98 protein-coding genes and 1 pseudogene (1 of these 99 running past the window's edge) are annotated in these 115343 nt (G+C 72.3%); 39 read left to right on the forward strand and 60 right to left on the reverse strand.

Annotation, left to right across the window (positions count from 1 at the left end):
• Positions 1-869 (reverse strand): IS630 family transposase (locus tag ACIBJC_RS05350; RefSeq protein ID WP_399288192.1); only part of this gene is annotated, 869 nt, incomplete at its 3' end.
• Positions 870-920: 51 nt separating this feature from the next.
• On the opposite strand from ACIBJC_RS05350, the gene ACIBJC_RS05355 reads away from it, so the two are divergent.
• Complete coding sequence (locus ACIBJC_RS05355) at positions 921-1247, forward strand: hypothetical protein (RefSeq protein WP_399288194.1); 327 nt, start codon at positions 921-923, stop codon at positions 1245-1247.
• Between the two features lie 88 nt (positions 1248-1335).
• Here the strand turns inward: ACIBJC_RS05355 and ACIBJC_RS05360 are convergent, their stop codons facing one another.
• The gene (locus tag ACIBJC_RS05360; RefSeq protein WP_399288197.1) at positions 1336-2076 is read right to left on the reverse strand and encodes a 1,4-alpha-glucan branching protein; all 741 of its coding nucleotides are present in this window, start codon (positions 2074-2076) and stop codon (positions 1336-1338) included.
• A 376-nt stretch (positions 2077-2452) separates the two neighbouring features.
• On the opposite strand from ACIBJC_RS05360, the gene ACIBJC_RS05365 reads away from it, so the two are divergent.
• The 3 genes from ACIBJC_RS05365 to ACIBJC_RS05375 all read left to right on the forward strand — a co-directional run bounded on the left by ACIBJC_RS05365 (position 2453) and on the right by ACIBJC_RS05375 (position 7416).
• Positions 2453-3994, forward strand: a complete 1542-nt coding sequence (locus tag ACIBJC_RS05365; protein WP_399288200.1) for a DUF4331 domain-containing protein — start codon at positions 2453-2455, stop codon at positions 3992-3994.
• A 177-nt stretch (positions 3995-4171) separates the two neighbouring features.
• Entirely contained in the window at positions 4172-5623 is a 1452-nt protein-coding gene (locus ACIBJC_RS05370) for a tetratricopeptide repeat protein (RefSeq protein ID WP_399288203.1), read from the forward strand.
• Between the two features lie 26 nt (positions 5624-5649).
• Positions 5650-7416, forward strand: a complete 1767-nt coding sequence (locus tag ACIBJC_RS05375) for a nickel transporter (protein WP_399288205.1) — start codon at positions 5650-5652, stop codon at positions 7414-7416.
• A gap of 7 nt (positions 7417-7423) precedes the next feature.
• On the opposite strand, the gene rbsD is transcribed toward ACIBJC_RS05375, so the two are convergent.
• The 6 genes from rbsD to ACIBJC_RS05405 form a co-directional block, all read right to left on the reverse strand.
• Positions 7424-7810, reverse strand: coding sequence for a D-ribose pyranase (gene rbsD / locus ACIBJC_RS05380; protein ID WP_399288209.1), 387 nt, complete (start codon positions 7808-7810; stop codon positions 7424-7426).
• Positions 7807-8715, reverse strand: coding sequence for a ribokinase (locus ACIBJC_RS05385; protein ID WP_399288211.1), 909 nt, complete (start codon positions 8713-8715; stop codon positions 7807-7809). The genes rbsD and ACIBJC_RS05385 overlap by 4 nt, the downstream gene beginning before the upstream one ends.
• A gap of 80 nt (positions 8716-8795) precedes the next feature.
• Positions 8796-10769: a substrate-binding domain-containing protein gene (locus ACIBJC_RS05390; protein ID WP_399288214.1), complete on the reverse strand. Its 1974-nt coding sequence runs from the start codon at positions 10767-10769 to the stop codon at positions 8796-8798.
• Positions 10759-12390, reverse strand: a complete 1632-nt coding sequence (locus tag ACIBJC_RS05395) for a sugar ABC transporter ATP-binding protein (protein ID WP_399288217.1) — start codon at positions 12388-12390, stop codon at positions 10759-10761. Before ACIBJC_RS05395 ends, ACIBJC_RS05390 begins: the two co-directional genes overlap by 11 nt.
• Positions 12387-13529: a LacI family DNA-binding transcriptional regulator gene (locus tag ACIBJC_RS05400; RefSeq protein ID WP_399288220.1), complete on the reverse strand. Its 1143-nt coding sequence runs from the start codon at positions 13527-13529 to the stop codon at positions 12387-12389. The genes ACIBJC_RS05395 and ACIBJC_RS05400 overlap by 4 nt, the downstream gene beginning before the upstream one ends.
• 200 nt (positions 13530-13729) lie before the next feature.
• Positions 13730-15790, reverse strand: coding sequence for a beta-N-acetylglucosaminidase domain-containing protein (locus ACIBJC_RS05405; RefSeq protein WP_399288223.1), 2061 nt, complete (start codon positions 15788-15790; stop codon positions 13730-13732).
• A 250-nt stretch (positions 15791-16040) separates the two neighbouring features.
• Between ACIBJC_RS05405 and ACIBJC_RS05410 the strand changes: the two genes are divergently transcribed.
• Positions 16041-20720, forward strand: coding sequence for a HEAT repeat domain-containing protein (locus ACIBJC_RS05410; RefSeq protein ID WP_399288226.1), 4680 nt, complete (start codon positions 16041-16043; stop codon positions 20718-20720).
• Positions 20721-20735: 15 nt separating this feature from the next.
• On the opposite strand, the gene ACIBJC_RS05415 is transcribed toward ACIBJC_RS05410, so the two are convergent.
• Positions 20736-22139: a CoA transferase gene (locus tag ACIBJC_RS05415; RefSeq protein WP_399288229.1), complete on the reverse strand. Its 1404-nt coding sequence runs from the start codon at positions 22137-22139 to the stop codon at positions 20736-20738.
• Positions 22140-22256: 117 nt separating this feature from the next.
• On the opposite strand from ACIBJC_RS05415, the gene ACIBJC_RS05420 reads away from it, so the two are divergent.
• On the forward strand, positions 22257-22838 hold the full coding sequence (locus ACIBJC_RS05420; RefSeq protein WP_399288231.1) for an NAD(P)/FAD-dependent oxidoreductase: 582 nt from the start codon (positions 22257-22259) through the stop codon (positions 22836-22838).
• Positions 22839-23037: 199 nt separating this feature from the next.
• Here ACIBJC_RS05420 and ACIBJC_RS05425 read toward each other — a convergent pair whose 3' ends face one another.
• The 6 genes from ACIBJC_RS05425 to ACIBJC_RS05450 form a co-directional block, all read right to left on the reverse strand.
• Positions 23038-24267 carry a cytochrome P450 gene (locus ACIBJC_RS05425; protein WP_399288233.1) on the reverse strand — a complete coding sequence of 410 codons (1230 nt, stop codon included), beginning with the start codon at positions 24265-24267 and terminating at the stop codon, positions 23038-23040.
• A gap of 52 nt (positions 24268-24319) precedes the next feature.
• Positions 24320-25957: a phytoene desaturase family protein gene (locus tag ACIBJC_RS05430; RefSeq protein ID WP_399289768.1), complete on the reverse strand. Its 1638-nt coding sequence runs from the start codon at positions 25955-25957 to the stop codon at positions 24320-24322.
• Between the two features lie 98 nt (positions 25958-26055).
• Positions 26056-27723, reverse strand: a complete 1668-nt coding sequence (locus ACIBJC_RS05435; protein ID WP_399288236.1) for a phytoene desaturase family protein — start codon at positions 27721-27723, stop codon at positions 26056-26058.
• The gene (locus ACIBJC_RS05440) at positions 27713-37270 is read right to left on the reverse strand and encodes an amino acid adenylation domain-containing protein (protein ID WP_399288239.1); all 9558 of its coding nucleotides are present in this window, start codon (positions 37268-37270) and stop codon (positions 27713-27715) included. The genes ACIBJC_RS05435 and ACIBJC_RS05440 overlap by 11 nt, the downstream gene beginning before the upstream one ends.
• 216 nt (positions 37271-37486) lie before the next feature.
• Entirely contained in the window at positions 37487-38407 is a 921-nt protein-coding gene (locus ACIBJC_RS05445) for a sterol desaturase family protein (protein ID WP_399288242.1), read from the reverse strand.
• A gap of 359 nt (positions 38408-38766) precedes the next feature.
• The gene (locus ACIBJC_RS05450; protein WP_399288245.1) at positions 38767-39252 is read right to left on the reverse strand and encodes an Lrp/AsnC family transcriptional regulator; all 486 of its coding nucleotides are present in this window, start codon (positions 39250-39252) and stop codon (positions 38767-38769) included.
• 272 nt (positions 39253-39524) lie between these two features.
• On the opposite strand from ACIBJC_RS05450, the gene ACIBJC_RS05455 reads away from it, so the two are divergent.
• From ACIBJC_RS05455 to ACIBJC_RS05470, 4 genes are all read left to right on the forward strand, one after another.
• The gene (locus tag ACIBJC_RS05455) at positions 39525-40850 is read left to right on the forward strand and encodes a ricin-type beta-trefoil lectin domain protein (protein ID WP_399288248.1); all 1326 of its coding nucleotides are present in this window, start codon (positions 39525-39527) and stop codon (positions 40848-40850) included.
• Between the two features lie 116 nt (positions 40851-40966).
• Positions 40967-41440: a hypothetical protein gene (locus ACIBJC_RS05460; protein WP_399288251.1), complete on the forward strand. Its 474-nt coding sequence runs from the start codon at positions 40967-40969 to the stop codon at positions 41438-41440.
• Positions 41441-41709: 269 nt separating this feature from the next.
• Positions 41710-43218: an FUSC family protein gene (locus ACIBJC_RS05465; RefSeq protein WP_399288255.1), complete on the forward strand. Its 1509-nt coding sequence runs from the start codon at positions 41710-41712 to the stop codon at positions 43216-43218.
• A 147-nt stretch (positions 43219-43365) separates the two neighbouring features.
• Positions 43366-44439, forward strand: coding sequence for a lactonase family protein (locus ACIBJC_RS05470; protein ID WP_399288257.1), 1074 nt, complete (start codon positions 43366-43368; stop codon positions 44437-44439).
• 154 nt (positions 44440-44593) lie between these two features.
• Here ACIBJC_RS05470 and ACIBJC_RS05475 read toward each other — a convergent pair whose 3' ends face one another.
• The 5 genes from ACIBJC_RS05475 to ACIBJC_RS05495 form a co-directional block, all read right to left on the reverse strand.
• Complete coding sequence (locus ACIBJC_RS05475; RefSeq protein WP_399288260.1) at positions 44594-45514, reverse strand: sirohydrochlorin chelatase; 921 nt, start codon at positions 45512-45514, stop codon at positions 44594-44596.
• A 95-nt stretch (positions 45515-45609) separates the two neighbouring features.
• Positions 45610-46602 carry an N-acetylglucosamine kinase gene (locus tag ACIBJC_RS05480; protein ID WP_399288262.1) on the reverse strand — a complete coding sequence of 331 codons (993 nt, stop codon included), beginning with the start codon at positions 46600-46602 and terminating at the stop codon, positions 45610-45612.
• 51 nt (positions 46603-46653) lie between these two features.
• Positions 46654-47331, reverse strand: a complete 678-nt coding sequence (locus ACIBJC_RS05485) for a uracil-DNA glycosylase (RefSeq protein WP_329825626.1) — start codon at positions 47329-47331, stop codon at positions 46654-46656.
• An 18-nt stretch (positions 47332-47349) separates the two neighbouring features.
• Positions 47350-47910, reverse strand: coding sequence for a GNAT family N-acetyltransferase (locus ACIBJC_RS05490; protein WP_399288266.1), 561 nt, complete (start codon positions 47908-47910; stop codon positions 47350-47352).
• Between the two features lie 56 nt (positions 47911-47966).
• On the reverse strand, positions 47967-49046 hold the full coding sequence (locus ACIBJC_RS05495; protein ID WP_399288269.1) for an NADH:flavin oxidoreductase/NADH oxidase: 1080 nt from the start codon (positions 49044-49046) through the stop codon (positions 47967-47969).
• A gap of 113 nt (positions 49047-49159) precedes the next feature.
• Between ACIBJC_RS05495 and ACIBJC_RS05500 the strand changes: the two genes are divergently transcribed.
• Both ACIBJC_RS05500 and ACIBJC_RS05505 read left to right on the forward strand, forming a co-directional pair.
• The gene (locus ACIBJC_RS05500; protein WP_399288272.1) at positions 49160-49549 is read left to right on the forward strand and encodes an ArsR/SmtB family transcription factor; all 390 of its coding nucleotides are present in this window, start codon (positions 49160-49162) and stop codon (positions 49547-49549) included.
• Between the two features lie 125 nt (positions 49550-49674).
• On the forward strand, positions 49675-50577 hold the full coding sequence (locus tag ACIBJC_RS05505) for a DUF6214 family protein (RefSeq protein ID WP_399288275.1): 903 nt from the start codon (positions 49675-49677) through the stop codon (positions 50575-50577).
• A gap of 32 nt (positions 50578-50609) precedes the next feature.
• Here ACIBJC_RS05505 and ACIBJC_RS05510 read toward each other — a convergent pair whose 3' ends face one another.
• The gene (locus ACIBJC_RS05510; protein WP_399289770.1) at positions 50610-51263 is read right to left on the reverse strand and encodes a DUF305 domain-containing protein; all 654 of its coding nucleotides are present in this window, start codon (positions 51261-51263) and stop codon (positions 50610-50612) included.
• Positions 51264-51446: 183 nt separating this feature from the next.
• Here ACIBJC_RS05510 and ACIBJC_RS05515 point away from each other — a divergent pair, with 183 nt between their 5' ends.
• Complete coding sequence (locus ACIBJC_RS05515; RefSeq protein ID WP_399288277.1) at positions 51447-52943, forward strand: LVIVD repeat-containing protein; 1497 nt, start codon at positions 51447-51449, stop codon at positions 52941-52943.
• Here ACIBJC_RS05515 and ACIBJC_RS05520 read toward each other — a convergent pair.
• Positions 52919-53572 (reverse strand): TetR/AcrR family transcriptional regulator, encoded by a 654-nt coding sequence (locus tag ACIBJC_RS05520; protein WP_399288280.1) that lies wholly within the window; start codon positions 53570-53572, stop codon positions 52919-52921. The two genes, ACIBJC_RS05515 and ACIBJC_RS05520, sit on opposite strands and share 25 nt — an antisense overlap.
• Positions 53573-53869: 297 nt before the next feature.
• Here ACIBJC_RS05520 and ACIBJC_RS05525 point away from each other — a divergent pair, with 297 nt between their 5' ends.
• Positions 53870-55045 (forward strand): serine hydrolase domain-containing protein, encoded by a 1176-nt coding sequence (locus tag ACIBJC_RS05525; protein ID WP_399288283.1) that lies wholly within the window; start codon positions 53870-53872, stop codon positions 55043-55045.
• Between the two features lie 45 nt (positions 55046-55090).
• Here ACIBJC_RS05525 and ACIBJC_RS05530 read toward each other — a convergent pair whose 3' ends face one another.
• The 5 genes from ACIBJC_RS05530 to ACIBJC_RS05550 form a co-directional block, all read right to left on the reverse strand.
• Positions 55091-56053 (reverse strand): PfkB family carbohydrate kinase, encoded by a 963-nt coding sequence (locus tag ACIBJC_RS05530; protein ID WP_399288286.1) that lies wholly within the window; start codon positions 56051-56053, stop codon positions 55091-55093.
• A complete protein-coding gene (locus tag ACIBJC_RS05535; RefSeq protein ID WP_399288289.1) occupies positions 56050-57519 on the reverse strand; it encodes a purine-cytosine permease family protein in 1470 nt (489 codons plus the stop codon). Before ACIBJC_RS05535 ends, ACIBJC_RS05530 begins: the two co-directional genes overlap by 4 nt.
• 106 nt (positions 57520-57625) lie before the next feature.
• Complete coding sequence (locus tag ACIBJC_RS05540) at positions 57626-58648, reverse strand: ADP-ribosylglycohydrolase family protein (RefSeq protein ID WP_399288292.1); 1023 nt, start codon at positions 58646-58648, stop codon at positions 57626-57628.
• On the reverse strand, positions 58645-59364 hold the full coding sequence (locus ACIBJC_RS05545) for a GntR family transcriptional regulator (RefSeq protein ID WP_399288295.1): 720 nt from the start codon (positions 59362-59364) through the stop codon (positions 58645-58647). The genes ACIBJC_RS05540 and ACIBJC_RS05545 overlap by 4 nt, the downstream gene beginning before the upstream one ends.
• Positions 59365-59508: 144 nt before the next feature.
• On the reverse strand, positions 59509-59631 hold the full coding sequence (locus tag ACIBJC_RS05550) for a hypothetical protein (RefSeq protein WP_399288297.1): 123 nt from the start codon (positions 59629-59631) through the stop codon (positions 59509-59511).
• Between the two features lie 35 nt (positions 59632-59666).
• On the opposite strand from ACIBJC_RS05550, the gene ACIBJC_RS05555 reads away from it, so the two are divergent.
• Positions 59667-60248 (forward strand): TetR/AcrR family transcriptional regulator, encoded by a 582-nt coding sequence (locus ACIBJC_RS05555; protein ID WP_399289772.1) that lies wholly within the window; start codon positions 59667-59669, stop codon positions 60246-60248.
• Positions 60249-60328: 80 nt separating this feature from the next.
• On the opposite strand, the gene ACIBJC_RS05560 is transcribed toward ACIBJC_RS05555, so the two are convergent.
• The 4 genes from ACIBJC_RS05560 to ACIBJC_RS05575 form a co-directional block, all read right to left on the reverse strand.
• Positions 60329-60655, reverse strand: coding sequence for a hypothetical protein (locus tag ACIBJC_RS05560; RefSeq protein ID WP_399288300.1), 327 nt, complete (start codon positions 60653-60655; stop codon positions 60329-60331).
• A 68-nt stretch (positions 60656-60723) separates the two neighbouring features.
• Positions 60724-60906 (reverse strand): hypothetical protein, encoded by a 183-nt coding sequence (locus ACIBJC_RS05565; protein ID WP_399288303.1) that lies wholly within the window; start codon positions 60904-60906, stop codon positions 60724-60726.
• Positions 60907-61256: 350 nt separating this feature from the next.
• The gene (locus ACIBJC_RS05570) at positions 61257-62252 is read right to left on the reverse strand and encodes a helix-turn-helix domain-containing protein (RefSeq protein WP_399289774.1); all 996 of its coding nucleotides are present in this window, start codon (positions 62250-62252) and stop codon (positions 61257-61259) included.
• A 12-nt stretch (positions 62253-62264) separates the two neighbouring features.
• Complete coding sequence (locus ACIBJC_RS05575; protein WP_399288306.1) at positions 62265-63299, reverse strand: threonine/serine dehydratase; 1035 nt, start codon at positions 63297-63299, stop codon at positions 62265-62267.
• Between the two features lie 246 nt (positions 63300-63545).
• Between ACIBJC_RS05575 and ACIBJC_RS05580 the strand changes: the two genes are divergently transcribed.
• Positions 63546-64682, forward strand: a complete 1137-nt coding sequence (locus ACIBJC_RS05580; protein WP_399288308.1) for a PQQ-dependent sugar dehydrogenase — start codon at positions 63546-63548, stop codon at positions 64680-64682.
• Positions 64683-64784: 102 nt separating this feature from the next.
• On the opposite strand, the gene ACIBJC_RS05585 is transcribed toward ACIBJC_RS05580, so the two are convergent.
• Positions 64785-66152, reverse strand: a complete 1368-nt coding sequence (locus ACIBJC_RS05585; protein WP_399288311.1) for a glutamine synthetase — start codon at positions 66150-66152, stop codon at positions 64785-64787.
• A gap of 189 nt (positions 66153-66341) precedes the next feature.
• Between ACIBJC_RS05585 and ACIBJC_RS05590 the strand changes: the two genes are divergently transcribed.
• From ACIBJC_RS05590 to ACIBJC_RS05600, 3 genes are read left to right on the forward strand one after another with little or no spacing between them, the layout of a single operon-like run.
• Positions 66342-66806: a hypothetical protein gene (locus ACIBJC_RS05590; RefSeq protein ID WP_399288313.1), complete on the forward strand. Its 465-nt coding sequence runs from the start codon at positions 66342-66344 to the stop codon at positions 66804-66806.
• The gene (locus ACIBJC_RS05595; protein ID WP_399288316.1) at positions 66803-68659 is read left to right on the forward strand and encodes a GMC family oxidoreductase; all 1857 of its coding nucleotides are present in this window, start codon (positions 66803-66805) and stop codon (positions 68657-68659) included. Before ACIBJC_RS05590 ends, ACIBJC_RS05595 begins: the two co-directional genes overlap by 4 nt.
• Positions 68656-69510 (forward strand): hypothetical protein, encoded by an 855-nt coding sequence (locus ACIBJC_RS05600; protein WP_399288318.1) that lies wholly within the window; start codon positions 68656-68658, stop codon positions 69508-69510. Before ACIBJC_RS05595 ends, ACIBJC_RS05600 begins: the two co-directional genes overlap by 4 nt.
• 326 nt (positions 69511-69836) lie before the next feature.
• On the opposite strand, the gene ACIBJC_RS05605 is transcribed toward ACIBJC_RS05600, so the two are convergent.
• From ACIBJC_RS05605 to ACIBJC_RS05635, 7 genes are all read right to left on the reverse strand, one after another.
• Positions 69837-70793 (reverse strand): alpha/beta hydrolase family protein, encoded by a 957-nt coding sequence (locus ACIBJC_RS05605; protein ID WP_399288322.1) that lies wholly within the window; start codon positions 70791-70793, stop codon positions 69837-69839.
• A gap of 262 nt (positions 70794-71055) precedes the next feature.
• Positions 71056-71766, reverse strand: a complete 711-nt coding sequence (locus tag ACIBJC_RS05610; protein ID WP_399288325.1) for an HAD family hydrolase — start codon at positions 71764-71766, stop codon at positions 71056-71058.
• Between the two features lie 19 nt (positions 71767-71785).
• Entirely contained in the window at positions 71786-72511 is a 726-nt protein-coding gene (locus ACIBJC_RS05615) for a phosphatase PAP2 family protein (protein WP_399288328.1), read from the reverse strand.
• Between the two features lie 56 nt (positions 72512-72567).
• The gene (locus ACIBJC_RS05620) at positions 72568-73503 is read right to left on the reverse strand and encodes a M56 family metallopeptidase (protein ID WP_399288331.1); all 936 of its coding nucleotides are present in this window, start codon (positions 73501-73503) and stop codon (positions 72568-72570) included.
• A 119-nt stretch (positions 73504-73622) separates the two neighbouring features.
• On the reverse strand, positions 73623-74270 hold the full coding sequence (locus ACIBJC_RS05625; RefSeq protein WP_399288334.1) for a DUF5134 domain-containing protein: 648 nt from the start codon (positions 74268-74270) through the stop codon (positions 73623-73625).
• 199 nt (positions 74271-74469) lie between these two features.
• On the reverse strand, positions 74470-75552 hold the full coding sequence (locus ACIBJC_RS05630; protein ID WP_399288337.1) for a Gfo/Idh/MocA family protein: 1083 nt from the start codon (positions 75550-75552) through the stop codon (positions 74470-74472).
• The gene (locus ACIBJC_RS05635) at positions 75537-76205 is read right to left on the reverse strand and encodes a ThuA domain-containing protein (RefSeq protein ID WP_399288340.1); all 669 of its coding nucleotides are present in this window, start codon (positions 76203-76205) and stop codon (positions 75537-75539) included. Before ACIBJC_RS05635 ends, ACIBJC_RS05630 begins: the two co-directional genes overlap by 16 nt.
• A gap of 184 nt (positions 76206-76389) precedes the next feature.
• On the opposite strand from ACIBJC_RS05635, the gene ACIBJC_RS05640 reads away from it, so the two are divergent.
• Positions 76390-76944 (forward strand): GNAT family N-acetyltransferase, encoded by a 555-nt coding sequence (locus ACIBJC_RS05640; protein ID WP_399288343.1) that lies wholly within the window; start codon positions 76390-76392, stop codon positions 76942-76944.
• 27 nt (positions 76945-76971) lie between these two features.
• On the opposite strand, the gene ACIBJC_RS05645 is transcribed toward ACIBJC_RS05640, so the two are convergent.
• The gene (locus ACIBJC_RS05645) at positions 76972-77655 is read right to left on the reverse strand and encodes a glycerophosphodiester phosphodiesterase (protein ID WP_399288346.1); all 684 of its coding nucleotides are present in this window, start codon (positions 77653-77655) and stop codon (positions 76972-76974) included.
• 266 nt (positions 77656-77921) lie between these two features.
• On the opposite strand from ACIBJC_RS05645, the gene ACIBJC_RS05650 reads away from it, so the two are divergent.
• The 3 genes from ACIBJC_RS05650 to ACIBJC_RS05660 are packed head-to-tail and all read left to right on the forward strand — an operon-like array spanning position 77922 to position 81264.
• Positions 77922-79373: a DUF6421 family protein gene (locus ACIBJC_RS05650; RefSeq protein WP_399288349.1), complete on the forward strand. Its 1452-nt coding sequence runs from the start codon at positions 77922-77924 to the stop codon at positions 79371-79373.
• A 26-nt stretch (positions 79374-79399) separates the two neighbouring features.
• Positions 79400-80197 (forward strand): SDR family oxidoreductase, encoded by a 798-nt coding sequence (locus ACIBJC_RS05655; protein ID WP_399288352.1) that lies wholly within the window; start codon positions 79400-79402, stop codon positions 80195-80197.
• The gene (locus ACIBJC_RS05660; protein WP_399288355.1) at positions 80176-81264 is read left to right on the forward strand and encodes a threonine aldolase family protein; all 1089 of its coding nucleotides are present in this window, start codon (positions 80176-80178) and stop codon (positions 81262-81264) included. The genes ACIBJC_RS05655 and ACIBJC_RS05660 overlap by 22 nt, the downstream gene beginning before the upstream one ends.
• 56 nt (positions 81265-81320) lie before the next feature.
• Here the strand turns inward: ACIBJC_RS05660 and ACIBJC_RS05665 are convergent, their stop codons facing one another.
• On the reverse strand, positions 81321-82469 hold the full coding sequence (locus tag ACIBJC_RS05665; RefSeq protein ID WP_399288358.1) for a hypothetical protein: 1149 nt from the start codon (positions 82467-82469) through the stop codon (positions 81321-81323).
• A 100-nt stretch (positions 82470-82569) separates the two neighbouring features.
• Between ACIBJC_RS05665 and ACIBJC_RS05670 the strand changes: the two genes are divergently transcribed.
• Positions 82570-83169, forward strand: coding sequence for a transglutaminase family protein (locus ACIBJC_RS05670; protein ID WP_399288361.1), 600 nt, complete (start codon positions 82570-82572; stop codon positions 83167-83169).
• A gap of 60 nt (positions 83170-83229) precedes the next feature.
• Positions 83230-83925 carry a B3/4 domain-containing protein gene (locus ACIBJC_RS05675; RefSeq protein WP_399288364.1) on the forward strand — a complete coding sequence of 232 codons (696 nt, stop codon included), beginning with the start codon at positions 83230-83232 and terminating at the stop codon, positions 83923-83925.
• 66 nt (positions 83926-83991) lie between these two features.
• Here ACIBJC_RS05675 and ACIBJC_RS05680 read toward each other — a convergent pair whose 3' ends face one another.
• On the reverse strand, positions 83992-84720 hold the full coding sequence (locus ACIBJC_RS05680) for a lysophospholipid acyltransferase family protein (protein ID WP_399288367.1): 729 nt from the start codon (positions 84718-84720) through the stop codon (positions 83992-83994).
• A gap of 313 nt (positions 84721-85033) precedes the next feature.
• Here ACIBJC_RS05680 and ACIBJC_RS05685 point away from each other — a divergent pair, with 313 nt between their 5' ends.
• From ACIBJC_RS05685 to ACIBJC_RS05705, 5 genes are all read left to right on the forward strand, one after another.
• A complete protein-coding gene (locus ACIBJC_RS05685) occupies positions 85034-85399 on the forward strand; it encodes a TlpA family protein disulfide reductase (protein ID WP_399288370.1) in 366 nt (121 codons plus the stop codon).
• Positions 85400-85594: 195 nt separating this feature from the next.
• Positions 85595-86101 carry a flavin reductase family protein gene (locus ACIBJC_RS05690; RefSeq protein ID WP_399288373.1) on the forward strand — a complete coding sequence of 169 codons (507 nt, stop codon included), beginning with the start codon at positions 85595-85597 and terminating at the stop codon, positions 86099-86101.
• Positions 86102-86299: 198 nt separating this feature from the next.
• Complete coding sequence (locus ACIBJC_RS05695; protein ID WP_399288376.1) at positions 86300-87094, forward strand: electron transfer flavoprotein subunit beta/FixA family protein; 795 nt, start codon at positions 86300-86302, stop codon at positions 87092-87094.
• A gap of 100 nt (positions 87095-87194) precedes the next feature.
• Entirely contained in the window at positions 87195-88157 is a 963-nt protein-coding gene (locus ACIBJC_RS05700; protein WP_399288379.1) for an electron transfer flavoprotein subunit alpha/FixB family protein, read from the forward strand.
• 169 nt (positions 88158-88326) lie between these two features.
• A complete protein-coding gene (locus ACIBJC_RS05705; protein WP_399288382.1) occupies positions 88327-89607 on the forward strand; it encodes a DUF6986 family protein in 1281 nt (426 codons plus the stop codon).
• A gap of 23 nt (positions 89608-89630) precedes the next feature.
• Here ACIBJC_RS05705 and ACIBJC_RS05710 read toward each other — a convergent pair whose 3' ends face one another.
• On the reverse strand, positions 89631-90674 hold the full coding sequence (locus ACIBJC_RS05710; RefSeq protein ID WP_399288385.1) for a LacI family DNA-binding transcriptional regulator: 1044 nt from the start codon (positions 90672-90674) through the stop codon (positions 89631-89633).
• 195 nt (positions 90675-90869) lie between these two features.
• Here ACIBJC_RS05710 and ACIBJC_RS05715 point away from each other — a divergent pair, with 195 nt between their 5' ends.
• Positions 90870-91829, forward strand: a complete 960-nt coding sequence (locus ACIBJC_RS05715; protein ID WP_384927469.1) for an ROK family protein — start codon at positions 90870-90872, stop codon at positions 91827-91829.
• Between the two features lie 91 nt (positions 91830-91920).
• Here the strand turns inward: ACIBJC_RS05715 and ACIBJC_RS05720 are convergent, their stop codons facing one another.
• On the reverse strand, positions 91921-92310 hold the full coding sequence (locus ACIBJC_RS05720) for a hypothetical protein (protein ID WP_399288389.1): 390 nt from the start codon (positions 92308-92310) through the stop codon (positions 91921-91923).
• A gap of 50 nt (positions 92311-92360) precedes the next feature.
• Positions 92361-92540, reverse strand: a complete 180-nt coding sequence (locus tag ACIBJC_RS05725; RefSeq protein WP_329825693.1) for a hypothetical protein — start codon at positions 92538-92540, stop codon at positions 92361-92363.
• Between the two features lie 370 nt (positions 92541-92910).
• Between ACIBJC_RS05725 and ACIBJC_RS05730 the strand changes: the two genes are divergently transcribed.
• Positions 92911-93948, forward strand: a complete 1038-nt coding sequence (locus ACIBJC_RS05730; protein WP_399288392.1) for an NUDIX domain-containing protein — start codon at positions 92911-92913, stop codon at positions 93946-93948.
• 172 nt (positions 93949-94120) lie between these two features.
• Here the strand turns inward: ACIBJC_RS05730 and ACIBJC_RS05735 are convergent, their stop codons facing one another.
• A complete protein-coding gene (locus tag ACIBJC_RS05735; protein WP_399288395.1) occupies positions 94121-95485 on the reverse strand; it encodes a dipeptidase in 1365 nt (454 codons plus the stop codon).
• Between the two features lie 169 nt (positions 95486-95654).
• On the opposite strand from ACIBJC_RS05735, the gene ACIBJC_RS05740 reads away from it, so the two are divergent.
• Entirely contained in the window at positions 95655-96962 is a 1308-nt protein-coding gene (locus tag ACIBJC_RS05740) for a geranylgeranyl reductase family protein (RefSeq protein ID WP_399288398.1), read from the forward strand.
• Positions 96963-97086: 124 nt separating this feature from the next.
• Here ACIBJC_RS05740 and ACIBJC_RS05745 read toward each other — a convergent pair whose 3' ends face one another.
• Entirely contained in the window at positions 97087-97665 is a 579-nt protein-coding gene (locus tag ACIBJC_RS05745) for a DinB family protein (protein ID WP_399289776.1), read from the reverse strand.
• Between the two features lie 100 nt (positions 97666-97765).
• Here ACIBJC_RS05745 and ACIBJC_RS05750 point away from each other — a divergent pair, with 100 nt between their 5' ends.
• The gene (locus ACIBJC_RS05750; RefSeq protein ID WP_399288401.1) at positions 97766-98842 is read left to right on the forward strand and encodes a helix-turn-helix transcriptional regulator; all 1077 of its coding nucleotides are present in this window, start codon (positions 97766-97768) and stop codon (positions 98840-98842) included.
• Here the strand turns inward: ACIBJC_RS05750 and ACIBJC_RS05755 are convergent.
• The 4 genes from ACIBJC_RS05755 to ACIBJC_RS05770 form a co-directional block, all read right to left on the reverse strand.
• Positions 98772-99050: a DUF6332 family protein gene (locus ACIBJC_RS05755; RefSeq protein ID WP_399288404.1), complete on the reverse strand. Its 279-nt coding sequence runs from the start codon at positions 99048-99050 to the stop codon at positions 98772-98774. The two genes, ACIBJC_RS05750 and ACIBJC_RS05755, sit on opposite strands and share 71 nt — an antisense overlap.
• 77 nt (positions 99051-99127) lie before the next feature.
• Complete coding sequence (locus ACIBJC_RS05760) at positions 99128-99502, reverse strand: SCO4225 family membrane protein (protein WP_399288407.1); 375 nt, start codon at positions 99500-99502, stop codon at positions 99128-99130.
• Positions 99503-99580: 78 nt separating this feature from the next.
• Positions 99581-99733 carry a hypothetical protein gene (locus ACIBJC_RS05765; protein ID WP_399288410.1) on the reverse strand — a complete coding sequence of 51 codons (153 nt, stop codon included), beginning with the start codon at positions 99731-99733 and terminating at the stop codon, positions 99581-99583.
• Positions 99734-99870: 137 nt separating this feature from the next.
• The gene (locus ACIBJC_RS05770; RefSeq protein ID WP_399288413.1) at positions 99871-100125 is read right to left on the reverse strand and encodes a hypothetical protein; all 255 of its coding nucleotides are present in this window, start codon (positions 100123-100125) and stop codon (positions 99871-99873) included.
• Here ACIBJC_RS05770 and ACIBJC_RS05775 point away from each other — a divergent pair.
• Positions 100116-100604, forward strand: a complete 489-nt coding sequence (locus ACIBJC_RS05775; RefSeq protein WP_399288416.1) for a DegT/DnrJ/EryC1/StrS family aminotransferase — start codon at positions 100116-100118, stop codon at positions 100602-100604. The genes ACIBJC_RS05770 and ACIBJC_RS05775 overlap by 10 nt on opposite strands.
• Positions 100605-100835: 231 nt before the next feature.
• Complete coding sequence (locus ACIBJC_RS05780; protein ID WP_399288420.1) at positions 100836-102035, forward strand: UDP-N-acetylglucosamine--N-acetylmuramyl-(pentapeptide) pyrophosphoryl-undecaprenol N-acetylglucosamine transferase; 1200 nt, start codon at positions 100836-100838, stop codon at positions 102033-102035.
• Positions 102036-102403: 368 nt separating this feature from the next.
• Here ACIBJC_RS05780 and ACIBJC_RS05785 read toward each other — a convergent pair.
• Positions 102404-102616 (reverse strand): annotated as a pseudogene (locus ACIBJC_RS05785) (MFS transporter); the annotation flags it as partial.
• Between the two features lie 95 nt (positions 102617-102711).
• Here ACIBJC_RS05785 and ACIBJC_RS05790 point away from each other — a divergent pair.
• Positions 102712-103929 (forward strand): ROK family protein, encoded by a 1218-nt coding sequence (locus ACIBJC_RS05790; protein WP_399288423.1) that lies wholly within the window; start codon positions 102712-102714, stop codon positions 103927-103929.
• Positions 103930-104107: 178 nt separating this feature from the next.
• Here the strand turns inward: ACIBJC_RS05790 and ACIBJC_RS05795 are convergent, their stop codons facing one another.
• Positions 104108-104632 carry an ATP-binding protein gene (locus ACIBJC_RS05795; protein WP_399288426.1) on the reverse strand — a complete coding sequence of 175 codons (525 nt, stop codon included), beginning with the start codon at positions 104630-104632 and terminating at the stop codon, positions 104108-104110.
• Positions 104633-104905: 273 nt separating this feature from the next.
• Positions 104906-105223 carry a hypothetical protein gene (locus tag ACIBJC_RS05800; RefSeq protein ID WP_399288429.1) on the reverse strand — a complete coding sequence of 106 codons (318 nt, stop codon included), beginning with the start codon at positions 105221-105223 and terminating at the stop codon, positions 104906-104908.
• Between the two features lie 198 nt (positions 105224-105421).
• Between ACIBJC_RS05800 and ACIBJC_RS05805 the strand changes: the two genes are divergently transcribed.
• Positions 105422-106606, forward strand: coding sequence for a PLP-dependent cysteine synthase family protein (locus tag ACIBJC_RS05805; protein ID WP_399288431.1), 1185 nt, complete (start codon positions 105422-105424; stop codon positions 106604-106606).
• Between the two features lie 36 nt (positions 106607-106642).
• Here the strand turns inward: ACIBJC_RS05805 and ACIBJC_RS05810 are convergent, their stop codons facing one another.
• Complete coding sequence (locus ACIBJC_RS05810; protein ID WP_399288434.1) at positions 106643-107095, reverse strand: SRPBCC family protein; 453 nt, start codon at positions 107093-107095, stop codon at positions 106643-106645.
• 46 nt (positions 107096-107141) lie between these two features.
• Positions 107142-108101 (reverse strand): DeoR/GlpR family DNA-binding transcription regulator, encoded by a 960-nt coding sequence (locus tag ACIBJC_RS05815; protein ID WP_399288437.1) that lies wholly within the window; start codon positions 108099-108101, stop codon positions 107142-107144.
• A gap of 245 nt (positions 108102-108346) precedes the next feature.
• On the opposite strand from ACIBJC_RS05815, the gene ACIBJC_RS05820 reads away from it, so the two are divergent.
• Positions 108347-110797 carry a hypothetical protein gene (locus tag ACIBJC_RS05820; RefSeq protein ID WP_399288440.1) on the forward strand — a complete coding sequence of 817 codons (2451 nt, stop codon included), beginning with the start codon at positions 108347-108349 and terminating at the stop codon, positions 110795-110797.
• Here the strand turns inward: ACIBJC_RS05820 and ACIBJC_RS05825 are convergent.
• The 4 genes from ACIBJC_RS05825 to ACIBJC_RS05840 all read right to left on the reverse strand — a co-directional run.
• Positions 110767-113181, reverse strand: a complete 2415-nt coding sequence (locus ACIBJC_RS05825) for a right-handed parallel beta-helix repeat-containing protein (RefSeq protein ID WP_399288443.1) — start codon at positions 113179-113181, stop codon at positions 110767-110769. The genes ACIBJC_RS05820 and ACIBJC_RS05825 overlap by 31 nt on opposite strands.
• A gap of 246 nt (positions 113182-113427) precedes the next feature.
• Entirely contained in the window at positions 113428-114027 is a 600-nt protein-coding gene (locus ACIBJC_RS05830) for a hypothetical protein (RefSeq protein WP_399289778.1), read from the reverse strand.
• Between the two features lie 237 nt (positions 114028-114264).
• Positions 114265-115113, reverse strand: coding sequence for an MOSC domain-containing protein (locus tag ACIBJC_RS05835; RefSeq protein WP_399288446.1), 849 nt, complete (start codon positions 115111-115113; stop codon positions 114265-114267).
• A 130-nt stretch (positions 115114-115243) separates the two neighbouring features.
• A protein-coding gene (locus ACIBJC_RS05840; protein ID WP_399288449.1) for a DUF6643 family protein crosses the window boundary here: on the reverse strand, positions 115244-115343 show its 3' portion. Its footprint extends 392 nt past the window's final position; 100 of the gene's 492 nt are visible here — the last part of the coding sequence; its start codon lies off the right edge, out of view; it ends in the stop codon at positions 115244-115246.

Genomic DNA, 115343 nt, shown 5'->3' on the forward strand with positions numbered 1-115343 from the left:
TGCCGTTGGTAGTCGTGGGTGCGCCTCTCCGGCATGCCGGGCATCATCGGCAGGACGGGCTGCGTGCGGTCCAAGGCCTGAACCTGGGACTTCTCGTCCACACACAGCACCACCGCCTTCTCCGGCGGGTGGTGGTAGAGGCCGACGACATCGACGACCTTCTCCACGAACTGCGGGTCCGTTGACAGTTTGAACGAGTCCTGGATGTGCGGCTTCAGTTCGAACTGCCGCCAGATCCGTCCGATCGTCGACTTCGACAGGCCGGTTCGCTCGGCCATCGAGGCCCGCGACCAGTGCGTGGCATCACGCGGCGACGTCTCCAGCGTGGCGGCGACAACCTCCTCGACCCGGTCGAGGAGAATCGACGGCGGCCGGCCCGGCCGCAGTTCGTCAGCCAGACCTTCCAGCCGCAGCTCAACAAACCTACGCCGCCACCGGGCCACCGTGGACACGGACGTTCCCAGGCGGTTGGCGACCGTCTTGTTCGACGTGTCCTCGGCGCACGCCAGCACGATCCTCGACCGCAACGCCAATGCCTGCGAGGACTTCGCCCGACGGGCCCAACGCGTCAGCTGTTCCCGCTCGAGATCACTCAGAGCCAGGCCGCTCTTCGGCCGCCCCGGCCGGCCGGTATCCGCCAGACCCTCCAGCCGTGACTCCACGAACCGCTTGCGCCACTTGCCGACCGTCATCGCCGACACACCCAAGTCATCGGCAACCCGCGCATACACAACATCCGGCTCAGCACACCGCAACACAATGCACGCCCGCACAGCCAACCTCGACGCCCCCTGCGACCAACGGACCAGCTGGTCACGCTCGTCAGCAGTCAACACGAACTCGACGGAAGGACGCCTCGGAAACGACATCCAGAAACCCTAGCAACTTAATGCCGGAATTTCAGGCGCATAACACTAGCGGTGGTCGACACCGTCGACAAGGCCGAGGCCAAACTGCGCAAGGCCGAGGCGGAGCTGGCCGAGGCCGTGGCGGAAGCGGTCGAGGTCTTCGGGAGCGAGCTGGGCGCCTCCGACGAACTCGAACTGTCGGTCGAGGCGATCCGCCACTTCCTGGACATCGCCGAGGGCGGCTCGGACGGCGCGGAGGATTCCGAAGGCGCCGGGGAGACCGCGGAGAGCACCCCGGCCGCCAACACGGCGAAGACCGGGGCGAAGTCCAAGGCGGAGCAGAAGGCGGACGCCTCGGCCGCCGCTCCGGAGCAGGAGCCGGAGCCCGCGATCGCCTAGGGCCGCGAGGAGCACCGCCTTCGGAGCCGGCCGACGCACCCGTCGGCCGGCTCTTCCGCTCGCGTAGGCGCCGGGTACGGCCCGGTGCCTACGCGGCCGCGGTGCCGCTCACGACCACGTACCGGCCCCGCACCGTCGTCCCGTCAGGGAGGTTCCACCCCGCGGTGACATGCCCGACGGGCTCGGCCGCGTCCGTAGGGGCGTCCTGGTCGGCCCGGAGGATCCGGTGGACGCGGAGGGCCAGCGGGCCGCCCGGTTCGCCGGAGGCCGCGTCGGCCGTCGCCGTGACCGCCGCGCCCGCCGCGCCCGTCCCGCTCGGGAGGGCCGTCCGGACGAGGAGATCGGTGCCGTCCGGCCCGTCGCTCGCGGTCAGGGACGCGAACACGCCCGTACGGCCGGTCCTCGTGAAGCCGCTGACGACGGACGGATCGGGGGTGTCGCTGACACTCTGGGCCTGAGGCTCGGCGTCGCCGGCGAGCAGGGCGAGCAGCCGCGCGACCACCACGGGGTCCTGAGCCCCGTCGTAGATCCACCGCCGCCCCAACACCCCGTGTTCACTGGTCCCGATGAGCGCCTCGTCGGCTCCGTCGAGCGGCGCGCCCCGATAGCTGAGCGGCACGTGGTACGTGAGCGGCCGGGCGCCCGAAGCGTCGGTGACCGCCATGAACTCGATCCCGACCTCCCCCCGCGGATCGTCGAGCCGGAACCCACCGGTCCGGCTCAGCTCCGGCACGCTCCCCCCGCCGCGGTACCACGGCCGTGTGGGGAGCCAGGAGCCGAGCAGCTCCAGCTTGGTGGGGGCCATCGTGGTGCGGTGGATGACTGCCATGTGTCCGGACACCTTTCGCGTGTGCCACATGCCGTGCCGTGGTCACGTGGCTCGGTCGGCGCCCATCCTGTCACTTCCGCCACCGCCCCCACCGCGTGCAGATGAGTCCATGCCACGCCGCACACTGCTCTGACGTGCGGAAAGAACCCCCGTCTTCTCATCTTCGTTGCACGGCCCCCGATGGATTGGTCCGGCCGAAATTTATTTTTTCGGGGTCCGATCCGGCTACGTCCCAGCCCCGCCACGGGTTCTCGCTCCCACCGGGCTCCCGGCGCCCCGACTTGCCGTGAACGAGACCGAACAAGACCGGGATCGCGCACGTAATGCAGGTACAGCAAGCCGGAACGGCCCCGATGACGGATGAAGGACGGACCTGATGACCGCAATCACCAGAAGCGGGCGTACGTGGCGAGGACGCGGGAGCGTCGCGCTGCTCGCCTGTGGTGCGTTGGCCGCCGGCGGGGTCACCGCCACCGGCGTGGCCGCGCTGGTGCCACAGACCGCACACGCCTCCAGCCACCGCGAAGCCCCCCTGATCTCGGGGCAGCCCCAGTTCGACAACACGGACCTCTACGCGTTCGTCAGCCCGGACCACCCCGACACAACAACCATCGTCGCGAACGTACTTCCGTTCCAGGAGCCGGCGGGCGGACCGAACTTCTTCACGTTCGCCACCGACGCCCGCTACGAGATCCACATCGACAGCGACGGGGACGCCCAGGACGATCTCCTCTACCGGTTCACCTTCAAGGACCACCGCAAGAACGAGAACACCTTCCTCTACAACACCGGTGTCGTGGAGAGCCTGGACTCCCCGGAGCTCAACTTCACCCAGACCTACGACATCGAACTGCTGCGCCTGGAGCACAAGAAGGTCGTCTCGCAACACAAGGTCGCGGAGAACCTGCCGGTCGCCCCGTCGAACGTCGGCAAGGCGTCGATGCCCGACTACCAGAAGCTCCGCGACCAGGCGGTGACGAAGGTCGCCGGCGGGATCAAGGCGTTCGCCGGCCAGGCCGACGACCCGTTCTTCGCCGATCTGCGCGTCTTCGACCTGCTGTACGGGGGTGACCTCTCGGAGGTCGGCAACGACACCCTCAAGGGCTACAACGCCAACTCGATCGCCCTCCAGGTCCCGAACTCCTACCTCCGGGAGTCCGAGGAGCAGCCGATCGTCGGCATCTACTCGACCACCGAGCGCCAGAACGCCTCGGGCGAGTGGACCCGGGTGTCGCGGCTCGGCATGCCGCTGGTCAACGAGGTCGTCAACCCGGTCAAGGACAAGGACAAGTTCAACGCCTCCTCGCCGGAGGACGACGGCGACTTCCTGAAGAACGTCACGGAGCCGGAGCTGCCGAAGCTCATCGAGGCGATCTACGACATCAAGGCCCCGGCGGAGCCGCGCGACGACCTCGTCTCGGTCTTCCTGACCGGTGTGAAGGACCTCAACCAGCCGCCGAAGGTCACACCGTCGGAGATGCTGCGCCTCAACACCTCCATCAAGCCGGTCGCGAAGCCGAAGCGGCTGGGCGTGCTGGACGGTGACAACGCGGGCTTCCCGAACGGGCGCCGGCTGACCGACGACGTGCTGGACATCGCGCTCCAGGTCGTCGAGGGCGAACTCGTCGGATCGAAGAACGACCTGGGCGACGCGGTCGACGCCAACGACAAGGAGTTCGGCAAGAGCTTCCCGTACGTCGGGCTGCCCAAGGCCGGTTCCGACGTCGACGCCTCCGACGTGGCGACCAAGGGCGCCGCGACCGGGCTGACGGGCGGCATGTCCTCGCTCACCGCGTCGTGGTCGAACACCACGCTGATGCTCGTCTCCGCCGGAGCTGGCGCCGTCGTCGCCCTGCTGATCGGCCTCGGCGCGACCTGGATACGCGCCCGCCGCTCGCGCCCCTCCTGGGTCGGCTGACGCCGGCTCCGGCACGAGAAGCCGGACCTGACCGGCACCCAGTGACCGGCCCGGCGGCGTCATCCGTCCCCCACGGGCGCCGCCGGGCCACCTCCATCGGCGCGGCACCTTCGCACACCACCCCCACCCCCACCTCCACACACCACCCCACCGAGAGACCCGAGGAAGGCGAGAGCGATGCTCGTACGGAAGCCGCAGTTCACGCGACGGCGTGAGCACGAGGGCCAGGGTGAGGGCCAAGGTGAAGGAGAGGGCGAGCGAGAGGCCGCGGGTACGGGACGACGCCGTCGCGGCGTCCTCACGGTCATGGCCGTCGCCCTGGTGCTCACCGCCACCTCGGTGGTGCTCGGCGCCGGCGGCGAAGAGGACCGGAACGTACGGGCCGCGCAGCCGCTCGCGGCGAGCGTCCCCGTCGAGCGACTGGCCTCGGGAGACCTCGCACAGGGCATCGACTCCCTTCAGAAACACCTCAAGGCGCAGCCCAAGGACGCCACCGGCTGGGCGACCCTGGGCGCGGCCTATGTCGAGCAGGCCAGGACCAGCGGCGATCCGACGCGCTACCCGCAGGCGGAGAAGGCCTTCGGGCGCTCGCTCGCGCTGCGCCCCGCCGACGAGAACGACGCGGCCCTCGCCGGACGTTCGGCGCTGGCCGCCGCACGCCACGACTTCCCGGCGGCGCTGGGCCAGGCGGACCGGGCGCTGCGGGTCAACCCGTACAGCGAACGCGCGCTCTCCACCCGGGTCGACGCACTGGTCGAACTCGGCCGCTACGACGAGGCGTGGAAGGCCGTCGAACTCGCCGACCGGCGCCGCCCCGGCCTCCCCGTCTTCACCCGGTACGCGTACGTACGGGAGCTGCGCGGCGACGTCAAGGGCGCGCGCGAGGTGCTGCTGCGGGCCCGGAACTCCGCCTCCAGCACCGCCGATACGGCGTACGTCGCCACCGCACTCGGCCAACTAGCCTGGAGCCAGGGGCAGTACGCCGACGCGCTGGACCACTACGCGACCGCGCTGCGCGCCGACCCGCGATATGTTCCCGCGCTGGAGGGGCGCGGACGCACCTACGCCGCGCAGGGCAGGACCGAACAGGCGCTGACCGATCTCGAAGAGGTCGTACGCCGCTACCCCCTGCCGGGCCAGCTCGCCGCGCTCGGCGAGCTGTACGAGGTGGCCGGTCAGCGCGAGAAGGCCGAGGAGCAGTACGAACTCATCGGTACCTGGACCCGGTTGGCCCGCGCCAACGGGGTCGCCACCGACCTGGAGTCCGCGCTCGTCGAGGCCGACCACGGCGACGCCGGGCTGGCGCTCGAAGCGGCGCGCGCCGAGTGGTCCCGCCGCGAGAGCGTCCACACCGCGGACGCGCTCGCCTGGGCGCTGCACGCGAACGGAAAGGACCGCGAGGCGCTGACGTACGCGAAGAGGGCGACCGCGGCGTCCCCCGGCTACCGCAACGCGTCGTTCCTCCACCACCGCGGCATGATCGAGCGGGCCCTCGGCGACGACAAGGCCGCGCGCCGCTCGCTGACCGCCGCGCTCGACCTGAACCGGGGCTTCTCGCCCACGGGCGCGCGCGAGGCCAGGTCCGCGCTGTCCGCGCTCACCGGATCCGGATCCCGGGAGGACTCATGACGGGACGACCCACGACGGGACGGCTCATGACGGGACGACCCACGGCCGGGAGACTCGTACCGCGACGTACCGCCGCCACCGCGCTCGCCACCCTCGTGGCGGGGACGGCGCTCGCGCTGCTGCCCGCCCAGGTCGCGCAGGCGCACCCGCTCGGGAACTTCACCGTCAGCCAGTACGACGGGCTGGTCGTCGCGCCGGGCACCTTGCGCGTGGACCATGTGGAGGACCTGGCGGAGATCCCCGCCGCGCAGGAGCGCAACCGTATCGACACCGACGGGAACGAGGAGCTGGACGCCGCCGAACTCGCCGCGTGGGCCACGGCGCGGTGCGCCACGGCCGCCTCCGGCGCCCGGCTGACGGTGGGGGAGGGCGGCGGAAAGCCCGCCCCCGTCACGGCGGGCGGCGCACAGGCGCGGGAGCGCCCGGGACAGGCGGGGCTGCGGACGCTGCGCGTGACCTGCGAGCTGACGGCGCCGCTGCCGGGCGACGAGCCGCAGCGGATCACGTACCACCCGGCGGGCGTCGCGACCGGCGCGGGCTGGCGGGAGATCACCGCGCGGGGCGACCGGACGACGCTCACGGAGGCGGGGGACCTGCCGCGCGACTCCCTCTCGCGGCGGCTGACCTCGTACCCAGGCGACCTGCTCTCCTCGCCGCCCGACCACCGGTCGGCCGCGTTCACGGTCCGGGCCGGCGGCCCCGCGCTGACCGGGGGCCAGGACGAGAAGGGTGGTTCCCCGGTGGCCGGGGTGCTGCCGCGCGGGGCGGACCGCTGGGCGCAGGCGCTGACCGGTCTGGTGGCCCGGCACGAACTGACCGTCGGCTTCGCGGCGTTCGCGCTCGGTGTGTCCCTGCTGCTCGGCGCCATGCACGCACTGGCCCCCGGGCACGGCAAGACGATGATGGCCGCCGCGGCGACGGCGGGCGGGCGCAGCTCCCTGCGCGATGTGCTGGCGCTGGGTTTCTCGGTGACCATGACGCACACGCTCGGTGTCTTCGCGCTGGGCGCGCTGATCGTGGCGGGTTCGGCGGCGGCGCCCACGGTGGTGTTCTGGCTCTCCCTCGCGAGCGGTGCGCTGGTCGCGATCGCGGGCGCGCTGCTGCTGCGCAGGGCATGGCGCCACCGGCGCCGCCCGCAGGGACACACGCACAGCCACACTCAGGGGCACACACACGGACCCACACACGGACACACGCACGCGCACGCATCGCACGAGGTGGCGGTGGACGAGGCGTCCGACGAGGCGCGGGTGCCGGTGCTCACGTCGGCACACCGGCACGGACACGAACACGAAGACGCACACGGGCACGGGCACGGGCACGAGGTGTCCCACGGCCCGGTGGCCACACTCACGGCGGAACGCGAGAACCACGGGCACGGGCACGCGCACAGCCACGGACACGCAGACGCGCACGCGGACGCGCTCGCGCACGCCCGCAGCCACCTTCCGCCCGCCCCCGGACTCCGGGGGATCATCCTGCTCGGCTTCGCCGGCGGGCTGGTCCCGAGCCCGTCCGCCGTCGTCGTCCTGGTCGGCGCGGCGGCCCTCGGGCAGGCGTGGTTCGGCTTCCTGCTGGTGATCGCGTACGGGGCCGGGCTCGCCGTCACCCTCGCGGGGGCCGGGTTCGCGGTGGTACGGCTGCGGGAGACCACCACCCGCAGGCTGGCCGCCCGCCCCCGGGGCCGCTTCCTGGCCCTGGCCCACCGGACGGCCCCGTTCGCGTCGGCCGTGGTCGTGCTCGCCCTGGGCTGCGGGCTGATGCTCCGCGGGGTCGTGACCGGCCTGGGATGAGCCGAGGTCAGAAGAAGACCCCGCAGCGCAGCAGCACATTCGCGTACGGCCGCGCCTCACCGGTGCGTACGATCAGCCGCGCGCCCGCTGACAGCCTCTTCAGCTCCTCGTGCGGGACGAAGCCGAGATCCGGGAGGCGACCCAGTAGCCGCGCCGCCTCCGGGTTCGCCTCCCGTACCTCGTGGGCGGCCGTCGCGCCCTCCACGACCAGCTCCGCCAGCAGCCCGTCCAGCACCTGGGCAAAGGACGGCACCCCTGCCACGAAGGCCAGGTCCACCACGCGGGGGCCAGCCGGGACGGGCATGCCCGCGTCGCAGACCAGCACCCCGTCCCCATGGCCCAACTCGGCTGTCGCGCCCGCGAGATGACGGTTCAGGATCCCTGACCTCTTCACAGCGACGCCACCTCCGCCGCCGTCGGGAACGACACCTGGGCGCCCGCCCGGGTGACCGCCACGGCGCCCACCCGCGCGGCGTATTCCGCCGCCGCCGTCAGCTCCTCGCCCGCGCCGAGCCGCCACGCCAGCGCCGCGGTGAACGCGTCACCGGCGCCCGTCGTGTCCACGGCCCGCACCCGTACGGACGGCACGAGCGCCGTCGTCCGCGCGTCCGCCACCAGCGCTCCGCGCTCGCCCAGCGTGATGACCACCGAGCGCGGCCCCAGCGCGAGCAACGCCCGTGCCCAGTCAGCCGGTTCGTCGCCCACCGGATCCGCCTTCGCGCCGAGCACGACCCGTGCCTCGTGCTCGTTGACGATCAGCGGATCGCACGCCGCGAGGATCTCGGCGGGCAGCTCCACCGGCGGCGAGGGGTTGAGGACGAAGCGGGTGCCAGGAGCCAGCCTCCGTACCACCTCGGTGACCGTCTCCAACGGGATCTCCAACTGGGCGGAGACTACGCGCGACGCCCCCAGCAGCTCCGCCGCCTCCCGTACGTCCTCGGGGGAGAGCCGGGCGTTGGCGCCCGGGGACACCACGATGCTGTTGTCCCCGGACGGGTCGACGGTGATCAGCGCGACCCCGGTGGGCGCCCCGCCGGACCGTACCCCCACCGTGTCGACTCCGGCCGTGTGCTGCGAGTCGAGCAGCAGCCGGCCGTGCGCGTCGTCACCGACCCGCGCCAGCAGCGCCGTACGGGCGCCGAGGCGGGCGGCGGCAACCGCCTGGTTGGCGCCCTTGCCGCCCGGATGGACCGTCAGGTCCGAGCCGAGGACGGTCTCGCCGGGGCCCGGGCGCCGCTCGACGCCGATCACCAGGTCGGCGTTGGCCGACCCCACGACCAGCAGGTCGTAGTCGTACATCGCTGTCTCTCTCCGTTTCCTCGGGGCTACGGGGCCTTCAGGGCCATGGGTCCTTCAGGGGGTACGGGACCGGGTGGCCGTCAGGAGAAGTCGGCCACGTTCTTCGCCGTGACCACCTTCACCGGGACCTTCACCGTCGTGTCGATCTTCTTGCCCGCGGCGGCCTCGATCGCGTTGCGTACGGCCAGTTTGCCCAGTTCGGCGGGTTGCTGCGCCACCGACGCGTACAGGGTGCCCGCCTCGACCGCCTTCAGCCCGTCGGGCGTGCCGTCGAAGCCGACCACCGGGATCGACGTGCCCGCCTTGGACCCCAGCGCCTTGATCGCGCCGAGCGCCATCTCGTCGTTCTCGGCGAAGACACCGTTCACGTCACCGTGGGCCTGGAGCAGGTTCGTCATCACGTCGAGGCCCTTGGTGCGGTCGAAGTCCGCGGGCTGCTTCGCGACGACCTCGATACCCGGGTACGCCTTGATGCCCTGGGCGAAGCCCGCGCCGCGCTCCCGGCTCGCGGAGGTACCGGCCGTACCCTGGAGGACCACGACGCGGCCCTTCCCGCCGAGCCTGTCGGCCAGCGTCCGCGCCGCCTGCTCGCCGCCCGCGACATTGTCGGAGGCGACGAGGGTCGCGACGTCCGCCTTGTTGACCCCGCGGTCGGCGGCTATCACCGGGATGTCCGCCTGGTTGGCGGCGCGCACCGAGGGGCCCGCCGCGTCCGAGTCGACCGGGTTGACGATCACCGAGGACATGCCCTCGCTGGTGAAGTTCTGTATCTGGTTGGCCTGTTGGGAGGCGTCGTTCTGCGCGTCGGTCACGGTCAGGTCCACGCCCTTCGCCTTCGCCTCGGCCTGGGCGCCCGCCTTCAACTGCACGAAGAACGGGTTGTTGAGGGTGGAGACGGACATGCCCACCTTGGTCGCGTCACCGGAGGAGCCGTTGTTCCAGAAGGAGACACCGCCGATGACGGCGGCCACCAGCACCGCGGCGACCGTGTACTTCACGGCCTGTGCCTTTTTGCCCCCGGGCCCGCCCGCACCGGCCGCGCCACCGGCGCCGCCCGTCACCGGGGTGGATCCGGCGCGCCGGCGCACCGTGTCGAGCAGCACCGCGAGCGCGATGACGACACCGATGACGACCTGCTGCCAGAACGCCGACACCGACAGCAGGTTGAGGCCGTTGCGCAGCACCGCGAGGATCAGCGCGCCGATCAGGGTGCCGGACGCCTTGCCGACCCCGCCCGACAGGCTGGCGCCGCCGATGACGACCGCGGCGATCGCGTCGAGTTCGTACCCCTGCGCGGCCTGCGGCTGCGCCGAGGCGAGCCGGGAGGCGAGGACGACACCCGCGACGGCGGCGAACAGCCCGGACAGGGCGTAGACGGCGACCTTCTGGCGCTTGACGCGCAGCCCGGAGAGGCGCGCCGCCTCCTCGTTGCCGCCGATCGCGTACATCGAGCGGCCGAGGTAGGTGCGGCCCAGGATCACCGCGGTGATCAGCCCCATCACGATCATCACGAGGACGGGCACGGGCAGCCAGCCGCCGAGCGTGTCCCCCAGCCGGGAGACCGAGGAGGGGAAGGCGATCGGGCTGCCCTGCGAGATCACCAGGGAGAGGCCGCGGCCCACCGAGAGCATCGCCAACGTGGCGATGAACGGCGGGAGTTTGCCGTACGAGACGAGCGCGCCGTTGACGAGGCCGCATGCGATGCCGGTGGCGACGGCGAGGATGACGGCCAGCCACACCGGCACCCCCTCGGACGTCGCCGACCAGGCCAGTACGGTCGCGGAGAGCGCCGCCACCGAGCCGACCGACAGGTCGATGCCCGCCGTGACGATGACGAAGGTGACACCGAACGCGAGGATCGCGGTCACGGCGGCCTGCACACCGACGTTCAGCAGGTTCTGCGTGGTGAGGAAGTCGCCCGACAGCAGCGACATCGCCACCACCAGGACCACCAGGGCGCTCAGGGCGCCGTTGTCGAGGAGGAGACGGCGGAGCCCCGGGGCGCCACCGCCGCCTGTTGTGCTCTTCTCGCTCTTGAGCGTGTCAGTGGCCACGGGAGCCCTCCACTCCTTCTTCGTCGACCGTCGTATCGGTCGTGTCCGTCGTGTCGGTCGTATCGGTTGCGTCGGTCGTGCTGGTCGGGTCGGTCGTGCGGGGTGTGTGCGTCGTGGCGTCGGCCGGGGGCGGTCCCGTGCTCACGGCGAGCGCCATCACCGCGTCCTGGGTGGCCTCGCCGGCGTCCAGCTCGCCGGCGATCCGGCCCTGCGCCATCACCAGCACCCGGTCGCTCATGCCGAGCACCTCCGGCAGATCGCTGGAGATCATCAGCACGGCGTGGCCCGCGGCGGTGAGTTCGTTGATGAGCTGGTAGATCTCGACCTTCGCGCCGACGTCGATGCCGCGCGTCGGCTCGTCCAGGATCAGCACCCGGACATCGGCCAGCAGCCACTTGCCGATGACGACCTTCTGCTGGTTGCCGCCCGACAGGGTGCCCACCCGCTGCTCAAGTCCCGCCATCCGCACGCCGAGTTGTCCGGCCATCCGGGCGGCGGCGGTGTGCTGGGCCTTGCGGTCCACCAGCCCGCCACGGGTCGCGGAGCGCAGGGTGACCAGGCCGAGGTTCTCCGCCACGGAGGCGTCGAGCAGCAGGCCCTGGCCCTTGCGGTCCTCGGGTACGAGGCCGATCCCGGCGGCCATCGCCGCGCCGACGTCGTACCGGGGCAGGGGAGTTCCCCCGACCCGTACGGTGCCGCTGTCGTAGTGGTCGGCGCCGAAGACCGCCCGTACGACCTCGGTGCGGCCCGCGCCCACCAGTCCCGCGATGCCGACGACCTCGCCGGCCCGTACCTCGAACCCCACGTCGTGGAAGACGCCCTGCCGGGTCAGCCCGCTCACACTGAGCAGGGCGGTGCCGGTCTCCGCGCGGCGGCGCGGGTACTGCTGCTCGATGCTGCGGCCGACCATGAGGCGTACGAGTTCGTCCTCGGGGGTCGACGCGGGCACCTGGCCGACGCTGCGGCCGTCGCGCAGCACGGTGACCCGGTCGCCGAGCGCCGCGATCTCCTCCAGATGGTGGGTGATGAAGACGATGCCCACCCCCTCCTCGCGCAGGGTGCGCACGATCCGGAAGAGCTTCTCCACCTCCTCGGAGGTCAGCACGGCGGTCGGCTCGTCCATCACCAGCACGCGCGCGTCCAGGCTGAGAGCCTTGGCGATCTCGACCATCTGGAGCCGGGCGATGCCCAGTTCACGCACCTTGGTGTGGGGCGGCGTGGTGACGCCGACGCGCTCCAGCAGGGTGGCGGCGTCGGCCTCCATCTTCCTGCGGTCGATGAGGCCGAAGCGGCGCGGCTGGCGCCCCAGGAAGATGTTCTCGGCCACCGTCAGATCGGGGACGAGGTTGAACTCCTGGTAGATGGTGGCGATGCCGAGCCGTTCCGCGTCCTGCGCGCCGTGGATACGTACCTCCTCCCCGTCGACGAGCACACGTCCGGTGTCGGGCCGGTACGCGCCGGAGAGCATCTTGATCAGTGTGCTCTTGCCGGCGCCGTTCTCACCGAGGAGGACGTGCACCTCGCCGCGGCGCAGATCGAAGTCGACGCTGTCCAGCGCCACCACGCCGGGGAAGGTCTTGCGTATCCCTTCGACACGCAGCAACTCGTCCGGGTGACTCACGGGTCGCTCCTTTGCGATCGTGCTGATGGGTTCCGTTCCGAAGGGACGGGGTCCGGCGGCCCCGGCGGGGCGTCCGCGCGGCCCGGGGGCGCGCCGTCCGACGGCAGCTCCGCACCGTCCGGCGGCAGGGTCGCACCGTCCGGCGGCAGTTCCGCACCGCACGAGCGGCGTACGACCAGCCGGGCGGGCAGGGTCACGGAGGGCGGTTCGCGGCCGGCGATGCGTTCGGCCAGGGCCCGCACCGCCGCCCTCCCCAACTCGTCCGTGGGCTGCGCGATGGCGGTGATCGGCGGGTCCGTGTGCACGAACCAGGGGATGTCGTCGAAGGCGGCGAGCGCGATGTCCTCGGGGACCCGCAGCCCGCGGGCGCGGAACGCGTCGAGCGCGCCGAGCGCCATCAGGTTGTCCGCGGCGAACACCGCGTCGGGCGGCTCCGGCAGATCGAGGAAGCGCTCGGCGGCCCGGCGTCCGCTCTCGGCCTGGAAGTCGCCCTGGCCGATGTACGCGTCCGGCAGCGCCACCCCGTGCTCACCGAGCGCCGCGCGGAACGCGTCGATGCGCTCGCTGCCGGTGGTGGTGGCCGCGGGGCCCGCGATGATCGCCGGCCTGCGGTGGCCGAGCGCCAGCAGATGGCCGACCAGGTCCCGTACGGCCGCGCGCCCGTCCGCCCGGACGACCGGCACGTCCACCCCGGGGATCCACCGGTCCACGAAGACGACCGGCGTGTCGGCGCGCACCGCGTCGCGTATCAGCTTCGCCCCGCGGTCGGTGGGGGACAGGAGCAGTCCGTCGATCCGGCGGTCCAGCAGCGTACGGACGTGGTGGTCCTGCAACTCGGGCCGCTCGTCGGCGTTCCCGATGATCACGCTGTAGCCGAGGGCCCGCGCCTCCTCCTCGACGGCCCGCGCCAGGGAGGTGAAGTACGGGTTGAGCACATCGCTGATGACCAGGCCGAGGGTGCGGGTCTCGTCGGTGCGCAGGGAGCGGGCCACCGCGTTGGGCCGGTACCCCAGCGCGGCGACGGCGGCGAGCACCCGGGCGCGGGACTCCGGGCTGACCGACGGATGGTCGTTGAGTACGCGGGACACCGTGGCGGCGGAGACACCCGCCCGGGCCGCGACGTCCTTGATGGCCGCCATCGTCGGTCCACCTCCCTGTGGAATCGATTACACGGAGGATTGGAATCGATTTCACAGGGAGAAAGCAAGGGTCTGGGGGTATCCCGAGACCCGATCGTGATGAAAGCCGGCCCCCGCACCGGGCCCGCGGGCCCGGGCCCCTTCGCCCGGGCCCGCCGATCCCGGCCGCCCGCCTCCGCCGCTCATCCGTCCCGCTTGGTTCAGTCCCGCAGCGTCGGTGCCTCCCCGATGAAGGTGTCCAGGACCCCGTCCGCCACCTTGATCGTGCCCTGCGGCCGGGTCGTCCCCGGGATCGTCCTGACCGCGGCGGCCCGGCGGGCCAGTTCGGCCGCCTCGGCGAAGGACCCGGCGCCGCTGCCGCCGTGGAGCTGTGCCCGCAGCCCGTCCAGCGTGGCGTCGAGCGCGTCGCCCCACAGGTCGAGCGCGGTCAGCCACGGCGCGGTCTCCCTGAGGAAGCCCTGGTCCGCCACTCCGCCCCGTATCCGGTCCGGCGCGTCGGCGAGCGGGCCGGCGTGGGCGGACAGCTCGCGCAGCGCGGACCGCCGCTCCTGGAACGAGCCGGTGGACCATACGGCGCGGAAGTCGTCCAGCGCCGCGCGCAGCACGGGTGCCTGCGGCTGCCAGTTCTCCGGGCCGAACGTCGGCGCGAGATGCTGGGTGTCGAAGAAGGCCAGCAGCGCCCGTGTGACCGTACGATCGCCGCCCGACAGATGGTCGGCCGCCGCGCGCCAGGTGCGCCCGGGGTCGTATTTGTCGGCCTGGTCGTTCCACGCGAAGGACGCCCCGCCGAAGAGCGCGACCTTGCTCGCGGCGGCCTGGTTCATGGGGTTGAGGACGATGCCGCTCAACTCCTCGTGCAGCCCGGCCTCGCGCCGGTCGTACGGGGCCATCAGCAGCCGGCCCGTGGTCTGCCCGTAGTCGTTGACCGGATAGTTGTCCCAGAGGAACACCTTGCGTCCCCAGACCGCCGAGGCGGCGCGGGCGTCGGCCACACTGATCGACGGCGGGACGACGTCGTTGCCCGTCCACTGCACGACCACCTGAGGGTCGAGCTGCTCGCGCAGGACCTTCTTGTAGGGGGAGTCGGCCATGTCGGAGTACTCGGTGGGCACCATCTGGAGCGGACGGGCGCCGGTGTGCGTGCCGATGAAGTCGCGCTGCACCGCGTTGAGCAGATCGGCCTGCGCCAGCCCGGCGGCGGCCCGGCCCGGAGCGCCGTACTTCGCCTGGTCCGAGGCGCAGTTCCAGCTCGTGTAGCTGATGTCGTCCAGCGCCACGTAGAAGCTGCGCGCCCCCTGCGCGTAGAGGCTTTCGAGCTTGTTCTCCAGGGCGTTCACGTCGTTCGGGTCGCTGTAACAGACCGACAGGCCGGGGGAGATGGCGTAGGTGAAGTCGACATGGTGGGTGGTGGCGCGGTCGATCAGCTCGCGCAGATCGGCGAGCCGTTCCGCGGGGTAGGTGTCGCGCCAGTTCTCCCGCAGGTACACGTCGTCCTTGGGGGCGTAGATGTACGTGTTGGCCTTGACGGTGCCGTAGAAGGCGAGTTGGTCGAGCCGGTCGGCGTGTGACCAGGGCGCGCCGTAGAAGCCCTCGATGCTTCCGCGCAGGGACATAAGGGGGTGGTCGGTGATCGACACGGCCGCGATGCTCCTGCTCGCGGGGGCCACCAACTGCCGGAAGGTCTGCGCCGCGTAGTAGATGCCGTCCGCGTCGTTGCCCGCGAGGACGGCCGTGGCGCCGGTGCGGCCTTCGCCCGCCGTGGTGGCGAGCGCGTACCCCTCCGCGTCGAGCGTGCCGGGGACGCTACCGCCCGCCGCGCGCAGGGCGCGGGCCACCGCCCGGTCCGTGACCGACCCGACCACGACGGTGAGGCGGGGGTCGCGCGCACCGGTAGCCGGGGTGGCCCCGGCGTCGCCGATCGGGACCTGGTCGATCCGGCGCGCCCCGGCGGAGGTCAGCGCCTTTCTGATCACATCGAGACCGGCGGTGTCGGCGCCCTCACCGACGGCCAGCCGCACCCGGTCCGGGACGCGCAGCGCGCGCCCCGCGGCTGTCATCCGCTGTGGCGTGGGGGTGACGACCGGCAGGGACGCACTGGCGGTCGAAGGGGTGGACGCGCCCGCGGGTGCGGCGGTCAAGGGGGCGGGTGGGCCGGGCGGGGCGAGTGGGGTGAGGGTGGTGAGGGTCAGTGTCAGGGCGCCGAGAAGGGGGAGGCCGAGAAGAGACTGTCCGGGGTGGTGCCTTCGGGACCGACGGAGCACGGCAACTCCAAGGGGAGCGGGACCCGGTCACCGGCCGGTGACCGATTGGTCTAAACCATCATTGAGGCGAGTACATGTCAAGATGGCATGGTGGGGCGAATTCCAGTGGTCGGGACGTGAATATCCCACTTAGGATCCGAACGTGAAGACGCCGACGGACACACCGTTCCACGCAACCCCTGCCCACCCGTCGGCCGACATCGGGCGACTTGTCCGTAACGGGGATCCTCGTGCGCGGTATCGCGGACTCGTGCTCATCGCCGAACGGCTGGCCCCGGACGGTGCCCCCGGGGACCGGGCCGTCGACGCGTCCGAACGTGCCCAACTCGCCGCGCTGCTGCCCCTGTCGGTGACGGGGCCGCCGGAGTCCGCCCTCGTCCTGGCGGAGTTGTACGAGCGCCTCGGGCCGTACCTTCCGGAGCGGCGCCGCCCCGCGTGGCGGACGGCGGACCTGCCGGAGCGCGTACGGATCGCCTGGCTCCGCGCCGAACTGCACAACGAGCCAGGAGTGCTCCGCACCGAACCCCCGAGTGAGCTGCTGTACCAGGCGGTTCGGGACCTGGACGTCACACGCGCCCACCGGCCCCAGCGCCTCCTGGCGGAGCTGGTGGAGTGCGGCGACCCCGTGGTGCGGGCCGAGGCGGTGCGGTTCGCCCGGCAGGGGCTGCACGCCGGACTCCTCGCGCCCGCGCTCGTCCGCGCACACCTGATCGGCCTGGCGCGGTCCGGCGCCCCCGGGACCGCGACCGCCGCGCTCACCGAACTCGCCGAACCATGGGCGGCGTTGGAGCCGCTGGCGCTGGGGGAGCTGTCCGGATTCCTCGACCCGGGTACGGGCGACCCCACCGGCGCCGGAGTCGCTACCGACTTCGGCGGGGACTCCGGCAGCGACTCCGGAGGCGACTTCGGTACCGACTTCGGCGGGGACTTCAGTACCGACTCGGGCGGCGACTCCGGTACCGCCGAAGCCGCGCTCCTGGTCTCCGCCCGCCACGGTCACAGCGATCTGCTGTGGCGGGTCGTCGCGGAACCGGACCGGCCACCGGGCCAACGCCGGCGCGCCATGGAACTTCTCGGCGCGCTCGCGGAACGCGGGGACATCGATGCCCTGACCGCCCTCGCCACCCGCGATCCCCTGCTGCTCGGCAGCGCGGCGATGCGCTGTCTGCGCGGGCTCCACCGGCGTGGACACTTCCCGGCGCCCCCGGCCGTACCGGCGCTCGTCGGACTGGCCCTCGCGGACCACACGATCCCGCCCCGCGCGTTCGCGACGGTCCTCTTCACCTGTCGGCGGGACGTGTGCGACGCGCTCACCGACGCGCCCGCGGACGACCCCAGTTGGCCGCGACGGCTCGCCCTGCTCGTCGAACTGGCCCGGCAGGGGGCGGGGGAGCTGCCGATCGGCGACGCCCTCACCCGCGTCCTCCCGTCGGCCGCCGCGCCCGAGCCCTTTCTCGACGCGCTCCGCGAACTGCGCCACACGGACGCCGAAGAGGCCGTCATCGCCTGCCTGCCGTCCGCGCCCGAAGCGGCACTGGACGCGCTGGAAGCACTGGGCGGAGAGCGCACCGTACGGATGCTGGCCGATGGACTGGGCGTGGGTATGGACGCGGACGAGGGGGAGGGGGAGGACGCAGGCGAGAGGGAGGGCGCGGAAACCGTCGCCCCCGCGCTGCGGGCCGTGCGCCACCGGGCCCTGGAACTGCTCTGGTCCCTCAACACCGATCCGGAACTGCGCCGCCGTATCCTCGTACGCCTCGATCCCACCCATCTCCCCCCACGGATCGCGGCTGGCCTCGGCGGCCCCGACGAACGGGAACTCACCCTGCTGCGTTCCCATCTCGATCCGGCCGACCCGGTCGCCGCGCTGCTCAGGCTGGCCGCTCACGGCGGCTCCGGTACGGTGCCGGTCCTCGCCGATCTGCTGCTGCGCGTCGTGGCCGACCTCGCGGCGTCATCCGAGCCCGACACCGGTCAACCCCTCCCGGAAACGGGTCGGTTCACCGAGGGGCGAGCCACCGCCGAACCCGCCGTGCCACAGGACGTCGTGGACGCCCTGTGCGCGCTCGGCGGACGGCTCCACGCGCGGCGCGGGATCCGGCCGGTCTGTCTGCTCGGCGCGGCCGACGCCCGGGAAGCCGGTCACGCACTCGTCGCGACCCTGGCGCTGGACCTGCTGGACCGGCCCGGGGTGACCGACGGCGAACGTACGATCCTGCTCAAGCTGCTCCTCGCCGTCCCCTGCGCGCACGCCCGCCCCCGGGTGCACCGCCTGCTCCGCGCCCGCGACCGGCACGTACGCAAACATGTGATCGCCCTGCTCGCCAGGGACGACACGGGGGACGACGCCCGGGCGCTCTCGGCGACCCTCATCACACTGACCGCCGCCCAGGACATCCAGACCGTACGCCAGGCACTGCTCGCCCTCGGCCACGCGCGGGCCCGCTGGGCCGCGCCCGCGATCGCCGCGTGCCTCGACCATCCGAACATGAACATCAGGAAGACCGCCGCCGAGGTGCTGGCCCGCGCGGGCGCCCCGGCGGCGGTCCCGGGGCTCCTCCGCCATCTCGGCCGGGTGACCAACCCGGGGCTGCGTACCGCGCTCGTCGCGGCGCTGCGCGCCGTCCTCGGCGACGCGTACCTGGCGACCCTCCTCGCGGCGGCCGAGCGCGACCCCGAAGGAGCCGATCAGGTACGGCTGTTGGCGGCGGGGCTCGACGGGGTGCTGACCGCGCCCACCGTCCTCGCCCTGGCCGACCAGGCGTCACCGGCGGTACCGGCGCTGCTCGCCCTGGTGGCCGACGGCCGGATCCGCCTCGCCTCCGGGAAGCCCGCCGACCTCGCGGCGCCGCTGGCCGCCCACGGCATCGTCCTCCCCGCCGGGCGGCCCCACCGCACGGGCGGTGCGCCGCACGTGGCGGGCACGGACAGAGACGCGGACTCCGACGCCAGGTCGCTGCTGGCCCGGGGCTGGCACGCGCCGGTCGCCCTCCGGATCGCCGCACGGCCCGAGTTGTCGGAGCACCTGGCGCGGAGCCTCAGGCCGATGCTGGCGGACTGGCTCCGCCTGGCCGGATCGGAGCCCGAGGCCCGGGAGCGCGTCGTACGGCTCACGCTACGGATCTGCCCCGCGCCCTGGACGGACCGCGAACGGCACACCTTCGCCCGCTCCGCCGGGACCCTGCTCGCCGAACTGGCCACCGCACACAGCGACATGGACGGCTCGGATGGCGCGGACGGCTACGGGCGCGCTCTCGCCGCCGTACTCGAAGCCGCCGTACCGATGCTGCCCGCCGTGGAGCGGTCGGACGTCGCCGACGCGGTACGGGCGCTGCCCCCGGCGCACCCCGGAACGCGCTCCGCGCTCTCCCTGCTGCGCGCCTGTGACGCCGTCCTGGTCCGTGCCGATCTCGACCGGGCACTCGCCGCCGCCCGGCTCACCGCCGACCCCCGGGCGGCCCAACAGGCCGTACTCCACGAAGCGTTCCACGCACCGCCGTCCGAAGAGGAAGGCGCGTGGCACACCGCGCTCGACGCCGCGGTACGTACCCCCGCCGCCCTGGAGCTGTTCCGCCACCACACCGACGGCGCGCCCGGCTCCCGGGCCCGGCTCGCTGCACTGGCCGACGCCTACCCGGACGCCGGGGCCGAGGTCCGTACCGCCCTTCTCGACCGGATGACCGAACTCCAGCCGCTCGGCTCCCCGCCCTGGACCCTCACCGAGGACGCCGCCGCACCGCCGCCCGCACCGCGGACCGTGCACGGCGCCGATCTCGACCAGCCACGCTCCGACGCCCTGCGCACCCGCCTGCTGGGCCTGTTGGAGAACGGCGCCGAGGACCGCGCGAACGCCGCCGCCCGGACGCTGCTGACCTGGCCCGAGCCGGAGACCGCGCGGACCGTGCTCCGTGCCTGCCTTCAGGGGCGCGTCACCGTGGCCGTCGGCCCGCCGCTCGCCCGCGCGTTGACGGCGCTCGCCCGAACCGCCTCCGGGAGGGCCGAGTTGGGCGGGGACGGCGTACGGGAGGACCGGCTGCTGCTCGTCGCCGGCGCCGTCGCCCACCGGGACCTGGAGCCGCTGCTCCCCGCGCTGCTCGCACGCTGGGAACACGGAGCGCCCGACGTGCGGAGCACCGCCGCGTGTCTGCTGCACCGGGTCGACGCCGATGTCCTGGCGGCCCACCTGGAGGACCGGCTCGACGCGGGGGCCTGGGGGTTCGTGGACCTCCTCGTCGGCCGTACGCTGCTCCGCACCCCCGCGCTGACCCGGACCCGACGCCGGTTGCGGGCCGAAGGGCGCGACGATCTGGCCGACGGGCTCATCCTGGTGGCCGGTCCGCTGCGGAACCCCGACTCCGTACGGCAGGACGCCGCCGCCCTCGCCGCGCTCCGGGAACGCCCCGCGACCGGGCAGGCGGGGCCCGTATCCCGGCCGTCCCGGCGGGAGTTGCTGGACCTGGCCCGCACGGGCACCCCGGAGCGGATCCGCCGCGCGCTCACCCGGCTGGCCGAGGAGCACAGCGGACCCGAACCGGACCAGGACCCCGAACTGCACGCGGTGATAGCCGGGTTGCTCACGCATCCCCGGGCCGGGATCCGGCTGCGCGCCCACCGGATCTCCCGGGCGATGCTGGACCGCACGGCCCATCTGCGCCACACCGCGGTCCTGTTGGATGATCCCCAGCCCGATATCCAGCGCATGGCGATCAGAGCCCTGTGCGGTGCCCCGTGGGAGCCCGCGATCCCCGCCGTGGTCGAACGGCTCGCCCACCCCCACCCCGTCGTACGGACGGCGGCGACCGAGGGTCTTGTCACCCTCGGCGCCCGCGCCGTCCCGGCCCTGCGGCGCGCGGCGGGGCACGCCCGCCCCGACAAACGCTCCCTCTACACGGACGTCCTCGACCGGATCACCGCCACCGGGCCGGCATAGGACGCTCGGTGGAGGTCAGTTCCAGCGCGGCAGGTCCGTACCCCAGCGTGTCGGCGGGCGCGACCAGGTGACGGGCGCGCCCGCGTAGTGCACCGGTGTGAGCGCGTGGTGCAGCGGCCCGTAGGCCGAGGGGGTCTCGGTGAGCCAGGGCGCCGGATCGTACGGGCCGCCCTCCACCGGTGTGTGCCGGACACCGTGCAGCAGCCAGGACGCGGTGCCCGCGAGCGAGAACCGCAGATGCCGTCCCTCACCTGTGATCTGGCGGTCTGTCAGAGCACGCAGAACCCCGGCCGCGATGAGATACCCCGTGCCGTGGTCGAGCGCCTGGGCCGGCAGGGCGCCCGGGTGGCCGTCGGGGTCGGCCTCGCGCGCGGCGATACCGCTCGCCGCCTGGACGAGGCTGTCGAAGCCGCGCCGCGCGGCCCACGGCCCGGACCAGCCCCAGGCGCAGAGCTGCGCCACGATCAGACCGGGGCGCCGGGCCCGCAGCGCGTCGGGCGCCAGCCCGTGCCGGTCGAGCGCGCCCGGCCGGTAGCCGGTCACCACGACATCGGCCGTGTCCAGCAGCTCCTCGAAGACCTGCCGGTCCGGGGAGGCGGAGAGGTCCAGCAGGGTCGAGCGCTTGCCCGGGCCCGTGTCGGCGTGGGCGTCGGGGCGTTCCGGCAGACGGGGCGAGTCCACCCGCAGGACATCGGCGCCCAGCAGCGCCAGGGTGCGGGTGGCGACGGGCCCCGAGATGACCCGGGTCAGGTCCAGCACCCGTACGCCCTCGGCCGGGAGCGCGGCCGACGGCAGCGCCAGTGGCGGGCCCTCCCCGGCCTGCCCGGTCCCGGCCGTTCTGATCTCGGCGAGCGGCGGCGCGCCGCCGTCGGGGGAGAGTGGAACGGTGGGTTCCGCCGGTGTGGACGCCACGGCCACGGCGAGGCCGCCCGCCGCGTAAACGGTCTCCTGGATCTCCCGGGCCGGGCGTGTCGCCAGCTCGTCCGCGAGCCGCCGAGTGGTCGCCGGACCGTCGCCCGCGTCGCGGATGTCGAGGGCGCCCAGCAACCGGGCGCGGTGGTGCGGGTAGTTGGCGTGGGTGCGGACCCAGCCGTCGGCCGCGCGCCAGAACCCGGACAGCGGCGCGAATCCGGTGGGGGCCCGCCCGTCGATCCGCAGGTACCGCTCGCTGACGAACGCCGTGGCGACCGCCCCCTCCCGTACCCGTACCGCCGGTACGGGTACGCCGCGGCGGAGCGCGAGCAGCTCCGCGGCGGCCAGCGAGCACACGCCCACGGTCGCCCGCGCCAGTTCCCGCACCGGTAGCCGGGCCGCCAGCACCTCGCCCGCGCCTTCGTACGTCACCGATTCCGCGAGCCCGTCCCGGCCGCCGAGCGCCGCCCACGCGTGAGCGGTCGCCGCGTCGTTTCCTTGCGTCATGGGGCCATTGTCCCGTGCCGGCCACGCCGTTTTCGTACCCCGGTCCGAGGCCGCGCCTCCGGTTCGTGGCCGTGACGTGCGAGCGCGTACTACCCGCAGGACAGCCAGGTCCAGCCGATGCCGGCCACCGCGCGGATCTTCCAGCACCTGCGCGCCCGGGGCGTGACCGTCCTGCCGGGCACGGAGGTCACCGGATTCCTCCACGACGCCTGGGGCGCCGGAGGCGCCGGGGACGCCAGGGGCACCAGAGGTGCCGTCCGCGGCGTCCGCACGACCGCGTCGGCCGCTCCCGTGATCCACGCCCGCCATGTCGTCAACGCCGCAGGCATCTGGAGCGGGAGGCTCGGCGAACTGGCGGGCGCGCCGATCCCCGTCCTGCCCCGCCGAGGGTTCGTCCTGGTCACCGAACCGCTGACCCGGGTGGTCCGGCACAAGGTGTACACCGCCGAGTACGTCGCCAACGTGGCCGGCGGCGAAGCGGGCCTGGAGACCTCGGTGGTGGTCGAGGGCACGCGGGCCGGAACGGTCCTGACCGGCGCCGGCCGGGAACGGGTCGGCTTCGACCGTACGATGTCCCTGCCCGTGCTGCGCAAGCTCGCCGCACAGGCCCTCATCGTCTTTCCGCTCCTCGCCGAAGTGCGGCTGCTCCGGGCCTACATGGGGTTCCGCCCGGACCGATTCGAGGAGGCCACCGCATGAGCGACCAGCGGGCCGTCGTCCGCTTCACTTTCGACGGCGGACCGGTCGACGCCGAGGGCCGCGCCTGGATCACCGGTACCGCGCAGCACCACTACGACCCCGACGACCCCTTCCCCGAAGGCTTCGCACTCCGACCGCACCCCGGGGCCGGCCGGGGGCCCGCGTCACCGTCGCGGGCGTCCCGGGCCGGCCGGTCAGGTCACCAGGCGATGGGCAGCTCGTACAGACCGCTGAAGAACTCCTTCGACCGCCAGCGCAGTTCGTCCACCCCGACGGCGAGCCGCAGCTCCGGCCAGCGGGTGACCACCTGCTCCAGGGTCACCTGGAGCTCCAGCCGGGCGAGGTGCGCGCCCAGGCAGTAGTGGGCCCCGTGCCCGAAGCTGACATGGGGGTTGCCCGGACGGTCGAGGTCGACCTCGTCCGGCTCGGGGAAGACCCCCGGGTCCCGGTTGGCGGCGGTCGGGGAGACGATGACGGGCTCTCCCGCGCGGATCAGCACGCCGCCCAGCTCGATGTCCTCCATGGCGTAGCGGGGCAGGACCACCCCGTTGAGCAGCGGGACGAAGCGCAGCAGCTCCTCGACGGCCTTCGGGACGAGACCGAGGTCGGCGCGGAGCCGGGCCAGCATGTCGTCGCCGCTCTCCTGGTGGAGCAGCATGAGCGAGAAGAAGTTGCCGATCTGGTTGGTGGTCGTGACGAATCCGCCGATGAGGAGTTCGCCGAGGATGTCGATCAGTTCGCCCTCGGTGATGATCCCCTCCTCGTCGTGGCCCTGGACCAGAATGGTGAGCAGGTCGTCGGCCGGCTCCTGGCGGTGCGCCTCCACCCAGCGGCTCATATGGGCGTTGAAGATGCCGGCTTCCTCAAGGATCGTCTCGGGCGGGGTGCTGCCCGAGCACACGACGTCCGCCCAGTGCCGTACATGAACATGGTCGGCGTAGGGGATGCCCACCAGTTCGCAGATGATCGTCATGGGGAGCGGGAAGGCGTAGTCCTCGATCATGTCCGCGGGCGGGCCGATCTCCTCCATACGGTCGAGCAGCCCGTCGGCGGTCCGCCGGATCCGGTCCCGGAGGCGCTCGATCCGGCGCGCGGTGAACTCCTTGCTCAGCAGAGAGCGCATCCGGGAGTGGTCGTGGTCCGCGCTGGTGAGGAGACCGCCGCTGATCCGGGGCATCCGCTCGATGCGGGGATGGTCACGGTGGACGGCCTCACCGATGCTGAAGCGGGGATCGGAGAGGACGGCGCGGACGTCCTCGTGGCGGGTGGCCAGCCAGGAGTCCTCCCCGTAGGCCAGACGCACCCGGGCCAGGGGCTGGTCCCACAACCGCTGGTATCCGGGGTGCGGATCCAGACCGCCGAGGTTCCAGAAGGGGTAGGAGATCGGTTCGGGGCGCTGTGTGGATTGCTGTTGCTGCTGGGGAGACATGGGGGTGTCAGCCTTTCCTGGCGCGGTCCAACGTGTTGACGGGATTTACGGCCTACGGGCCTACGGGCACGACGACATGGGTGGGTGGTGGCGCGGTGTCGTCGATGGAGGCGGTGAAGTCGACGCCGTCGTCCCGGCAGATGAACTGCACGACCTGCCGTCCGGCGGCGGCGGCTCTGATCAGACCGCCCGTGGTGGCCCAGACGCCGGAGAGGTAGAAGTTCTCCAGTCCTGGCAGGGCGGGGCCGTGCTTCTTGACGAGTTCCTCCATCGTCTCGCCGCTCTCGACGAAGGGCTGCCAGCCGAGGACGGTCCCGTTGTAACTGCCCGTGTACCGGATCTGGGTGAGCGGGGTGGAGGTGTCCCGTACCGCGATCGAGTCGCGCAGCCCCGGATGGCGCTCCTCCAGGAAGTCGACGATCGTGTCCCGCACCCGGCGTTTGGCGGCCGAGTAGGGGCGGCCCCGCCGCACCGGCAGGGTGTGCAGCTCGCCGCCCCGGCGGGGCCGGCTGAACTGCTCGGGCCCCTCGCTCAGTTCACGCCAGGGCGCGACGTCGGAGAAGTACGTGGCGTAGATGACGGTCGTGTTGTCCGGCGACAGCTCGGGATAGAACCGGCTGCGGAACTGGACGTTGATGCTCGGATGGCGGATACCGGTCAGCTTGGAGGCCATCGACTCGTCCAGGAGATGGGTCGTGGTGGGTTCCCCCTCGGGGAAGCCCGCCCGCAGCCCCAGGAACACACTGACATAGCCGGGGAAGACCATGCCCGGCTCCTCGATGGTCTTGGTGAACAGCCGCCGGTAGTCGTCGTCGAGGTAGCGGCCTTCGAGGAGTTTCAGCAGGGTGGTGGGGCCGTCGCAGGCCGAGACGACGATGTCCGCGCGGTACTCCCGCCCGTCCACCAACCGCACGCCCACCGCGCGGTCGTTCTCGACGAGGATCCGCTCGACCTTCGCGTTGTACGTGATCTCGCCGCCCAGCCGCTCGTACCGGTCCGTGATGGAGCGGGCGAGCCCGAGCGAGCCGCCTTCCGGCACCCCGGCCGACTGGTTCGCCTGCGACGCCATCTGGAAGTAGAAGGGCAGCACAGGGAACCCGGGGTGCTTCTCCAGCAGGATGTAGTTGAACGCCTCGCGCAGCAGCGGGTCCTGGAACCGGGCCGAGTACTCCGTCATCAGGACGGACATCGACGTACGGAACAGATTGAGGTACGGGACGAAGCCGGCCAGCATCCGCCACCGCTCCCACCGGCCCATCAGCCCGACGGGCTTGAGGAACGGGTAGGAGGACAGGGCGGTACGGAACTTGCGCAGCCCCGCGCAGAACGACCGGATGTGGCGGGCGTCGGCCGGGGAGAGGGAGAGGAGATGGGCTTCGAGCCGGTCAGGGTCGGAGTAGAAGTACACCGCCCTGCCGTCCTGGCCGCGCACGATGTTGAAGACGTCGAAGTGGCGCATCTCCTTGCCCTGGAGGGCGCCCAGTTCGAGCCAGATCTGATGCATCTCGTTGCCGGGCCCGTTGCCCAGCAGCCAACTGATGCAGCAGTCGAAGGTGAAGTCGCCGCGGCCCCAGCCGGTGCAGCAGCCGCCCGGGATCTCGTGCATCTCGAAGACCTGGCTGCTGTAGCCGTTCATCTGCGCGTAGCAGCCGGTGGACAGGCCACCGAGCCCCCCACCGATGACGATCATGGATTTTCTGCGGGGTCGGGCAGGCGGCATGCCGTGCGCTCCTCGGTGTCCTCGTCGGCTTTCGTGTGCGGGGTCCCGCCGGTGGGGTGCGGTGGCGCTCACCGCACCCCCCGCTGTTCGAGCTGCGGCAGCTTGCCCAGCTTTCCCGGATGCCAGGGCTCCGTTCCGCCGCTCTCCCAGGCCCGGAACTCCAGGCCCAGCTCCTCGCAGATGTACTGCGTGACGAAGCGTCCGCTCGACGCGGCCTTGATCAGGCTCCCGCCTCCGAACCACTGCCCGGCCAGCGAGAAACCGCGCAGCCCCGGCAGCCGCATCCGGTCCTTGTTGATCAGTGCTGTGATCACGTCGTCGGCGTCGGTGAACGACTTCCAGGCGAGGATGGAGCCGCCCTGCACACCGGTGTACCGCTCGGTGGTCACGGGTGACGCCACATCGATGACCTCGATGGCCGGTCCGATGCCCGGGTGGTGCCGCTCCAGGAAGGCACGGACGAAGTCGGCCACCTCCTGCTTGCGCGCCCAGTACCCCTTGCGGTCCGTGCGCCGTAACTGCTTCCAGTAGGCGTAGTCGCTGAAGTACGTGCAGTGGACGACGGACTTGCCGGGCGGCGCGAAGCCGTCCGAGTACCGCGACCGGAGCTGGACGACCAGGCTCTTCTGGCTCACGCTCGGCAGGGCCGCGCAGTCCTCGTCGGACAGCAGATAGGTGGTGCTGTGCCGATCCCGGTCGTCGAACTCGCCCTTGACACCGACGAAGGCGGAGACGACCCCCGGGTAGAGCATCTCCGGGCGGTCCATCATCTCGCCGAAGAGGGTGTCGACCTTCGGGCTGGAGTACGCGCCGCCCAGCAGCTTGTTGATCGTGGTGTAGCCGTCGCAGGCGGCGACCACATGGTCGGCGTAGTGCCGCTCCCCGCCGCGCAGTTCCACCCCGATCGCCCGGTCGTTCTCGATCAGGACGCGCTCCACCCGCGTCCGGTAGTCGATCCGTCCGCCCAGCGAGGTGTACCGCTCCTCGACCGAGCGCGCCAGCCCCAGCGAGCCGCCCTGCGGGAAGCCGGCGTTGCTGTGGTGGGCGCTGGCCATGTTGAACAGATAGGGCAGGAGCGGGAAGACCTCATGGTCCTGGAAGAAGATGAACGGGAACGCCCGGCGCAGCAGCGGATCCTGGAACCGCTCCGTGAACCGCTCCATCCGGGTCGCCGCCGTACGCCAGAACAGCAGGAAGTCCGGCAGGACGATCCGCAGGGTGGCGAGCTTCTCGCGGGCCGACTGGAGCGGCGGCGGGGTGAGGAACGGATAGTGGTTGATGGCGATGAAGCGCCGCAGGTAGCGGCAGAAGGCGCGGATGGGCCGGGCGTCGGCCGGCGAGATCTCCAGGAGATGCGCCTCCAGCCGGTCGGGGTCGTTGTAGAACGTCACCGCCCGCCCGAACTCGTCGACGACGGTGTTGAACATCTCGAAGTTCGCGATGGTCTTGCCGTCGAGGGCGCCCAGCTCCCGCCACAACCGGTTGGCGTCGTTGTTCCGGCCGGTGCCGGTGAGCCATTCGATGCAGTAGTCGAAGACGTACCCCTGCCGGGACCATGCCGTGCAGCACCCTCCCGGCAGGACGTGCCGCTCGAAGATCCGGGTCTCGGCGCCGCTCATCTCGGCGTAGCAGCCGGTGGACAGGCCGCCGATGCCGGCGCCGATGACGATGATGCGGGGGCGGTCGCCCGGGGCCCGCTCACGCGGCTGCCAGACGGGGCGGTTCTCACGCGACATGGGACTCATCTCCGGCGAGGTCGGTGACTCCGGTCATGACGGCGAGGGTGAGTTCGGCGTTCCGCGCCAGGTACTTCTCGTCGAGCATCTCGGCATGCGTGCCGTGGCCGCGCAGCAGCTCCGTACGGCTGGTCGAGCTGCCGTGCCAGGTGCCGCGCTGTCCCGCCGCGTAGAACGCCGCCTTCCGCTCGTCGGAGATCACACTGACGGTCCCGGAGACCGTGCCGGTGTTGGGGGTACGGCCGCAGAAGTCCAGGTACTCCCTGGCCTGGGCGAGTGTCGCGTCGGCGACGCTCGTGGAGCCGGTGTGGCGGTGGAGATGGCCGCGCAGCTCGTTCTCGAACGCCTCGATGTGCTCGTCGGCGAGCGCGTGGGCCTCCAGGATGCGGTACGAGTCCATGATCACCACATGGGGGACCGCGCGCCCGCGCCCTTCGAGTTCCTTGGCGACCTCGAAGGCGAGATTGCCGCCGAGGGAGTACCCGAAGACGGGGCAGGGTCCGTCGGGACGGAGCGACTCGATGAGGTCCGCGTAGCGGATCACCTTGTCGTCGCCGTCGACATGGTTGAACGCGACGAGTTCGTGCTGGGGCAGGTGTTCGGCGAACCTCCGGTAGACCAGTCCGTGCCCGCCCGCCGGCGGGAAGCAGAACAGGGTCGGTCCCCGGCCGGTGTTGAAGGTCAGATACGGGCTGCCGCCGGAGATCTCGCCGGTGATGATGGACTCCACCGTCCGCGCCATGCCGTGCAGCGTCGTGACCTTGAAGAGCAGACTGACCGGGACGGTGATGTTGAACTCCGCCTGGAGCCGGTGGATCAGCTCGATCAGCTTGATGGAGCTGCCGCCCGACGCGAAGAAGTCGCTGCGCAGTCCGGCCTGTTCCAGGGAGAGCAGGGACTGCCAGTGGGCCGCCATCCGCTGCTCGTAGAGCGTGACCGGCGGCTCGTGGCTCTCCTCGTCGGACTCGGCCGGCGGCTCGGGCAGCGCGGCCACGTCGACCTTGCCGTTCGCGGTGAGCGGCAGCGCGTCCAGCGCGGTGAAGTGGGCCGGGATCAGATAGGTGGGCAGCCGTGTGGCGAGATGACGGCGCAACTCGCCCGCACCCGGCTCGGCCCCGGCCTCCGGGACGTAGTACGCGCACAGCACGGACTCGCCGCTGGCGTCGGCGCGGACCGTGACGACCGCCTGGCTCAGGGCGGGCAGGGACATCAGCAGGGATTCGATCTCGCCCGGTTCGATGCGGTGGCCCCGCACCTTGAGCTGGGCGTCGGCGCGGCCCAGGAGATGGATCAGGCCCCGGGCGTCCCGCCGGGCGAGGTCGCCCGTGCGGTAGAGCCGCTCGGGGGCCGCCCCCGGGCCGCGGCCCAGGGTCAGCTCCACGAAACGCTCCGCGGTCTGTCCGGGGTCGCCCGCGTAGTCGAGGGCGAGCCCCGCGCCGCCGACCCAGAGTTCGCCGGTGACACCGGGCGGCACGAGATCGCGGTTCTCGTCGAGGATGTGCAGGGAGCAGTTCGGCAGGGGCCTGCCGATCGGGACGAGCTGGTTGGGGGCGAGCCCGTCCGTGGGCCCCTCGAAGTACGCGCTGTCGATCGCGGCCTCCGTCAGGCCGTACGAGTTGATGACCCGGGTCCCCGGGCCGCACAGGGAGCGCAGCCGCTCGTACTCCTCGACCTTCCAGGCGTCGGAGCCGACGATCATCAGCCGCATGAAGTCGAGCCGGTGGTCTCCGTGGGCGCAGTGCTCCATGAGGGCACGGGCCACCGCCGGCACGAACTCCGCGCAGTCGACGCCCTCGTCGGTCATCGTCCCGTACAGCCGGGCGGTGTTGAGCAGCAGATCACGGCCGATCAGCACCAGCCGGCCGCCCGAGCACAGGGCTCGGACGAGATCCCCGGTGAACACGTCGAACGACACGCCCGCCATCTGGAGATGGACTCCGGGCGCCGTGTCGAGACCGTACTCCTCGTACCAGGCGGCGCGGACGGCGGCGAGGGCCCGGTGGCTGACGCGTACGGCCTTGGGGTGGCCCGTCGACCCCGAGGTGTGGATGACGTAGGCGGGCGCGTCCAGGTCGACGGGCGCCTCGTTCGTCTCCGGCACCGCGGCGTCCGCGAACCCGCCCGCCACTCCGGGGACATCGGTGAGCAGCGTGACACCCAGCGCCGCGAACCGCTCCCGCTCCCCGGCGCCGGTGACGAAGAGCGCCGCCCCCGCGTTCCGCGTCATGAGGGCGAGCCGGTCGGTGGGATGGCCGGGATCGAGCGGTAGATAGGCGGCGCCCGACTTGAGGACGGCGAGCAGGGCGACGATCAGCTCGGGCGACTTGTCGAGGCAGACCGCGACGACGTCCCCGCGACCGATGCCCCGCGCCCGCAGCGTGCCGGCCAGCAGCCCCGCCCCGTGCTCCAGCGCACCGTAGGTGAGATGCCGGGTCTCACCCGACTCGGACGGTACGGTGACCGCCACGGCCTCCGGCGTACGGGCCGCCGCCTCGGCGATCAGCCGGTGCACGGGCAGGTCGTGCGGCAGCGCCCGGCCCCGCGCGGCCGGCGCGCCCAGGATGCGGGAACGCTCCCGGGCGCCGAGCAGATCGAGACGGGCCACCGGCTCCTCGGCGGGAACGCTGGTGAGGGCGTCCAGGACATGGACGTAGTGGGCGGCCATCCGCTCCACGGTCTCGGCCAGGAAGATGTCGGTGTTGTACTTCAGGACGCAGTGGAAGCGCCGCTCCGCCTCGTCCTCGTACGCCGACAGTGTCAGGTCGAACTGGCCCTCTTCCTCGGGCAGTTCGATGTATTCGAGACGGTAGCCGTACTGCTCGGCGGCCACCTTGTGGGCCAGCAGGATGAACATCGCCTGGAAGACCGCCGACCGGCTCGGGTCGTGCTGGAGGCCCAGCTCGTCGACGAGCAGGACGAACGGGTACTCCTGGTTGTCGAGCCCGCCGAGAACGACCTGACGGACCTGCGCGAGGAGCGCCGCGACGGACGGGGCGCCCGACAGATCCGCGTACAGCGGCAGCGGGTTGACGAAGTAGCCGTAGACGGAGCCGAACTCCTCCTCCGTACGGCCGGTCACCGGCGAACCCACGATGATGTGGTCCTGGCCCGAGTAGCGGTGCAGCAGGACGTAGTAGGCGCTCAGCAGCACCATGTACACCGTGACGTCGTGCTCGCGCGCCAGGGCGTGCACGCGGGCGCTGAGATCGGTGTCGAGGACGAAGAACTCGGACGCGCCGTTGTGCGTCTGCACGGCGGGCCGCGGCCGGTCCGTGGGCAGGTCCAGTGCGGGCACCTCGGCGGGCAGACCGGCCCGCCAGTGGTCCAGCATGCGCCGCGCGTCGGGTGAGGCCAGGAAGCGGTTCTGCCAGTTCAGGAAGTCGAGGTACCTGGCCCGTACGGGCGGCAGCTCGACGGCGCCGCCCCGGCCGCCCAGTCCCTCGTAGAGGGCGAGCAGCTCCTCGATGAAGGTGAACGTGGAGATCGCGTCGGAGATGATGTGGTGGACGGCCTTCATCACGACCCAGCGCTCCGGACCGCGCTTGAACAGCCGGAACCGGACCAGCGGGTCGCACTCCAGGTCGTACGGACGCCGGTACTCGCGGACGATCATGTCGTGGATGTCGTCCCAGGCGCGGCCCTGGACGTCGAAGAGGGCCACGTCCGGGTCGTTCGCCGTCGAGATGCGCTGGACGGGCTGCCCGTCCTCCATGGTGAAGTTGGCCCGCAGCATCGGATGCCGCTCCACCAGCGTGCGGAACGCCGTGAACATCCGCTCCGGCTCGATCCTGGTCCTGATCTCGACGGCCCCGCCGATGTTGTACGCGAAGCCCTCGGGGTTGAGCTGTTTGAGGAACCACAGGGCCTTCTGGTTCTGCGTCAGCGGGTGGCGGGACTCGTCCTCGTGGATCTCCACCTCCGCCGCCGCGCCCGCCCCGTCCGCCACCTCCGCGACCAGGACGGCCGCCGCCTGGTGCAACTGCTCGCTCAGTTCGCCGGCGGGAGCGCCGCTGAGCAGCGCCACCAGGGGCAGGGCCACCCCGGTCTCGGCGTGCACCCGGGCACGCAGCTCCATCGCCAGGAGCGAGTCGAGACCGAGGGCGGCGAGGCTGCTCGTCCCGTCGATCCGGTCGGTGGGCACCCGCAGCACCGTCGAGGCCACCGCCGAGAAGCGCTCGGCGACGAGTTCGGCGCGGCGCTCCTCGTCCGCCGTACGGAACAGGTCGAGGAAGCTGCTGTGTTCGCCGTCGTCGGCGCCGCTCGCGGCGTCCGCGGCGAGTTCCGCGACGAGCGGCGGCGGCGACCCGTACCAGGCGAGGAAGACCTTCCAGTCGACCACCGTCGCCACCAGCAACTGGGCGCGGTCCTGGCCCAGTACACGCTCCAGAACGGCCATGCCCGCGTCGGGGGAGAGCGAACTCATGCCCCGGCTGGCACGGTAGTGCCGGACGAGCCCCAGCTCCTCGATCATCCCGGTCGCCCACGGGCCCCAGTCGACGGAGAGCGCGGGCAGCCCGCGGGAGCGGCGGTGGTGGGCCAGCGCGTCCAGGAAGGCGTTGCCCGCCGCGTAGTTGACCTGGCCCGCCGTGGTGAGCAGCGAGGCGATGGACGCGAAGAGGACGAAGTGCTCCAGCGGCTCGTGGCGCAGATGGCGGTGGAGCAGCCAGGCACCGGCGGCCTTGGGAGCGAGGACGGAGTCGAACGCGGTCCTGTCCATGGCGGGGACCAGGGTGTCCCTGACATGGCCGGCCAAATGGAACACACCGCGTACGGGCGGGGCGTCCTGGCCGCGGTAGGCGGTCAGCCACGCGGTCAGGGCCCGCTCGTCGGTGGCGTCCAGGCAGGCGTGGACCGGGTGGGCGCCCAGCGCCTCCAGCTCCTTGACGAAACGCGCGCCCCGGCCCGCCGCGGAGGCGGGGTCGAGCCCGCGCCAGGTGGCGCGGTCGGGCAGCGGCGTGCGGCCGACCAGGATGAGATGGCGGGCACCGCGCCGGACGAGATAACGGCACAGGAGTTGTCCCAGCGCGCCGAACGCGCCGGTGACGAGATAGGCGCCGTCCGGGCGCAGCCGTGGCGCGAGGGGCCGCTCGAGGTCCTGGGGGCGGGTGAGCCGGCAGGTGAGGCGGCGCTCGCCGCGCAGGGCGATCTCGTCGTCGTACGGGCCCTGCTGCGCGGCGGCGTGCAGCACCTCGTCCAGCACGGCCCGTGCCTCCCGCGCCAGGCTCCCGGCGGTGGCCGCCCGGTCGTCCGCGTCGGCGCCGTCCGCGTCCGTGTCGCCCGTGCCGCCCGGGGCCAGGTCGATCAGGGTGCCCCGGTGCGCGGTCAGCTCCTGATGGCGCAGCACCCGGCCGATCCCCCAGGCGGGTGCGCCCAGTGGTTCCACGGGATCGCCGGGCTCGACGGGCTGCGTACCGCGCGTGACGATGTGCAGGGCGGCGGGGGAGGCGGGTCGGCCCCGGTCCTCCTGGAGTGCCTGAGCCTCCTGGAGCGCCTGAGCGAGGGCGACCAGCGAGTACGCCCCGAGCGTGCTGTGCTCCTCCAGACGGGCACGCTCGCTGTCGTCCAGGGCCGGCAGGTCGAGATTCCACAAGTGGACGATCGTGTCGAGACCCGGGGCGTGCGCCGCACCGGCGGCCCGCCGCTCCGCCGCGTCCTCGGCCAGCTCGGCGAGAAGCCGGCGCAGATCGTCGGCGCGGCCGGGCACCACCGTCGAGGTGCCCGTGTCGAGCCCGGTGGCGTACGCCTCACCCGGGCGTACGAGATGGCAGTGCCCACCACGCGCGGTGACGAGCTCCGCCAGCGCGTCCGCGACCCCGCCGGGCGCGTCCGCGAAGAGCAGCCAGCGGCCCGGCACCGTGGAGTCGAGCGGCCCGGTGTCGACGGGGCTCTCGGTCCAGGTGGGTTCCGCGAGCCAGTTGTCGATCGTGCTGAGCGCCACACTGGTCGACGCCTGCTCGACATCGGCGGCCCGGAACCCGCCGATGCGTCCGAGCGGCAGACCGTCGTCTCCGTGGAGCGTGATGTCACCGACGAGTTCGCCGGCCGGCCGCCGCGTGACGGTGGCGTGCACCCACAGCGGCCGGTCGCCGACCGGGCCGGTACGCACCTCGTCGATGGAGAGCGGCAGCAGGATGCCCGTGGACCCGTCGGCCGCTCCGTCGCCGTCGTCGGCCGGACCGCCGTCCCCGAGTCCCGCGGTCAGCAGCGCCTGGAAGCAGGAGTCCAGCAGCACGGGGTGGAGATGGTGGCCCGCCGCGTCGTCACCGATCGCCTCGGGCGGGCGGATCCGCGCCAGCGCCTCGCCGGGGCCGGTCCACACCTCCTCGATGCCCTGGAACGCGGGCCCGTAGTGGTAGCCGAGTTCGCTCAGCGCCGCGTAGCAGGCCGGACCGTCGAGGCGGCGCTCGCCGCGCGCCCTGATCCCGTCGAGGTCCAGCGGTGCCGGGGGCGCGGCGCGGTGACCGGACCGGACCACGCCGCTCGCGTGGACGGCCCGCTCCTCACCGGGGCCCGACCCCGTCGCGACGGTGAAGGCGGCGCTCTCCGGCGAGAACGCGAGCTGTACGGTGCGCGACGCGTCGTCCGGGAGGAAGAGGGCCTTGCGGAACTCGACGGAGCCGAACGCGGCCTCCGTACCGCCCGTCAGCGCCCGTACCGCCTGGGCGGCCATCTCGATGTAGCCGGCGGCCGGGAACAGGGCCCGGCCCTGGATCCGGTGGTCGGCGAGGTAGGGGGCGCGCTCCACATCGAGCTCCACCTCCCACACCGGCTCCGTGGTGGCCAGCCGGCGGCCCAGCAGCGGATGGTCCAGCCGCCCGAGCCTGACCTGCGCCACGGCGTGCGGCTCGGTCCAGTACCGGTCGCGCTTCCACGGGTAGCGCGGCAACGGTACGGTCCTGCCCCCGGGCTGGAGCACGTCCCAGGCGATCTCGGTGCCCAGGTTGTGCAGCGCGGCGAGCGAGGCGGTGAACCGGGCCGGTTCGTCCTCCTCACGGCGGATCGACGGCAGCGTCACCACCTCCGCGCCGGGCTCGGCCGGCCTGCCCTCCAGGCACTCCTTGATCGCGTGGGAGAGCACGGGATGCGGGCCGATCTCCAGGAAGACACGGTGTCCTTCGTCGGCCAGGCGCTCGATCGCGGGCCGGAAGCGGACACGGTCGCGGACGTTGCTCCACCAGTAGTCCGCGTCGAGTTCCGTGCCGTACGCCCGCCCCTCCCGCCCCGTCAGATGGAGCGGGACCCGGGCGGGGCGCGGCTCGATCCCGGCGAGGCAGTCGAGCAGTTCGTCCTTGATCCGCTCCATGAGGGCGCTGTGGTACGGCACCCGGACGGAGAGGAGGCGGGCGAAGACCTGCTCCGCGCGCAGCTCCTCGGCGAGCGCGGTCAGGGCCGTCCCGTCCCCGGCCAGGGTGATGGAGGTGGGGCTGTTGACGGCGCCGACGGACACCAGGTCCCCGTACGGCAGGATCCGCCGCTCCGCCTCCTCCTCGGCGAGCCCCACGGCGAGCATCGTCCCCGTACCCGCCAGCCGCTGCTGGAGGCGGCTGCGGTGCACGATGATCCGCACCGCGTCGCGCAGGCTGTAGACCCCGGCCTCGTAGAACGCGGCGGCCTCGCCCGTGCTGTGGCCGACGATGGCGTCGGGGCGCACCCCGTGGGCGCGCCACAGGGCGGCCAGACCGATCTGTACGGCGAAGTTGGCGGGCTGGGCGAGCCAGGTCTCGGCCATCCGGGAGCTGCCCTCGTCCGCGTTCATCTCCTCGACGAGGGACCAGCCGGTGAGCGCGGCGATCTCGCGGTCGCAGCGCTCGACGGCCTCGCGGTAGACGGGCTGGGTGACGAACAACTCGCGGCCCATGCCCCACCACTGGGGTCCCATACCGGTGAACACCCAGGCCAGTCGCCGCTGCTGGGGATCGCGCCGGTGGCCGGTGACCACCCGGGGGTGGGCCTCGCCCCGCATCTGCGCGGAGAGCGCTTCGGCCAGGTCCTCGCGTGAGGTGTAGACGACGGAGAGCCGGGCGTCGTGGTGCTGGCGGCGGTGCGTGAGGGTGTGCCCGAGGTCGTCGAGGGAGACGGCCGGTCCACCGCCCGGGGCGGCGGTGGCCGTCAGCTCCCGGTGGATCTCCTCGGCCAGGACGGGCAGCGCGGCGGCGTCACGCGCGGTCAGCGGGAGGATGGTGCAGCGGGGGCGGTCCGCGGGGGGCGGCTCGGCGGCGGGGGAGGCGTGCGGCGCCTCCTCCAGCAGGACATGCGCGTTCGTGCCGCCGAAGCCGAACGAGTTGACGCCGGCGCGCGCCGGGCCCTCGTGCGCGGGCCACCGGGTGACCTGCGTCGGAATGGTGAACGGGGCGGCGGCGAGGTCGATCGCGGGGTTGATCCGCTCCAGGTTGATGTGCGGTGCGATCGTACGGTGCTTGATGCTGAGGGCGGTCTTGATGAGCCCGGCGATCCCGGCGGCGGACTCCGAGTGCCCGATGTTGGTCTTGACCGAACCGACGTAGCAGGCGGCCCCCGGCTCCCGGCCGACGGCCAGCGCCCGGGAGAGCGCGGCGGCCTCGATGGGGTCGCCGACCGGCGTGGAGGTGCCGTGGGCCTCCACGTACTGGAGGCTGCCCGGCGCGACCTGGGCCTCGGCGCAGACCCGCTCGATCAGGGTGACCTGGGCGTCGGCGCTGGGCACGGTGATGCCGTTGGTGCGGCCGTCCTGGTTGACCCCGCTGGCGGTGACCACGGCGTGGACGGGGTCACCGTCGCGTACCGCGTCCGTGAGGCGCTTCAGCGCGATGACACCGACGCCCTCGGCGCGTACGTAGCCGTCGGCGCCGGCGTCGAACGTACGGGAGCGGCCCTCGGGGGAGAGGAAACCGCCCTTGGTCTCGGCGATGGTGTACTGCGGCGTGAGATGCAGCAGCGTGCCGCCCGCCAGCGCGAGGGTGGACTCGCCGCGGCGCAGGCTCTCGCAGGCGAGGTGCACGGCGACCAGGGACGAACTGCACGCGGTGTCGATCGAGAGACTGGGGCCGCGGAAGTCGAAGCAGTGCGAGATCCGGTTCGACACCATCGTCATCATCGTGCCGGTCGCCGTGTGCGCGGCCAGGGTGTCGAACCGGAGGTCGGCGAACTGGAGGATCTTGTAGTCCAGGGTGAACGCGCCGATGAACACACCGACATCGCTCCCCGCCAGCTCGGCCGGCTTCTGGCCGCCGTCCTCCAGCGCCTCCCAGGACACCTCCAGCAGCTTCCGCTGCTGCGGGTCCATGTGTTCCGCCTCGCGGGGGCTGATGCCGAAGAAGGCGGGGTCGAACTCGTCGAAGCCGTCGATGTAACCGCCCCTGCCGCCCACCAGACGGCCCGGCTTGGCCTTGTCCCGGCTGCCGAGCGTCGTCACGTCGTACCGGTCGCGCGGCGTGGGTCTGATGCAGTCCTTCCCGTCGAGAAGGTTCTGCCAGAAGGTGCGGTGGTCACTGGCGCCGCCGGGGAAGCGGCAGCCGATGCCGATGATCGCGATCTTCTCAGGAGGCGTGGTGCGGAGCGATTCAGCCATGTCGGCTCCTTGGGTCGTCAACACGCAACGTGCGCGAAGGGCAGGCGCGGGCTTCCGTGCCTCCGTCGGCGGGACCGGCGGGGACCGGATGCGGTGCGCGTGAACGCGAAAGCGGATTGCGGGTGGTGTGGGGAGGGAGCGGTGCGGGAGAGGACGGAACGTGCGGGAAGAAGGGGAGAGGACGGTGCGAGGTGGGATGGACGGTGTGGGGAGGGCTCAGTCGGCGCTGCGGCCTGCCTTCGCCGGCCGGCGCACCGGGTGCACCAGGGTGGCGACGATCGCACCGGTCCCGGGGAAGGAGCGCGGGTCCACCAGGCCGACGGCGGCCGGCTCGCGCCCCGGCCGCCAGGTGAAGCTGCCGAACGCCCGGTCCCAGATGGACAGGTCGGAGCCGTAGTGCCCGGCCTCGGCCAGATCCGTGCTGTGGTGCAGCCGGTGCTGCTCGGGCCCCACGAACACATGGTTGAGCCGGCCGAGACCGACGGCGATGTTGGCGTGCACGAAGTACCCCTGCGCGATGACGAACAGGCCCGCGCCGAAGACGGCCGTCTCCGAGAACCCGACGATCGCCAGGGCCACTTGGACGAACGCCTGGGAGATGAAGACGTCGGCGATGTGGTTGACACCGTTGTTGGCGACATTCACCTTGTCGGGGACGTGGTGCACGCCGTGCAGCCGCCACAGCCACCGGTTGGTGTGCCCGAGCCGGTGCACGGTGTAGCCGGCCAGCGAGCCGAGCAGCAGGGCGAGGGGTATCTCGCCCCAGAGCGGCAGGAGGGGGTCAGCCGTCGCGAGGGCGCCCGCGGCGACCACCACCATCGACTGCGCCAGGGTGCCGCCCACCGTCGTGAGGACGAAGTACACGCCGTACCAGCGCCATTCGCGGCGGCTGGGGTGCCAGGCCCGCTCGTACGGGATGACCCGCTCCAGCGCCGCGAGGTAGCAGAGCAGGGACAGTTGGAAGGCGAACGTCACCAGGCCGGTGTCCCAGCCGTACCGCGTGGTCACGGCGAAGACCGCCCCGACCGAGAGCAGCAGAAGGGGGTGGCAGGTACGGGAGAGCAGCGCTTTCACCGTGGTGCGCGAAGCGACCCTGAACTCGGGCCGGCCCGCGCCGCTCACCGTTGAACCAGACATGTCGCACCCTTCGCTCATGGGGACGTGGGCAAGGAGCAGGCAGCACTTTCCCCTGGCACGTCACCGACCAGGGGCCACATAACAGCATGCGGTGGATCAACTACGGGCAGCAATATCGTCTGACCGGCGCGCGGGGGCTCGCGAGCCCAGTACGCCCTTGGCGCGCGCCCCCGGCGTAACCCCGGAGAGGGCCCCCTCCCGGCATGAACGTGCTCGTGGTGGGCCAGGCGGCTGTCCAGGCGTACCTGCCGAGGGGCGGCCTTCACCCGGAAGAGCAGCCGCTCGGGCGTTACATGACCGGCGCGCCGGGCAGGGGGCGGCGCCAACGCCCGGCGTGGTCCGTCCCGGTGCTGTGCGCCTCAGCGCGGCGCGTCGGACGCTGCGCGGCCCACCGACTCGACCAGGGGCAGCAACCGGTGCGGCACCCGTTCGCGCAACGCCATCTCCGTACGCGTACGGACCACACCCGGCAACTGGATCAGCCGCTGGACCACATCCTCCAGATGACCGTTGTCCCGCGCCACCACCCGCGTGAGCAGATCGCCCGCGCCCGTGATCGAGAACGCCTCGATGATCTCCGGGACCTCGGCGAGCGCGTCACCGACCTCGTCCAGATGCCCCTGCGTGACCTCGATATGGACGAAGGCGAGCACCGGATGGCCGAGGGCGGCGGGGGAGAGCCGGGGGCCGGTGCCCACGATCACACCGTCGCGCTCCAGCCGGTCCAGCCGGGCCTGCACGGTGCCTCGCGCGACCCCGAGGATCCGCGCGTACTCCCGCACGCTGGTGCGCGGCCGCTCGATGAGGAGCCGCAGAATGCGGGTGTCGAGGGTGTCCACCGACATGATCCTCCGGCCTCCCGCTGTGCTGTACGCCGCCCCGCTCGGTGACGACTGTACCGAGGGCCGGTCCCGACGCCGTATCGCCGGCCCGTCGCAACGGCGAGGAACCGAAAGGGAGCACGCCCCGCGCGTCGCGCCCGGCCGCCGGATCCCGCGTGATGAAAGATCTCGCCGGGGCGGAATGGCCGGAATGGGCGGCAGGGCCGGTGCGGCAGGGCCGGCCGGTACGGGGAGAGGCGGAGGAGCGTGTGAGGAGCGGCGTGAGGAAATCCGGTGTGCGAGCAAATCCGCGGCGCCCGCTGTGGGCCCTCTCCCTCCTCTCCCTCTGCGCGGTCCTCGGAGCGCTGGCCGCGCCGCCCCGGGCGCACGAGGCGGCGCCTTGCGAAAACGTCCTGGTGGGGGTCGCCCATCAGGACGACGACCTCCTCTTCGTCAATCCGGACATTCAGCGGACCCTTCACGCGGGATGCTCCGTCAGTACGGTCTATCTGACCGCCGGGGACGCCGGTCACCCCTTCGGGAAGAGCTACTACGTCAGGAGCCGGGAGGACGGCGTGCGCGCGGCGTACGCCAAGATGGCGGGCACCGAGGACCGTTGGACGAGGGACGATGTCGTCCTGGGCGACCGCAGACTCCTGTCGTACACCCTGGCCGACGGGGCGGACGTCCGGCTCACCTTCCTCCGGCTGCCCGACGGGCTGCCCCGGGGCAGCGGCACCACCACCAACCGGCATCAGAGCCTGCTCAGGCTCTTCCGCGGGGAGATCGGGACGATCAGGCCCGTGGACGCGGAACGCGCCTACACCGAGGGCGAGCTCGTGAGCACCCTGACGGGGCTGGCCGACCGGGAGAAGGTGCGGCGCGTCCGCACCCTGGACTACGACAACAACTCGTTCGGGCACCAGGGCACGCGAACCGCCGATCACAGCGACCACAGTGACCACGCGGTGGCGGGACGATATTTCAGAAGGGCCGCGTTCGACGCGGCGGACCGGCCCGCTGTGACGCCGTACCTCGGGTACAGCATGTCCCTCCTGCCGGTCAATCTGAGTCCGGCTCAGAAGAAACTGAAAGAAGCGGTGTTCGAGTCCTACTACCGGCACCGAGGGTGCGTGCCGAAGGAATGCCCCGCGTTCCTTCCGTACGGTCCCGGCTACCGGAACTGGGTGGGCAAGGAACACCGGAGAGCGCACCGGGCGCCCCGCCCCGGCGAGATCATGTCGGCGATCGCCACGACGAGGTCCGCCCGTACGGTGCAGCTCTGCCTCGCGGCGGGAGGCGGCGAGGAGGGGGCCGAGGGGTCCGCCGCGGTCGCGACGCGCGCGTGCGACGGCGCACGGGCCCAGTCGTGGACGTTCGACGACGGCGCGGTCCGGTCCGCGGTGGGCGGGCGCTGCCTCACCGCGCCGTACGGGAACTCCTCGACCCCCTCCCTGTCCCCGTGCGACGGTTCGCCGGGACAGCGGTGGTGGCGCGACGCCGGGGGGCGGATCGGCTCCCGGGGAGGCTGTCTGTCCCAGGACGACATGGTGAACCTGCGCCCCCGGCTCCGCGTGGCGCGGTGTGCTCCGTACCGCCCGGAGGTGCGCTGGTACGGATGAGCCCGTACGGGTGTTCCTATTTTTTCGACGGAAACCGCGTGGAAGCCTCTCTTCCGCCGAAAACCGTCGCTAGTGTCCAGCGCATGACAGATTTAGGACAGACACGCACACGAAGAATGCTGATCACGGTCGTGGGGGCCACCGCGGCCGTGACGCTCGGAGTCGGCGGAGCGATCGCGGCGGGGTCGGGGGAGGGCCGCGCCGCGAACGTCGGTACGACGGTGGGTCCGGCGGCCGACGAGACGGTCAGCCCCGAATCGGACGGCAACACCTCGGACGGCAACAACACGTCGGACGGCAACACCTCGGACGGCGGCAGCGTGAGCGGCTCCGGAGGCACCGATCCCAGCCCGGAGGAGCCGGGCGGCTCCCCCTCGCCGGAACCCACGAGCGGCCCCGGCGGCGACCCCACGTACGGTCCCGGCGACCCCACGGACGACCCCAGTGGTTCTCCCAGCGCCCCGGCGGACCTCGAAGACCTCTCCAGGCGCATCGACGAACTCGACAAGAAGGTCGACCGGCTGCCCACGAAGAAGGAACTGGCCGACGCGCTCCGCGCCTTCGCCGACCAACTGGACACCCAGGGCTGACGGCCCCCGGCGTCCGTACGCCTCCCCTGGCGGCAGGTCGGGGCCGACCGCCGACAGGGTGCTCCACCGCTGGTGGGGCGGCAGGTCGGACGGTGGACGACAGCGGATCGCCGCCCCGCCCCGCTCTCTTCCCCGCCCCTTCGTCCCCCTGGTCCGTTGGTCCCAACTGGCTGACAGAAAGGTGCATCGACTGGACCAATGGCACAGTGACTCGGACATGTGTTGAGCCAGCACTCCACCAGGTGCTTGTCTGTGCTCCTGTGAAAAGCATGTTCGTGGCCCCGGACCCGGGGCGTCTCCGGCTCAGGAACGCGCTGCGCGCCGTCCTCGGCATCGCCCTCGCCGTCGCGGTGTCCGAGACGGCCGGGCTCCCGCTGACCGCGTCGATCCTCGGCGGCCTGGCGGCGCTGCTCGCGCTCTTCACCGTCCTCGACCCGACCGTCCGCGCCCAGCGCGTGACGACCGCGCTGCTGCCCGTCGTCGGCCTCCCGGTCCTCGCCCTGGCCACGGTCCTGCACGGGGCGCCCCTCGCCCGCGACGTGGCCTTTCTCGCCGTCGTCCTCGCCGGGGTCTACGTCCGGCGCTGGGGCCCGCGCGGCCACGCGCTCGGCATCTTCGCCTTCATGAACTTCTTCGGCGCCCAGTTCCTGCACGCCGTCCCCGGCCAACTGCCCGAACTGGCCGCCGCCACCGCGCTGGCCCTGCTCATGGCGGGCGCGGTCCGCTTCGTCCTGTGGCCCATCGAGCGGCGCACCCCGCCCGCCGCCGTCCCGCCGGCGCCCGCCGGTACGGGGCTCGCGCGGCCCACCACCCGGCAGGCGCTCCAGTCCACCGCCGCCTGCGCGTTCGCCCTCGTCATCGGCCAGGCGCTCTCCGACGACCGCTGGTACTGGGCCGTGGGCACCGTCTGGTGGATCTTCGTCAACACCGCCTCGCGCGGCGAGACCCTGGTCCGCGGCTTCCGGCGGGTCCTCGGCACGGTGATCGGCCTCGTCGTCGGCCTGCTGGTCGCCGTCCCGCTGCACGGCGCCCCCGTACCCACGGCCGCGCTCGTCGCGGTCTGCGTCTTCGGCATCTTCTACACGGCCCAGGTCTCCTACAGTTGGATGGTCCTGGCGGTGACCGTGATGGCCGGGCTGCTGTACGGGCTGCTCGGCGTCCTCGACCCCGGCCTGCTCGCCCTGCGTCTCGCCGAGACCGGCGCGGGAGCCCTCGGCGCGGCGCTCGCCGTCGTCCTCGTGCTGCCCGTCACCGTCCACGCCACCACCGACGCCTGGATCCGGCGCGCCCTGCACAGCGTCCACGCCTGTACGGCCGAGGCCGCCCGCCGGCTCGCCGGGGACGCGGCGGCCGACCCGGCGCCGTACGCCGCCGAACTGGAGCTGCTGCTCGGCCGCGTACGGATGTCCCTCGCCCCGCTCGTCCATCCGCTCAGCCCGCTGCGGGCACGCAAGGCCCGCGCCCGGCAGGTGCTCGGCCTGCTCGACGACTGCGCGCGCGAGGTACGGGGGTTCGCCGCCGTGGCCGCCGATCCGGCCGCCTCGCACGACGCCCGGCTGGCCGCCGCCTGTGACCGGATCGAGGCCGCCGTACACGAACTGGTGGCCCCCGGAACGGAGTTCGCCCTTCCTGGGGCGGCCCCGCTCGCCTTCCCGCACCTGTCCCACCACCCCGGCGCCGAACGCGCGCTGGCCCATCTGCACGGCCTGGAGCGGGCGCTCACGGGGCTCTCCGCGCCCCTGCGCACCTCACCGCGCGCCCCGCTCGTACCCGCCTGATCCACCCGGAAGGGCGGACCGGCGCCGGGATCCGGCCAGGACGGCCTGCTACGGTTCGGCCGGACGATCGGCGGGGCGTCCGGGCGGTCCGGTTCGGCCGGACGACCGGAAGGCCGGGCCGCGGGGCGGGACGAGAGGGCACACACGGTGGGTGGCGACAGCGGCGGACGCGACCGCGGACGGGCCTTCATCGGGTCGTTCACCTCGGCAGGGGGCCTCGGCGTCATCGCCGCCGCCGTGGACGCGCGGACCGGGGCGCTGACGGCGCGCGGCGCGACGGACGCCGTGGCGGATCCCTCCTGCCTCGCGCTCTCACCGGACGGCACCGTGCTCTACGCCGTCTCCGAGACCGAGGAGGGCGCCGTGGCCGCCTTCCGCACCCCGGACACCGACGCCGCGGAGCACGCGGCGCCGCGCCTCCTCGCGGACCCCGTGCCGGTCGGCGGCTCCGCCCCCACCCATCTCACCCTCGTCGCCGGGCATCTCCTCACGGCCAACTACGGCTGTGGCAGCGTCTCCGTCCTGCCCGTCGCCGCCGACGGACGCCCGGGTCCCGTCACCGGGCTGCTCCGGCACAGGGGCGCCGGGCCGCACCCGGACCGGCAGCGCGGACCGCACGCCCACCAGGTCGTGGCGGCCCCCGGCGGACGCTGGATCCTCAGCACCGACCTGGGCACCGACACCGTACGGATCTGCACCCTCGACACCGACGCAGGCGAGCTGGTCCCGTACGGCGAGACCGCGCTGCGCCCCGGCACCGGCCCCCGCCACCTCGCCTTCCATCCGGCGGGCGGCCATGTCTACGTACTGGGCGAGCTGGAGCCGGTGCTCACGGTCTGCCGCTGGGACCCGGCGAACGGCGTGCTCGAACCGGTCGGTGAAGCGGCCGTCCTGCCCGACGGCGTGGGCGGCGGGAACTATCCCTCCGAGGTGGTCGTGGCACCGGACGGACGGTTCCTCTGGGTCGCCAACCGGGGCCACGACAGCATCGCGGTCCTCGCCGTCGACCCGACGTACGAGAAGCCGGAACTCGTCACCACCGTGCCGTGCGGCGGGCACTGGCCGCGCGATCTCGTGCTGGACCCGACGAGCCGCAGGCTGTACGCCGCGAACGAGCGCTCCGGCGACGTGACCTGGTTCGACATCGACCCGGCCACCGGCGTCCCGGCCCTGGCCGGCGCCCTGGAGGCGCCCGCCGCCTCCTGCGTGATCTTCGGCTGAGGCCCTGAGCGGCTCTGGACGGCTCTGCACGGCCCCGAGCCGTTTCCCCCGCTCGCCGCACGCACGGAAGGGCCCGCCCCGGAGCGATCCGGTGCGGGCCCTTTCCACACGTACGGGCGCGAGAACGGAGCCTGGGTCCGTACGCGGGCGCGTGTCAGTGCGCGTGCGTCCCCTGCGGCTGCGGGGTGATGCCCAGCGTGGTGGCGTACTTCGACAGCACCAGCTTGCCGATGGCCGGGTACGCGCCGAGCGGCTCGGCCGTGGCGCAGTCGGCCTCCTTGACGGCCGCGTCGAGCAGACCCGCGGGCAGCTCGGGACCGACCAGGTACGGCGCGAGCGCGAGCTGCGTCGAACCCGACTCACGGAGCTGCTCGGCGATCGCGGCGACGGAGCCCTCCGTGTCGAGCGCGGCGGCCATCACCGGTACGGCGAGCCGCGCGGCCAGCAGCATTCCGGTGATCCCCGCGGTCTGGACCGCCTCCTCGCCGCCCACCGTGGCCAGGATGATCCCGTCGGCCGCCGTGGCGACCGTGAAGAGCCTGGCGCGGTCGGCGCGGGCCAGACCGGCCTCGGAGAGGCGTACGTGCAGGCCCTCGGCGAGCAGCGGGTGCGGGCCGAGGACATCGGTCAGCTCCGCGTCGGCGCCGCTGTCCGCCACGGCCTCGCCCATCCGCTCGATCAGCGCGCCCTCCGGGCCCGCCAGCAGCGGTACGACCACGGCGGTGGGGCCCTTGGGCTCCGCGACCTCACGGCCGACGGCCTTGGCCATCTCGTAGCGCTCCGTGCGGAGCGCGGCGGTTCCGGCCAGTACGGCCTGGAGCGTCGGGTACTCGGTGTCGTCGCCGTCCAGGTAGCCGATGTAGGCGTCGAGGCCGGGAAGCTCGGAACGGGCGATGCTGACGACCTCTTCGGCCAGCCCGCGGACGGCGCTGGACGGGGGTCCGGGAACGGCGAGAACCAGCGCGGGCGCACCTTCGGGGGCCGCGACCGGTTCGGGACGGCGGTGGCGCCCCGACTGGCGGGGTCGCGGCATTCGTACAGGCAGGCCGGATGCGGGCCCAGTGGGGGTGCTCATGGCGTCGAATGCTACTGGTTTTGTGGGCGCGGCTGTTCGGGGAGGGGGCGGCTGCGAGCCATCTGTCCTTATATATCCGTTAGGTATTTTTCAGCTCATCTGTGCTGTTCTGTCGAGACGTTCAGCAGGCGCGGTTCGTACGGCAGCCGGAGCGAGCCGGTGGCGAGCGCCGCGGCGATGAGCAGCGCCCCACCCAGCGGATCCGTGGCCGCGGAGACCGCCGTGGCATGCGGGAGACGGGCGGACAGCTCGGCGCGCAACGGGCCGAGGAGCGGTTCGCCGAGCTTGAACAGACCACCCGTGAGGGCGACTTCACATTCACCCGATGGTGGGCAGACGGCCACGGCGGCGTCCGCGATGTGCTCCGCCGCCTGCGCGAGGATCGACCGTGCGACCGGATCGTCGGCCGCGTGACGGGCCACTTCCGGAGCGAACGAGGCGAGCACCGCCGGCCGGTCGGAGCGGGGATAGAGCAGTCCGGGAAGGTCGCCCGCCGGACCGAAAAATGTTTCCATGCCGGCCAGGAGTGCGGCCGATCCACCGCGCCGCCCGTCGTGCGCCCGCAGAGCGGCCTCCAGTCCCGCGCGGCCGATCCAGGCGCCCGAGCCGCAGTCGCCGAGGAGATGGCCCCAGCCGTCCGCGCGGTGCCAGCCCGCCGGTGTCATGCCGAGCGCGATCATGCCCGTACCCGCGGCGACGACGGCGCCCGGGCGCTGGCCGAGCGCGCCCGCGTACGCGGTGACCGCGTCGGCGGCGAGCGCGAGGCGCCGTACCCCGAGGGAGCGCTCCAGCGCGGCGGGCAGTGCGGTGCGGAGCCCGTCGCCGAGCGTCGCCATCCCGGCGGCGCCGACCGCGACCGCCGACAGGCCCTGCGTACCGGCCGCCGCGCCCGCCTCGGCCAGCAGTGTCCGCGCGGCGGGCAGCAGCAGGGCGAGGAACCGCTCCGGGTCGATGCCCGCGGGTCCCGTACGCACCGGCTCGGTGGAGTGGGCGGACGAGACGGCCGTGACCGCCCCGCCCGGCTCCGCGGCGCCGAGCGCGAACCGTACGCCCGAGCCGCCCGAGTCGACGCCCAGGACCCAGCTCACCCGGGCTCCCGGCTCATCGCCCGCGCCGGCGCGCGGCGGTCGCCGGCCGGCTCACGGCAGTTGCCAGTCGACCGGCTGCGCTCCCTGGCCGATCAGCAGGTCGTTGGCCCGGCTGAACGGCCGTGAGCCGAAGAAGCCGCGGTCCGCCGACATGGGGGAGGGGTGGGCCGACTCGATCGCCGGGTGGTCGCCGAGCAGCGGACGGAGGTTACGGGCGTCGCGCCCCCACAGGATGGACACGAGCGGCTTGCCGCGGGCGACCAGCGCGCGGATCGCCTGCTCGGTCACCTCTTCCCAGCCCTTGCCGCGGTGCGCGGCGGGCTTGCGGGGCGCCGTGGTGAGCGCCCTGTTGAGCAGCAGGACCCCCTGCCGTGTCCAGGGCGTGAGATCGCCGTTGGACGGGCGCGGATGCCCCAGGTCCGTGTGCATCTCGCGGAAGATGTTGTCCAGGCTGCCCGGTACGGGGCGCACCTCGGGCGCCACCGAGAAGCTCAGGCCCACCGCGTGCCCCGGCGTCGGATAGGGGTCCTGTCCGACGATCAGCACCCTCACCTCGTCGAAGGGCTGCTGAAAGGCGCGGAGGACATGGGGCCCGGCGGGCAGATAGGTGCGCCCGGCACCGATCTCCGCCCGCAGGAAGTCACCCATCTCGGCGATGCGCCCGGCCGCCGGGGCCAGTGCGTCGGCCCAGCCGGGCTCTACGATTTCGTTCAACGGTCGTGCTGCCACGGGGCGTCACTCTACCCGTCAGGTTCCCGGGGCCGGGTCTCCCGCGTGAGGTTCCGTTCCGTCCGCCGTCAGGTTCCGTTCCATCAGTACGGTGTCGATCCACCGCCCGTGCTTGTACCCGACCTCCGTCAGCCGCCCTGCGTGCGTGAAGCCGAACCGCCGGTGCAGGGCGGCCGACGTGTCCTGGCCGGTGTCCGCGATGACGGCGACCATCCGGCGCCGGCCCGCCCGCGCGCACCGTTCCACGAGAGCCCCCAGCAGTGCGCCGCCCAGGCCCTTGCCGGTGTGGCCGGGGGAGAGGTAGATCGTGTCCTCGACGGTGTTCCGGTAGGCGGGCCTGGGGCGCCAGGGGCTCGCGTACGCGTATCCGGCCACCTCGCCGGCCACCTCGGCGATCAGGAACGGATCGTTCCGGGAGGCGAAGTCCTGGAGGCGCCGCAGCCAGTCGTCGGCGGTCGGCGGCACCTCCTCGAACGTGATCACGCTGTGGAGGACGTAGTGGGCACAGATACCCGCCACGGCGGGAAGATCCGCGGGCGTGGCCGGCCGGACGACGGTCTGCGGAGCCGGTGCTCCCATGGCTCGTTCTCCTTGCTCGCGGACGGCCCGGCCGGGCCGCCCGGCCGGCCCGTGTCTCAGACGGCGCGGTGGTACTGCGGCGGGGTGTGCACCGTACCGCCCAGCTCACCGGCGGCGCGGCGGGCCCAGGACGGGTCGCGCAGCAGCTCCCGGCCGAGCAGCACGGCGTCGGCCTCGCCGTTGGCGAGGATCTTCTCGGCCTGCTCGGCGTCGGTGATCAGACCGACCGCCGCGACGGGCAGCCGGGTCTCGGCCCTGACCCGGGCCGCGAACGGCACCTGGTAGCCGGGGGTGACGGGGATGCGTACGCCGGCGGCGTTGCCGCCGCTGGACACGTCGAGCAGGTCCACGCCGTGCGCCAGCAGCTCGTCCGCGAGGCGCACCGTGTCGTCCACCGTCCAGCCGCCCTCGTCGAGCCAGTCGGTGGCGGAGATACGGAAGAAGACGGGCAGTTCGTCGGGCCACTCCGCGCGGACGGCGTCCACGACCTGGAGGGCGAAGCGCGCGCGGTTCTCGAAGGAGCCGCCGTAGGCGTCCGTACGCCGGTTGCTGTGCGGCGAGAGGAACTCGCCGATCAGGTAGCCGTGCGCTCCGTGGACCTCGACGACCTCGAACCCCGCCTCCCGGGCGCGCCGGGCCGCCGCCGCGAACTGGCCGACGATCTCCTCGATCTGCTCCACCGTCAGCTCGGCGGGGAGGAGGTGGCCGTCGGCGAAGGGCACCGCGCTCGGCGCCAGCGGCTCCCAGCCGTTGGCGTCGGGGCCGACCGGGCCGCCGCCCTTCCACGGCCGGTCGGTGGATGCCTTGCGCCCTGCGTGGGCGAGCTGGATACCGCTGACGGTGCCCTGTTCGGCGAGGAAGCGGGTGATCCGGCGGAAGCCCGCCACCTGGGTGTCGTTCCAGATCCCGAGGTCGGCCGGGCTGATGCGGCCCTCCGGGCTGACGGCCGTGGCCTCGGTGAGGATCAGCCCCGTACCGCCGACGGCGCGCGCCGCGAGATGGGTGAAGTGCCAGTCGCCCGGCACACCGGCGTCGGGGCCCGTCTCCTCGGCGCTGTACTGGCACATGGGCGCCATCCAGATCCGGTTCGGGACGGTCAGCGACCGCAGGGTGTACGGCTCGAACAGTGCGCTCACGGCAGGCTCCATTCACCACGTCGGGGAGGGGCCGGTACGGAGGGGGCCGACCCACGCTTCGTACGGTACCCACCGTAGTACGGTAAATGTCAAACTACGAAGAGTCTCGTACCATGGAGGGACATCCCGAAACGAGTGGAGCCGCCGTGACCGCCGCGACCAGCACCCGTGAACTCGCCCACCCGCCCTGTACGGAGATCCGCCTGGAGGGTGTGCTCCACGCGCTCGCCGACCCCCTGCGGCTGCGGGTCGTCCGCGACCTGGCCGCCGCCGACGGTGAGCTGTCCTGCTCGCACTTCGACCTGCCCGTCACGAAGTCGACCACCACCCACCACTTCCGGGTGCTGCGCGAGAGCGGGGTGATCCGGCAGGTCTACCGGGGGACGGCCAAGATGAACGGGCTGCGCCGGGACGACCTGGACGCGCTCTTCCCCGGGCTGCTCGGCGGCGTCCTGGGTGCCGCCGCCGCGCAGGAGGTACGGCTCGGTGCTCCGGCCCTGTGATGAAGCCGCACGATCCGGTGCGGTACGCGGGCGGCGTGCCGGTGCTATGAGCCGACAGGGTGCCGTACGGACCGGCGTGTGCGCGCCATAACCATAGGGGCGGATTGCCTGATTAAGTTGTGAATGTGTCGGAACACAGACTGATGTCCGCCCAGGAACCCCATGACCGTGACGCCCGCGAGTGGCCCGTGTGGGAAGTGCAGGGGCACGGCACGGTGACCGCCGTCGGAGACCCCCGGGACGGCGACGAGCGGCGCGAGATCCTGCCGCCGTGGGTCGATGTCCGTCTGACGTTCCAGGACGGTGCCCGGATCGATGTCCTCGCGGTGGTACGGGACGGCCGGATCGCCATCGAGGACGCGCAGGCCGATCCGCCCCTGGCGCTCGACGGCTTCGCGGCGCTGGCCGACGCGATCGAGGCGCCGCTCCAGAGCGCCTGCCAGGTGGTCGCCGGGCCGCACAGACCGCCCGTACCCCAGCCGGCCGCCGCGGTCCCGTGCGAGACCTTGCCCGACGCGGTGGAGGCGGTGGAGGTGGGGACGCCGCCCGAGGAGCCCCGCGTCGCGCCCGGCTCCGGCTCCGGTCCCGGCGCGGGTGCGGACCTCGCCCCAGGTCCCGGCCCTGCCCCCGGCTCCGACCTCGACCCCGGCTCCGGACCTGCCTCCGCCCCCGCTCCGGCCCCCACCCTCGACCCTCGGCCCGGCTGCGAGACCCGGCCCGGGCCGGAGGCCGTGACGGAACCCGCGCCCGCGACGGCGGCGGCCCCCGGGTCAGCTCCCGAGGGGCCCTCCTGCGGCGAGGAGCCGGCGCCCTCGGAATCCGGCCGCCACCGTGCCCGTACCTCCGTCCCGCGCGGCGGGGCCGCCCGGCGCGGGGTCGCCGAGATCTACCGCGCCGCCCAGAGCGCCGGCCAGGACCCCGTACTCGCCGTCATGTCCGCCACCGGGTTCAGCCGCCGCAAGGCGCTCAGGCTGATCGCCGGGGCCCGCGACGACGGTCATCTCAGCCCCCGTCACCACCGCCGCTGACCTGACGCGATGTCACCGGGCGCCGCCCGGAATCACATCGAGCGCATCCGGTTCATCTCGACGGTCTGCTGGGCGATGACCTCGTTGGCCATCTCCCCGACCAGGACGTTGTTGCCCTCGGAGACCGCCTCGGTCGCCATCGTGACCGCGCCCTGATGGTGAGTGATCATCAGCTTCAGGAACAGCTCGTCGAACGCCGCGCCCTTCGCCGCGCGCAACTGCGTGAGCTGGGCCTCGGTCGCCATGCCGGGCATCGTCGCATGGCCATGGCTGTGTTCCTTCTTTGCCCCGCCATTGTTTTTCAGCCACGCTTCCATGACCTCGATCTCGGGCTTCTGCGCGGCGGAGATCCGCGCCGCGAGCCGCTTCACCTGCGTCGAGTCGGCCCTCTCCGGGACGAGTTCGGTCATGTCCAGCGCCTGTGCGTGGTGGACGATCATCATCTGCGCGTAGGTGAAATCGGCCGAGTTGGGGGTGTCGTCGGGTGCGGCCTTCTTCGCCTCCTCCGGGGAGAGCGTCTTGGCCGGTTCGCCCGGTTTTCCGGGCGCCACCACGCCAGGGCCCTGCTCCGCCTTGGTCTCCGCGGCCTTGTCGTCCCCCGAGTCGCAGGCTCCCAGGGCGAGTACGGCGACGGCCACCGCCGCCGCGACGGCGGACCGGCGGGCCCGCGGATTCCGGTGGCGGATCAACACAGCGACCTCCTACAACACATGGGCAGGACTGAACACGTTCCTAACACGCTTCCGCGTGAGAGTGATCAAAAACTTTCATTACGTCTCTGTTGCCATCTGTTGATATGTACATGGGAGGGACGATACTGCCGAGGTCCGAGACCCGTTCAACTCTGGACGGATACAAGGGAGGACGTAGTGACCTCGTTGCACACCACCCGCGTGCGGCGCAGACGTCTGGGCGTGGCGGCAGCCGCGGCCGGGCTCTTCGCGACGCTGCTGACCGCCGGGCCGGCGGTCGCCACCCCCGACCCCGGCGACGCCCCGGCCAAGGAGAAGATCTCCAAGAGCCAGGCCACCGAGGTGAAGGAGGCCATCGCGCAGGGTGACATACCCGGCGTGGACGAAGTCGTCCACAGCTCCAACATCACCCACGTGACCAACGTCCCGAAGGACCTGATCACGGGGACCAACTCGGATCTGGCCTTCCAGGGCAAGTACGCCTTCTCGGGGAACTACGACGGCTTCCGGATCTTCGACATCAGCAACCCGAAGTCCCCCAAGACCGTCGCGCAGGTTCTCTGTCCCGGATCGCAGAACGACATCTCGGTCTCCGGCAACCTGCTCTTCCTCTCCACCGACTCCTCCCGCAGTGACAACTCCTGCAACAGCGTCGCGCAGTCCGCGGCGGTCAAGGAGTCCTGGGAGGGCATGAAGATCTTCGACATCAGCGACAAGCGGAACCCCAAGTACGTGGCCGCCGTCGAGACGGCGTGCGGCTCGCACACCCACACGCTGGTACCGAAGAAGAAGGACGTCTACGTCTACGTCTCGTCGTACTCGCCCAGCACGTCCTTCCCTGACTGCCAGCCGCCGCACGACGGCATCTCCATCATCAAGGTGCCGCGCAAGGCCCCGCAGAAGGCCGAACTCCTCAAGTTCGAGGTGCTGTTCCCCGAGGGCGGCAACCCGGGAGCGCCCGCCAACCCGGGTGTCTCCGCGACCACCGGCTGCCACGACATCACCGTGCTGCCCTCCAAGGACCTGGCGGCCGGTGCCTGCATGGGCGACGGCATCCTGATGGACATCAAGAACCCGGAACGCCCCAAGGTGATCGACCGGGTCCAGGACAACGTGAACTTCGCGTTCTGGCACTCGGCCACGTTCAACCAGAAGGCCAACAAGGTCATCTTCACCGATGAGCTGGGCGGCGGTGGCGCCGCCACCTGCAACGAGGCGATCGGTCCGAACCGGGGCGCCGACGGTATCTACGACATCGTCGGCAAGGGCGACCAGCGCAAGCTGGTCTTCCGCAGCTACTACAAGATCCCCCGGCACCAGGCCGACACCGAGAACTGCGTCGCCCACAACGGCTCGCTGATCCCGGTCAAGGGCCGCGACATCATGGTCCAGTCCTGGTACCAGGGTGGCGTCTCCGTCTGGGACTTCACCAACTCCTCGAAGCCGAAGGAGATCGCGTACTTCGAGCGCGGTCCGATCTCGGCCGAGACGCTGGTGGGCGGCGGCACCTGGTCCGCGTACTACTACAACGGCTACATCTACTCGAACGACATGGTCAAGGGCTTCGACGTGCTGAAGCTCGACGACCGTCTCACCGATCCCGCGAAGCGGGTGCGGATGGACGAGCTGAACGTCCAGACGCAGCCCGACTACTTCGGCGGCTTCGGCCACTGAAGGACGATGCCCTGAGACGTTCCGCCGGGCGGCCTCACGCCCGGCGGAACGCCCAACTCCCAGTCGAGGCGGTAGCGGTCGAACAGCTCCGCCCGCAGCCGGGGCAGCGGCATCGGCGCGCCCGGCATCAGCGCCGCGAAGACCGCGCCCATCAGCAGGGCACGCAGCATCGGATAGTCACTGTCCGGGGCCGCCGACCCGTACCGCTCCACCGTCTCGCGCAGCAGCCCCGCCAGCCGCTGCTGCTCCGGGCACTGCACGAACCCCTCCGCCTGGAGGATGCCCGCCATATGGGTCCGCATCAGGACGGGGCTCTCCACCGTGAGTCCGAGGATCGCGTCGATCGCCCGCGCCAGCCGCTCCCGGCCGTCCCCCGGTACCGGTTCGCGCTCCAGGGCGGCGGCGAGTGTGCGGTGCATCAGCCGGTGTACGGCGGACTGGAGGAGCTGGCGCTTCCCCGGAAAGTAGTACGAGACGAGCCCGCGCGCCGAATCGGCCCGCTCGGCGATGTCCGCGAGCTTCGTGGCCTCGTAACCGCGCTCGGCGACCAGCTCCACCGTCGCCTGGAGCAGCCGCTCCCGTGAACGGCGGCGCAGCTCTTCATTGACCGACGCGCTCCGCGGGGACATGCTCGACTCCTGCGTTGACTGGCTCTAAGCCAGTATACTCGGGACGTCCCGTTGAGGGCCCCTGCGGGCCTGCTGTACGGGGCTGCCGCCGGTCTTGGGCGACGCGGGGGATCGTCCAAGACCCGGCGGTGCAGGTCAACGGAGCGGAACGCGCTGACGCGCCGCCAGGGGCGAGCAGGACGCTCACCCCGGACGAACGGGTGGCCGGCAAGGGGCGGTTGTCCATCCGGCTGGCCCCCGTCCGAGCCGGGCGTATCCCGGATGGCTGACGCCCTTCGCCGTCCCTAGCCTCGGGGCATGATCCTTCGAACTCCGTGGATATCAGCGGTCGCGCTCGCGCTGGCCGTGTCGACACTGCCGTCCGCCGCGGCCTCGGCCACGCCGCGCCCCTCCACCACGAGTTGGTCCGTGCAGCGTGACGCCGACGCGCTGCGCGAAACCGGGGTCACCGGCGTGGCCGTCCGCCTGGAGACCCCGCGCGGGACCGTCACGGCCCGCTCAGGGGTGGGCGACCTGGTCACACGCCGCCCGGTCCCGAAGGACGGCTACCTGCGTCTGGGCAGTACCACCAAGACGTATGTCGCCACCGTCCTGCTGCAACTGGTGGGCGAGAAGCGGATCTCCCTCGACCAGACGGTCGGGCAACTGCTGCCCGGGGTCGTGTCCGGAGCCGGAAACGACGGCCGGACCATCACCGTCCGCGACCTGCTGCGGCACACGAGTGGCTTGTACGACTACATCTACGACGTCTTCCCCGACCCCGGTGCCCAGACCTACTTCGCCGACCGATGGCGCGCCTACCAGCCCGCGGAACTGGTCGCCCTGGCCATGCGCCACGCACCCGACTTCCCGGCGGGCACGCGCTGGGCGTACTCCAACACGAACTACGTACTCGCCGGAATGATCATCGAGAAGATCACCGGCCACACCTGGGAACAGCAGGTCCACGCCCGTATCCTGCGCCCACTCGGCCTGCGGCACACCGACACCCCCGGCACCCGGCCCTTCCTGCCGCGTCCGCACGCGTCCAACTACCAGCAGTTCACCGCGGACGGCCCGATGGTGGACACCACGATCCCCTACCGTCCCTTCGACAGCGGGGCGGACGGCTCGATGACCGGCACGGCCCGCGACCTCAACCGCTTCTTCACCGCCCTGGTCGACGGACGGCTGCTGAAACCCGCCGAACTCGCCGCCATGCGGAACACCGTCCCATTGCCGCCGGACAGCGGCCACCCGGCGGGCACCCGGGACGGCCTGGGCCTCTTCTTCACCCCGCTGTCCTGCGGCGGCGGTTACCTCGGGCACGGCGGAAGCGGTTTCGGATACGTGGTCCGGGCCGCGACCACCACGGACGGACGGCGCAGCGTCACCGTCTCCGCGCACAGCCGCGCCGGGGACCCGCGGAGCGCGGCCCGTCAGGAGGACGCGCTGCGCGATCTCGTCGACCGCGCCCTCTGTCGCACCGCCTGAACGACGGGGAACCTCCGACTCGGGTTCCCCTCCCTCCCCATCGAGTCAGGCGGTGCCGAACAGCAGCCCGGCCAGCGGGTCTTCGCCCAGGAACGCGGCCAGTTGGGCACGGTCCGGTGCGGTGGCGGGGCCGCGGCGGCCCACCGCGTAGGCCGCCGCGGCGTTGGCGCCCCGCGCGGCTGTCAGCGGGTCCTTGCCCTGGGCGAGCAGTGCCAGGAACGCCCCCACATGGGCGTCGCCCGCTCCGTTGCTGTCGACCGCCAGGACCGGGAAGCCGGGGACGTGCCGGGTGGGCTTCCCGGGGGCGGCCAGCCAGCAGCCGTCCTTGTCGGCCCGTACGATCACCCCCGCGCCCGGCGCCAGCCGGTCCCGCAGTGCCGTCGTGGCCGCCGCCGGGTCACCGTGGCCGGACATCAGCCGGGCCTCGCGGGCATTGGCGCTGAGCCAGTCCGTACGGGCCAGTACCGGTGCCAGGACCGCGTCGGGAATGTCGGCGACCAGCGGCGCCGGGTCGAGACAGACCGTGACGTCCGGGCCCAGGGCGGCCGTGAAACGGGACAGCAGGGGGCCGCTGTCCGGAATCGCCAGACCGTATCCGGAGAGCTGCACCAGGTCTCCCGGCCGCAGACGGTCGGTGACGGCCGCGGTGTCCGCCTCCGTGAGGTGCGCCTCGACACCGAAACTCGTGATGAAGGTACGTTCGCCGCCCGCGTCGATCAGGGCGACGGTGAAGCCGGTGTCGCCGTCGGAGCGGGCCGGCAGAAAGGCGCTGACTCCTTCGGAGGTGAGTGCCTCGCGGACGAGGTCGCCGTACGGGCCGGTGCCGTGGAGTCCGGCGAAGACCGCCTCCGTACCGAGGCGCCGGGCGGCGGCGAGGGTGTTGAAGCCGCCGCCGGCGGTCAGCCGGGTTCGTGAGCCGATGACGTCCGCGCCCCGTTCCGGCAGCGCGGGGACCTCGATGACCAGGTCCGCGATGACGTTGCCCGCGAGGACCACACGGCGGCTCATCGGCCGGCCTCGTTCAGCGCGGACACGGCCGGGGCGTTGCGCGGGCTGCTGTCCAGGCGGCCGAGGAGCGCGTACACACCGGCGCCGACGGCCATCGAGATCGCCCAGCCCAGACCGTTCACACCGAGCCAGGTGCCGGCGAGGGGACCGGAGAACCACAGGTCCTTCTCGCTCGTCCCCGCCTCGGTGAAGAGCAGACCGGCCACGATGGCCACGGCCCAGCCGGTGACGGCCGGCAGATGGAAGCCGCCGGTGTACCAGTACCGGCTGCCCCGTGTGGTGTCCATCAGCGCCGCGGCGTCGTAGTCGCGGCCACGCAGGGAGTCCACCGCGACCACCCCGATCCACGCGGAGACGGGCACGGCCAGAAGCGTCAGGAAGGTGGTGAACGGGCCGTAGAAGTCCTTCGCGATCAGCATGAAGTACAGGCCGCCGGCGAACATCAGCACGACATCGATGGCCACGGCCACCGGACGCGGCACCCGCAGGCCCAGCGTGATCATGGTCAGGCCGGCGGAGTAGGTGGAGAGATGGTTCGACATCAGCAGGCCACCGAAGGCCGCGACGAGATACGGGACGGCCATCCAGGAAGGCAGCATGGCGTTGATGGCCGCGACCGGGTCGGACGCGGTGGCGAGCGCCGGGTCACCGGCCGAGAGCAGCGATCCGAGCGAGATCAGCAGCACGAGCGGGACGCCCGCGCCGAACGCGGAGGCCACGACGAGGCGCCGCCCCGGGATCTCGCGCGGCAGATAGCGCGCGTAGTCGGCGCCCGCGTTCGCCCAGCCGATACCGGTGCCCGCGGCGATGAAGCCGATGCCCGCCACCACTCCGCTGGCCGGTCCCGCCGGCGCGTCGAGCACCTTCGTCCAGTCGACCGTCGCGACCAGGAAGCCCATCACGATCAGATTGAGGATCCCGAAGACGACGGTCGCCCACTTGTTGATCCACATGATGGTGGCGTGTCCGAGACCGCTGATCAGCAGTGTGCAGACGATGAATACCAGCAGACAGACCAAGGTGAGCACGGTGTTCCGGCCGACGCCGAACGCGATCGCCAGCAGCGCCAGCAGGGCGTAGGCCGCGGTGGTCGTCGTGATCGTCTCCCAGCCGATCCTGCTCAGCCAACTGATCAACGTCGGGCCGGCGTTACCCCGCTGCCCGAAGACCGCGCGGGAGAGGGTGAGCGCGGGCGCCCCGCCCTTCTTGCCCGCCAGGCTCAGCGCGCCGACCAGCGCGAAGGAGCCGAACGAGCCGACCAGGGCGACCAGCGCCGCCTGCCAGATGTTCAGCCCGCGGAAGGCGACGAGTGTGGCACCGAGCGGAAGCCCGAGGATGCTGATGTTGGCGGCGAACCAGGTCCAGAACATCTGACCGGCGTGGCCGTGTCGTTCGGCATCCGGGACCGGTTCGATCCCTCGGGTTTCCACGGAACCGACAACGTCGTGGGTTCTCGAAACGGTCATCACGGACTTCCTTGCGTGGTGCGAAGAGACGTGTGGGGCGGGTGCGTGGGGCGGACACCCGGAGGCCGACCCGCGGGAACGGGCGGGCGCTGACCGGGCGTACGGCTCAGGCGGCCGGCGCGGGCGCGGGGCCGGATTCGCGGAGGCCGAGGAGGCGTACCGTCAGCGGCTCCAGTTCGAGTGCGTTGACGGTACGGAGGGTCCGGACGGCCTCGGCGGGCAGCGCCGAGAGCCCGGCGACCGAGCCCGCGACCGCTCCGGCGATGGCGCCGATGGTGTCGCTGTCGCCGCCCAGACTGGCGGCCAGCAGCGCACTGCGCCACGGGTCCCCGTCGGCCACCGCGAGCACGGCGAACGCCGCGGGTACCGATTCCTGGCTGGCGACACTGGTGCCGACCAGCGCGCAGATCCGGTCCAGGGCCTCGGCCTGCGGCAGGCCCTCCACCAGATGCCACGCCCACTCGATCCGGGCCGCGATGTCCGCCCCGGCGATCCAGTGCCCGCGCCGGGCGCCGGCCCGCGCCGCGGTGACGGCCGCGGCGACGGCCTGGTCCAGGGTGCCCCCGCCGACCCCGGTGCTCACGGCGGCGGCGACGGCCGCGGCTCCCGCGATGCCCACCGTCGTGTCATGGGTGACCTGGCAGGACTCCACGACCCGGTCGAGGAAGTCGGCCGACGGCTCGGCCGCGAAGGCGATGCCGACCGGGGTGACGCGCATCGCGGCGCCGTTGGTGGAGCCGTACCTGCCGGCCTCCGCGGCCGGTACGCCCCGGGCGACGGCGTCCAGGGCGGCCTTGGTGGACGGGCCGAGGAGATCGAAGGAACCCTTGGCCTTCATCTCCTTCTCCCAGGCGAGGAGCTCGTGGGCGAGGCGGAGCGGATCGATCCTGCCGCGCCCCTCGTCGAGGAGCCTTCCGACGATGACCGCCTGGTCGGTGTCGTCGGTGACCGATCCGGCGGGCATGCCCGCGCTGACCGGGTTGTCGGGCAGGGCGGGTTCGAAGCCGGTGACGGTTCCGTAGACCCGTACGACATCCTCCCGGGACATGACCTGGGTGGGCATGCCCAGCGCGTCGCCGAGGGCGAGTCCGTAGTAGGCGCCCAGGGCGCGGTCGAGCTGATCGTTCACGATTGGCCTCCTCGGCCCGAGCGGACGTGCAGTTGGAACCGGACCGGGTCGAGCAGGCTGGTGACCTGCTCGACGACCGAGCCGTCGGCGGCCCGGTACACCTGGGCCAGGTGGAGGAACGATTCGCCGGGGGAGCGGTTCAGCAGGGCTGCCTCCGCCGCGTCGAGCCCCCGGACCGAGACCAGGCCCTCGCCGGAGTCGGTGATCCGGCCCGCGGCGACGAGCGCCGTGCTCAGCGAGCCGCCGCCGAGACCGCGCCGCGGGAGACCGGCCAGCTCCCCGACCGCGGGGACCCTGCTGCGTTCGTACGAGACGCCCCGGCCGTCGGGAAGGCGTCTGACCCGGTCGAGCGCGATGAACGCACTCGACTCCAGGGCCAGTTCCCCGGCCAGTTCCCGGTCGGTCACCTCCTCGAAGCGCAGGATCTCGACGGGCAGCTCGATGCCCTGCTCGGCGAGCGCCTGGGCCCAGCCGAGGCGGTTGTCCAGGGGCGTACCGTCGAAGGTGACGAATGAGCCGATTCCGGCGTGGGTGGAGATCAGCCCCTGCTCGCCGAGGACCTGCAAGGCCTGCCGCAGCGTGGTGCGGCTGACGCCGAACCGCTGGGTCAGGGCGTGCTCCCCGGGCAGTCTGACGCCGTCCGAGTGCACGCCGGAGCGGATCTCGTCGGCGAGAACGCGGGCGATTCGATGATGCTTCTGTACCTGTCCAGGCATGTCTAGAACGTACGCGGACCTTCCCCCGCAGGTCCATGACCGTGACCGAATCTTTGCGTACGGCGTTGGCGGGCGGCTTCGGCGGCTTCGGCGGCTTCGGCGGAGCGGTGTCGGGGCCGGCCGTGCGGCGGCCCCGACACCCGCTCACACGAGGGTGCGGGAGCGCAGTGCCGTCACGGCCCGGTGCACGGTCTCCGGATGTCCGAACAGCCCGCGAAGTTGGTGACCGTCGAAAGCGGCCTTCCAGCGATCGAGGATGTCGCGCATCGGGCCGGTCGTGACGTCTTCCTTCGTGAGAGAGGATTCTCGGCGCCGCGCAGACGCTCATCGAGCTGCACGGCTGTTCCGCACTGGGCATGGCCGAGATCTGCCGGACGGCAGGCGTACCGAAGGGCAGCTTCTACTACTTCTTCAGCTCCAAGGAAGAGCTCGCTCTGGCCGTACTCGATGAGCACTGGTCCGCTCTGCGCAGCGGCTGGAACCGTAATCTGCGCAGCGACGCCCCGCCCCTTCAGCGGCTGCGGAAGCTGTTCGAGGCCACCGAAGCCGACCGGCGTGCCGGGCAGCAGAGCTGCGGCACCGTCTCGGGCTGCCTGTTCGGGAACCTGACCCTGGAGATGAGCAACCAGACCGAGGCCATCCGCGAACGCCTGCAACAGATCTTCGACGCCCAGGTCGACATGGTCGACGCGGTTGTCGGCGAAGCCCGCGACCGCGGAGAGGCCACCGTCGCCGACACCCACGAGGCGGCGCGATCCGTGGTTGCCCAGCTTGAGGGCCAGGTGCTCTTCGCCAAGCTGTACAACAACACGCAGAGCCTCGACGCCCTGTGGGGCAACTGCCTGGCCCTTCTCGGTGCCACCACTCCTGACCGAAGCGTCTGACACGTACGCCGAAGAACCGCCTCCGCTGATGCGGAGGCGGTTCTGGGAAGGCGCGACCCACGTTCCCTACAGAGCGGTTGTCACGTGGACTTGGTGATGATGCTCGCCGAGTGGAACACGGTCAGCGCCGGACAGTACACGTTCGACCAGCCGCTGGTGCGCCAGGCGACGGCGTCGAGGACGACCATGCCGCCCCCGTCCTGGCGCAGGCAGTTGACGCCGGCCTTGTAGTGGCCGCCGTTGCTGTGGTCGCAGCGGGCCATCGCACCGTTGTTGAAGTTGCTCTGGTAGGTGCAGCCCGTCGGCCAGGCGGTCGCCCCGGCGGGTGCCGCGGAGGCGGTGCCCCCGAAGCTGAGGGAGAACGCGGCGAGCGCGCCGCCCATGACGAGAACCGGCCATTTCTTCACTGGAGTGGATCCTTTCGCTGTGCGGTCGTCGAGCGGAATGCCGTGTGCGGAAGCGGGCGCCCCGCAGGTCAGGTCACCTTGGTTTCGATTCCGGCGGACATGGTCCTGCTCGCGCCCTGGCAGTAGGACTTGGACCACGATCCGTTGTTCCGCCAGTCGCCGACGAAGGTCACGATGTCTCCGGTGTCCGGGTCCGTGCAGTTCGCGACGGCGCGGTAGTGGCCACCGTTCGCACTGCTGCACTTCGCCACGGTCATCTTGGTGTCGGCGACCTGGTAGGTACATCCCGTCGGCCGTCCCGTAGCGGCCGCCGACGCCGTGGCGGACGCCGTGAACATGAGGCCGAGTATCGCGGACCCCGTAAGGGCGACTCGTACAGACGTGTTTCTCGTCAAGCCGCTTTTCCCGCGGTCGCGCAGAGTGCTTCCCATCGAGTGATACCCCCGGCTAGGTCAAATGGATTGGCTGAGTCGGCCGCATGTCTGTCCCGATGTCTGGATCCCACCCCTGTGGTGGATCCCTTACATCGCTACATCGCTGCGGCGCTCACAAGAGTGCCGGGAGCCCCTCGGCTTGTCGTTGGCGGACAGTCCACGCCTCCTTAGCGCAGCGTCCCAGCCCTGACCGCGTCGCCGACGGCTCCTGTTCGGCGGAGCTCGCTCGGCGGAATGCCGTAGAGGGTGCGGAACGCGCGCGTGAAGTCGGCCGGGCGGGGGAAACCCCAGCGAGCGGCGACGGCATGGATCGGCATGGTGCGCAGAGCGGGGTCGGCCAGGTCACGCCGGGCGTTCTTGAGCCGCTGCTCCCGGATGTACGCGCCCACACTGAGGCCATCGGCCTGGAAGAGGCGGTACAGATGGCTGCGCGAGATGTGGTGTGCTGCGGCGATCCGGTCGGGTGTCAGCTCCGGGTCTCCCAGATACCGGCGGATGAATGCCTTGATACGCAGGACCAGGGTCCGGCTGTGGGTCTCCGGAGGCATCAGGAGATCGGCGTCCAGGATATGCGCGAAGACCGCGGTCACCAGATCGGCGACGATGGTACCCAGCAGTGACGCTTCCTGTGGCTGATACGTGCCGGTGTCCGAGACGAACTGGGCGAGGAACTGCGACAACAGCGCGCCGACTCCCCCTCGGCCCGATACGGGCCGCCCGACCGCCTGGTCGGCCCTGCGGCCGGGCAGAGCCACCAACGCCCGGGGGACCTCGACTCCGACAATGGTGACCGGGTCGGACCCGGTGAATATCTCGTACGACCGTGACGAGCTGTTGATGTGGATGTCGCTGTTCCGGTAGGTGGCCTCCTGCTTGTCCCAGGTCGCGCCGGCCTCACCTTGCAGGAGCAGGGAGAGGTGGTAGACCTCGGGATCGGACTGGCGAACGAGCTTCGGTGTCCGGCGGAAGACCAGGGAGTCGAAGGTCGCAGGCCACACCACCACATCGCCGAGCTCGATCAGGCGCTGGTGTGCGTGGTAGTCCGCCGCACGGTCACTGGACAGATCCAGGGGAGCGTGTGTCCGGCCCATGCGCTGTGTCCACGCCTCGAAGCGGTCCTCCGGAGGCAGATCCATGGTGCGGAATACCGACTCGTGCAGCATCACGGCAGTCAATCACAGCGAACGTACCGGCCCGGGCGGAGAATTCGAGGGCAGCGATCGTGTGCCTGATGACCTGTGGAGGGGTGCCGCACCGACCCAGTGGTGATAAGCGTCCATGTCGACATTGCTGCCGCACACGATGACGGCGACGTGCCGGCCGGCGAAACGGTCACGGTCTTCGATGATCGCCGCGATGCCGAGCGCGGCCGACGGTTCGACGACGAGGCCGGCGTGGTCGAGGAGCATCCTCATACCGGCGGTGATCGACGCCTCCTGGACCAGGACGGCGTCGTCGGCGACCAGGAGGAGGTCGTCCAGGACGGCCGGGACGGGACACCGGCCGGCGACGCCGTCGGCGATGGTGTCGGTCGAGTCGGTGGTGACGACACACCGCCCGCGCCACGAGTGTGTCATCGCCGGTGCGCCCAGCGGCTGGACGCAGATCACCTCGACTCCGGGTGCCAGTGCCTTCACCACATGACCCACGCCGGTGGCCAGCGCCCCGCCACCGAGAGCGATCAGGACGGCGTCGAACGACGGGGCCGTGTCCACCAGTTCCAGGCCGATGGTCGCCGCGCCCTCGCAGGTCTCGATGTCCAGGCTGTCCTCGACCAGCCGGATGCCGTCGTGCCGCGCGATGGCCGCCGCCCGCTCGCGAGCCGTCTCGTGGTCGCCGTCCACCAGCTCCAACCCGGCGCCCAACGCGCGGATGCGATCAAGCTTGGCCCGAGTCGCGGAGCGGGCGGCCACGACGGTGACGTCGAGCCCCCGGGCGCGACCGGACCACGCGAGGGCCTGGCCAAGGTTGCCCGCGCTGGCGCACACCACGGCCCGCGCGCCACGGTGGGCGAGCAGACTCGCGACCACCTCGGTGCCGCGGGCCTTGAAGCTGCGGACCGGGTTCGCCGTTTCGAGCTTGATGCTCACCGCGCACCCGAGCTCGGGCTCCAGCGCCTCGCAGTGGTACAGCGGAGTGTCGAGAAAAACCGGGTCGATGACCTGGCGGGCCGCCCGGATCCGAGCGGTGTCGAGGCGCGTCTCCTGCACGGCACAGCAGCGTAGTGCCGCCGGGGCTGTTTCCATCGAGTAATGGTCAATTCCCGCTGCCCCAGGTGGGATTCAGCCGGATGGGGCGCGCTGTTCTACTCCAGGCGCGCCTGCCCCTGTACTCTCACCCGTAGCCAGTAGCACACAATCCCCCCACCCAGGTTGCGCGCTGGCGCGGGCGACACCCACACCACTCTGCCCCACGCAGCCGGGTTACCCCCATTCGCCGCCTCCAGGAGGGTCACGGTGAAAGTTCGCACCAGAAGCTCGGCGATCATCGGCACCATCTGCCTCATTGCCTCCCTCGCCTTGACCACGGCCTCCGCCGACGAGCGGGCAGCCCCACGCGGGGCGGCGGAGGTCGTGCTGAAGGAAGTGGCCACCGCCCAGAATCCCATCGCCGGTGCCGCCGGGCCCGGTGACACGGTCTGGATAGCCGAACGCGCGGGCACGGTAAGGGTTCTGGACGATCAGGGGCTCGGCGAGCCCGTCCTCGACATATCCGACGAGACCACCACCGACGGTGAACGCGGCCTGCTGGGCGTCGCGTTCGACAAGGAGTTCGCGCACTTCTACATCTCGTTCACGAACCGCGAAGGCACCAGCACCGTGGACGAGTTCGCCGTGCGGGACGGCGAACTCCAGCCGGAGACCCGGCGCACCGTCCTCACCCAGACACAGCCGTACGCCAACCACAACGGCGGCGACATCCAGTTCGGCCCCGACGGCTACCTCTACATCGCGTTCGGCGACGGCGGCTCGGGCGGCGACCCGCACGACAACGGGCAGAACCTCGACACGCTGCTCGGCAAGATGCTGCGCATCGACCCGAGCGGCGGCGAGCCGTACGCGATTCCGCCGGACAACCCCTTCGTGGGCGTCCCGAACGCGAAGGGTGAGATCTGGGCGTACGGGCTGCGCAACCCGTGGCGTTTCTCCTTCGACGCGGGCACGGGTGACCTGCTGATCGGCGACGTGGGCCAGAGCGCGTGGGAGGAGATCGACTGGGCCCCGGCGGACAGCAGGGGCGGCGAGAACTACGGCTGGTCCGAGATGGAGGGCAACCACTCCTTCCGGGGCGGCACGGAGCCCGCGAACCACGTGCCGCCGATCCACGAGTACGACCGTAACGGGCTGGGCTGCTCGGTGACCGGCGGATTCGTCTACCGCGGCGACGCGATCCCGGACCTCACGGCGCAGTACGTGTTCAGCGACTACTGCGACGGCACCGTCCGCGCTCTGCGGATGGAGAACGGCAAGGTGACCGGCGAGAGCGACCTCGGAGTCAACGCCGGCCAGGTCATCTCGTTCGTGCAGGGAGGCGACGGCGAGTTGTACCTGCTCGACATCGGCGGCAGCGTCTCCCGCATCGACCCGGCGTAGCACGGAGGAGGCCTTTCGGGCCGGTGCGGACAACGCCATGCGCACCGAACCCGGAAGGCCCTCACCCGTTCAAGCTGCCCAGCAAGATCCAAACGAGAGGCCCTAGACGCTCCAGGCGAGGCGGAACAGCTCGGCGCGCTCCTCGGGGGACTTCTCCGCGTAGTGGGTCTGTTCGTGACGCCGGGTCACCACTGTCGTGTCGACGATCGCGTCACCGACCAGTCGGCGGGCCAGCGAGGACTTGTCGAGCACGTCGATCACGGCGCCGATGTCGTGCGGCAGCACGGTGACCGGCGAAGCCGCGCGCTGCTGTTCGGTCAGCGCTCCCGGGTCGTCGGCGACCTCCGCCGGCAGCGGTGCCCGCGTCGTGATGCCCTCCAGGGCGAGTGCGAGTACGGCGGCCGAGGCGGTGTAGACGTTGGCGGACGGGTCGATGATCTTCACCTCGACGTTCGCCCCGTGCGGGTTGCCGGGACCGTCCCGCAGGAACCGCACGGCGGCTTCACGGTTCTCCAGGCCCCAGCAGGCGTGGGCCCCTGACCACAGGCCGGGCGCCAGACGCTCGCCGGAGAGGACCGAGCCGGTCAGGAGCCCCTGGACGTCGGGCAGCCCGCGTACGACACCGCCGACGGCCGCGCCGCCTTCGGCCGTCATGCCGTGCGGCCCGTCGCCGCCGCCGAACAGGCTCCTCCCGTCACGGGTGAGCGAGAAGTGCTGGTGAGCGCCGTTGCCGAGGCCGCCAGGAAAGGGGACGGGGGAGAACGACGCCCGCAGGCCGTGGCGCCGGGCGGCCCGGCCGACCAGCGTCTTGGCCAGCACCGCGGCGTCGGCCGCCGCGACCGGTGCGACCGGGGGGAGGGAGAACTCGAACTGGTTGCGGCCGTACTCGCAGTGCACCTGTTCCGTACCGATGCCGGCGGCAGCCGTCGCGTCGAGCAGATCGGCGAGGAAGCCCTCGCGGTCCAGCAGGCCGGTGACGCCGTACGGCACCCAGGAGGTGTCCTCCAGTGCCGAGCCGTCCGGCGCGACCAGGACGAATTCCAGCTCGTGTCCGACGCGCGCCTCAAGACCGGCGTTCGCGAGCCGGAGCTCGACGGCGCGCAGCAGTCCGCGAGCGCAGCGCGGGTCTCGTTCGCCCGACTGCGCGAAGAAGTCCGCCGGCCCCCAGGCCAGGCCACCGCCCAGATCGCGCAGCCCGTCGAGGTCCAGTCGCAGCCGCATGTCCCCGACCGCGCCGATCGCATCGGTGCACGCGATGTCCCCGTCGGCACAGAACACGTGCCAGACTCCCGCCGCACCCATACCGTTCCGGTGGAAGGCGCCCAGGCGTGCGACCGGGACGCTCTTGGCCAGGGTGAGGCCCGCCGAGTTGACGGCCGTCCCGATGACGGTCCGTACACCCGCTTGCGCGAGTTCATCATGTAATACGGTGATACGAGTGCTGTCGGAGCTTCGTGACGGTTCGTTCATGAGCTGCATCATGCACCTCCGCGGCACCGGGCATACGCGATCGGCGAGGTCTCGGCGCATGAACCGGCCCGTGCGGAGGTAGGGATCTCGGCTGATGAGCAGGGTCCGGTGGGGGCGACCCGAAGGAGGGGTTGGGACGATGGCGTTGATCATCAGCAGCGAGTGGGCCGGCCGGGGGCGGGACGCCGGGTGAGCGCGCCGGATCCGTACGGGGCCACGACGGTTCCGGGCCAGGAGGCCGAGCGGTTCGTGACGGCCTCGGCTGTGCTGACGGGGTTCGACGCCGCCGAACTCGCCGCGACCGGCATGGCCGAGACCTACCGGGAGTTCGTGGCCCGGCGGGTGGAACCACCCCTCTACGCACGGCTGGTGGACCGGCTGGCCGGTGCCACGGCCGATGCGCACACGGCGCTGGGCCGCGATGTGGAGCTGGGTGAGCTCGCGCGGGCCGTGTGCCACCTCTGGTACCTGGGGGAGTGGCCGGGGCTGGTGAACGATGACGGCGGGGCGGTGCCCTGCCTGGTGTCGGGGCGGGCCTACGCCCGTGGGCTGGTCTGGCGCAGCTTCGGAGGCGAAGCGCCCGGCACGGGACGTCCCGGCTACGGCACGTGGGCCGGTTCTCCGGCCGGAGTGACAGGGGGCGGGGGCCGTTGACCGGCGGTGAGGACTTCGACGTGATCGTGGTCGGCGCGGGTGTCGCGGGATCGCTGGTGGCGCGGCAGTTGGGGGATCGCGGCTGGCGCGTCCTGGTCCTGGAGGCGGGTCTGGGCGGGGCGCCCGAGGCGGACGCGGAACGGTTCCGGTCCGCGCCGGCGAAGGTCCCCGGCGCGGCGATCGCGGACAATCCCCTGGTGCCGTCACCCGACGTACTGGACTTCGGTGGCCGGGCCGGTGGTGGGTACCGGGCCGACGGATACTTCGTCCAGAACGGCCGACTGCCGTACGCGAGCGGCTATCTCCGGGTGAACGGCGGTACGGGCACCGCGTGGACGGGGCTGGCCCCGCGGATGCATCCGGAGGACTTCCGCACCTCGGACTTCGGGTACGGCCGTGACTGGCCGATCGGTTACGAGGAGCTGGAACCGTACTACCGTGCCGCGGAGCACGAGTTGGGTGTCGCGGGCGATCCGGTGGAACAGCGCGACCTGGTCGGTCTGCCGCTCGCGGACAGCTACGCCTTCGCGCACCGCCCCTTACCCGCGAGCCACCTGGACCGGCTCATGGCCGAGCGGCTCGACGGGCGGAAGGTCACCGATCCCTCGTATCCGCACCGGGTCGAACTGCGGGTCGTCGGGACGCCCCAGGCACGCAACAGCGAGGCCACCGAGGAGCATGGCGCTGTCTGCGAGGGCAGCGCCAGTTGTATCCCCATCTGCCCCACGGGGGCGAAGTACACCCCGCTGCGGACACAGCGACGCTGGGGACCGGGCGTCACCCTCCTCACCCGCGCGGTGGCCGGCCGCCTGCTGGCGGACCCGGCGGGCCGGATCACCGGAGTCGAGTACCAGCGCTACGACGACCCCGCCCGGTCTTCCTCGGCCACCGGGCACGTGGCGCGGGGGACCACGGTCGTGCTGGCCGCGCACGCGATCGAGAACGCCCGGCTCCTGCTCTCCTCCGGCCTGGCCAACTCCAGTGATCAGGTGGGCCGGAATCTGATGGACCACCCCGTCCTGCTCACCTGGGGCCTCATGCGGGAGCGGACGGGCCCTTACCGCGGGCCCGGCTCGACCTCCGGTCTGGAGGGATTCCGGTTCGGTCCCGCCCGCACCGCTCGCGCCCCTTTCCGTGTCGAGATCGGCAACTGGGGCTGGACCTGGGCCGTGGGCCCGCCCGGCCACGAAGTCGCCGCCCTCCTGCGCCGTGGGAATCCGGCGGCCACGGGGACGCGGGAGCAGGGCCGGGGGCTGTTCGGCGCGGAGCTGCGGCAGGCCGTCGGAGACCGGGTCGGACGGCAGTTCGCCCTGCAGTTCGAGATGGAGCAGAGCGCCGATCCCGCCAACCGCGTGACGCTCGACCCCCACCAGCGTGACCTGCTGGGCAATCCGCGCCCTGTTCTGACCTATGACCTGTCCGACCACGTGAAGCGGGGCATCGTCGCGGCCAAGGCCGTGTCCGACGAGATCTTCGCGCTTCTCGGGGCGGAAGATCACAGCCGGTACGAGTCGGGGCCGTCCCAGCCCGGGTGGTTCGAGTACGGCGGCCGGTCCTACGCCTACCGCGGCGCGGGCCACGGCGCCGGTACGCACATCATGGGCGAGCGCCCCGCCGACTCCGTCGTCGACTCCTGGCAGCGCGCCTGGGACCACCCCAACCTCTATGTGGTGGGCTGCGGCAGCATGCCCTCCCTCGGTACGTCCAACCCGACTCTCACCATGGCCGCGATCACCCTGCGCAGTGCCGAGCGGATCCATCGCGATCTGTCCGCGGAGCGCATCACGATCCGCTCGCCGGCCCCCGGGAACGCCCCCGGCCACGCCACTCCAGAGGAGACAGACGCCCCATGACCGACGACCTCTCCCTGCCGCCCGTCGCCGCCCCGTACCAACTGCCCTTCCACTACGGGGCCCTGCACAACATCGGCCTCGACTACCTCGTCGATCCCGCCCCGGTGCGCAAGGCGCTGGCCGAACATCATCCGGACCTGAGCGCCGCCGACTTCGACGGCCGGGCCTGCGTCACCCTCAACTACCAGCTCTACTTCGCCCAGTACCCGAATGGCGGCGGCATCACCCAGGAGATCGAGTACAGCATCGTCGCGTACCCCACCGCCGGCGCCGACCGCCTCGCCCGCCTGACGTACGAGCAGTACGCCCACGGCCACGACCAGACCAAACTGCTCGGCATCGCCCGGCTGCATGTGCTGTGCGACAACCCGCTGGCCATCGAGGCCGGTACGAAACTCTTCGGAGAGCCGAAGTACCCCGCCTGGTTCGAGACGACCCTGCCCTCGCTCAACGGCCCGGCAGGCGACATCTGGACCGTCGCCTGCAAGCAGGCCACACACGCTCCCTCGGCCCCGGCCGTGGACCGCCAGGACCGGCCTCTCCTCTCCTTCCGGGCCGACCTGACCGGGCTGTCCCGTACCCCCGTCAACAACACGCCCATCACCGGGTACGGCACCGACCCCGCCGGTCGGCCACTGGCCGGTCCCATGAACGTCTACCAGCCCTACCAGTACGTTGCCCTGGCCGGCGCGGCAGAGCGTGCGGAGCTCACCGTTCACGACCGTACCTCTCCCGTCGGCGCCGACCTGACCGCCCACATCGGCACGGCCCCCGCCGCCGGGGCGTGGACGTACCAGTCGGCCCCCGTAGCCGCCCACAACCGCCCCTACTACGTGCCACGCGTGCGCTGAGCCTCGGATTTCCGCGAGCGAACCGGCCGCCCCGGCACTTCCTCGGATGTCGGGGCGGTGTCCTTCAGGAACTTGCCGAAGCCATGGGGCTTGTGTGTTTTGGTCACAGTCACTTCTCCTGGGGGGATGGTCGATGTGGCGGGGAATCCACAGGCATGCCCATGACGTTATGTGCGTGAACGGTCACGGCGCGTGCGGGTGGTACGCGGTCCGCGCGCGAAGCGCGCCACGGTCCACGCAGTGCGCCCAGGCGCACGTCCATGCTGGTCCTGTGGTCCGACGAGGTCTTCGTGGCCGAGGTCCACCCCCCCCATGGCCGGTCGGTCCTACTTGGACTCGACCCGTCCGAGCGGGGCCGGATCGCGAGTCAGCGCGTCACGCGCCGCCTGCCAGGCACCGTCCCCGGGGTGGAGCTCCGTGCGGAGGTAGGCCCAGGTGAGCCGCTGGACCGCGGCCACGCGCTCCGGGTTCTCGTCCGTGGTCTCGGCGACGTCGTATCCGGAGACCCCGCCGAGCCCGTGCTCCGCGTCGAACAGGGTGAGCAGGGACTTGGGGCCCGGGGAGAGGGAGTAGGGGTCGGCGTGCCAGTCCGGGCCGCGAACGGTCAGGTGGGTGGAGGCGTCCTTGTCACCGGCGACCACGAGCGTGGGTGTCGTCATCCCGGAGAAGTCCGTGGTCAGGAAGGAGAGATACGCCGCCGCGGACTCGCTGAGGGCGTCGCCTCCTCTGCCGGGCGCGGCGAGCAGTACCCCCGCCTTGATGCGGGGCTCGCTCAGGTTCACCTCCGTCCCGTCGTCCGGATCGGTGAGCCGGGCGCCCAGCAGCAGGCTCGCGGTGTGCCCGCCCATCGAGTGCCCGGCCACGGCGACCCTGCTGTGGTCCAAGCGCCCGAGGAGCTGGGGTACGGCCGCCTCGATCGCGTCGAGCCGGTCGAGGACGCGCTTCATGTCCTCGGCCCGTGACCGCCAGTACAGCGGCGCCCCGGGGGTACCGGGATCCAGGTTCAGCGTCGTGGAGCTCAGATGGGTGGGCTGGATCACGACGAAGCCGTGCGCGGCCCAGAAGTTGACGAGGGGGGCGTAGCCGTTCAGTGAGGAGAGGTTGTTCGAGGGGCCCTGTCCGTGCGAGAGCAGGATGACCGGCAGGCCCGTCCCGGTCACGGGCGCGGAGACCCGGACCTCCAGGTCCACGGCTCGGTCGGGGGTCGGCAGCACCACCGGGGCGACGGAGAGGACGGGCGTGGGCGGGCCGAAGATGTCGGCCGCGTAAGTCGATTCACTCATGATGCGCACTTCCCTTGACTGGCCTCGGTTGACGGTTTCGGTCACACCGAAAGCGGAACGCTGTTCCGATTACGATACGGATCAACGTTCCGCTTTGTCAACGGCCGTGGGGCAACGGCCGTGGGTCAGGGGTTGTGGGCCAACGACTGTGGGCCAACGACTGTGGGAGAGGGCGGGCGGGCGGACTCCTCGACCGCGCCGGGCGCATGGGCACGTCGTACAGGGCGTGCCCATGCCGTCGGGCGAGGTGGGGCGAGGTGGGTTACGGAAGCGGGTCCGCGCCCGCGAGGGTGATGACCTGGCGCAGGCCCGCGGGGCGTTCCTCCACCGGGAGGTGGTCCACGAAGTGGACCGCGCAGCCGAGTTCGGCCGCGCCGCCGTCCGCGTCCCGGTCGTCGCCGACCATCAGGACGTCGTGCGGATCCTGGCCCAACTCCTCGCAGGCGGTCCTGAAGAGGCGGACGTCGGGCTTCTGGATGCCGTGTTCGTAACTGAGCACGTACGCGTCCACGAGGGCGTCGAGGCCGTGGGCGCGGAAGACGGGGCGCAGGTCCCAGCCGATGTTGCTCACCACCGCGACGCCGATGCCGGCACGCCGCAGCGTGCCCAGTACCTCGGCCGCGTCCGCGTAGGGGCGCCAGGCGTCCGGCGTCATGTGGCGGTCGTAGAGCGCGTCGTACAGGTCGGGGCTGGGCAGTTCCACCTGCCGGGCGACTCCGGTGTACGCGGCGCGGTGGCGTTCGGCGCTCTCGTCGCGGGTCGCCCACAGCTCGGCCAGATCCGGCGGCACTTCCTGCGGGGAGGGCAGTCCGGGCAGCGCGCCCACCACGGCCAGCCGCATCGCGTATCGCCGTACCTCGATGGGGGATACGGCGACACCCGCCTCGTCGAGCACGGCGCGCAGCCATGAACTCGCGGATTCGATACGGAAGAGGGTCCCGGAAAAGTCGAAGAGCACAGCCTTGAAGGTCATGTACCCGATCCTTCCCGCGTCACGGCTCCCTGGACAAGGTCACGCGCCTGAACAGCGCGATCGAGAGCGTGACGAGGGCGCCACCGAGCAGCCAGCCGCCCAGAACGTCCGAACTCCAGTGCACGCCCAGCCACAATCGGGTGATTCCCACGCCGGCGACCGACACCGCCGCGACCGCCACGGCCGCGCGCCAGGGCCACCGGCCCACGCCGTGGCGCCACATCAGCCACAGCAGCAGCCCGCACGTCACCGTGGCCGTCATGGCGTGTCCCGAGGGGTACGCGGCGAAATGCGCGGAGTCGACCGGGTCGGGCCACTGCGGGCGCTCCCGCCCCACGGCCCACTTCAGCCCCTGGGAGACGGCCGCCCCCAGCGCGCTCGCCGCCGCCACCCACAGCGCGAGCAGCCGCTCGCCGCGCAGCCACACCGCCACCACGGCCACCGCCGTCAGCAGCCGCATCGCCCAGGGGTCCCAGATCCAGTCGGTGAGCAGCCGGTTGGCCCGGGTGAGCCCCGGTTCGGCCACCGCCGGGCGGTGCAGTCCCTCCGCGACCGTCCGGTCGAACGCGATCAGGGGCCCCCACCGCGCGGCGACGAGCGCCGTCAGCAGCCCGGCGGCGACGGTGAGCAGCGCGGCCGTACGGCCGGGTCCCAGCCGCCGTGTCCTGCGTGGGCGCGGCGAGGGCGGGGGAGCGGACGGGGAAGGGGAGGGGGTCTGGGCTGCGGAGGTCGGCGGGGGGTGCATACGGTGATCCTCGCTGACGGAGTCCCCGCCGGGCCACCCGGCGGGGACTCCGGAGGTCATCCGAGCGCGCGCAGCGCCGGTACGAAGGCGATCAGCAGCGGGACGACCGGCACCAGCGAAGCGGCCGCCGTCAGCCGCAGCCGGCGCGCCGCGGTCAGCCGGGGAACGGGTGTCAGCAGCCGGTTCACCCGCTGCGGCACCTGTGCGTCCGCAGTGGTGCCGGGGCCGAACACTCCCCGGTCCTCGTTGAGTTCTACCAGGGCGAGGGCGATCGTCAGTCGGCCGAAGCGCCGTGAGGCGACATCGTCCGCGGCCAACTCGACCAGCCGGTGCATCTCGTCGCGGAACGCGGCGAAGACCGGGATCTGCGGGAAGCCGTTCGCGAGCGCCCCCGAGCAGTGCAGCAGCCAGTCGTGCCGCGCCCGCGCGTGGCCCTGCTCATGGGCGAGCACGGCATCGAGCTGGCGGCCCTTCAGGCGGCGCAACGCGGCCGTGGTGATGACCAGTTGGGGCGCCGTACCGGGCAGCCACCAGGCCCCGGGACGCTCGCCCTCCAGCACCACGAGCGGTTCACCGCCGGGCTCCTCGCCGGGCAGCACCGGGGCGCGTACGAGGAGTTCCCTGCGGCGCTGCCGGCGCCTGCTGCGGGCCCGGTGGATCTCGCGGGTGAGCATCGCCACCGTCCACAGACCACCGCCCGCCAGCAGGACGGCGAGCACGGCGGACCAGGGCCGGTTCGGACCGAAGGCGTACGCCTCCACCACGCCGCTCGGCGCGGGCGCGAAGACATGGCCCCGCACGGCCAGCCAGGCGGCTGCGGCGCTGAAGACCATGGAGAGCGCGAAACTCAGCAGGACGGCCGCCACGACGCACTGCCAGACCCACAGCGCCACCACGGGCTCACGCTCCGGCCATTCGGCGCGGGACAGAATCCGCGGCGCGACAACTGCGGCCAGTCCACCGATCAGCAGCAGCGCCAAGGAGACCATCATGGCGCCCAGAGTATGAGGGTCGTGCCACCCAGGGGTATGACCTTGACCGGCAAGTGACCTACGACACGTTTCGCGGCCGGTCCGGGCGATCACAGGGAATCGGAGAGAACCGGCCGAAATCAGAGCGTGAGCAGCATCGTCAGCATCGCGATCCCCATGGACAGCCGGCAGGCCGGCACCAACTCCGTCCGGTCTGCCCAGCCGACGGCCCCCGAACCGCCGGGCCCCGGACCGGCGACCGCACCGGTCACGGAACCCGTCACGGAACCCGTCACGGAACCGGGAACGGCACCCCGGACAGGCCCGGACGCGGGCCCGGACAGGGCGGGCAGCGGCAGCAGCCGGGCGCCCGCCCACAGCACGTAACCGGCGTAGTAGATCAGCAGCGCGGCGGTGACCAGCGGCGTCCCCGCCGCTGTGTGCGCGGCGCCCGGCCCGCCCGTCACGGTGGCCATGGAGCCCGCCATGTAGACCATCGCGAGCATGCCCAGCAGATGGTGCACCTGGTGCGCCGAGCCGCGGTCCACGACGAGCGCGCGCAGCGCCGCCCCGCCGAAGACCGCCGCGTACCCCAGCCAGACCCAGCGCGGCGGTGTCACCACCGTGGCGGGCACGGCCATCGCCGCCATCCCGAGCCCCATCAGCGCCTCACCGCCCACCGGACCGTGCCGGGCCGTGCCGCCGGCCCGCAGCCGGAGCAGGCAGTACCCCCCGGCCGTCGCGCAGAGCGCGACGAGCAGCCATCCGGCCGTCGCTGATCCGTGCACCGCGCACCTCCCCCGTTCCGTGGTGTCGGCGAAGTGATGCCCGGCGCGGCGGGTGCGCAGACACGCGCAGAGGGACACGGGGGGGCGCGCGGACCCGGTGGGGAGATGGCGGGGATGACGGAGGGGGAGCCGGCGGCGGAGGGGGACGCGTACCGCGCCGCGCCCCCCTCGTACCAGCCGTACGGTGGCCGCCGTACGGCTACCGCTCCACCGGATCGGGGCGGGCGCACCTGCTCGCCACCCGCAGCGCCCTGTCCTCCCGCGCCGCGTCGAGGAGCGTCAGCATGATGTCCAGGACGTGCCGCGCCATCTCGGCGGACGCCCGGTGCGGGCGGCCCTCGGCGAGCGCCCACGCCAGATCCGCGAGCCCCGTGCCGCGCCCGGCCCCGGCGTACCCCGCCGAGACCGGCAGGGTCTCCCACTCCCCGCCCGGCCGGTGGAGTTCGACGGGTCCGTCGAAGCCGTTCGGGTCCGGTAGGGAGAGAGAGCCGCCCGTGCCGTACACCTCGATGCGGGGGAGTCGCGCGGCGTGGATGTCGAAGCTCATCACCAGCGTGGTGAGCGCGCCGTTCGCGTGCTGGAGCACCCCGCTGACATGGGTGTCCACCTCGACGCCGAACCGCTCGCCGGCCCGTGGCCCGCTGCCGATCTCCCGTTCGGCGCGGGGCCGGGAGGCCGCGCCGGTCACCTTCACGACCGGGCCCAGGAGATGGACGAGCGCGGAGAGGTAGTACGGGCCCATGTCGAGCAGCGGCCCGCCGCCGGGCCGGTAGTAGAACTCGGGCGCCGGGTGCCAGCGTTCGTGTCCCGCCGTGGTCATGAAGGCCGTCGCGGCGACCGGGGCGCCGATCAGCCCGTCGTCGACCGCCTTGCGCGCCGTCTGGACCCCCGTACCCAGAACGGTGTCGGGCGCGCAGCCCAGACGCGACCCGCCCGCGTCCGCGGCGGCGGCGAGCAGCGCGTCGGCCTCCTCCCGGGTGGTGGCGAACGGTTTCTCCCCGTAGACGTGCTTGCCCGCGGCGAGCGCCGTCAGGGCGACGTCCGCGTGGGCCGCCGGGATCGTCAGGTTGAGTACGGCGTCGACATCGTCCCTGGCGGCCAGTTCGGCGGCGGAGCGGGCGACGGCCGCCCCCGGCACCCGGGCCGCGACGGCGGCGGCACGGGCGGGATCGAGATCGGTGACGGCGGTGAGCGTCACGTTCTCCAGCCGCTCCAGGGTGTCCAGATAGGCGCCGCTGATCGTGCCCGCGCCCACCATGCCGATCCTCAGCGGCTCGCCCACAGCAGTCCCCTCTCGGTGAGTGTCCGTACCTCGGGTACGTCGAAATCGTCCGGCTTGTGGCCGACGGCCGAGACGAAGACCCGTCCCGCGCCCCAGTTCCTGGTCCACACGGCGGGCATGGTGACCGGCCGCGAGCGCTCCTCGTCCGCGGCGAACCCGACCGTGGCGAGCACGTCGATCAGGGGATCGGTGGCCAGCCAGTACTTCTCCGTGTGGACCCGGAAGGCGCCGAGGCCCGCCATGACCGGGTGGTCGGCGCGCTCCCCGACCGGGGTGATCTCGTGGTCGGAGAAGCCGGCCGGGTGCATCAGGAACTGGCCGCCGGTCAGAAGCTGGTAGCCGAGGTCCCCGCGGAAGGAGTCGACGATCCCGCCGTGCCAGCCGGCCAGCCCGGTCCCGGCGCGCACGGCGGCGGCGAGTCCCGCGCTCTGCTCCCCGGTGAGCTCGCCCATCGTCCAGCACTGGACGATCAGATCGGTGGCGGCGAGCAGTTCGGCGTCGGCGTAGACGTCCAGGGTGCCGGAGATCCGTACGTCGTAGCCGTGGGCGCGCAGGAAGGGCAGGAACAGCTCCGTGATCTCCACGGGGCGGTGTCCCTCCCAGCCGCCCCGGACGACCAGAGCCCGTCGTGCGTCGGATGTCTCGGGTGTCACAGTCGTTGCACACTCCCATCGGTGTCGCGGGCCCGTCGGTGGTACGGGGCGGGGCGATACGTCCGAACCGGCCCGTACCGCCGCCCCCTCGGACCCCGTTGTGCCCATCCGTACCCGCGTTAGGCTGCTCCTGCCCCCCACCGGCCCACCGGCCCACCGGCCGTCCGCGAGGAGACCGCGCACCATGGACACCGTCCCGAGCCCCGTCGGAGCGCTCACCTACCGCGACGCCACGGCGGCCGACGCCGAGGCGCTGGTGGCGCTCATCGAGTCGGCCTACCGAGGCGACAGCAGCCGCACGGGGTGGACGACGGAGGCGGACCTCCTGGAAGGGCAGCGGACCGACCGGGAAGGGGTGCTCGCGGTGATCGAGGCGCCCGGCAGCCGGCTGCTGGCCGTCGAGCGGGACGGCGGGCTGATCGCCTGCTGCCAGCTCGAACACCGCGGGGAGGCGGCCTACTTCGGCATGTTCGCCGTGTCGCCGGGGGCGCAGGGCGGCGGGCTCGGCCGGCTGGTCATCACGGAGGCGGAGCGCACGACCCGCGCGACCTGGGGCGTGCGGGAGATGCACATGACGGTGATCTCGCTGCGCGAGGACCTGGTCGCCTGGTACGAGCGGCGCGGCTACCGCCGTACGGGAAAGCGGTTCCCCTTCCCGTACGGCGACGAGCGCTTCGGCATCCCGCTCCGGGCCGACCTGGAGTTCGAGCTGCTGGTCAAGCCACTGACCGAGCCGTAATGGCTCCCCGCGGGACCCGCGCCGTGCTCAGGCGGTGAAGCGGCCGGTGCGCCGGATCTCCGGGTGGTCGGTGGTCACGGCGTTCAGCTCGAACGCGCGCGCGAGCCGGAGCTGCTCCTGCGTGTTCACCACCCAGCCGATGACGCCGAGACCCCGCCCGTGCGCGCGCTCCACGACCTCCAGGGTCAGCCTGCGCAGGTTCAGGGCGAGCGAGGCGGCGCCCACCGCCGTCGCCCGCTCCACCACGTCCTCGCCCCAGCGGCTGGCGATCAGCACCGTCCGTACGCCCGGCACCAGCGCGGCGATCTCGGCGACCGCCTCGTCGTGGAACGACGACACCTCGACGCGCTCCACGAGGCCGCGCTCCCGCATCACCCGGGCCAGCGCGCGGGCCGCCGCCACGTCCTTGATCTCGGCCTGGAGCGGCGACCGTACGGCGTCCAGGACCTCCTCGAAGACCGGGACGCGCTCGCCGTCGCCCGCGTCCAGCTCCCGCAGCTCGGCGAGCGTCCGCTCGGCGATCGCGCCCGTTCCGTCGGTCGTACGGTCCACTTCCGTGTCGTGCATGACGACGAGGGCGCCGTCCTTGCTCAGATGCAGATCGAGCTCGATGGCGTCCATACCGGCACGCTCCGCGTGTGCGAAGGAGCGCAGGGTGTTCTCCGGTTCGACACCCATCACTCCACGATGACCGATGATCTGGAAAGTCAAGACAGTCTCACTTTCGTCGACAGCGGCTCCCGCGCGCAGCCTAGAGGTGATGGGCGGTCCTGGCTCCCCCCGCCGTCCCCATGCCGGGTGAGGTTTCCGGAGCTACGCTGAATCAAGGCGTCAAACCCTGAAACCACAGGAAAATCAGCGGTGACCAAGGGGTATCGGCAGGACGATTTGTTTGATCTTCGCTTGTGGTGGAGATCAGGACACCTATACAGTTCCTTGACTGTCTTGACGCCAAGATATTCTGCGGAGGAAGTGACATGACGGAAATCCTTGTGCAGGACACCCCTGGGCCCGGCATAAATGACGCCGACCGCGTGATCGCGCACCCGGCGTGGCCTCAACTCAAGAGTGCCGTCGAGGAGATCCGCCCCTGGCAGTCCCCGGACGGCTCGATCGACCTCGACGCCGAGGGCGCCCCGGCGCGCGCGCTCGTCGAGGGGACACTCGATCGGGTGATCGCCGCGGTTGAGCAGCTCTCCCCGCTGCTCCCGCACGACGCCGCCTACCACGCGGCCCTCGTTTCCGACCTGCGTCAATGGGCCGACGACGGCTTCGCGGTCCCGGACTTCCTGGACTCGCTGCTCGCCTTCCGGCCGGCCGCCGACCGCACGGACGGCCGCCAGCACCTCGCCGTCTTCCCCATGTACACGCAGAATGGCAACCCGGACCGTAACCTCGAAGCGGTCGTGCTCCGCATGGTCTGGCCCGAGTGGCTCGCCGAACTGGAGCACACGCGCTACGACAACCCGCTCTTCTGCGGCATCACCTTCGAGGACTTCACCGCCGGGTACGACACCAACTCAGCGGTGTTCTTCCCCGAGACCATCGCCGTGCGCGAGGCCCCCGAGCGGTTCACCTGGGGCGGGATCTTCTGCGACCGCGAGGCCGCCCGCTTCCGCCGGGTCATCGACGCGGCCGTCGACACCCTCGGAGTCGACCTGCCCGACGACATCCGCGCGCTCGTCGCCGACCAGGACCGCTGTCAGCAGGCGTTCGTGCTCTGGGACATGGTCCACGACCGCACCCACAGCCACGGCGACCTGCCCTTCGACCCCTTCATGATCAAGCAGCGCCAGCCGTTCTGGATGTACGGCCTGGAAGAGCTGCGCTGCGACCTCACCGCCTTCCGCGAGGCCGTACGGCTGGAGGCGGACGGCTTCCCTCAGGGCCGCGACGTCCAGTACGCCGTCCTCTTCGACCGGCTGTTCCGCTTCCCCGTCACCGGCGCGCGCGAGCGCAACTACGACGGTCTCGGCGGCCAGCTCCTCTTCGCCTACCTCCACCGGCACGACGTGGTGCGCTGGACGGACAACACCCTGCGCATCGACTGGGAGCGGGCGCCCCAGGTCACCAACCAGCTCTGCGCCGAGATCGAGGAGCTCTACCGGGCGGGGATCGACCGGCCGAAGCTGGTGCACTGGTTCGCGGCGTACGAGCTGGTCTCGACGTATCTCGCCCCGCACCCCGGATCCCGCTGGGCCAAGGGCCCCGACGCCCTGGACCTCTCGCAGCCGCCCAGGAAACTCGTGGACGACGTGCTTCCCGACGAGTTTCCGCTGAGCATGTTCTACGAGGCGCTCGCCAAGAAGCTCAAGCACGTGATCGCCTCGACCCGGGGTATCACCGCGGAAACCCCTGAACCCACCGACACCGCCGGAACCGCCGGAACCACCACGGCGACAGCGGCGACCGACCGGACGGCGGCATGAGCGCGCCGAGGCAGGAGACGGCGCCCATGGCGGCGAGGCGGGAAGCGAACACCGAGCCGGCCACCGGCACGCACACGGACGGGCGCGGCGCCCTGGACGGCGCCGTCGTCGCCGTGGCGGGCGCCGGCGGTCCCGCCGGGCGGGCCACGCTGCTGCGGCTCGCCGAGGCCGGTGCCACCGTCATAGCCGCGGACGCGGACCCGGAGCGGCTCGCCGCGTCGGTGGACGCCGCCCGCTACGCGCACGGCGGGGCCACGGTCACCGGCGACACCGTCGATCTCTTCGACCTCGCCGCCACCCGGGCGTGGGCGGCCAGGACCGAGAAGGAGTTCGGGCGGATCGACGGGCTGGTGCATCTCGTCGGCGGCTGGCGCGGCAGCGCCACCTTCGCCGAGACCGACCCGGCCGACTGGGAACTGCTGGAGAAGCTGCTCATCCGTACCGTCCAGCACACCTCCCTGGCCTTCCACGACGGGCTCCTGCGCAGCGACCGGGGCCGATATCTGCTGATCAGCGCCGCGGGCGCCTCGAAACCCACCGCGGGCAACGCAGCGTACGCCGCCGCCAAGGCCGCCGCGGAGGCCTGGACGCTCGCCCTCGGCGACGCCTTCCGCAAGGCGGGGGGCGAGGAGGGGCCCCGGGCCGCGGCTGCCATCCTGGTGATCAAGGCACTGGTGCACGACGCGATGCGCGCCGAGCGGCCGAACGCGAAGTTCGCGGGCTTCACCGACGTCACGGAACTGGCCGAGGCCATCGCCGGGGTCTGGGACAGGCCCGCCCGGGAAGTGAATGGAAACCGCCTGTGGCTGACCCCAGGACCGTGAGGTCCCGTACGACGGACGCGCGCCGCCACCACGACCCCGAGGTACGCGGCTTCGCCAGCGACAACTACGCGGGCGCCCACCCCGAGATCCTCGCGGCGCTCGCCGTGGCCAACGGCGGCCACCAGGTCGCGTACGGCGAGGACGAGTACACCGGCCATCTCCAGCGGATCATGCACAGCCACTTCGGCCCGACGGCGCAGGCGTTCCCCGTCTTCAACGGCACCGGCGCCAACGTCGTCGCGCTCCAGGCGCTCACCGACCGCTGGGGCGCCGTGATCTGCGCCGAGTCCGCGCACATCAACGTGGACGAGGGCGGCGCACCCGAGCGCGTCGCCGGGCTCAAGCTGCTCACCGTACCGACGCCCGACGGCAAGCTCACCCCCGAGCTGATCGACCGGGAGGCGTACGGCTGGGACGACGAGCACCGTGCCATGCCGCAGGCCGTGTCGATCACCCAGAACACCGAACTGGGCACCGTCTACACGCCCGACGAGATCCGCGCCCTGTGCGCGCACGCCCACGGGCTCGGCATGAAGGTCCACCTCGACGGCGCCCGGATAGCCAACGCCGCCGCGTCGCTGGACGTCCCGATGCGGACCTTCACCAACACCGCCGGTGTGGACGTCCTCTCCTACGGAGGCACGAAGAACGGCATGCTCTTCGGCGAGGCCGTCGTCGTGATCAACCCGGACGCCGTACGGGCCATGAAGCACCTGCGGAAGTTCTCGATGCAGCTCCCGTCCAAGATGCGGTTCGTCTCCGTGCAGTTGGAGGCGCTCCTCGCCGGTGACCTGTGGCTGCGCAACGCCCGGCACGGCAACGCCATGGCCCGGCGGCTCGCGGCGGGCGTCCGCGCGGTCGACGGGGTGGAGATCCTTCACCCGGTCCAGGCCAACGCCGTCTTCGCCCGGCTGCCGCACGCCGTGAGCCTGCGCCTCCAGAAGCGGTTCCGCTTCTACTTCTGGGACGAGAACGCCGGGGACGTCCGCTGGATGTGCTCCTTCGACACGACCGAGGACGACGTCGACGCGTTCGTCCAGGCGCTCAAGGAGGAGATGGCCGCGTAGGCGCCGCGGAGCCGGGGCGGGGCGGGCGCGGCCGGTTCGCGGCCGGTTCGCGGGGGTCAGGCGCCGGACGGGCGGTCCCCCGCCACCGCCCATTTCGCCCGCGTGGACAGCCGGCTGAGCGCCTTCGCCGACTCCTTGCCGATCGTGCCCAGCAGGAGCCTGGCGTGTGCCATCGTCGCCCGCGCGAGTTCCGTGTCACCCGCCTCGACGGCGGCGAGCACCAGCTCCAGATGCTGCTCCGTGATCAGCCGGCCGAGCCCCCGGCGGTGCCACTCGACGACCGTCGCGTCCGGCGTACCGCCCCCGGCGCCGACCGCGGCCCTGGCCTGCTCCAGCGCCCGCCCCGCCGCCGCGAGATCGCCCGTGCGGCGCTCCAGGCGCGCCAGCGCGTACGCCGCCGAGGCGCGGTCCCACGCCGTGTCCCGCAGCGCCAGCAGGGCCGCCTGGGCGCGGGCCGCCTGGGCGTGGTCGCCGACACGCTCCAGCGCCCGGCTCAGCTCCCTGAGCCGGTCCGCGTCCGGGCCCGTGTCGTCCAGCAGACGGATGAGGGCGATCCGGGCGTGCTCGCCGAGCCCCTGCCGAACGGCCGGCTCGATCCAGGTGAACTCGTTCTCCGCGCCCGCCTCTTCCGGTGCCCCGGGGCCGAGGACGATCTCGCGCAGGGGCCGTCGGCAGGACTCGTCCAGCCGGTACGCGCGCAGCTCGCGGGAGTTGAGCAGGACATGGTCCGGATCGGTGCGCAGGGCGGCCGACTCCGACCGGGCGAGGAGTTCGGTCAACGGCCGGTCCGGCAGGCCCAGACCGCGGATCAACGCCGCCCGCCACGCGTCCAGTTCGGGGGCGAACTCCTCCCGCGCCGCGTCGTCCGCCGCGCGGACCGCGGCGAGCAGGTCCTCCTCGCCCAGGTCGGCGGAGAGTTCCTCGCACCACCAGGGCAGCCGGACGAGGACTTCGAGCGCTTCGCCGACACTGTCCGCGAGCAGCACGGCGCTCCCCTCGGAGGAGGCGTGGAGCACGGCCGTTCCCCCGCACAGGAAGTACGTGCCGCCGGTGTCGTCCCCGGCGATCGGCTCCAGCGACGCACCGGACGCCAGACGCACCACCTCGACGTGGTACGCCCTGTTCACATCGAAGTTGAAGGGAAACGCCGCCAGGTCCGCCAGCTCGGGGCGGGCGCGCAGGACTTCCAGAACGCGGTCGGTCATACGACCGCACCCTAAGGGACGCTCCTCGGATACTGCATGGAATTGCGGCAGAGTGGGAAATTATTGCGTCTCGACTGGTCGGTTGTCTAAGGTCGCCGCCATGGAAATGGTCCAACACAACCCGGATATAGTGGCCTATCTCGCAGCCGATGAGGCCATCGATCACGGGCATCCGCTCGTACGGGAGACGGCGGCCCGGCTCCGTATCGGCCACGACGATGCATATTCATACGCCGAGGCGGCCTACGAATACGTCCGCGACACCATTCCGCACTCCTTCGACACCGACGACCAACGGGTCACCTGGCGGGCCTCCGACGTCCTCGCGCTGCGCACCGGCATCTGTTACGCGAAGAGCCACGCGCTGGCGGCGCTGCTGCGGGCCGGGTCCGTCCCCGCCGCCCTCTGCTACCAGCGGCTGGCGGACGACGACGGGGGTGCCCCGGTCGTCCACGGACTCGTCGCCCTCCGGCTGCCCGGGCGGCCGTCCTGGGCGCGTCAGGACCCGCGCGGCAACAAGCCCGGCGTCGACGCCCGGTTCTCCCTGGGGGAGGAGCGGCTGGCCTGGACCGTGCGACCGGAGTTCAGTGAGGTGGACTATCCGGTACTCTATGATGCACCGCATCCCGCCGTGCTGGGAGCGCTGAAAGCCGCCTCGGACCGGAACCATCTGGGGCGGACGCTCCCCACGGCTCTCTGACAGCATCCGGTCCTGCCCGCCAGGACCACGGAAGACTCCAAGGCAAGGCAGACGAAGACCATGACCGACCTGACGCTGACCGTGTCCGACGAGGTGCGCGCCCTCGCCCCCGGCTTCACCCCGCTCGTCGTGGAGGCCCGGGGCCTGGTGAACGGCCCCAGCAACGAGGCGAGCTCCGCCCTGCTGGACGACGCGTCCCGCCGGCTCGCCGCCCGCCTCGGCGGACGCGCCCCGCACGAGGACCCGCACCTCGCTGCCTGGCGCGCCGCGTACACCGCCTTCGGGGCCAAACCGTCCCGTACCCGCAACTCCGCGGAGGCGCTGGCCCGGCGCGCGCTGACCGACGCCGGGCTGCCGCGGATCAATCTCCTCGTCGACCTCTACAACGCCGTGAGCGTCGCGTATCTCGTGCCCGTCGGCGGCGAGGACACCGACCGGATCGCGGGCGCCATGCGGCTCGTGCGGGCCACGGGCGAGGAGCCGTTCCCGACCGCCGCGGACGGGGCGAGTGCCGTCGAGCACCCCGAGCCCGGCGAGGTCGTCTGGCGCGACGACGAGGGCGTCACCTGCCGGCGCTGGAACTGGCGCCAGGGGGTGCGCACCCGGCTGACCGAGGAGTCGGTGAACGCCGTCTTCCTGCTGGAGGGCCTTGCCCCCATGACCGCCCCTGAGCTCGACGCGGCGGGCACGGAACTCGCCGAGAACCTGGCTGAGCTCAGCCCCGGGGCCCGGATCACGGTACGCGCCGCCCACTGACCCGGGACGGCATACGGCGCCGAGCCCCCGAGACGTCAGCAGAGACGTTTCCTCGCTCGGCGCCGCTCAGCTCAGCTCGGCCGCGCGCGCCTCGGCCGGGGTCGGCGCCGTACCGCCCAGATGCGCCGGCACCCACCAGGTGTCGCTCGCGTCCTTGGGACGTACGGGATAGGCCCGCTGCGCCGCCTCCAGCAGCTCCTGCACCCGGTCGCGCAGCCGCCGCGTGATCGCGCCCGCGTACTGGTCCGCCGCCGCCTCGATCTGCTCGCCGACCCGGATCGTCACCGGGATGTGGCTGCGCTTGAAGTTGCGCGGCTTGCCCTTGGTCCACACCCGCTGGGTGCCCCACAGCGCCACCGGGATCAGCGGGACGCCCGCCTCCTGCGCCAGCCGCGCCGCACCCGACTTGAAGCTCTTGAGCGTGAAGGACTGGGAGATCGTCGCCTCGGGGAAGATCCCGATGATCTCGCCGGCGCGCAGTGAGTCGAGGGCGTGGGCGTATGCCTGCTCACCCTGCTTGCGGTCCACCGGGATGTGCTTCATGCCGCGCATCAGCGGGCCCGAGACCTTGTGCTTGAACACCGCGTCCTTGGCCATGAAGCGCACCAGCCGCTTCTGCGGGAGCGCCGCGAGACCCGTGAAGATGAAGTCCAGATAGCTGATGTGGTTGCTCACGAGCACGGCGCCACCGGTGCGCGGGATGTGCTCGGAGCCCTGCGTGTCGATCTTCAGGTCCAGCGCCTTGAACATCGTGCGAGCGGCGCCGATGACCGGCCGATAGACGAGCTCTGCCATCTGGGGAGGACCCTTCTGTTCCGGGGAGGGTTCTCCCGGCGGAAGTTACGCAGCCGTAGGTTTTCGGCATTGCGCCGATGTTGCCGTATCAGACGCCTGGTGGCCAGTCCTGGTGTAAGCGCGGGGCGAGATTCTCGTCACGTCGCCGTGAACACCACCGTGGACGCCGGGTGTCCGGGCCGGCCAGGGAGAACGCGCGAGCGCCCTCAGGGGGCGGACCTGGCCCGCGGAATATTTCGCGGCCACGCGGACGCTGCTCCCGGCGGTGACGGCGGTCGGGAGGGCGCGCCGCCGAGGCGACGGGAGGCAGCAGGTGCGGACGGACGACAGGGGCGGTGCGGCGCCGCCGGACGAGGCCGACGGCGGGGGTGCCCGGCGGCTCGGCGCGGCCGATCTGGGCGCCGGGCTGGGGGAGCGGGCCACGCTCGTCCAGTTCTCCAGCGCGTTCTGCCAGCCCTGCCGGGCGACCCGGCGCACGCTCGCCGAGGTGGCGGAGATGGTCGAGGGGGTCGCCCATGTGGAGGTGGACGCCGAGGAACGGCTGGCGCTCGTACGGGAGCTGGGCATCGTCACGACCCCGACCGTGCTCGTCCTGGACGCCGGTGGCCGGATCGTCCGCAGGGCCGCCGGGCAGCCCCGCAAGGTGGACGTGATCGCCGCGCTGGGCGCGGCCGTGTGACCCGGCACGGTACGCGGCGCTGTGACCCACGCACTTGACGGTGTGTACCACCCGTGGTCACCCTGACGAAGTGCCCCAGGAACTCCTTCTCCACGGGCGGGCCGATGTCGACCTGGCCCGCAACGCGAGCGCGCGCTGTCCGGCTCTCTGAGCAGCCACGGACCCGTTCGTCACACCTCGCAGAAGGATCTTGCCATGACGGCGACCCCTGACCTCGGCACGCACCGGCTTGCCTCCCCCGACCTGCTCCGCTCGGTCTTCCGGCAGCACGCCGCGGGCGTCGCGGTCATCACCGCGCGGGGCGAACGCCCCGTCGGCTTCACCGCCACCTCGCTCAACTCCGTCGCCGCCGAGCCGCCGTTGGTCTCCTTCGGTGTCGGTGTCTCCTCGTCGAGCTGGCCGGTCGTCGCCGAGGCGGAGCACGTCGGCGTCCACATACTCGGGGAGCACCAGGCCGGGCTGGCCGCGACGTTCGCGCGCAGCGGCGCCGACCGCTTCGCGCCGCCCACCGCCTGGCGGACCGGCCCCGAGGGCGTGCCCCTGCTCGACGGTGTACTGGCCTGGCTGGTCTGCCGGGTCGTCGCCCGCGTCCCCGCCGCCGACCACCGGCTGATCGTCGCCGAGGCCGTCGTCGGCGACCCCTCGGGGGCGGGCCGGCCGCTCCTCTACCACCAGGGCCGCTTCAACGCGCTGCGCGACTGAGAGTTCCCTGGCCCGGCCCCTGTCGTACGTTGGTCATGTCACAGTTCCAAGCGCTTGCTCAGCGGGCACGCTCTGGGTGTACTGGCGAGTAATATCAACTCCGTGGCTCCGGTCATCCCGACCGGAAACAGCCCGGCAGGGCGCCTATGCTGCGTGCAACAAGGCAGCCAGAAATGACGATGCGGTAGGAGAGCCGGCGTGAGCCTGAGGATCGTTGTCTGTGTGAAGTACGTGCCCGACGCCACCGGCGACCGGCACTTCGCCGATGACCTGACCGTGGACCGGGACGATGTGGACGGCCTGCTGTCGGAGCTGGACGAGTACGCGGTCGAGCAGGCCCTCCAGATCGCCGGGGAGTACGACGGGGACGGCGACGCGGAGATCACCGTACTGACCGTCGGCCCCGAGGACGCCAAGGACGCGTTGCGCAAGGCGCTCTCCATGGGGGCCGACAAGGCCGTCCACGTCGAGGACGACGACCTGCACGGCACCGACGCGCTCGGCACGTCCCTGGTGCTCGCCAAGGCCGTCGAGAAGGCCGGCTACGACCTGGTCGTCTGCGGCATGGCCTCCACCGACGGCACGATGGGCGTCCTGCCCGCGCTCCTCTCCGAGCGGCTCGGCGTCCCGCAGGTCACCCTGCTCTCCGAGGTCTCGGTCGAGGACGGCACGGTCAAGGGCCGCCGCGACGGCGACACCGCGAGCGAGCTGCTGGAGGCATCCCTGCCGGCCGTCGTCTCGGTGACGGACCAGTCGGGCGAGGCGCGTTACCCCTCGTTCAAGGGCATCATGGCCGCCAAGAAGAAGCCGGTCGAGTCCTGGGACCTGGAGGATCTGGAGATCGACGCCGACGAGGTCGGCCTCGAAGGCGCCTGGACCCTGGTCGACTCGGCGGACGAGCGCCCGGCCCGTACGGCGGGCACGATCGTCAAGGACGAGGGTGAGGGCGGCAAGCAGCTCGCGGCCTTCCTCGCGGAGCAGAAGTTCATCTGAGCCCCGGTCACCACCGCCTTCGGTGTCCCGCTCACCCCGCCTTCGGGCCCCGCGGCCACCAGATCCTCACGACCCCTCGCATCCGCAGGAGTGCAATCCCATGGCTGAAGTTCTCGTCTATGTCGACCACGTGGACGGCGCCGTCCGCAAGCCCACCCTGGAGCTGCTGACGCTCGCCCGCCGTATCGGCGAGCCCGTCGCCGTCGCGCTCGGCGCCGGCGCCGAGGCCACCGCGCCCACGCTCGCCGAGCACGGCGCGGTGAAGGTCCTCACCGCCGACGCCGCCGAGTTCACCGACTACCTCGTCGTACCGAAGGTCGACGCGCTGCAGGCCGCGTACGACGCCGTCTCGCCCGCCGCCGTGCTCTTCCCGTCCTCCGCCGAGGCCAAGGAGATCGCGGCGCGCCTCGCGGTCCGTATCGGCTCCGGCATCATCACCGACGCCGTCGACCTGGAGGCCGACAGCAAGGGCCCGGTCGCCACGCAGTCGGTGTTCGCCGCCGCGTACTCCACCAGGTCCCGGGTCTCCAAGGGCACCCCGGTCATCACCGTGAAGCCCAACTCGGCCCCGGTCGAGGCCGCCCCGGCCGCGGGCACCGTCGAACCGCTCTCCGTGAGCTTCGGCGACGCCGCCACCGGTACGAAGGTCGTCTCCCGTACCCCGCGCGAGTCCACGGGCCGCCCGGAGCTGACCGAGGCCGCGATCGTGGTCTCCGGCGGCCGGGGCGTCAACGGCGCCGAGAACTTCGCGGTCATCGAAGCGCTCGCCGACTCGCTCGGCGCGGCCGTCGGCGCCTCGCGCGCCGCCGTGGACGCGGGCTGGTACCCGCACTCCAACCAGGTCGGCCAGACCGGCAAGTCGGTCTCGCCGCAGCTCTACATCGCCTCCGGGATCTCCGGCGCGATCCAGCACCGCGCCGGCATGCAGACGTCCAAGACCATCGTGGCCGTCAACAAGGACGCCGAGGCACCGATCTTCGACCTGGTGGACTACGGCGTGGTCGGCGACCTCTTCGAGGTCGTCCCGCAGCTCACCGAAGAGGTCAAGGCCCGCAAGGGCTGAACCGACCCTTCCGGTACGCCCCGGGGCCGCGCGGTGGACTCCACCGCGCGGCCCCGCGCCATTCCCCGACCGTGGTTCCGGGTCGCCATTGACGCGGCCGGGACCTGCGGCTTAACTTCCGGCAACGGATTGTTGATTCCGCAGGGCGGAAAAGAAGAAGGGTGCGGGAATGGGCCAGCACGAAAAGATCGCCACGAGCCTCCCGGCGGCGGTCACCGAGGCCGTCGGCGCCTCCCTCGCGGGCGTCGACGCCGAACTGGCCCGCCGCTACCCGGGCGACCCCGGCACCCGCCAGCCCGTCCACACCGTCTACGTGCCCGCCGACGCCTACACCGCGGGCACCGTCCGCTCCTGGGGCGACCAGGCGCTCGCCGCACTCGACGAACACGCGCCCGACGCCGCCTCGCTGGCCCGCGTCCTCGGCCTCTCCGAAGAGCTGGCCGGTCCTGTGCACGAGCGCGTACGGGACAAGCTGGTCCGCGAGCCCGTCGAGGACCTGCGGATCGACTTCGAGGACGGCTACGGCCCCCGCCCGGACGCCGAGGAGGACGAGGCCGCGGCCCGCGCCGCCCGGCTCGTCCACGAGGCGTACGCCACCGGCACGGCGGCCCCGTACACGGGCATCCGCGTGAAGTGCCTGGAGGCGGCCGTACGCGAGCGTTCCATCCGGACCCTCGACATCTTCCTCAGCGGACTCATGGCGGCGGGCGGCCTCCCGGACGGGCTGGTGCTGACGCTGCCCAAGGTGACGTACGTGGAGCAGGTCGCCGCGATGGCCCGGCTGGCCGGTGAGTTCGAGACGGCGCACGGTCTGGCGCCCGGCCGGATCGGCTTCGAGATCCAGATCGAGACCAGCCAGGCCATCCTGGCCGCCGACGGCACCGCCACCGTGGCCCGGATGATCGACGCGGCGGGGGGCCGGGCCACCGGACTGCACTACGGCACCTTCGACTACAGCGCCTGCGTCGGCGTCAGCGCCGCCCACCAGGCGAGCGACCACCCGGCCGCCGACCACGCCAAGGCTGTCATGCAGGTCGCCGCCGCCGGCACCGGCGTCCGGATCAGCGACGGCTCCACCAACGTCCTCCCGGTCGGCCCGACCCCCCAGGTGCACGAGGCGTGGAGGCTGCACTACGGCCTCACACGGCGCGCCCTCGCCCGCGCCTACTACCAGGGCTGGGACATGCACCCCGGCCATCTCCCGACCCGCTACGCCGCCGTGTACGCCTTCTACCGCGAGGGCCTGGAACCCGCCGCCGCCCGGCTGGCCGCCTATGTCGCCAAGGCGGGCGGCGCCGTCATGGACGAGCCCGCCACCGCCAAGGCGCTCAGCGGCCATCTGCTGCGCGGGCTCGACTGCGGCGCCCTCGACCACGACGAGGTCACCCGGCTCACCGGCCTGACCCGCGCCGACCTGGAGGGCTTCACGCTGCCGAGGGACCGGTCCTAGGCCCGGTCCGAGGAGCTGCCGGGTCAGCCGTCCGCCGGCGGTGGGATCTCCCCGGAGCCCCGGGCGATCAGCCGCGTCGCCAGGACCACCTGGGACGGCGCGTCGGCCGCGCCGTCCAGCCGGTGGAAGAGCCGCTCCGCCGCCGTACGGCCCAGGGTCGCCGCGTCCTGCGCGACGACCGTGAGCCCCGGGGCCAGCAGATCGGCCAGTTCGATGTCGTCGAAGCCGACCAGCGCGACCGGTCGGTGATGGGCCGCCAGGACCCGTACCACCGTCACCGTGACACGGTTGTTGCCGGTGAAGATCGCCGTGACCGGCTCGGGGGCGCCGAGCATCGCGACGACCGCCTCCTGGACCCGGCGCGGCGCCGTCGTGCCGAGCGAGACCCAGCCGTCGTCGATCGCGAGACCGGCGTCCGCCATCGCGGTGCGGTAGCCGCGCAGCCGCTCGCCCGCCGTGTGGATCCCGGGCTGGTCGCCGATGAAGCCGATCCGGCGATGGCCGTGCGCGATGAGGTGGGCGGTGCCCGAACGGGCACCGCCGAAGCTGTCGGAGAGCACCGCGTCCGCGTCGATCCGGCCCGCGGGCCGGTCCACGAAGACCGTCGCCACCCCGGCCTTTATCTCCGGCTCCAGATAGCGGTGGTCGTCCCCGGCGGGGATCACGATCAGCCCGTCCACCCGGCGCGCGCAGAGCGCCAGCACCAACTCCTGCTCGCGGTCCGGGTCCTCGGCGCTGGAGCCGTTGATCAGCAGCGCGCCGTGGGCGCGGGCCACCTCTTCGACGGCCCGGTTCAGCGGACCGTAGAACGGGTCCGCCAGATCCTCCAGGACCAGTCCGATACTCGCCGTACGGCCCTTGCGCAGCACCCGCGCCGAATCGTTGCGGCGGAACCCCAGCGCGTCGATGGCCTCCTGCACCCGCCGCTCGGTGTCCGCCGTGACCCCGGGTTCGCTGTTGACCACCCGGGAGACCGTCTTGAGCCCCACCCCGGCCCGTGCGGCCACGTCCTTCATCGTGGGCCGGTTCCCGTAGCGGGGTTCTGTGCGGCGGGCGGAATCGGCCACAGTGCGCTGTCCTGTCGTCGTACGGTCGGCGGGCCGCCCCGGGGAGCGCCGACGTGCGCCGACCGGGCCGTGCGGACGAGCATAGGCCCTGGACAACGTTGTCAGGGGAATGGAGACTGTTGGTCGAAGCCGCGAACCCGTATCCGCTCCGCGCCGTCCCCACGGGACGCCTCATCTCCAGGAGATTCCACACCGATGCATACCGACTCCGTCGCCGCACTCGACATCGGCGGTACCAAGATCGCCGGGGCGTTGGTGGACGGCAGCGGCAGAATCCTCGTACGGGCACAGCGCCCGACCCCGGCGCGCGAGGACGGCGAGACGGTGATGCGCGCCGTCGAGGAGGTCCTGGCCGAGGTGGCCGCCTCGCCGCTCTGGGCGACGGCCACGGCGGTGGGCATCGGCAGCGCCGGCCCCGTGGACGCCTCCGCCGGGACGGTCAGCCCGGTCAATGTCGCGGGCTGGCGCGGATTCCCGCTGGTGGAGCGGGTGCGGGCGGCCACCGGCGGGCTGCCGGTGAAGCTGGTCGGGGACGGCGTCGCGATGACCGCGGCGGAACACTGGCAGGGCGCCGCCCGCGGCTACGACGACGCACTGTGCATGGTGGTCTCCACCGGGGTCGGCGGCGGGCTGGTGCTGGGCGGGAAGCTTCACCCCGGCCCCACCGGCAACGCGGGCCACATCGGCCACATCAGTGTGGATCTGGACGGCGACCTCTGCCCGTGCGGTGCGCGCGGCTGCGTGGAGCGGATCGCCAGCGGCCCCAACATCGCCCGCCGGGCGCTGGAGGGCGGCTGGCTGCCGGGCCCCGACGGCGACAGCTCGGCCGCGGCCGTGGCCGCCGCCGCACGGGCCGGCCACCCGGTCGCCATCGCCTCCTTCGAACGGGCCGCCCGGGCGCTGGCCGCCGGCATCGCCGCGACCGCCGCGCTCACCGAGATCCGGATCGCGGTCATCGGCGGTGGTGTCGCGGGCGCGGGCGAGGTCCTGTTCGCGCCGCTGCGCCGCTCACTGCGGGAGTACGCGACGCTCTCGTTCGTCCGGCGGCTGACGGTGGCCCCGGCGCTGACCGGGACGGACGCCGGCCTGGTGGGCGCGGCGGCGGCGGCCCTGCTCGGGCAGCGGGACGGCACGGCGGCGCCGGTGGGCGGCTGACAGAACCGGGCGGGGGTGCTGACGGCGCACCACGCGGCCCGATCCCCGATCCCCCGTCGCGGTCCCTGCCCCTGGCGACCGGGGGCGCCGGTCAGTGGGTGGTCTGGCAGGCCAGACGTTGGCTGCCGCGGAACTGTACGCACAGCTCGGTACCGCTCCCGGTGTCCCCGGCCGGCCAGGTGTGTGTCAGCGCCTTGCCCGACCGCGTGGCCGTCGCCGTGTCCACGAGCCGCCCGTCCCGCAGCAACGACACCGTGTGCGAGGCGAGATCGTCCGGCGGGTTGGTCCAGATCCCGGTGACGGAGTTCCGCGCGCCGCGCCCCTCCAGCCGGATGCAGATCTGCGGCCCCGAGAAGTGATGGGTGCAGGCGCTGCTGTCCGCCGCGGCGGGGGTGGCGGTCAGCGGGACGGCGATCCCCGCCAGGGCCAGGGACAGGGCGAGGAACAGGGCGTCGGCCAGTACGGCCGGTGTTCTGGGCATCTCGGGCTCTCCACGTCGTACGGTTCGCGGTGCCGGGGCGCCGGCGGGTCTCAGGAGGCGGGGTCGGGCGCCTGCTGCTGCGGTACGACGACCAGGAAGACGTCGGAGTCGAGATCCATCACGACCTCGGCCGGAGTCCCCTCGTCCCGCCGCGCCCGCGCGAACTCCTCCGCCGGCCAACTCCCGCGCGGCCCGCCCGCGGGAAACTTCTCCAGCACCGTGCGGCGCATCCCGTACCCCCTAGGGTGCTTCGTTCGGGTCTTGCTGGGCTCGCGTGCCCGCAGTGACATCAGCCGCTGCCGCGGCGGGCGCTCCCTGACCCAGCCGGACCCAAACGAAAGACCCTTGTGACATCGAGGGTTCCAACGACGCGTCGGGGGTTGTGTTACGGCCCGGCGGACACATCGCGCGGCACCGGTACGGCGCGACGTGTCCGCCGGGGTATCCGCGCGCCCCGGTGTCGATCGGGACACGGCTCGGTCACGGCCGGTCGACCGGAGCGGCGCTCTGATCCCGGACGGGGTTTCCGTGGCAGGGTGTTGCGGGCAGTCCACTGGGGGCTTTCGCGACACGCCCAGGCCCTACGGAAGAGGGGGAACCGTGATCGTCTGGATCAACGGTGCGTTCGGAGCGGGCAAGACCAGTACCGCACGCGAACTGATCGACCTGATCCCGCACTGCACGCTCTACGACCCCGGGCTGATCGGCGGGGAAATGGAACGGCTGCTGCCGCAGAAGAAGCTCGCGGAGGTGAGTGACTTCCAGGACCTGCCGATCTGGCGGCGGCTGGTGGTCGACACGGCGGCGGCCCTCCTGGCCGAGGTGGGCGGGGCGCTCGTCGTCCCCATGACCCTGCTGCGCCAGGAGTACCGGGACGAGATCTTCGGCGGGCTCGCCGCGCGCCGCGTTCCCGTACGGCACGTGCTGCTGTCCACGGATGAAACGATCCTGCGCGGGCGTATCGCGGCACGCGAGGACGCCGCCGACGATCCCGAGACGAACGAGCGCAACCGCCGCTGGGCCTACGAGCACATCGAGCCCTACCGGACGGCGCTGGGCTGGCTGACCGGGGACGCCCACGTCATCGACAACACCGCGCTGACGGCGCGGCAGACGGCCGAGTCGCTGGCCGAGGCGGTACGGGACGGTGCGGCGGGGGTCTGCGAGATCGTCCAGACACCCGAACCGGCCGCCGAGACCGTCGCGGCCGGGGTGCTCCTCTTCGACGAGCAGGACCGGGTGCTGCTCGTCGACCCCACGTACAAGCCGGGCTGGGAGTTCCCCGGCGGCGTGGTCGAGCGGGGCGAGGCGCCCGCCCGCGCCGGGATACGGGAGGTCGCCGAGGAGATAGGCATCGAACTCACCGAGGTGCCCAAGCTGCTGGTGGTCGACTGGGAGCCGCCGCGCCCCCCGGGGTACGGAGGGCTGCGGCTGCTCTTCGACGGCGGCAGGCTGTCCGCCGAGGAGGCAGGAAGGCTGCTGCTGCCGGGACCGGAGCTACGGGGCTGGCGCTTCGTCGACGAGGAGGAGGCGGCGCGGCTGCTCCCGCCCGTCCGCTGCGCGCGGCTGCGCTGGGCGCTGCGCGCGAGGGAGCGCGGGACGGTGCTCAACCTGGAGGACGGAGTCCCGGTCGGCTGACCCTCGTTGCCCCGCGGACAGCCGGACCGGACAGCCTGCCCCGCGGACAGCCGGACCGGACAGCCTGCCCCGCGGACAGCCGCGGCGCTCCGTGCGCCACCGTGCTCCACGCGGCCGGCCGGGGGAGATCCCGGCCGGCCGGGGTCCCGGCTCCCTGGTGTCCCGGTGCGGCTCAGGCGCGCCGGGAAGCGGCGTAGTTGACCAGGAAGTGCGCCTCGGCCACGGACAGGCGCTCCAGTTCCTCCGGGGAGACGCTCTCGTTCACCGCGTGGATCTGCGCCTCCGGCTCGCTCAGCCCGATCAGCAGGATCTCCGCCTTCGGGTAGAGCGCGGCCAGGGTGTTGCAGAGCGGGATGGACCCGCCCTGGCCCGCGATCTGCATGTCCTGTCCCGGGTACGCGACCCGCATGGCGTCGGCCATCGCCGCGTACGCCGGGCTGGAGGTGTCCGCGCGGAACGCCTGCCCCTGGCCGATCTGTTCCACCGCGACCCGCGCGCCCCACGGGGTACGGGCCTCCAGGTGCGCCCTCAGCAGCTCGGTGGCCGCCGCGGCGTCCTGCCCTGGCGGTACGCGCAGGCTGACCGTGGCCCGCGCGTGCGCCTGGACGGACGGCGTGGCGCCCACGACCGGCGGGCAGTCGATGCCGAGGACGGTCACGGCGGGGCGCGCCCAGATCCGGTCGGCGACCGATCCGGCGCCGATCAGCCCGACCCCGTCGAGCACCTTGGCGTCCTTGCGGAAGTCGGCCTCCGCGTACTCCAGCCCCTCCCAGACCGCGTCGGCGGCCAGCCCGTCCACCGTGGTGGACCCGTCCTCGGCGCGCAGCGAGTCCAGGACCCGGATGAGAGCGGCGAGCGCGTCCGGCGCCGCGCCGCCGAACTGCCCCGAGTGCAGGTTGCCTTCGAGGGTGTCGACCGCCACGCGCAGCAGCGTCATACCGCGCAGCGTGGCCGTCACCGTGGGCAGGCCGACCCGGAAGTTCCCGGCGTCGCCGATGACGACGGCGTCGGCGGCCAGCAGTTCGGGGTGCTCCTCGGCGTACCGCTCCAGACCGCCGGTGCCCTGCTCCTCCGAACCCTCCACGATCACCTTGACGTTCACCGGCACGCCGCCGTTCGCCTTGAGCGCGCGCAGGGCGAGCAGATGCATCAGCACGCCGCCCTTGCAGTCGGCGGCGCCGCGCCCGTACCAGCGACCCGCGCGCTCCGTCAGCTCGAACGGCGGGGTCAGCCAGGCGTCCTCGTCGCCCACCGGCTGCACGTCGTAGTGGGCGTACAGCAGCACCGTCGGCGCGCCCTCGGGGCCGGGGAGCAGACCGTACACGGACTGGGTCCCGTCAGGGGTTTCGAGGACCGCGACATCCTGGAAGCCCTCGGTGCGCAGCGCCTCGGCCACCCAGTCCGCGGCGGCCTCGCACTCGCCGCGCGGCGAGACCGCCGGGTCCGCCACCGAGCGGAAGGCCACCAGTTCCGCGAGCTCCGTACGGGCACGGGGCATGAGGGACGCCACGGTCCCGGCAATCGGATTCGCGGTCATGGGCACGCTCCTGGTGGGTACATCGTTGTCTCAGTCGGATGTATGTCGGGCTATGTCGGCGGTGTCGAGGGGTCTTGTCGATCCTCCCACAACGGGCCGGGCGCGCCAGCGCCGTAGGATGCCGTTCGACAGCAGGGGCCACCGGTCGGATCAGGAGCAGAAGCACATCGTGAGCAGCGAGAACGCAGACGCCGGAAGCGTGCACGACGAGCCGGTGTGGGATGTCGTCGTGGTGGGCGCAGGACCGGCGGGAGCCTCCGCGGCGTACGCGGCGGCGGTCGCGGGCCGTCGGGTGCTGCTGCTGGAGAAGGCCGAGTTGCCGCGCTACAAGACCTGCGGGGGCGGGATCATCGGTCCCTCGCGGGACTCGCTGCCGCCCGGCTTCGACCTGCCGTTCAAGGAGCGCGTGCACGCGGTGACGTTCTCCCTGAACGGGAAGCTGACCCGCACCCGCCGCTCCAAGCGCATGCTCTTCGGGCTCATCAACCGCCCGGAGTTCGACGCGAGTCTGGTGGAGCACGCCGAGAAGGCCGGGGCGGTCCTGCGTACCGGCGTGACCGTCTCCCGTGTCGAACAGCACGGCCCGGCCGTGCCCGACCGCCGTACGGTCGCGGTCGTCCTGTCGGACGGGGAGACGGTGCTGGCGCGGTCCGTGGTCGGCGCCGACGGCAGCGCCAGCCGCATAGGCGCCCATGTCGGCGTGAAGATGGACCAGGTGGACCTGGGCCTGGAGGCGGAGATCCCGGTGCCGCCCACGGTCGCGGAGGACTGGGCGGGACGGGTGCTCATCGACTGGGGCCCGCTGCCCGGGAGTTACGGCTGGGTCTTCCCCAAGGGCGACACCCTCACCGTCGGGGTGATCTCGGCGCGCGGCGAGGGGTCCGCCACCAAGCGCTATCTGGAGGACTTCATCGCCCGGCTCGGGCTCGCCGGGTTCGAGCCGTCGGTCTCCTCCGGCCATCTCACCCGCTGCCGCAGCGAGGACTCGCCGCTGTCCCGGGGCCGGGTGCTGGTCTGCGGCGACGCGGCGGGGCTGCTGGAGCCGTGGACGAGGGAGGGCATCTCCTTCGCGCTGCGGTCCGGTCGGCTCGCCGGGGAGTGGGCGGTACGGATCGCCGAGGCGCACGACGCCGTGGACGCGCGCCGTCAGGCGCTGAACTACGCCTTCGCGATCAAGGCGGGCCTCGGCGTGGAGATGGGGGTCGGGCGGCGGATGCTCGCGATCTTCGAACGCAGGCCGGGGGTGCTGCACGCGGCGATCACAGGCCTGCGCCCGGCGTGGAACGCCTTCGCGGACATCACCCGCGGTTCGACGACCCTGGCGGGTCTTGTACGGACGCGTCCGCTGGCCCGGCGCGCCCTGGACGTGCTGGACCGCCGGCAGACGGCCGGTCAGCAGGAGCCGGCCGCGCGCGAGGCGGACGTTCCGGCGGAGAGCGACCCGACGGGCGTCCCGGAGACCGGCGCGCGGGAGTGACGGGCGTGCAGGGGAGTTGACGGGCGTACGAGGTCACTTCCGTAGGGCAGTGACGGCGTGGGGGAGTGAGCTCGCACCCTCTGGGGAGGGGGCATGCGGATCCGCATGCCCCCCCAGAGCCCCGTCAGGTCGACTTCCGGCCGTCGAGTGTCTCGCGCAGGATGTCCGCGTGCCCGGCGTGCTGGGCGGTCTCGGCGATGAGGTGCGTCAGCACCCGGCGCACGCTGTACACCCCTCCCGGTTCGTCCCAGGGGGCCTCCGGCAGCGGGTGCGTCGCGGACAGGTCGGGCACGGAGGCGATGATCTCCTCGGTGTGGGCGGCGACCCGCTCGTAACGCGCGACGATCCCGGCGAGCGTGTCGCCGGGCAGCATCCGGAAGCTGTTCCCGTGGTCGATCATCCACTGCGGGAACTCGCGTGCGGTACCGGCCTCGATGTCGGCCCAGGTGACACCGTCGGGCAGGTCGTAGCAGAGCGCCGACGGGCCCTCGACGACGAAGCGTGTCCATCCGTCCTCGATGGCCGCGGCATGCTTGACCAGCCCGCCCAGGCACAGCGCGCTGACCGTCGGGCGCGCGCCCGCGCGCTCGTCGTCGAGTCCGCGCGTCGTGTGGATCAGTGAGCTCCGCGCGGTCGCGAGCGCGGCGAGCAGGTCGGCCCGCTCGGCGTCGAGGATCGAGGGGGGTGCGGTGGTGGAGGTCATGGCGTTCGGGCCTTTCGCGTCGTTCTCGTTGTCCTGCACGAGATGACCGTCGCAGGAGAAGCGGCCAGGGTGTGGCCGCTTCTCCGGGCAGGATGGAGCCATGCAGAAGACCTCAGCGCGACTGCTGTCCTTGCTCTCGCTCCTCCAGGCACGCCGGGACTGGCCGGGGGCGCTCCTGGCCGAGCGGCTGGACACCAGTCCGCGCACCGTGCGCCGCGACATCGACCGTCTGCGTGAACTCGGCTACCCCATCGTGGCCTTCAAGGGGCCCGACGGTGGGTACCGGCTCGACGCCGGCTCGGAACTGCCCCCGCTGCTCTTCGACGACGAGCAGGCTGTCGCCCTCGCCGTCGCGCTCCAGGTCGCCGCCACCACCGGCGCCGGCATCGGGGAGGCCGCGGCCCGCGCGCTGAACACCGTCCGCCAGGTCATGCCCGCCCGGCTGCGCCGCCGCATCGACATCCTTCAGGTCACCGCCGTCGAGCCGCCCGCGAGCCGGCCGGCCCCCCAGGCCGACAGCGGCGTGCTCATGGCGCTCAGCGCCGCCGTGCACGCGCGCGAGGTGCTGCGCTTCGACTACATCCCCGTAACCCCGCGGGAGGGCCCCGACGACGGCCCTGAACCCCCTCCGCGCCGGGTGCAGCCCCACCACCTCGTCACCTGGAGCGGGCGCTGGTACCTCGTCGCCTGGGACCTCGACCGCGAGGACTGGCGCACCTTCCGCGCGGACCGGATCACCCCGCGTACCCCCACGGGACCCCGCTTCACCCCGCGCGAGGTGCCCGGGGGCGACGTGGCGGCCTTCGTCGCCGGCCGGTTCCAGAGCTCCGACGGCTCGGGGGAGTGGCCCTGCCGCGGCGAGGTGATCCTCGACCTGCCCGCCGCCCATGTGTCCCGCCACACCTACGACGGGCTCGTCGAGGAACTCGGCCCGGACCGCTGCCGGCTCGTCATGGGCTCGTGGTCCTGGCCCGGACTGGCCGCCACCATCGGCATGTTCGACGCCGCTGTCGAGGTCGTCGGGCCGGCCGAGCTCAGGGACGCCTTCGCGTATCTGGCCCGCCGCTACGCCGACGCCGCGACCGGGTCCGACCCGTCGTGCCCGCCTACGCGTCGGGGTGGGGACGACCGGCCCGGCCCGGCCGGGGCGCGGTCCCGTCCGGGGCCCCCGGGGTGAAGCGCCACAGGACCTGGACGACACGCGCCACGAAGGCGAGACACCCGGCGACACCGCCGATCCGCAGACCGGCCGCCGACATGTCCAGATACCACCCCGTACCGGCGACGAGCCCGAACACCAGCGCCGCCGCGAAGGCCCCCGTCACGACCGCGAAGGCGATCTCGACAGTGACAGCGTCCCGTTCGGCCCCGCTCCGTGTCCCCATGGCCCGAGTCTGACCGGGGCGCCGCCGTGGTGCAAGGAGCGTCCCGGGACGCCGCTGGTGGCGTCGGACGGCGGACGTCATGCCTCGCGGGGGTGCCCGATCGCGGTGGTCGGGCGGTGGCGCAGCAGTCGTACGAAGGCGCCTATGGCGACCGCCTGGACGAGGACGGAGACGATCAGCGCCGGGTAGAGGAATCCGGCGGAGGAGGCGAAGCCCTCCCCGACGGCCCTGCCGCCTATGAGGAAGACGAAGACGGTCGGTGCCGCGAGGGAGAACAGCCACACCCCGGCGAACGAGGCGTCCTCGTGGTGCACGAAGAGGGTGTCGACCGTGACGAACACCGTCGCGGCGGCGACGAGGGCGAGATAGACCTGGGAGGCACGGTTCTTGAAGGCGAGTCGGGCGAGTCCGGTCAGCCGTGCTGAATTCATCATGTTCTCCCTGGAGTTCATGGCTCTTTCCCTTGAAGCGGAGTGCTCGTGCGTCTCCTTCCAGGGTGCGGGAGTTCGAACGGCTGTGCCTGAGTACTCCTACTCATCCTTCTCGGGTGTGGACCGTGGGGCCTGCGCCGAGGCGTCGCGGGCGACGTGGGCGACGTGGGCGACGTGGGCGACGAGGGCCGCGGCGTCCGCGAGCAGCGCCACCGTGGTCAGGGCGAGCGCTCGCTGGCCGCTGCCCACCATCGGTGTTCTCGCGGGTGTCGCGGGTACGGCGTCCGGCCTTGTCGCGCTCTACCGCTGATACACCGCGTCCCTCTGTCCAACCCTTTACGGCTGGACAGAGGGACGCGCTTTCGCGTTCCGGCCGCTGCTGGAGCTGGTCACGCACTCATGGAGAGTTTCCGACGCGCGTGCTTGATGAAGTCGTTGGCGCGGTTCTCGGCCTGCCACGGAGCGAGCGCGGTGGTGAAGTCGGGTACGTAGTCGCGCGCCCGGCTGGATTCGACGTTGGCGAGGATCGCGACGGCCTCCTGGCCCAGGTGAAGGCCCTGGTCCAGGTCCCGCTTCTGGAGATGGACCGTGCCGACCACGGCGTAGCGAAGTCCCACGGACCTGGTGAAGGAGCGTGCGGACATGGCGGCTGCCTGGGAATGCCACTGGAGAGCGACTTGGGGGAGCCACCCTGTCATCCGTTCACGCGGCGGTGGGCAGCGTTCAGCTGGAGCAGTTCCCCATCGCCGCGGCCAAGCGCAAAGCCTTGTGGCGAGCGTACGAGGCCGAGCTGCACGGCTTGAGGAACGCGGTCCTGGTCGACGTGGACGTGGATCGCTCCGTGCCTTTCAACTGCGTCGTGAGGGTGCCGGAGCGAGACAGGATCCACGAGATCCTTCACGCCCGGGGCCTCGGGGTCGGAGTGCACTACCCGCCGAATCACACGCAGCCCGCGTTCGCCCCATGGCACCGCCCCCTGCCGGTAACTGAAATGGTCGGCGAGGAGATCATGAGCCTGCCGTTCCACCCCGCCATGGACTCCGGAGACGTGCACTCGGTGGTGTCGGCCCTGGAACGGGCCCTGAACACCGTCCGGGGGACATGGCCGGAGGCATCCCGGTGACCGGGCCCACACCCCCGGAGGGGGCGCGGGCCCGGAGGTTCGGTCAGCCGGCATTCGGTAGGACGGGCCGATAGTCACCAACAGCCCTCGCAGGAACACCAGATGGACAGTGAGCGGTCGCCCTCTGACGGCCGCTCACTGAGGTGAGAATCGCCTGATATCGTCCGCAAGGTTCGTAGCCCGTCGGCCCCTGGCGTACGCCAAGACCCCACGATCGGATGCCTTCCTCCAGTGAACAGCGACGACCTCTCCAGCCGTCTGGCTTCCTTGCACCGACCGTTCCGGCTCATCGTGACGGGTGGGGGAACCGGCGGCCACACCTATCCCGCGCTCACCGCGGTTCGCGAGTTGCAGACCCGGCTGGCCTCTCACGGATCGTCCCTCGATGTCCTGTGGGTGGGCACGGCCGAAGGGCTCGAAGCACGCGTCGCGCCGGCAGAGGGCATCCCCTTCAAGACGGTGCCCACGGGCAAGCTGCGCCGCTCCTCCAACCCGCTGGCCATGATCAACCGGGAGAACATGCGGGACATGGGCCGCGTACCGAAAGGCGTCGCCGAGGCCCGCTTGATCGCCGCCGACTACAAGGCCGACGTCATCCTGTCGACGGGCGGCTACGTCGCCGTACCGGTAGGGCTCGCGGCCCGCATGACGAGGACTCCGCTCGTGGTGCACGAGCAGACCGTGCGCCTCGGGCTGGCGAACCGCATTCTGTCGCGCTTCGCAACGGCCGTCGCGGTCTCCTCCGAGTCCTCAATGAAACTGCTGCCGGAAAGCGTGGCCGCCTCAACAGTGGTGACCGGCAACCCCGTACGCCCGGCGGTCTTCACAGGAGAGCCCAAGAAGGCCGTGGCCTCGCTCGGACTGTCCGGCTTCGACAGCGCCTTGCCCTGCGTGTACGTGACAGGCGGAGCACAGGGCAGCGCGCAGATCAACGGCCTTCTCCGCAGCATCCTGCCGTGGCTGCTGACGGCCGCCAACGTGATCCACCAGTGCGGAGCGACGACCCTGGAGCAGTCGCGCCAGTTCGCCGAAACGCTCCCGGCCGGACTGCGCGGCCGGTACTGGGTGAGCGACTTCGTCGGGCCGGAACTGCCCGACGTCCTGGCCCTGGCCGACGTCGTCATCTCCCGAAGCGGCGCCGGCACCATCGCCGAACTGACCGCACTGGGTAAACCGGCCGTCCTGATCCCGCTGGCATCGTCGGCCGGCAACGAGCAGGAGCACAACGCCCTACACCTCCAGGAGGCCGGGGCGGCCACCGCACTGACGAGGGAACGGGCGACCCCCGAGGAGCTGCGCCGGGCACTGGAACCGCTCATCACCTCCCAGCAGCGCCGTGAGCACATGGCCGAACGAGCAGCCGCGCAGGGGCTCCCCGACGCGGCGGCCAGGCTGGTTGACCTGCTACTGAATGTCGGGCTGGCACGCTGAGGAGCGATAGTGCCCGCGCAGGTGACGATGGTGTGGCAGGGGCCGCCCGTCACAGGCGAGGACCTGCCCGCCGAGCCTCGCGAGCCGGGCGCCCTGGTCCCGTGCGCCCCCTGCCTGGTCGCCGTCCTGTTCGGGCTGCGCTCCGCGCACAGGTGCGAGAAGTTCACCATCGTCCGCGCCCACGGCTCCGGATTCGCCGACCGCTCCGACGCCGTGCCCGTGCGCGTGCGGGACGGACGCGGTACCGGAGAGCGCGTGACCGCCGGGCAACTGACGGGGCTCGACTTCGCGCTGGGCGACTGCTTCCGCTGCGACCGCACCGGCATCCAGACCACTCAGGTCGGAGAGATCCTCAGCCCCGAAGGACAGACACCGAGCAGGGCGAGGCCGAGCTCGCTCGCCGATGCCCCGGTCTGCTGCTTGATCGCCGGGATGCGGACCACCCACCCGGCGAACAGGAAGCCGTCGAGGGCGAAGAACACGGTCAGGACGGTCCGGAGGCGGGTGAGCGGGGAGCGGGCGCGGGGTGGTCCCACGGCGCTGCGGGAGAGGGCCGTCCGCACTTTGTTTAGAAGCGGCACAAAGTGAGGATAGGGGCCCGGGACCGTCCGTACAAGGCGCCGTGGGGCGTCCCGCGGAGTCCGCCGTTCCTCCGGATCATGGGAGACTCGCCCCCATGAACGGCAAGGGGACCACGGCCAGGACACGGCTGGAGAGAGGCCGCGGCGCGCTCGGCCCGGCACTGGAACTGGTCCACACGGGCCGCGCGCCCACCCGCGCCGTCCTCACGGCGGAACTGGGCGTCACCCGGGCCACGGCCGGCGCGGTCGCCGCGGAACTGGAGGCCCTCGGCCTGATCCGGGTGGACTCCAGGCCCGGCGCCGCCGCCGGCTCCCAGGGTCGCCCCTCGCACCGGCTCTCCGTCGACGAGGCAGGCCCCGTCGTCCTCGCCGCCCAGGTCCACGCCGACGGCTTCCGGGCCGCGCTCGTCGGGCTCGGCGGCCGGATCGTCGCGACCGCCCCCGGACGCGGTACGGCCTCGGCCGACCCGGCGCAGGTCCTCGGCGAGGTCGTCGAGACGGGCGCCGGGCTGCTGAGCGCCGCCGGACGGCGGTGCGTGGGCGCGGGCCTCGCCGTGCCCTCCGCGGTCGCCGAACCGGAGGGCACCGCGCTCAACCCGCTGCACATCGCCTGGCCCGTCGGCTCCCGGGTGCGGGAGATCTTCGCCGAGCGGGTCCGCGCCGCGGGCATCGAGGGCCCCGCCTTCACCGGCAACGACGTCAATCTGGCCGCGCTCGCCGAGCACCGGCACGGCGCGGGACGCGGCGCCCAGCACCTCCTCTGCGTCGCCACTGGCCACCGCGGCGTCGGTGGCGCGCTCGTCCTCGACGGCCGTCTGCACACCGGCAGTTCGGGCCTCGCCCTGGAGGTCGGCCATCTCACGGTCAACCCCGAGGGGCGCTCCTGCTACTGCGGCAGCAAGGGCTGCCTGGACGTCGAGGCCGACCCGCTCGCCTTCCTCACCGCGGCGGGCCGCGCCCCGGGCCCCGAGAGCTCGCTGCTCCAGCAGTCGCGCGACCTGCTCCGCACGGAGTACGCCGACCCGGCCGTACGGGGCGCCGCCGCGGAGCTGATCGACCGGCTGGGCCTGGGCCTCGCGGGCCTGGTCAACATCCTCAACCCCGACCGGATCATCCTCGGCGGACTCCACCGCGAACTGCTCGACGCCGACCCGGACCGGCTGCGCGCCGTCGTCGCCGACCGCAGTCTGTGGGGCCGCAGCGGCGGTGTGCCCATCCTGCCCTGCACGCTCGACCACAACAGCCTCGTGGGGGCAGCCGAGTTGGCGTGGCAGCCGGTGCTCGACGACCCGCTCGGCGCGCTCGGCCGTTGACAGCGCTCGGCCGCTGACGGGAGGGCGACGCCGACGGGAAGGCGGGCGCTCCCCGATCCGGCCGAATCCGGCCGGAAGTCCCGGCCGCTGGACCGTTCGGGTGACTCTGTGCCAGGGGCACGGCTCGGCCGTACGAACCGGGTGTACGCCGGTTCGTACGGCCGAGCCGCGGATCCGGTCAGCCGACCGCGGCCGACCGGACCGTGCCGGGGTCGTACGTCCCGGCCACCATGCCGAACTCCCCTGCCGGGAAAGGGCCGTCGGTGGTCGCGCCGTACACCGGACGCAGGGGCAGCCTCAGGGCCACCGGCGGGGCGGGGAGCGTGAACCAGATGCTCTTCCCCGTATCGCCCCGGGGATGGATGCCCCAGCTCTCGCTCACGGCCGCGATCAGCGCGAGGCCGCGGCCGCCTGTGTCGGACAACTCGGCGTGGTGCACCGTCGGCAGGCGCGGATCGTGGTCACTGACCGAGACCGTGAGCCGTTCGAGCAGCAGCTCGATGTCGACGGTGCATCTCTTGTCCGGCTGTGCGTGCCGGTGGACGTTGGTCAGCAGCTCGGTCACCCCGAGAGCCGCTGGGTCGATGAGAAGATCGAGGTGCCAGTAGCGCAGTTGCGCGGAGATGATTCTGCGGATCTGACCGATCCGTGACGGCAGGGCCTGGAGCTCCACCGTGCAATGCCTGCTGGGCTGGCTGATCACGGCTGCGACTCCCCGAATGAGGTCCGGAAGAAGACGAGGGTGCGGAACCAGCGACCGGCTCGCCGCCGTTTCCCGCCCGGCGGGGCTGGGTCACAGTGTCACCGCCGGGAAACACTGAGTGATGTGTGACCAGAGTGAACCCGGGGACCCCGCTCCGCAACTCGCGGCGGACCGCCTACGTGGCAGGGGGTTCGCAGCCGTTCATGACCTCGGCGCCGCGTACGGTGCCGGCGCTCCTCTTCGGCGCCCGTGCTTCTCCCGGCGCCCGCGCGCCTACGGCTTCGAGTGGCTCGCCCTGCTGACCGCCTCCATGATCCGCCCGGTCAGCGCCGTCGCGTCCGGACGGCGCCCCCGCTGCCCCAAGGTCAGCCGGTAGCGGGTCCCGTTGACGGTCGCGACCATGCTGCCGCTCCCCGCGAACCACGGCCGGGCCGCCCGGACGGCGCGCAGCGGCGCGCTGTCGATCACCCGGCCGTAACTGGTCAGCAGCGCCAGCCTGCCGTCCTTCACCAGAACCTGACCGGCCCTGGTGAGCGAGCGGGGCCACCGCTCGATCCGCACGCCGCGCACGTCGAACTCCGGTTCACCCATGGCGTTTCAGCCCCCTCCGTACCCATTCCCCTTACGTCCCCTCAAGGCAGTTTGCACAAGTATGGCGCCCGGCGCCAGAGCGCATGGAGCGCACTCGCCAGAAGCAATTCCTATGGATACCCAAAGCAAGCGTTTACGCAGGTGGTGGGGGTACGGTGCGGCTGGGGGCCGGTGCGGAGACAGCGAGGAGCGGCGCGCATGAACGGGCGAGAGACGAGCGGACGGCCGGAAGAGCCGACAGGACCGGCGGTCGGGCCCCCTCCCGGGACCACCGGCGCACCGGCCACGCCGACCCTCGACGTGGACCGCAGCGACCCCGGCTACCGCGCCTGGCTCAAGGAAGCCGTACGCAAGGTCCAGGCCGACGCCAACCGTTCCGCCGACACCCATCTGCTGCGCTTCCCGCTGCCCGAGGAGTGGGGCATCGACCTCTACCTCAAGGACGAGTCGACGCACCCGACCGGCAGCCTCAAACACCGGCTCGCCCGCTCGCTGTTCCTGTACGGCCTGTGCAACGGCTGGATCAGGCGCGGCAAGCCGGTCATCGAGGCGTCCAGCGGCTCGACGGCCGTCTCCGAGGCGTACTTCGCCAAGCTGATCGGCGTACCGTTCATCGCGGTCATGCCACGCACCACCAGCGCGGAGAAGTGCCGGCTGATCGAATTCCACGGCGGCCGATGTCACTTCGTGGACGACGCGGGCATGATCTACGAGGAGTCCGCGGGGCTGGCCGAGCGGACCGGCGGCCACTACATGGACCAGTTCACCTACGCGGAGCGCGCCACCGACTGGCGCGGCAACAACAACATCGCCGAATCGATCTACCAGCAGCTCCGGCTGGAGCGCTACCCGGAGCCCGCGTGGATCGTCGCCACGGCGGGCACGGGCGGCACCTCCGCGACCATCGCGCGCTACGTCCACTACATGCAGCACGACACCCGGATCTGCGTGCCCGACCCCGAGAACTCCTGTTTCTTCGACGGCTGGACGCACCACGACGATCAGGCGCGCAGCGACCGCGGCTCCCGGATCGAGGGGATCGGCCGGCCCCGGATGGAGCCGAGCTTCGTGCCCGGCGCCATCGACCGGATGATGAAGGTCCCGGACGCCGCGAGCGTCGCCGCCGTACGGGCGCTGGAGCGGGCCATCGGACGGAAGGCGGGCGGCTCCACCGGCACCGGTCTGTGGAGCGCCCTGAAGATCGTGGCGGAGATGGTCGCGCGGGGGAGCACCGGCAGCGTGGTCACCCTGCTCTGCGACCCGGGCGACCGCTACCTCGACAAGTACTACGCGGACGCCTGGCTCACCGAACAGGGCCTGGACATCGCCCCGTACACCCGGACCCTCGACCGCTTCCTGGAGACGGGGGTCTGGCCGGACTGACTCCCCGCGCCGCCGCACGCACCGCCGCCGCACGCCCTAACCGCGCAGGAGTCGGTCGACGGCCCGGCCGAACACCAGGCGTCCGGCGCGCGCGGTGAGCGGGTCGAGGCGGCGGGGGAGCGGCCCGACGCGCAGCTCCTCCTCCCAACGCACCCGGGCGGGGACGCCGTACGCGTTTCCTTCGGCGTCCTGCCGCACCTGGATCTCGGCCCAGCCCGTGACCGTCCTCCCGCGCTTCTCCAGACGGCAGTGGCCGGGGCGGCCCGGCGCGGGCGGCTGCCAGCGGACGACCTCCATCGGGTCGTCGAACGCGGCGCGGCCGAGCCCGGTCCGCGCGACGAAGACCGTTCCGGTACGGGTCGGGCCCGGCGTCAGGACGGTGATCCGGGTCAGCGGCACCTGGGCGGCGTGCGCGGGCCAGTCCGTGAGCCGCCGCCAGGCCTCCTCGGCGGAGAGCGGGGTGGTCCGGTCGATACGGAAGGCGCTCATCCGGTGATCGTAGGCCGGGAGGGGCGGGGGCAGGTGTGACGCCGCGTCAGTTGCCGTCCGGCCCCTTCGCGGATCCGTCGCCCTCCGCGGACCTGTCACCTTCCGCGGCCCCGTCACCTTCCGCGGCCCCGTCATCCTCCGCGGCCCTGTCATTCTCCGTGGACACATCGGCCTCGGCGGGCTCGTCCCGGTCGCCCGCCACCACCAGCCCCGGCAGCACCTCGGCGATCTCCGCGCGGTCCCGCGCAGACAGCCCCGCGTCCGTCACCAGTGTGTCGACCTGGTCCAGCGTCGCGAAGGAACTCAGGCCCACCGTGCCCCACTTGGTGTGGTCGGCCACGACCACCACCCGGCGCGCCGACCCCACCAGCCGCCGGTTCGTCTCCGCCTCGCCGAGGTTGGGGGTGGAGAGCCCGGCCTCCACCGAGATGCCGTGCACCCCGAGGAAGAGCACATCGAAGTGGAGCGAGCGAATCGCCTGGTCGGCGACGGGGCCGACCAGCGAGTCCGACGGCGTTCGCACACCGCCCGTGAGCACCACCATGGCCGCCCCGGGGCGGCCGGCACCGCCCGGCTCCGTCTGCCGCGCCGTGTGGAACACATCGGCGACCCGCATCGAGTTCGTCACCACCGTCAGGTCCGGCACGTCCAGCAGCAGATGCGCCAGCGCGTAGGTCGTCGTACCGCCGGAGAGCGCGATGGCGCTGCCGGGCACGACCATCGCCGCCGCCGCCCGCGCGATGTCCTGCTTGGCGGTCAGCTCCAGCGCCGACTTCGCCTCGAAGCCCGGCTCGTGCGTACTCGCCTCGGCCACCGGCACCGCGCCGCCGTGCACCTTCTCCACGACGCCCTGCCGGGACAGCGCGTCGAGATCCCGGCGCACCGTCATGTCGGACACATTGAGCCTGCGGGTCAACTCGTTGACCCGCACACCACCCCGCCGGCGCACCTCGTCCAGGATCAGCGCACGACGCTGCTCCGCCAGAAGGTTCAGGTTGTCGCTCACCGCCGCGCCGGCCTTCCGTCTCGTCGTGGACCACCGCCGTGCACCGGCATCGCGCGCCCCCGTCCTGTCCGTTGTGGAACCCATCCTGCCACGGGGGTCGGACAGCCGCCCCGGTGGCCGCAGGACGAGGGAGCCGGGGAGATTCGGTGACGGGACGGCGTCGAACTGCCACAATCCGGGACTCTGGATCCCGCACGGTTTCCCCGCACCGTTCCCCGTCCGCCCACGCGAGAGCGAGCATCGAAGTGTCCTCACCAACAGCGGAGCCGCACGGTGGCGGAGCCGCACTCGAACTGCTGGTCCACGGCGTCGGCGGGGCCACCCCGCAGGAGATGCTCGACGACCCGCGCACGGTCAGGGTCACCGGCGACAAGACGGCCGCGGTGTACCGGCGGGCCGACGACGCCGAAGCGGAACGGCACCCGGCGGACTACCGGGACCGGCCGATCCCCGAGGCGTACTGCTGGTCCAACCTCACCTCGGGCAACGGCTCCCGCGCCCTGTGGCTGCTTCTCCTGCCCTTCATGGTGGTCAACCTCGCCCACTGGATGCGCCCGGCCACCAAAGGGCTCGGCAGGTCCCAGCGGCTGTACGGCCTGCTGGTGCGCCTGGTCGCCCTCACCCTCACCGTGCTGCTCACCGCAGCCGCCTGCGAGGTCGCCCTCGATCTGACGGCGTGGCAGTGTGCCGGCTCGGCGTCGTGTGTCGAACAGCGCTCCTGGCTCGGCTTCCTCTCGCCCGAGGCCCACGGCTGGTGGTCGCAGCCGGGCCGGCGCCTAGCCCTCGCCGCCGTCGTACCCACGGCCCTGGTCACCCTGTTGTGGTACCTCTCCAACCGGACGTGGAGCGCCTACGAGGCACAGCGCCCGCCCGTCAACGGCAGCGCCGCCCCCGAACCGTCCGCCCGGGACGCGGCAGCCGCCGACACCGCCCGCGCCGCCGGGTCCGTCACCGACGACGGACGGACGAAGGTGCGCCCCGCGCTCGGCAGGCCCGGCTTCTGGTACGGCCGCCGCCTCGTCGCCCGGCTGCGCGCCGCGCACACCGCCGCCGGGTTCCTCACCGTCGCCGCCGCCCTCGTCGCGGCGGGCGCCGACCACGACCGGCGCACCGGCGTCCAGCCGCTCCAGCCCCTCGGTCCGCTGCTCCAGGTGGCGCTCGTCGCCGGCCTCGGCGCGGTGTTGTACGTCGTGTGCAGCCGGGGCCGCAGCGAGCGCCGCCGCGACGGCTCCCTCGACCGGATGGTGATCAGCAGGCTGCCCACCGGCTCCCTCGTCGTGCTCGCCCTGGCCGTGGTGTACGCGGGCTGGTCCAGACCCGGCTGGGTCTCCTCCGGCGCGCTGCCCGGCAATCTCTCCTTCCGGGTGCTCTCGCTCGCCCAGGTCGCCCTGATCGTCGCCCTCGCCGTCACCGCCCATGTCCTGTACCGCCGCGCCGCCCAGCCGCGTACCGCGCTGCGCGGACTCGCCGGGCCCGCCGTCGCGATGCTCGCCTGCGCCCTGGCCGGCGTGATGACCGGTGGCGTCGCCCAGCGCGTCGCCGACTGGCTGGACGGCGACGCCACGCCCGGCATGGGCGGCGGCGCGATCGTCGGCCCTCCGGCGCTGCTGAGCTGGCAGGCGTCGGTCATCCCGGTCCTGCTGGTGCTGCTGGTGATCCCCGTCGCCGTCCTGTGCGTCCGTACCGTACGCACGACCCGGTCCCTGACACCCGCCGTGGAGAAGGAGTACGGAGAGGACGCCCCCGGCGCCCCCGACTCCCCGCGCACCCGTCATATCGCGGGCGCCCGCGCGAGGGCCGAACTCACCGACTTCGCGCCCCGGCTCGTCGGGCTGGTCTCCGGCGCCGCCCTGGTCCTCGGCGCCGGCGCGGTCGCCGGATCCTGGATCAGCGGCCAGGTGCCGGGCAAGGCGATGCTGGGCACCTCGTCGTTCCTGGAGTCCGTGGCGCAGACCGCACAGGCGCTGGGCTCCTGGTTCGTGGGCCTCGGCTTCATACTGCTGGTCACCTGGGGCCGACGGGCCTACCGCGACCCCTCGGCCCGCCGCACCATCGGCATCCTCTGGGACGTCGGTACGTTCTGGCCGCGCGCCGCCCACCCGTTCGCACCGCCCTGCTACGCCGAGCGCGCCGTCCCCGACCTCACCTGGCGCATCGCCTCCTGGACCGAGCGCACGGGCGGCCGGCTGGTCCTCTCCGGCCACTCGCAGGGCAGTGTGCTCGCCGCCGCCGCCATCTGGCAGCTCGCGCCCGCCACCCGCCACCGGGTCGCGCTGCTGACGTACGGCTCCCCGCTGGAGCGGCTCTACGGCCGCTGGTTCCCCGCGTACTTCGGCGCCCAGCAACTCAGCGACCTGAGCAAGGAGTTGCACTGCTGGCGCAATCTGTGGCGCGCCACCGACCCGATCGGCGGCCCGGTGCTGGTGCCCGCCGACGGCGACGGGTCCCAGGTCGACCGGGGCCCGCTGAAGGACCCGCTCGCCTACGGCCGTACGGTGCTCCACCCGCTGCCCGAGCCGATCCTCGGCCACTCCGACTACCAGGCCGACCCCGTCTTCGCCGAGGAACGCGCCGAACTCCTCGACCGGCTGCCGCCGCTGCTCCCGCCGCAGCGCACCGACGGGACCCGGGCCCGGCTCGTGCCGCCGCCGACCGGCGGCGGGGCTCAGGGCAGCTCGGGCAGGTCGTCCGCGTAGAGCAGGGTCAGGTCGTCCGTGCTGGTCTCGGGGAGCTGGGCGACCCGGCCCGCGTGCCGCTCCACCATCGACTCGAACGTCTGGCGCGCGGTGCGGCCGTTGCCGAAGGCGGGCCCCTTCGGCAGCTCCGTGAAGTACGTGAGCAGGGCCTCGGCCGCCCCCTCGCCCAGCCGGTACTCCTGGTCCTCGGACTGCTGCTGGACGATCCGCAGCAGCTCCTCGGGGACGTAGTCGCTGAAGGTGATGGTCCGTGAGAAACGGGACGCCACACCGGGGTTGACGGTGAGGAACCGCTCCATCTCCGCGGTGTACCCGGCGACGATCACCACGACCGCCTCCCGGTGGTCCTCCATCAGCTTCACGAGGGTGTCGATGGCCTCCTTGCCGAAGTCACGCCCGGAGTCCTCGGGGGAGAGCGCGTACGCCTCGTCGATGAACAGCACACCGCCGCGCGCCCGGTCGAACGCCTCCTGCGTACGGATCGCCGTCGACCCGATGTGCTCGCCGACCAGGTCCACCCGGGAGACCTCGACGAGATGGCCGCGCTCCAGCACCCCGAGGGAGTGCAGGATCTCGCCGTACAGCCGTGCCACGGTCGTCTTGCCGGTGCCGGGGGAGCCGGTGAAGACGAGATGACGGCGGACCGAGGCCGCCTTGAGGCCCGCCTCCTTGCGGCGCCGGCCGACCTCGATCATGTCGGTGAGCGCCCGTACCTCGCGCTTGACGCTGTCCAGGCCGACCAGCGAGTCCAGCTCCCCGAGGACCTCCTCCGAGCCGCGCACGGGCTCGGTGGTGGCGGTGACACCGGGCGGCGTGGCGGGCGCGGGCGGCGCGAGGACCGGCCCGAGCAGCCCGGGGGACTGGGTGGCCGTCAGCTTCGCCGTGGCCTCCGCGGACGGCGACGGCGGGGCCAGCACACCGCTCTCGTCGCTGGTGCAGTCCTCGGCGGTCGGCCCGTCCTCCGCGAAGTCGTAGCCGCCGCGCGCGCAGCGCTCCGTACGGCAGCGGGTGAGCGTCGTACGGCAGCCGTCCATGACGTGGAAGCCGTAACCGCCGCTGCCCGTCACCCGGCAGTTGTGGAAGGTGCCGCGGCCCTCGGCGGACACGTAGAAGCCCGCCTCGGCCGGCGAGGTGACCGTGCAGCGCTCGATGGTCGGGTCGGCGCCCTTGGTGACGATGACCCCGGTCTGCACGGCGTCGATGGTGCAGGAGCTGAGGGTGCCGCCGCTGCCGTGGTCGCGGAACCAGGCGCCCGTGGAGGCCTCCCTGATCCGGCAGTCGTCGAGCTGGGCGGTCGCCCCGTCGCTCACCGACACGGCCGTGTTGCGCACCTGGGAGATGTCGCTGTCGACGACGTCGGCGCGCGAGCCCCGGTCGAGGACGAAGAGCGCGTCGGGCACGTCGTGGAGCCGGCAGGAGTCGAGCACGACGGTCGCGCCGTCGCTGACCCAGACCGCCGGGTAGTCGCCCGTGCTGTCGTGGATCTCGCACTGGTTGGCGTCGACCCGGGTGCCCGGGTCCCACACGGAGAGGCCGTTGCGGCCGAAGCGGCGCACGGTGGAGCGGGTCAGCGTCAGCACCGAACGGGAGCGCAGATCGACCGCGTTCTCCGGGATGTCGTGGATGTCGCAGTCGGAGAGCGTGAGGACGGCGTCGGTGTCCAGGGTTATCCCGTCCGCCGAGGTGCGGTGCACCGAGGAGTCGGTGAGGTGGACCGCCGCGCGGGACGCGATCTGCACACCGGTGCCCTTGATCTCGTACACCTCGCAGCCGATCGCCTCCAGACCGCTGCCCTCGCCGGTGACGGCCAGACCGGAACCGGAGGCGTGGTGGATCCGGCACCGCTCCAGCCGGGGGTGGGCGCCGCCGTGCACCGAGACGCCCGCCTGGCCGGCCGCGACGATCTCGCACTCCTCGAACACCCCGCCGGCCCCGTCGAGCACGGCTATGCCGACCCCGGCCGGATTGTCGACCGTGCACCGCCGCACGGTCGGGCGGGCCGCGCCGCGCACCTCCAGACCGGCCGCCGAGCGGGTCACGATCCGCAGATCCGTCAGATCCGGGGTGCCGTCCTCGACGAGCAGCGCGGGGGCCGTGGCGTCCTGGCCCTCCACATGGAGGTCCTGGACGGTGGCCGAGGCGCGCACGATCAGCGGGACGCCGTCGACCGGAGCGATCCGAACGGAGCCGAGCGAGCCCTCGGCACCGCGCAGCGTGACCGCCCGTGTGACGACCAGATTCTCCCGGTAGGTCCCTGGGGCGATGGTGAGGATGTCGCCGTCACCGGCCGCCTCCAGTGCGGCGGCGAGGGAGGCGTACTCGCCCGTGCGCCGCCGCCAACGCGATGTTCCGGTGTTGGTCACCTGGACCGTGCCCTGTGCCATGGCGTTGTTCTGTCCCCACCTCGTGCGTGTGCCCGTGTCGTGCCGTCCCGGGTGCCGGCCCCGGCCCCCGGTCAGTGCGGCGTACCGGGCGGCACCACCGTAGCGCGCGTGGCGCCGCCGGGTTGACGCGAACAGCAGGTCCGGAAGGCCGCTTTCCGCCGCGCCCCGGACATGGCGGACAACTCCCCGGTCGCGCCACCGGCGGTCGGTCCTGTGCCCGGGCCGTGACAGGGGGAACGGGAGGTCCTAACTCCCCGCCCCGGTACGGCCCCAGTCGGGACCGGCCTCGGCCCACGCGCGGTCGAGCCGCTGGTACCGCCGCTGCACGAGCCGCCATACGATCAGCCGCCTGACACCCTCGACCAGCCCGGCGGCCAGGACGGCGAAGCCGAAGCCGGCCAGGACGGCGTGGGCGCGCCCCGCCTCGGCGTTCATCGGAGCCCGTACGTGCCCGCCCCGCTCGTCGGCCCAGATGGCGAACGTGTCGCCCGCGTGCGGGGTGCGCAGCGAGGTGGAGACCGTGCCCGTGCGCGCCGTGCCGTCGGGCGCGCGCCAGTTCGCGACCACACGGGTGCCCGTGTTCTGCTCCGTGACCGCCTCCGCGTCGTACGCCAGGAACGGCCGCTCCGGCGCCCGGGAGACGACCACGGCGGAGGTTCTGTGCCGCTGTTCGTGCTGGACCCGTACGGTCTCCCGCAGCGCCGTGTCGACCCGGTCGCCGCCGAGCCAGCCGATGGCCGGCGCGGCCAGCGCGAAGAGCAGCACCGCCGTCAGCGCGACCCAGGCCTCCGCCAGATCGGTGCCCCGGCGCAGGGGGTTGCGCCGCCAGCGCCAGAGTCCCACCATGGTGCGCACAAGTGCGCACCCCCTTTCCGTGTCCTTCCCCGTCCGTCTCTGTCCGTCTTGGCCGGGGCGGCGGGTTCCACGCGCCGTCGGCGGGAAGAGAGAGCAAGCTCACTTCGGTGCCCTATGCACCGACATGCGCCCGCCCGCTCAACGGACGGGCCCGTACGCCGTGTTCCCGCGAGCGCGGGACGTCCCGGCGCGGAGGGGACTTTTCGGCCGTACCGAAGCGCCCACGGGTCACTCCAGCACCGTCACCGGATCGCCCACCCGTACCGTGCCGGTCGACTCGGGGACCAGGTTCTGCCCGAAGACGAGCTTCCCGTCGATGCGGCGGTGGCGCCCGAGTGTCCGCAGCGGCTCCCGGCCGCGCTCCGCCGTGCGCTGGTCCGTGGTGGTGATGACACAGCGACCGCAGGGCTTGGCGACGCGGAAGGTGACCTCGCCGACGGCGAGGCGCCGCCAGCCGTCCTCCGCCCAGGCCTCCGTGCCCGACACGACGAGATTCGGCCGGAACCGGTCCATCGGCAGCGGCCCCTCGTCCGGGTGGTCGCCGTGCGCGATCAGGGTGTTGAGGGCGTCGAGCGACGCCGTGGCGGTGACGAGCAGCGGGAAGCCGTCGGCGAAGGAGACCGTCTCGCCGGGGCGGGCGAAGAGCGGGTCGATCGGGCGGCGCCTGGCCGGGTCGTCGAGATGGATGAGCCGGACCTCCTCCCCGAGGTACGCGCTCAGCCGGCGGTCCACCTCCCACGAGGCCGGACCGGCCGGCACCGACTCGACCTTCGTCCCGAAGATGTCCGCCACGACGAGGTCCGCGCCTCCCGGCTCAGGGACCTCGATGTCCACCGGGCCGGGACCGGGCCCGCTCAGCCGGATCCCGCCTCCCGGCAGCGGCTCCGCGCGGACGAGCGCCAGCCCCGGACGCTGGCGCTGCGTGACCACCTTCCCCGTACGGTCGACCAGGGCCCAGCGACGGTCCGCGGCGAGCCCCCAGGGCTCCACCACGGCGCTGCCGGGCGTGCAGCCGGCCATCGACTTGACCGGATGGACACCCAGGGCGTGCAGGGCGGCGTGGAGCGGCTTCGGCATGAAGCCATCCTGTCAGCCGCCGCCCGACGACGGATCCTGCCCCCGTCCCGCCCGACGGCCGGACACCACCGGTCCTTCCCGCTGTTCCTCGTTCCTCCTGCCGATGCCTCCGCCCCGCAAGAGGGCTGTCTCAGTAACCCCGGCTCTGGTAGGGCCGGTTGTACGGGTCCTCGTACTGCTGCGGAGCCGCGGGCGCCGGGCGCGCCGCCGCCGGACGCATCGCCTCGTAC

It is taken from the genome of Streptomyces sp. NPDC050509 (assembly GCF_044457965.1).
GTDB lineage: Bacteria > Actinomycetota > Actinomycetes > Streptomycetales > Streptomycetaceae > Streptomyces.

Excerpts from the sequence above, each read along its gene's own strand:
- ACIBJC_RS05360 (WP_399288197.1), bottom strand. The coding sequence starts at position 2,076 with ATGGCAGTCATCCACCGCACCACGATGGCCCCCACCAAGCTGGAGCTG.
- ACIBJC_RS05365 (WP_399288200.1), top strand. The coding sequence starts at position 2,453 with ATGACCGCAATCACCAGAAGCGGGCGTACGTGGCGAGGACGCGGGAGC.
- ACIBJC_RS05370 (WP_399288203.1), top strand. The coding sequence starts at position 4,172 with ATGCTCGTACGGAAGCCGCAGTTCACGCGACGGCGTGAGCACGAGGGC.
- ACIBJC_RS05375 (WP_399288205.1), top strand. The coding sequence starts at position 5,650 with ATGACGGGACGACCCACGGCCGGGAGACTCGTACCGCGACGTACCGCC.
- ACIBJC_RS05385 (WP_399288211.1), bottom strand. The coding sequence starts at position 8,715 with ATGTACGACTACGACCTGCTGGTCGTGGGGTCGGCCAACGCCGACCTG.
- ACIBJC_RS05400 (WP_399288220.1), bottom strand. The coding sequence starts at position 13,529 with ATGGCGGCCATCAAGGACGTCGCGGCCCGGGCGGGTGTCTCCGCCGCC.
- ACIBJC_RS05415 (WP_399288229.1), bottom strand. The coding sequence starts at position 22,139 with ATGACGCAAGGAAACGACGCGGCGACCGCTCACGCGTGGGCGGCGCTC.
- ACIBJC_RS05420 (WP_399288231.1), top strand. The coding sequence starts at position 22,257 with ATGCCGGCCACCGCGCGGATCTTCCAGCACCTGCGCGCCCGGGGCGTG.
- ACIBJC_RS05425 (WP_399288233.1), bottom strand. The coding sequence starts at position 24,267 with ATGTCTCCCCAGCAGCAACAGCAATCCACACAGCGCCCCGAACCGATC.
- ACIBJC_RS05430 (WP_399289768.1), bottom strand. The coding sequence starts at position 25,957 with ATGATCGTCATCGGTGGGGGGCTCGGTGGCCTGTCCACCGGCTGCTAC.
- ACIBJC_RS05435 (WP_399288236.1), bottom strand. The coding sequence starts at position 27,723 with ATGTCGCGTGAGAACCGCCCCGTCTGGCAGCCGCGTGAGCGGGCCCCG.
- ACIBJC_RS05440 (WP_399288239.1), bottom strand. The coding sequence starts at position 37,270 with ATGGCTGAATCGCTCCGCACCACGCCTCCTGAGAAGATCGCGATCATC.
- ACIBJC_RS05445 (WP_399288242.1), bottom strand. The coding sequence starts at position 38,407 with ATGTCTGGTTCAACGGTGAGCGGCGCGGGCCGGCCCGAGTTCAGGGTC.
- ACIBJC_RS05450 (WP_399288245.1), bottom strand. The coding sequence starts at position 39,252 with ATGTCGGTGGACACCCTCGACACCCGCATTCTGCGGCTCCTCATCGAG.
- ACIBJC_RS05460 (WP_399288251.1), top strand. The coding sequence starts at position 40,967 with ATGCTGATCACGGTCGTGGGGGCCACCGCGGCCGTGACGCTCGGAGTC.
- ACIBJC_RS05465 (WP_399288255.1), top strand. The coding sequence starts at position 41,710 with ATGTTCGTGGCCCCGGACCCGGGGCGTCTCCGGCTCAGGAACGCGCTG.
- ACIBJC_RS05475 (WP_399288260.1), bottom strand. The coding sequence starts at position 45,514 with ATGAGCACCCCCACTGGGCCCGCATCCGGCCTGCCTGTACGAATGCCG.
- ACIBJC_RS05490 (WP_399288266.1), bottom strand. The coding sequence starts at position 47,910 with ATGGGAGCACCGGCTCCGCAGACCGTCGTCCGGCCGGCCACGCCCGCG.
- ACIBJC_RS05500 (WP_399288272.1), top strand. The coding sequence starts at position 49,160 with ATGGAGGGACATCCCGAAACGAGTGGAGCCGCCGTGACCGCCGCGACC.
- ACIBJC_RS05520 (WP_399288280.1), bottom strand. The coding sequence starts at position 53,572 with ATGTCCCCGCGGAGCGCGTCGGTCAATGAAGAGCTGCGCCGCCGTTCA.
- ACIBJC_RS05525 (WP_399288283.1), top strand. The coding sequence starts at position 53,870 with ATGATCCTTCGAACTCCGTGGATATCAGCGGTCGCGCTCGCGCTGGCC.
- ACIBJC_RS05530 (WP_399288286.1), bottom strand. The coding sequence starts at position 56,053 with ATGAGCCGCCGTGTGGTCCTCGCGGGCAACGTCATCGCGGACCTGGTC.
- ACIBJC_RS05535 (WP_399288289.1), bottom strand. The coding sequence starts at position 57,519 with ATGACCGTTTCGAGAACCCACGACGTTGTCGGTTCCGTGGAAACCCGA.
- ACIBJC_RS05545 (WP_399288295.1), bottom strand. The coding sequence starts at position 59,364 with ATGCCTGGACAGGTACAGAAGCATCATCGAATCGCCCGCGTTCTCGCC.
- ACIBJC_RS05550 (WP_399288297.1), bottom strand. The coding sequence starts at position 59,631 with ATGCGCGACATCCTCGATCGCTGGAAGGCCGCTTTCGACGGTCACCAA.
- ACIBJC_RS05570 (WP_399289774.1), bottom strand. The coding sequence starts at position 62,252 with ATGCTGCACGAGTCGGTATTCCGCACCATGGATCTGCCTCCGGAGGAC.
- ACIBJC_RS05585 (WP_399288311.1), bottom strand. The coding sequence starts at position 66,152 with ATGAACGAACCGTCACGAAGCTCCGACAGCACTCGTATCACCGTATTA.
- ACIBJC_RS05600 (WP_399288318.1), top strand. The coding sequence starts at position 68,656 with ATGACCGACGACCTCTCCCTGCCGCCCGTCGCCGCCCCGTACCAACTG.
- ACIBJC_RS05605 (WP_399288322.1), bottom strand. The coding sequence starts at position 70,793 with ATGAGTGAATCGACTTACGCGGCCGACATCTTCGGCCCGCCCACGCCC.
- ACIBJC_RS05610 (WP_399288325.1), bottom strand. The coding sequence starts at position 71,766 with ATGACCTTCAAGGCTGTGCTCTTCGACTTTTCCGGGACCCTCTTCCGT.
- ACIBJC_RS05615 (WP_399288328.1), bottom strand. The coding sequence starts at position 72,511 with ATGCACCCCCCGCCGACCTCCGCAGCCCAGACCCCCTCCCCTTCCCCG.
- ACIBJC_RS05620 (WP_399288331.1), bottom strand. The coding sequence starts at position 73,503 with ATGATGGTCTCCTTGGCGCTGCTGCTGATCGGTGGACTGGCCGCAGTT.
- ACIBJC_RS05640 (WP_399288343.1), top strand. The coding sequence starts at position 76,390 with ATGGACACCGTCCCGAGCCCCGTCGGAGCGCTCACCTACCGCGACGCC.
- ACIBJC_RS05650 (WP_399288349.1), top strand. The coding sequence starts at position 77,922 with ATGACGGAAATCCTTGTGCAGGACACCCCTGGGCCCGGCATAAATGAC.
- ACIBJC_RS05655 (WP_399288352.1), top strand. The coding sequence starts at position 79,400 with ATGGCGGCGAGGCGGGAAGCGAACACCGAGCCGGCCACCGGCACGCAC.
- ACIBJC_RS05665 (WP_399288358.1), bottom strand. The coding sequence starts at position 82,469 with ATGACCGACCGCGTTCTGGAAGTCCTGCGCGCCCGCCCCGAGCTGGCG.
- ACIBJC_RS05670 (WP_399288361.1), top strand. The coding sequence starts at position 82,570 with ATGGAAATGGTCCAACACAACCCGGATATAGTGGCCTATCTCGCAGCC.
- ACIBJC_RS05675 (WP_399288364.1), top strand. The coding sequence starts at position 83,230 with ATGACCGACCTGACGCTGACCGTGTCCGACGAGGTGCGCGCCCTCGCC.
- ACIBJC_RS05680 (WP_399288367.1), bottom strand. The coding sequence starts at position 84,720 with ATGGCAGAGCTCGTCTATCGGCCGGTCATCGGCGCCGCTCGCACGATG.
- ACIBJC_RS05690 (WP_399288373.1), top strand. The coding sequence starts at position 85,595 with ATGACGGCGACCCCTGACCTCGGCACGCACCGGCTTGCCTCCCCCGAC.
- ACIBJC_RS05700 (WP_399288379.1), top strand. The coding sequence starts at position 87,195 with ATGGCTGAAGTTCTCGTCTATGTCGACCACGTGGACGGCGCCGTCCGC.
- ACIBJC_RS05705 (WP_399288382.1), top strand. The coding sequence starts at position 88,327 with ATGGGCCAGCACGAAAAGATCGCCACGAGCCTCCCGGCGGCGGTCACC.
- ACIBJC_RS05715 (WP_384927469.1), top strand. The coding sequence starts at position 90,870 with ATGCATACCGACTCCGTCGCCGCACTCGACATCGGCGGTACCAAGATC.
- ACIBJC_RS05720 (WP_399288389.1), bottom strand. The coding sequence starts at position 92,310 with ATGCCCAGAACACCGGCCGTACTGGCCGACGCCCTGTTCCTCGCCCTG.
- ACIBJC_RS05725 (WP_329825693.1), bottom strand. The coding sequence starts at position 92,540 with ATGCGCCGCACGGTGCTGGAGAAGTTTCCCGCGGGCGGGCCGCGCGGG.
- ACIBJC_RS05735 (WP_399288395.1), bottom strand. The coding sequence starts at position 95,485 with ATGACCGCGAATCCGATTGCCGGGACCGTGGCGTCCCTCATGCCCCGT.
- ACIBJC_RS05745 (WP_399289776.1), bottom strand. The coding sequence starts at position 97,665 with ATGACCTCCACCACCGCACCCCCCTCGATCCTCGACGCCGAGCGGGCC.
- ACIBJC_RS05750 (WP_399288401.1), top strand. The coding sequence starts at position 97,766 with ATGCAGAAGACCTCAGCGCGACTGCTGTCCTTGCTCTCGCTCCTCCAG.
- ACIBJC_RS05755 (WP_399288404.1), bottom strand. The coding sequence starts at position 99,050 with ATGGGGACACGGAGCGGGGCCGAACGGGACGCTGTCACTGTCGAGATC.
- ACIBJC_RS05760 (WP_399288407.1), bottom strand. The coding sequence starts at position 99,502 with ATGAACTCCAGGGAGAACATGATGAATTCAGCACGGCTGACCGGACTC.
- ACIBJC_RS05765 (WP_399288410.1), bottom strand. The coding sequence starts at position 99,733 with ATGGTGGGCAGCGGCCAGCGAGCGCTCGCCCTGACCACGGTGGCGCTG.
- ACIBJC_RS05770 (WP_399288413.1), bottom strand. The coding sequence starts at position 100,125 with ATGTCCGCACGCTCCTTCACCAGGTCCGTGGGACTTCGCTACGCCGTG.
- ACIBJC_RS05790 (WP_399288423.1), top strand. The coding sequence starts at position 102,712 with ATGAACGGCAAGGGGACCACGGCCAGGACACGGCTGGAGAGAGGCCGC.
- ACIBJC_RS05800 (WP_399288429.1), bottom strand. The coding sequence starts at position 105,223 with ATGGGTGAACCGGAGTTCGACGTGCGCGGCGTGCGGATCGAGCGGTGG.
- ACIBJC_RS05805 (WP_399288431.1), top strand. The coding sequence starts at position 105,422 with ATGAACGGGCGAGAGACGAGCGGACGGCCGGAAGAGCCGACAGGACCG.
- ACIBJC_RS05810 (WP_399288434.1), bottom strand. The coding sequence starts at position 107,095 with ATGAGCGCCTTCCGTATCGACCGGACCACCCCGCTCTCCGCCGAGGAG.
- ACIBJC_RS05825 (WP_399288443.1), bottom strand. The coding sequence starts at position 113,181 with ATGGCACAGGGCACGGTCCAGGTGACCAACACCGGAACATCGCGTTGG.
- ACIBJC_RS05830 (WP_399289778.1), bottom strand. The coding sequence starts at position 114,027 with ATGGTGGGACTCTGGCGCTGGCGGCGCAACCCCCTGCGCCGGGGCACC.
- ACIBJC_RS05835 (WP_399288446.1), bottom strand. The coding sequence starts at position 115,113 with ATGCCGAAGCCGCTCCACGCCGCCCTGCACGCCCTGGGTGTCCATCCG.